At 64.2% G+C, this 108,314-nt stretch carries 116 protein-coding genes, 1 tRNA gene, 1 other RNA gene and 1 riboswitch (2 of these 119 only partly in view); of the genes, 58 read left to right on the forward strand and 60 right to left on the reverse strand.

Going from position 1 to position 108,314, the window contains the following annotated elements; all coding sequences use genetic code 11:
• A protein-coding gene (locus ACXMDM_RS09270) for a TrkH family potassium uptake protein (protein WP_083544553.1) crosses the window boundary here: on the forward strand, nt 1-880 show its 3' portion. Its footprint begins 563 nt before the window's first position; the window shows 880 of its 1,443 coding nt (coding positions 564-1,443); its start codon lies off the left edge, out of view; it ends in the stop codon at nt 878-880.
• A gap of 46 nt (nt 881-926) precedes the next feature.
• Complete coding sequence (pyrC, locus tag ACXMDM_RS09275; RefSeq protein WP_071801493.1) at nt 927-2,009, forward strand: dihydroorotase; 1,083 nt, start codon at nt 927-929, stop codon at nt 2,007-2,009.
• On the opposite strand, the gene ACXMDM_RS09280 is transcribed toward pyrC, so the two are convergent.
• Nucleotides 1,967-3,508: a bifunctional orotidine-5'-phosphate decarboxylase/orotate phosphoribosyltransferase gene (locus ACXMDM_RS09280; RefSeq protein ID WP_083544675.1), complete on the reverse strand. Its 1,542-nt coding sequence runs from the start codon at nt 3,506-3,508 to the stop codon at nt 1,967-1,969. The two genes, pyrC and ACXMDM_RS09280, sit on opposite strands and share 43 nt — an antisense overlap.
• A gap of 109 nt (nt 3,509-3,617) precedes the next feature.
• Between ACXMDM_RS09280 and ACXMDM_RS09285 the strand changes: the two genes are divergently transcribed.
• The 8 genes from ACXMDM_RS09285 to ACXMDM_RS09320 all read left to right on the forward strand — a co-directional run bounded on the left by ACXMDM_RS09285 (nt 3,618) and on the right by ACXMDM_RS09320 (nt 10,598).
• The gene (locus ACXMDM_RS09285) at nt 3,618-4,892 is read left to right on the forward strand and encodes a PQQ-dependent sugar dehydrogenase (RefSeq protein ID WP_071801494.1); all 1,275 of its coding nucleotides are present in this window, start codon (nt 3,618-3,620) and stop codon (nt 4,890-4,892) included.
• A gap of 57 nt (nt 4,893-4,949) precedes the next feature.
• Nucleotides 4,950-5,336 carry an NUDIX hydrolase gene (locus ACXMDM_RS09290; protein WP_071801495.1) on the forward strand — a complete coding sequence of 129 codons (387 nt, stop codon included), beginning with the start codon at nt 4,950-4,952 and terminating at the stop codon, nt 5,334-5,336.
• Between the two features lie 46 nt (nt 5,337-5,382).
• Nucleotides 5,383-5,496: riboswitch (guanidine-I (ykkC/yxkD leader) on the forward strand.
• A 25-nt stretch (nt 5,497-5,521) separates the two neighbouring features.
• Nucleotides 5,522-6,736: an agmatinase gene (gene speB / locus ACXMDM_RS09295; RefSeq protein WP_259723149.1), complete on the forward strand. Its 1,215-nt coding sequence runs from the start codon at nt 5,522-5,524 to the stop codon at nt 6,734-6,736.
• 4 nt (nt 6,737-6,740) lie between these two features.
• Entirely contained in the window at nt 6,741-7,163 is a 423-nt protein-coding gene (locus tag ACXMDM_RS09300; protein ID WP_259723148.1) for a hydrogenase maturation nickel metallochaperone HypA/HybF, read from the forward strand.
• 4 nt (nt 7,164-7,167) lie between these two features.
• Nucleotides 7,168-7,896 carry a hydrogenase nickel incorporation protein HypB gene (hypB, locus tag ACXMDM_RS09305; RefSeq protein WP_259723147.1) on the forward strand — a complete coding sequence of 243 codons (729 nt, stop codon included), beginning with the start codon at nt 7,168-7,170 and terminating at the stop codon, nt 7,894-7,896.
• A 130-nt stretch (nt 7,897-8,026) separates the two neighbouring features.
• Nucleotides 8,027-9,037 carry an ABC transporter substrate-binding protein gene (locus tag ACXMDM_RS09310; protein ID WP_259723146.1) on the forward strand — a complete coding sequence of 337 codons (1,011 nt, stop codon included), beginning with the start codon at nt 8,027-8,029 and terminating at the stop codon, nt 9,035-9,037.
• Nucleotides 9,034-9,798, forward strand: coding sequence for an ABC transporter permease (locus tag ACXMDM_RS09315; RefSeq protein WP_311134214.1), 765 nt, complete (start codon nt 9,034-9,036; stop codon nt 9,796-9,798). The genes ACXMDM_RS09310 and ACXMDM_RS09315 overlap by 4 nt, the downstream gene beginning before the upstream one ends.
• The gene (locus ACXMDM_RS09320; RefSeq protein WP_259723145.1) at nt 9,798-10,598 is read left to right on the forward strand and encodes an ABC transporter ATP-binding protein; all 801 of its coding nucleotides are present in this window, start codon (nt 9,798-9,800) and stop codon (nt 10,596-10,598) included. Before ACXMDM_RS09315 ends, ACXMDM_RS09320 begins: the two co-directional genes overlap by 1 nt.
• On the opposite strand, the gene ACXMDM_RS09325 is transcribed toward ACXMDM_RS09320, so the two are convergent.
• From ACXMDM_RS09325 to ACXMDM_RS09345, 5 genes are all read right to left on the reverse strand, one after another.
• Nucleotides 10,550-10,714, reverse strand: coding sequence for a hypothetical protein (locus ACXMDM_RS09325; RefSeq protein ID WP_499569480.1), 165 nt, complete (start codon nt 10,712-10,714; stop codon nt 10,550-10,552). The genes ACXMDM_RS09320 and ACXMDM_RS09325 overlap by 49 nt on opposite strands.
• 127 nt (nt 10,715-10,841) lie before the next feature.
• Nucleotides 10,842-11,675 carry a transglutaminase-like domain-containing protein gene (locus ACXMDM_RS09330; RefSeq protein WP_259723143.1) on the reverse strand — a complete coding sequence of 278 codons (834 nt, stop codon included), beginning with the start codon at nt 11,673-11,675 and terminating at the stop codon, nt 10,842-10,844.
• Between the two features lie 59 nt (nt 11,676-11,734).
• Nucleotides 11,735-12,652, reverse strand: a complete 918-nt coding sequence (locus ACXMDM_RS09335) for a gamma-glutamylcyclotransferase family protein (protein WP_071801503.1) — start codon at nt 12,650-12,652, stop codon at nt 11,735-11,737.
• 3 nt (nt 12,653-12,655) lie between these two features.
• Nucleotides 12,656-13,045 carry a DCC1-like thiol-disulfide oxidoreductase family protein gene (locus ACXMDM_RS09340; protein WP_311134013.1) on the reverse strand — a complete coding sequence of 130 codons (390 nt, stop codon included), beginning with the start codon at nt 13,043-13,045 and terminating at the stop codon, nt 12,656-12,658.
• A 169-nt stretch (nt 13,046-13,214) separates the two neighbouring features.
• The gene (locus ACXMDM_RS09345; protein WP_259723142.1) at nt 13,215-14,183 is read right to left on the reverse strand and encodes a DMT family transporter; all 969 of its coding nucleotides are present in this window, start codon (nt 14,181-14,183) and stop codon (nt 13,215-13,217) included.
• A 201-nt stretch (nt 14,184-14,384) separates the two neighbouring features.
• Between ACXMDM_RS09345 and ACXMDM_RS09350 the strand changes: the two genes are divergently transcribed.
• On the forward strand, nt 14,385-14,756 hold the full coding sequence (locus ACXMDM_RS09350; protein WP_071801506.1) for an AbrB family transcriptional regulator: 372 nt from the start codon (nt 14,385-14,387) through the stop codon (nt 14,754-14,756).
• A 34-nt stretch (nt 14,757-14,790) separates the two neighbouring features.
• Here ACXMDM_RS09350 and ACXMDM_RS09355 read toward each other — a convergent pair whose 3' ends face one another.
• Genes ACXMDM_RS09355 through ACXMDM_RS09385 form a run of 7 tightly spaced genes read right to left on the reverse strand, consistent with a single transcriptional unit; the run spans nt 14,791 to nt 20,707 of the window.
• Nucleotides 14,791-15,354: a hypothetical protein gene (locus ACXMDM_RS09355; RefSeq protein ID WP_071801507.1), complete on the reverse strand. Its 564-nt coding sequence runs from the start codon at nt 15,352-15,354 to the stop codon at nt 14,791-14,793.
• A 49-nt stretch (nt 15,355-15,403) separates the two neighbouring features.
• Nucleotides 15,404-15,895 (reverse strand): hypothetical protein, encoded by a 492-nt coding sequence (locus ACXMDM_RS09360; protein ID WP_071801508.1) that lies wholly within the window; start codon nt 15,893-15,895, stop codon nt 15,404-15,406.
• Nucleotides 15,873-16,709, reverse strand: coding sequence for a MotA/TolQ/ExbB proton channel family protein (locus ACXMDM_RS09365; protein WP_071801509.1), 837 nt, complete (start codon nt 16,707-16,709; stop codon nt 15,873-15,875). The genes ACXMDM_RS09360 and ACXMDM_RS09365 overlap by 23 nt, the downstream gene beginning before the upstream one ends.
• Nucleotides 16,709-17,653 carry a PilN family protein gene (locus ACXMDM_RS09370; RefSeq protein WP_145536759.1) on the reverse strand — a complete coding sequence of 315 codons (945 nt, stop codon included), beginning with the start codon at nt 17,651-17,653 and terminating at the stop codon, nt 16,709-16,711. Before ACXMDM_RS09370 ends, ACXMDM_RS09365 begins: the two co-directional genes overlap by 1 nt.
• A gap of 10 nt (nt 17,654-17,663) precedes the next feature.
• A complete protein-coding gene (locus ACXMDM_RS09375) occupies nt 17,664-18,818 on the reverse strand; it encodes an NAD(P)/FAD-dependent oxidoreductase (RefSeq protein WP_071801511.1) in 1,155 nt (384 codons plus the stop codon).
• A 12-nt stretch (nt 18,819-18,830) separates the two neighbouring features.
• Nucleotides 18,831-19,580 carry a methyltransferase domain-containing protein gene (locus ACXMDM_RS09380; RefSeq protein ID WP_071801512.1) on the reverse strand — a complete coding sequence of 250 codons (750 nt, stop codon included), beginning with the start codon at nt 19,578-19,580 and terminating at the stop codon, nt 18,831-18,833.
• Nucleotides 19,577-20,707, reverse strand: coding sequence for a type III polyketide synthase (locus tag ACXMDM_RS09385; RefSeq protein ID WP_233830749.1), 1,131 nt, complete (start codon nt 20,705-20,707; stop codon nt 19,577-19,579). The genes ACXMDM_RS09380 and ACXMDM_RS09385 overlap by 4 nt, the downstream gene beginning before the upstream one ends.
• A 266-nt stretch (nt 20,708-20,973) precedes the next feature.
• On the opposite strand from ACXMDM_RS09385, the gene ACXMDM_RS09390 reads away from it, so the two are divergent.
• The 3 genes from ACXMDM_RS09390 (at nt 20,974) to ACXMDM_RS09400 (ending at nt 22,364) form a co-directional block, all read left to right on the forward strand.
• Entirely contained in the window at nt 20,974-21,180 is a 207-nt protein-coding gene (locus tag ACXMDM_RS09390; RefSeq protein ID WP_071801513.1) for a DUF8657 domain-containing function, read from the forward strand.
• Nucleotides 21,181-21,287: 107 nt separating this feature from the next.
• Nucleotides 21,288-21,470 carry a hypothetical protein gene (locus tag ACXMDM_RS09395; RefSeq protein ID WP_071801514.1) on the forward strand — a complete coding sequence of 61 codons (183 nt, stop codon included), beginning with the start codon at nt 21,288-21,290 and terminating at the stop codon, nt 21,468-21,470.
• Between the two features lie 555 nt (nt 21,471-22,025).
• Nucleotides 22,026-22,364 (forward strand): ArsR/SmtB family transcription factor, encoded by a 339-nt coding sequence (locus ACXMDM_RS09400; RefSeq protein ID WP_370454104.1) that lies wholly within the window; start codon nt 22,026-22,028, stop codon nt 22,362-22,364.
• A 510-nt stretch (nt 22,365-22,874) separates the two neighbouring features.
• On the opposite strand, the gene ACXMDM_RS09405 is transcribed toward ACXMDM_RS09400, so the two are convergent.
• A complete protein-coding gene (locus ACXMDM_RS09405) occupies nt 22,875-23,303 on the reverse strand; it encodes a response regulator transcription factor (RefSeq protein ID WP_071801517.1) in 429 nt (142 codons plus the stop codon).
• 302 nt (nt 23,304-23,605) lie between these two features.
• On the reverse strand, nt 23,606-24,082 hold the full coding sequence (locus ACXMDM_RS09410; RefSeq protein ID WP_145536762.1) for a hypothetical protein: 477 nt from the start codon (nt 24,080-24,082) through the stop codon (nt 23,606-23,608).
• A 102-nt stretch (nt 24,083-24,184) separates the two neighbouring features.
• Here ACXMDM_RS09410 and ACXMDM_RS09415 point away from each other — a divergent pair, with 102 nt between their 5' ends.
• On the forward strand, nt 24,185-24,385 hold the full coding sequence (locus tag ACXMDM_RS09415) for a hypothetical protein (RefSeq protein ID WP_259723141.1): 201 nt from the start codon (nt 24,185-24,187) through the stop codon (nt 24,383-24,385).
• Between the two features lie 624 nt (nt 24,386-25,009).
• Here ACXMDM_RS09415 and cpcB read toward each other — a convergent pair.
• A complete protein-coding gene (cpcB, locus tag ACXMDM_RS09420; RefSeq protein WP_071801519.1) occupies nt 25,010-25,528 on the reverse strand; it encodes a C-phycocyanin subunit beta in 519 nt (172 codons plus the stop codon).
• Between the two features lie 212 nt (nt 25,529-25,740).
• Here cpcB and ACXMDM_RS09425 point away from each other — a divergent pair, with 212 nt between their 5' ends.
• Nucleotides 25,741-27,000 (forward strand): glutathione S-transferase family protein, encoded by a 1,260-nt coding sequence (locus ACXMDM_RS09425; RefSeq protein WP_071801520.1) that lies wholly within the window; start codon nt 25,741-25,743, stop codon nt 26,998-27,000.
• Nucleotides 27,001-27,053: 53 nt separating this feature from the next.
• Complete coding sequence (locus ACXMDM_RS09430; RefSeq protein WP_071801521.1) at nt 27,054-27,650, forward strand: DUF2808 domain-containing protein; 597 nt, start codon at nt 27,054-27,056, stop codon at nt 27,648-27,650.
• On the opposite strand, the gene ACXMDM_RS09435 is transcribed toward ACXMDM_RS09430, so the two are convergent.
• The 3 genes from ACXMDM_RS09435 to ACXMDM_RS09445 form a co-directional block, all read right to left on the reverse strand.
• A complete protein-coding gene (locus tag ACXMDM_RS09435) occupies nt 27,629-28,117 on the reverse strand; it encodes a cupin domain-containing protein (RefSeq protein WP_071801522.1) in 489 nt (162 codons plus the stop codon). The genes ACXMDM_RS09430 and ACXMDM_RS09435 overlap by 22 nt on opposite strands.
• 8 nt (nt 28,118-28,125) lie before the next feature.
• Nucleotides 28,126-28,578 carry a VOC family protein gene (locus ACXMDM_RS09440; RefSeq protein WP_071801523.1) on the reverse strand — a complete coding sequence of 151 codons (453 nt, stop codon included), beginning with the start codon at nt 28,576-28,578 and terminating at the stop codon, nt 28,126-28,128.
• 257 nt (nt 28,579-28,835) lie between these two features.
• A complete protein-coding gene (locus tag ACXMDM_RS09445) occupies nt 28,836-29,363 on the reverse strand; it encodes a DUF8679 domain-containing protein (protein ID WP_233830752.1) in 528 nt (175 codons plus the stop codon).
• 272 nt (nt 29,364-29,635) lie between these two features.
• Here ACXMDM_RS09445 and ACXMDM_RS09450 point away from each other — a divergent pair, with 272 nt between their 5' ends.
• Complete coding sequence (locus ACXMDM_RS09450; RefSeq protein WP_233831351.1) at nt 29,636-30,286, forward strand: BMC domain-containing protein; 651 nt, start codon at nt 29,636-29,638, stop codon at nt 30,284-30,286.
• Here ACXMDM_RS09450 and rdgB read toward each other — a convergent pair.
• The gene (gene rdgB / locus ACXMDM_RS09455) at nt 30,276-30,884 is read right to left on the reverse strand and encodes an RdgB/HAM1 family non-canonical purine NTP pyrophosphatase (protein ID WP_083544677.1); all 609 of its coding nucleotides are present in this window, start codon (nt 30,882-30,884) and stop codon (nt 30,276-30,278) included. The two genes, ACXMDM_RS09450 and rdgB, sit on opposite strands and share 11 nt — an antisense overlap.
• A 14-nt stretch (nt 30,885-30,898) precedes the next feature.
• The gene (locus tag ACXMDM_RS09460; protein WP_071801525.1) at nt 30,899-31,276 is read right to left on the reverse strand and encodes a hypothetical protein; all 378 of its coding nucleotides are present in this window, start codon (nt 31,274-31,276) and stop codon (nt 30,899-30,901) included.
• A gap of 95 nt (nt 31,277-31,371) precedes the next feature.
• On the opposite strand from ACXMDM_RS09460, the gene ACXMDM_RS09465 reads away from it, so the two are divergent.
• Nucleotides 31,372-32,178, forward strand: a complete 807-nt coding sequence (locus ACXMDM_RS09465) for a GNAT family N-acetyltransferase (RefSeq protein WP_071801526.1) — start codon at nt 31,372-31,374, stop codon at nt 32,176-32,178.
• Between the two features lie 52 nt (nt 32,179-32,230).
• On the opposite strand, the gene ACXMDM_RS09470 is transcribed toward ACXMDM_RS09465, so the two are convergent.
• Together ACXMDM_RS09470 and ACXMDM_RS09475 are read right to left on the reverse strand one after the other, a co-directional pair.
• On the reverse strand, nt 32,231-33,910 hold the full coding sequence (locus ACXMDM_RS09470) for a mechanosensitive ion channel family protein (protein ID WP_083544556.1): 1,680 nt from the start codon (nt 33,908-33,910) through the stop codon (nt 32,231-32,233).
• 80 nt (nt 33,911-33,990) lie between these two features.
• Nucleotides 33,991-34,815, reverse strand: a complete 825-nt coding sequence (locus tag ACXMDM_RS09475; RefSeq protein WP_071801527.1) for a dienelactone hydrolase family protein — start codon at nt 34,813-34,815, stop codon at nt 33,991-33,993.
• Nucleotides 34,816-34,892: 77 nt separating this feature from the next.
• Here ACXMDM_RS09475 and ACXMDM_RS09480 point away from each other — a divergent pair, with 77 nt between their 5' ends.
• The 3 genes from ACXMDM_RS09480 to ACXMDM_RS09490 are packed head-to-tail and all read left to right on the forward strand — an operon-like array spanning nt 34,893 to nt 36,821.
• The gene (locus ACXMDM_RS09480; RefSeq protein WP_071801528.1) at nt 34,893-35,174 is read left to right on the forward strand and encodes a hypothetical protein; all 282 of its coding nucleotides are present in this window, start codon (nt 34,893-34,895) and stop codon (nt 35,172-35,174) included.
• Entirely contained in the window at nt 35,167-36,276 is a 1,110-nt protein-coding gene (locus tag ACXMDM_RS09485; RefSeq protein WP_071801529.1) for a phosphotransferase enzyme family protein, read from the forward strand. The genes ACXMDM_RS09480 and ACXMDM_RS09485 overlap by 8 nt, the downstream gene beginning before the upstream one ends.
• Entirely contained in the window at nt 36,273-36,821 is a 549-nt protein-coding gene (locus tag ACXMDM_RS09490) for a DOMON-like domain-containing protein (RefSeq protein WP_071801530.1), read from the forward strand. The genes ACXMDM_RS09485 and ACXMDM_RS09490 overlap by 4 nt, the downstream gene beginning before the upstream one ends.
• A 21-nt stretch (nt 36,822-36,842) precedes the next feature.
• On the opposite strand, the gene ACXMDM_RS09495 is transcribed toward ACXMDM_RS09490, so the two are convergent.
• Nucleotides 36,843-37,250: a molecular chaperone DnaJ gene (locus tag ACXMDM_RS09495; RefSeq protein ID WP_233830755.1), complete on the reverse strand. Its 408-nt coding sequence runs from the start codon at nt 37,248-37,250 to the stop codon at nt 36,843-36,845.
• A gap of 471 nt (nt 37,251-37,721) precedes the next feature.
• Here ACXMDM_RS09495 and ACXMDM_RS09500 point away from each other — a divergent pair, with 471 nt between their 5' ends.
• Entirely contained in the window at nt 37,722-39,329 is a 1,608-nt protein-coding gene (locus tag ACXMDM_RS09500; RefSeq protein WP_071802275.1) for a serine hydrolase, read from the forward strand.
• Between the two features lie 26 nt (nt 39,330-39,355).
• On the opposite strand, the gene aroB is transcribed toward ACXMDM_RS09500, so the two are convergent.
• Both aroB and recQ read right to left on the reverse strand, forming a co-directional pair.
• Entirely contained in the window at nt 39,356-40,501 is a 1,146-nt protein-coding gene (gene aroB / locus ACXMDM_RS09505; RefSeq protein WP_071801531.1) for a 3-dehydroquinate synthase, read from the reverse strand.
• Nucleotides 40,502-40,530: 29 nt separating this feature from the next.
• Nucleotides 40,531-42,402 (reverse strand): DNA helicase RecQ, encoded by a 1,872-nt coding sequence (gene recQ, locus ACXMDM_RS09510; RefSeq protein WP_071801532.1) that lies wholly within the window; start codon nt 42,400-42,402, stop codon nt 40,531-40,533.
• 57 nt (nt 42,403-42,459) lie between these two features.
• On the opposite strand from recQ, the gene ACXMDM_RS09515 reads away from it, so the two are divergent.
• From ACXMDM_RS09515 to ssrS, 3 genes are all read left to right on the forward strand, one after another.
• Nucleotides 42,460-43,395 (forward strand): carbohydrate ABC transporter permease, encoded by a 936-nt coding sequence (locus tag ACXMDM_RS09515; RefSeq protein ID WP_083544678.1) that lies wholly within the window; start codon nt 42,460-42,462, stop codon nt 43,393-43,395.
• An 83-nt stretch (nt 43,396-43,478) separates the two neighbouring features.
• The gene (locus ACXMDM_RS09520; protein ID WP_071801533.1) at nt 43,479-44,723 is read left to right on the forward strand and encodes a 5-(carboxyamino)imidazole ribonucleotide synthase; all 1,245 of its coding nucleotides are present in this window, start codon (nt 43,479-43,481) and stop codon (nt 44,721-44,723) included.
• Nucleotides 44,724-44,729: 6 nt separating this feature from the next.
• A non-coding RNA gene (gene ssrS / locus ACXMDM_RS09525) (6S RNA) lies at nt 44,730-44,912 on the forward strand.
• 60 nt (nt 44,913-44,972) lie between these two features.
• On the opposite strand, the gene ACXMDM_RS09530 is transcribed toward ssrS, so the two are convergent.
• Both ACXMDM_RS09530 and clpS read right to left on the reverse strand, forming a co-directional pair.
• Entirely contained in the window at nt 44,973-45,248 is a 276-nt protein-coding gene (locus ACXMDM_RS09530) for a DUF2103 domain-containing protein (RefSeq protein WP_071801534.1), read from the reverse strand.
• A gap of 38 nt (nt 45,249-45,286) precedes the next feature.
• Nucleotides 45,287-45,634 carry an ATP-dependent Clp protease adapter ClpS gene (clpS, locus tag ACXMDM_RS09535; RefSeq protein WP_071801535.1) on the reverse strand — a complete coding sequence of 116 codons (348 nt, stop codon included), beginning with the start codon at nt 45,632-45,634 and terminating at the stop codon, nt 45,287-45,289.
• Nucleotides 45,635-45,695: 61 nt separating this feature from the next.
• Here clpS and petN point away from each other — a divergent pair, with 61 nt between their 5' ends.
• The 3 genes from petN to ACXMDM_RS09550 all read left to right on the forward strand — a co-directional run bounded on the left by petN (nt 45,696) and on the right by ACXMDM_RS09550 (nt 47,434).
• Nucleotides 45,696-45,797, forward strand: a complete 102-nt coding sequence (petN, locus tag ACXMDM_RS09540; protein ID WP_071801536.1) for a cytochrome b6-f complex subunit PetN — start codon at nt 45,696-45,698, stop codon at nt 45,795-45,797.
• 246 nt (nt 45,798-46,043) lie between these two features.
• Nucleotides 46,044-46,766: a hypothetical protein gene (locus ACXMDM_RS09545; RefSeq protein ID WP_499569494.1), complete on the forward strand. Its 723-nt coding sequence runs from the start codon at nt 46,044-46,046 to the stop codon at nt 46,764-46,766.
• On the forward strand, nt 46,763-47,434 hold the full coding sequence (locus tag ACXMDM_RS09550; protein ID WP_499569496.1) for a hypothetical protein: 672 nt from the start codon (nt 46,763-46,765) through the stop codon (nt 47,432-47,434). Before ACXMDM_RS09545 ends, ACXMDM_RS09550 begins: the two co-directional genes overlap by 4 nt.
• Before the next feature lie 29 nt (nt 47,435-47,463).
• Here ACXMDM_RS09550 and psb29 read toward each other — a convergent pair whose 3' ends face one another.
• Nucleotides 47,464-48,258 (reverse strand): photosystem II biogenesis protein Psp29, encoded by a 795-nt coding sequence (gene psb29, locus ACXMDM_RS09555; protein ID WP_259723139.1) that lies wholly within the window; start codon nt 48,256-48,258, stop codon nt 47,464-47,466.
• A gap of 97 nt (nt 48,259-48,355) precedes the next feature.
• On the opposite strand from psb29, the gene clpP reads away from it, so the two are divergent.
• Nucleotides 48,356-48,949, forward strand: coding sequence for an ATP-dependent Clp endopeptidase proteolytic subunit ClpP (gene clpP, locus ACXMDM_RS09560; protein WP_259723138.1), 594 nt, complete (start codon nt 48,356-48,358; stop codon nt 48,947-48,949).
• Nucleotides 48,950-49,101: 152 nt separating this feature from the next.
• On the opposite strand, the gene ACXMDM_RS09565 is transcribed toward clpP, so the two are convergent.
• The 5 genes from ACXMDM_RS09565 to pyk all read right to left on the reverse strand — a co-directional run bounded on the left by ACXMDM_RS09565 (nt 49,102) and on the right by pyk (nt 54,961).
• Nucleotides 49,102-49,362, reverse strand: a complete 261-nt coding sequence (locus ACXMDM_RS09565) for a DUF7219 family protein (protein ID WP_259723137.1) — start codon at nt 49,360-49,362, stop codon at nt 49,102-49,104.
• A 135-nt stretch (nt 49,363-49,497) separates the two neighbouring features.
• On the reverse strand, nt 49,498-51,429 hold the full coding sequence (ftsH, locus tag ACXMDM_RS09570) for an ATP-dependent zinc metalloprotease FtsH (protein ID WP_259723136.1): 1,932 nt from the start codon (nt 51,427-51,429) through the stop codon (nt 49,498-49,500).
• A gap of 139 nt (nt 51,430-51,568) precedes the next feature.
• Nucleotides 51,569-51,808, reverse strand: a complete 240-nt coding sequence (locus ACXMDM_RS09575) for a DUF1830 domain-containing protein (RefSeq protein ID WP_259723135.1) — start codon at nt 51,806-51,808, stop codon at nt 51,569-51,571.
• A gap of 98 nt (nt 51,809-51,906) precedes the next feature.
• On the reverse strand, nt 51,907-53,133 hold the full coding sequence (locus ACXMDM_RS09580) for an ABC transporter permease (protein ID WP_259723134.1): 1,227 nt from the start codon (nt 53,131-53,133) through the stop codon (nt 51,907-51,909).
• Nucleotides 53,134-53,173: 40 nt separating this feature from the next.
• Nucleotides 53,174-54,961 (reverse strand): pyruvate kinase, encoded by a 1,788-nt coding sequence (gene pyk / locus ACXMDM_RS09585; RefSeq protein WP_259723133.1) that lies wholly within the window; start codon nt 54,959-54,961, stop codon nt 53,174-53,176.
• A gap of 67 nt (nt 54,962-55,028) precedes the next feature.
• On the opposite strand from pyk, the gene ACXMDM_RS09590 reads away from it, so the two are divergent.
• The gene (locus tag ACXMDM_RS09590; protein ID WP_259723132.1) at nt 55,029-55,358 is read left to right on the forward strand and encodes a nucleoside triphosphate pyrophosphohydrolase family protein; all 330 of its coding nucleotides are present in this window, start codon (nt 55,029-55,031) and stop codon (nt 55,356-55,358) included.
• 124 nt (nt 55,359-55,482) lie between these two features.
• Nucleotides 55,483-56,004, forward strand: coding sequence for a hypothetical protein (locus tag ACXMDM_RS09595; RefSeq protein WP_499569501.1), 522 nt, complete (start codon nt 55,483-55,485; stop codon nt 56,002-56,004).
• 11 nt (nt 56,005-56,015) lie between these two features.
• Here ACXMDM_RS09595 and ACXMDM_RS09600 read toward each other — a convergent pair whose 3' ends face one another.
• From ACXMDM_RS09600 to ilvA, 3 genes are all read right to left on the reverse strand, one after another.
• The gene (locus tag ACXMDM_RS09600) at nt 56,016-56,309 is read right to left on the reverse strand and encodes a YggT family protein (RefSeq protein WP_259723131.1); all 294 of its coding nucleotides are present in this window, start codon (nt 56,307-56,309) and stop codon (nt 56,016-56,018) included.
• 33 nt (nt 56,310-56,342) lie between these two features.
• Entirely contained in the window at nt 56,343-56,972 is a 630-nt protein-coding gene (gene scpB / locus ACXMDM_RS09605; RefSeq protein ID WP_499570396.1) for an SMC-Scp complex subunit ScpB, read from the reverse strand.
• A 101-nt stretch (nt 56,973-57,073) separates the two neighbouring features.
• Complete coding sequence (gene ilvA / locus ACXMDM_RS09610) at nt 57,074-58,636, reverse strand: threonine ammonia-lyase, biosynthetic (protein ID WP_259723130.1); 1,563 nt, start codon at nt 58,634-58,636, stop codon at nt 57,074-57,076.
• Between the two features lie 97 nt (nt 58,637-58,733).
• Between ilvA and dxs the strand changes: the two genes are divergently transcribed.
• Together dxs and ACXMDM_RS09620 are read left to right on the forward strand one after the other, a co-directional pair.
• Nucleotides 58,734-60,644, forward strand: a complete 1,911-nt coding sequence (dxs, locus tag ACXMDM_RS09615; protein ID WP_259723129.1) for a 1-deoxy-D-xylulose-5-phosphate synthase — start codon at nt 58,734-58,736, stop codon at nt 60,642-60,644.
• On the forward strand, nt 60,641-61,855 hold the full coding sequence (locus tag ACXMDM_RS09620) for an NAD(P)/FAD-dependent oxidoreductase (protein WP_259723128.1): 1,215 nt from the start codon (nt 60,641-60,643) through the stop codon (nt 61,853-61,855). The genes dxs and ACXMDM_RS09620 overlap by 4 nt, the downstream gene beginning before the upstream one ends.
• A gap of 46 nt (nt 61,856-61,901) precedes the next feature.
• Here the strand turns inward: ACXMDM_RS09620 and psaK are convergent, their stop codons facing one another.
• Genes psaK through ACXMDM_RS09635 form a run of 3 tightly spaced genes read right to left on the reverse strand, consistent with a single transcriptional unit; the run spans nt 61,902 to nt 62,888 of the window.
• Nucleotides 61,902-62,159 (reverse strand): photosystem I reaction center subunit PsaK, encoded by a 258-nt coding sequence (gene psaK / locus ACXMDM_RS09625; protein WP_071801550.1) that lies wholly within the window; start codon nt 62,157-62,159, stop codon nt 61,902-61,904.
• 58 nt (nt 62,160-62,217) lie between these two features.
• Entirely contained in the window at nt 62,218-62,592 is a 375-nt protein-coding gene (locus tag ACXMDM_RS09630; RefSeq protein ID WP_259723127.1) for a DUF3593 domain-containing protein, read from the reverse strand.
• The gene (locus tag ACXMDM_RS09635; protein ID WP_259723126.1) at nt 62,589-62,888 is read right to left on the reverse strand and encodes a DUF2499 domain-containing protein; all 300 of its coding nucleotides are present in this window, start codon (nt 62,886-62,888) and stop codon (nt 62,589-62,591) included. Before ACXMDM_RS09635 ends, ACXMDM_RS09630 begins: the two co-directional genes overlap by 4 nt.
• 117 nt (nt 62,889-63,005) lie before the next feature.
• Here ACXMDM_RS09635 and csaB point away from each other — a divergent pair, with 117 nt between their 5' ends.
• Nucleotides 63,006-64,136, forward strand: a complete 1,131-nt coding sequence (gene csaB / locus ACXMDM_RS09640; RefSeq protein WP_259723125.1) for a polysaccharide pyruvyl transferase CsaB — start codon at nt 63,006-63,008, stop codon at nt 64,134-64,136.
• 70 nt (nt 64,137-64,206) lie between these two features.
• Here csaB and rpmB read toward each other — a convergent pair whose 3' ends face one another.
• The 8 genes from rpmB to ACXMDM_RS09680 form a co-directional block, all read right to left on the reverse strand.
• Nucleotides 64,207-64,443, reverse strand: coding sequence for a 50S ribosomal protein L28 (rpmB, locus tag ACXMDM_RS09645; protein ID WP_071801558.1), 237 nt, complete (start codon nt 64,441-64,443; stop codon nt 64,207-64,209).
• Nucleotides 64,444-64,555: 112 nt separating this feature from the next.
• Nucleotides 64,556-66,412 (reverse strand): molecular chaperone HtpG, encoded by a 1,857-nt coding sequence (gene htpG, locus ACXMDM_RS09650; RefSeq protein WP_259723124.1) that lies wholly within the window; start codon nt 66,410-66,412, stop codon nt 64,556-64,558.
• 100 nt (nt 66,413-66,512) lie between these two features.
• On the reverse strand, nt 66,513-67,202 hold the full coding sequence (locus ACXMDM_RS09655) for a molybdopterin-dependent oxidoreductase (protein ID WP_259723123.1): 690 nt from the start codon (nt 67,200-67,202) through the stop codon (nt 66,513-66,515).
• A complete protein-coding gene (locus ACXMDM_RS09660; RefSeq protein WP_259723122.1) occupies nt 67,199-67,774 on the reverse strand; it encodes a cytochrome b/b6 domain-containing protein in 576 nt (191 codons plus the stop codon). The genes ACXMDM_RS09655 and ACXMDM_RS09660 overlap by 4 nt, the downstream gene beginning before the upstream one ends.
• Before the next feature lie 39 nt (nt 67,775-67,813).
• Nucleotides 67,814-68,035, reverse strand: a complete 222-nt coding sequence (locus tag ACXMDM_RS09665) for a ferredoxin family protein (protein WP_259723121.1) — start codon at nt 68,033-68,035, stop codon at nt 67,814-67,816.
• Between the two features lie 51 nt (nt 68,036-68,086).
• Nucleotides 68,087-69,262 (reverse strand): ATP phosphoribosyltransferase regulatory subunit, encoded by a 1,176-nt coding sequence (locus ACXMDM_RS09670; RefSeq protein WP_259723120.1) that lies wholly within the window; start codon nt 69,260-69,262, stop codon nt 68,087-68,089.
• A gap of 69 nt (nt 69,263-69,331) precedes the next feature.
• Nucleotides 69,332-70,246: an inositol monophosphatase family protein gene (locus tag ACXMDM_RS09675; protein ID WP_071801563.1), complete on the reverse strand. Its 915-nt coding sequence runs from the start codon at nt 70,244-70,246 to the stop codon at nt 69,332-69,334.
• Complete coding sequence (locus ACXMDM_RS09680; protein ID WP_071801564.1) at nt 70,243-70,611, reverse strand: 2Fe-2S iron-sulfur cluster-binding protein; 369 nt, start codon at nt 70,609-70,611, stop codon at nt 70,243-70,245. Before ACXMDM_RS09680 ends, ACXMDM_RS09675 begins: the two co-directional genes overlap by 4 nt.
• A 62-nt stretch (nt 70,612-70,673) precedes the next feature.
• On the opposite strand from ACXMDM_RS09680, the gene ACXMDM_RS09685 reads away from it, so the two are divergent.
• Nucleotides 70,674-70,760 (forward strand) — tRNA-Ser (locus ACXMDM_RS09685).
• Nucleotides 70,761-70,943: 183 nt separating this feature from the next.
• On the opposite strand, the gene pstB is transcribed toward ACXMDM_RS09685, so the two are convergent.
• From pstB to pstC, 3 genes are all read right to left on the reverse strand, one after another.
• Entirely contained in the window at nt 70,944-71,756 is an 813-nt protein-coding gene (gene pstB / locus ACXMDM_RS09690) for a phosphate ABC transporter ATP-binding protein PstB (protein WP_083544558.1), read from the reverse strand.
• 72 nt (nt 71,757-71,828) lie between these two features.
• Nucleotides 71,829-72,722: a phosphate ABC transporter permease PstA gene (gene pstA / locus ACXMDM_RS09695; protein ID WP_071801566.1), complete on the reverse strand. Its 894-nt coding sequence runs from the start codon at nt 72,720-72,722 to the stop codon at nt 71,829-71,831.
• Nucleotides 72,723-72,824: 102 nt separating this feature from the next.
• Nucleotides 72,825-73,778, reverse strand: coding sequence for a phosphate ABC transporter permease subunit PstC (gene pstC, locus ACXMDM_RS09700; protein ID WP_071801567.1), 954 nt, complete (start codon nt 73,776-73,778; stop codon nt 72,825-72,827).
• Nucleotides 73,779-74,000: 222 nt separating this feature from the next.
• Between pstC and dnaK the strand changes: the two genes are divergently transcribed.
• Genes dnaK through murQ form a run of 4 tightly spaced genes read left to right on the forward strand, consistent with a single transcriptional unit; the run spans nt 74,001 to nt 78,484 of the window.
• Entirely contained in the window at nt 74,001-76,037 is a 2,037-nt protein-coding gene (gene dnaK / locus ACXMDM_RS09705) for a molecular chaperone DnaK (protein ID WP_083544559.1), read from the forward strand.
• A 6-nt stretch (nt 76,038-76,043) separates the two neighbouring features.
• On the forward strand, nt 76,044-77,114 hold the full coding sequence (locus ACXMDM_RS09710; RefSeq protein WP_259723119.1) for a DnaJ domain-containing protein: 1,071 nt from the start codon (nt 76,044-76,046) through the stop codon (nt 77,112-77,114).
• A 30-nt stretch (nt 77,115-77,144) separates the two neighbouring features.
• Nucleotides 77,145-77,561, forward strand: coding sequence for a DUF3110 domain-containing protein (locus ACXMDM_RS09715; RefSeq protein WP_259723118.1), 417 nt, complete (start codon nt 77,145-77,147; stop codon nt 77,559-77,561).
• Nucleotides 77,558-78,484 (forward strand): N-acetylmuramic acid 6-phosphate etherase, encoded by a 927-nt coding sequence (gene murQ / locus ACXMDM_RS09720; RefSeq protein ID WP_259723117.1) that lies wholly within the window; start codon nt 77,558-77,560, stop codon nt 78,482-78,484. The genes ACXMDM_RS09715 and murQ overlap by 4 nt, the downstream gene beginning before the upstream one ends.
• Before the next feature lie 35 nt (nt 78,485-78,519).
• Here the strand turns inward: murQ and mtnP are convergent, their stop codons facing one another.
• Nucleotides 78,520-79,458, reverse strand: coding sequence for an S-methyl-5'-thioadenosine phosphorylase (gene mtnP / locus ACXMDM_RS09725; RefSeq protein ID WP_259723116.1), 939 nt, complete (start codon nt 79,456-79,458; stop codon nt 78,520-78,522).
• A 173-nt stretch (nt 79,459-79,631) separates the two neighbouring features.
• On the opposite strand from mtnP, the gene ACXMDM_RS09730 reads away from it, so the two are divergent.
• Entirely contained in the window at nt 79,632-80,090 is a 459-nt protein-coding gene (locus tag ACXMDM_RS09730) for a peptidylprolyl isomerase (RefSeq protein ID WP_071801571.1), read from the forward strand.
• A gap of 37 nt (nt 80,091-80,127) precedes the next feature.
• Here ACXMDM_RS09730 and ribBA read toward each other — a convergent pair whose 3' ends face one another.
• Nucleotides 80,128-81,702: a bifunctional 3,4-dihydroxy-2-butanone-4-phosphate synthase/GTP cyclohydrolase II gene (ribBA, locus tag ACXMDM_RS09735; RefSeq protein WP_499570399.1), complete on the reverse strand. Its 1,575-nt coding sequence runs from the start codon at nt 81,700-81,702 to the stop codon at nt 80,128-80,130.
• A gap of 247 nt (nt 81,703-81,949) precedes the next feature.
• On the opposite strand from ribBA, the gene argC reads away from it, so the two are divergent.
• Complete coding sequence (gene argC / locus ACXMDM_RS09740; protein WP_071801572.1) at nt 81,950-83,026, forward strand: N-acetyl-gamma-glutamyl-phosphate reductase; 1,077 nt, start codon at nt 81,950-81,952, stop codon at nt 83,024-83,026.
• Here argC and purN read toward each other — a convergent pair.
• Nucleotides 83,017-83,583: a phosphoribosylglycinamide formyltransferase gene (gene purN / locus ACXMDM_RS09745; protein WP_233830771.1), complete on the reverse strand. Its 567-nt coding sequence runs from the start codon at nt 83,581-83,583 to the stop codon at nt 83,017-83,019. The genes argC and purN overlap by 10 nt on opposite strands.
• 124 nt (nt 83,584-83,707) lie before the next feature.
• On the opposite strand from purN, the gene ACXMDM_RS09750 reads away from it, so the two are divergent.
• Genes ACXMDM_RS09750 through ACXMDM_RS09760 form a run of 3 tightly spaced genes read left to right on the forward strand, consistent with a single transcriptional unit; the run spans nt 83,708 to nt 86,725 of the window.
• Nucleotides 83,708-84,052 (forward strand): DUF1257 domain-containing protein, encoded by a 345-nt coding sequence (locus ACXMDM_RS09750; protein WP_071802283.1) that lies wholly within the window; start codon nt 83,708-83,710, stop codon nt 84,050-84,052.
• Between the two features lie 4 nt (nt 84,053-84,056).
• The gene (locus ACXMDM_RS09755; RefSeq protein ID WP_259723114.1) at nt 84,057-85,814 is read left to right on the forward strand and encodes a M61 family metallopeptidase; all 1,758 of its coding nucleotides are present in this window, start codon (nt 84,057-84,059) and stop codon (nt 85,812-85,814) included.
• Nucleotides 85,790-86,725: an N-acetylmuramoyl-L-alanine amidase gene (locus ACXMDM_RS09760; RefSeq protein WP_313772364.1), complete on the forward strand. Its 936-nt coding sequence runs from the start codon at nt 85,790-85,792 to the stop codon at nt 86,723-86,725. Before ACXMDM_RS09755 ends, ACXMDM_RS09760 begins: the two co-directional genes overlap by 25 nt.
• 33 nt (nt 86,726-86,758) lie before the next feature.
• On the opposite strand, the gene ACXMDM_RS09765 is transcribed toward ACXMDM_RS09760, so the two are convergent.
• The gene (locus ACXMDM_RS09765) at nt 86,759-87,538 is read right to left on the reverse strand and encodes a helicase DnaB (RefSeq protein WP_259723113.1); all 780 of its coding nucleotides are present in this window, start codon (nt 87,536-87,538) and stop codon (nt 86,759-86,761) included.
• A 264-nt stretch (nt 87,539-87,802) separates the two neighbouring features.
• On the opposite strand from ACXMDM_RS09765, the gene ACXMDM_RS09770 reads away from it, so the two are divergent.
• From ACXMDM_RS09770 to fghA, 3 genes are read left to right on the forward strand one after another with little or no spacing between them, the layout of a single operon-like run.
• Nucleotides 87,803-89,401 (forward strand): glucose-6-phosphate isomerase, encoded by a 1,599-nt coding sequence (locus ACXMDM_RS09770; protein WP_259723112.1) that lies wholly within the window; start codon nt 87,803-87,805, stop codon nt 89,399-89,401.
• On the forward strand, nt 89,401-90,516 hold the full coding sequence (locus ACXMDM_RS09775; RefSeq protein WP_259723171.1) for an S-(hydroxymethyl)glutathione dehydrogenase/class III alcohol dehydrogenase: 1,116 nt from the start codon (nt 89,401-89,403) through the stop codon (nt 90,514-90,516). The genes ACXMDM_RS09770 and ACXMDM_RS09775 overlap by 1 nt, the downstream gene beginning before the upstream one ends.
• Nucleotides 90,516-91,382, forward strand: a complete 867-nt coding sequence (gene fghA / locus ACXMDM_RS09780) for an S-formylglutathione hydrolase (protein WP_259723111.1) — start codon at nt 90,516-90,518, stop codon at nt 91,380-91,382. Before ACXMDM_RS09775 ends, fghA begins: the two co-directional genes overlap by 1 nt.
• Nucleotides 91,383-91,388: 6 nt before the next feature.
• Here the strand turns inward: fghA and leuS are convergent, their stop codons facing one another.
• Complete coding sequence (gene leuS / locus ACXMDM_RS09785) at nt 91,389-94,076, reverse strand: leucine--tRNA ligase (protein ID WP_259723110.1); 2,688 nt, start codon at nt 94,074-94,076, stop codon at nt 91,389-91,391.
• Nucleotides 94,077-94,158: 82 nt separating this feature from the next.
• Complete coding sequence (locus ACXMDM_RS09790) at nt 94,159-94,380, reverse strand: Hfq-related RNA-binding protein (RefSeq protein ID WP_259723109.1); 222 nt, start codon at nt 94,378-94,380, stop codon at nt 94,159-94,161.
• A gap of 32 nt (nt 94,381-94,412) precedes the next feature.
• Here ACXMDM_RS09790 and dapF point away from each other — a divergent pair, with 32 nt between their 5' ends.
• From dapF to dacB, 5 genes are all read left to right on the forward strand, one after another.
• Nucleotides 94,413-95,528 carry a diaminopimelate epimerase gene (gene dapF, locus ACXMDM_RS09795; RefSeq protein WP_259723108.1) on the forward strand — a complete coding sequence of 372 codons (1,116 nt, stop codon included), beginning with the start codon at nt 94,413-94,415 and terminating at the stop codon, nt 95,526-95,528.
• Nucleotides 95,509-96,690 (forward strand): cysteine desulfurase family protein, encoded by a 1,182-nt coding sequence (locus ACXMDM_RS09800; RefSeq protein WP_259723107.1) that lies wholly within the window; start codon nt 95,509-95,511, stop codon nt 96,688-96,690. The genes dapF and ACXMDM_RS09800 overlap by 20 nt, the downstream gene beginning before the upstream one ends.
• A 27-nt stretch (nt 96,691-96,717) precedes the next feature.
• A complete protein-coding gene (locus ACXMDM_RS09805; protein WP_259723106.1) occupies nt 96,718-97,434 on the forward strand; it encodes a DUF1995 family protein in 717 nt (238 codons plus the stop codon).
• A gap of 79 nt (nt 97,435-97,513) precedes the next feature.
• Complete coding sequence (locus ACXMDM_RS09810) at nt 97,514-98,041, forward strand: DUF4330 domain-containing protein (RefSeq protein WP_259723105.1); 528 nt, start codon at nt 97,514-97,516, stop codon at nt 98,039-98,041.
• Between the two features lie 3 nt (nt 98,042-98,044).
• Nucleotides 98,045-99,337: a D-alanyl-D-alanine carboxypeptidase/D-alanyl-D-alanine endopeptidase gene (gene dacB, locus ACXMDM_RS09815; protein WP_259723104.1), complete on the forward strand. Its 1,293-nt coding sequence runs from the start codon at nt 98,045-98,047 to the stop codon at nt 99,335-99,337.
• Here dacB and ACXMDM_RS09820 read toward each other — a convergent pair.
• Together ACXMDM_RS09820 and coaD are read right to left on the reverse strand one after the other, a co-directional pair.
• Entirely contained in the window at nt 99,312-100,241 is a 930-nt protein-coding gene (locus ACXMDM_RS09820; RefSeq protein WP_259723103.1) for a coiled-coil domain-containing protein, read from the reverse strand. The genes dacB and ACXMDM_RS09820 overlap by 26 nt on opposite strands.
• Nucleotides 100,242-100,259: 18 nt before the next feature.
• A complete protein-coding gene (coaD, locus tag ACXMDM_RS09825) occupies nt 100,260-100,736 on the reverse strand; it encodes a pantetheine-phosphate adenylyltransferase (protein WP_259723102.1) in 477 nt (158 codons plus the stop codon).
• A 150-nt stretch (nt 100,737-100,886) separates the two neighbouring features.
• On the opposite strand from coaD, the gene ACXMDM_RS09830 reads away from it, so the two are divergent.
• Genes ACXMDM_RS09830 through ACXMDM_RS09850 form a run of 5 tightly spaced genes read left to right on the forward strand, consistent with a single transcriptional unit; the run spans nt 100,887 to nt 105,274 of the window.
• Nucleotides 100,887-101,405, forward strand: a complete 519-nt coding sequence (locus ACXMDM_RS09830) for a flavin reductase family protein (protein ID WP_259723101.1) — start codon at nt 100,887-100,889, stop codon at nt 101,403-101,405.
• A complete protein-coding gene (gene uvrC / locus ACXMDM_RS09835; protein ID WP_499569515.1) occupies nt 101,387-103,378 on the forward strand; it encodes an excinuclease ABC subunit UvrC in 1,992 nt (663 codons plus the stop codon). The genes ACXMDM_RS09830 and uvrC overlap by 19 nt, the downstream gene beginning before the upstream one ends.
• A 42-nt stretch (nt 103,379-103,420) precedes the next feature.
• A complete protein-coding gene (gene hemJ, locus ACXMDM_RS09840) occupies nt 103,421-104,011 on the forward strand; it encodes a protoporphyrinogen oxidase HemJ (RefSeq protein WP_259723169.1) in 591 nt (196 codons plus the stop codon).
• Nucleotide 104,012: 1 nt separating this feature from the next.
• Nucleotides 104,013-104,702, forward strand: a complete 690-nt coding sequence (locus ACXMDM_RS09845; RefSeq protein ID WP_499569517.1) for a PHP domain-containing protein — start codon at nt 104,013-104,015, stop codon at nt 104,700-104,702.
• A gap of 29 nt (nt 104,703-104,731) precedes the next feature.
• Nucleotides 104,732-105,274, forward strand: a complete 543-nt coding sequence (locus tag ACXMDM_RS09850; RefSeq protein ID WP_499569519.1) for a hypothetical protein — start codon at nt 104,732-104,734, stop codon at nt 105,272-105,274.
• A gap of 3 nt (nt 105,275-105,277) precedes the next feature.
• Here the strand turns inward: ACXMDM_RS09850 and cobN are convergent, their stop codons facing one another.
• Nucleotides 105,278-108,314, reverse strand: partial view of a cobaltochelatase subunit CobN gene (cobN, locus tag ACXMDM_RS09855; protein WP_259723098.1) — the 3' portion only. It continues 737 nt past the right edge of the window; the window shows 3,037 of its 3,774 coding nt (coding positions 738-3,774); its start codon lies beyond the right edge, outside the window; the stop codon is at nt 105,278-105,280.

The raw sequence follows: 108,314 nt of genomic DNA on the forward strand, positions 1-108,314 counted from the left end.
TCACTGCATCAGCGCCTACTGCAACGCCGGCTTCGGCCTCTGGGGCGACAGCCTGGAGGGCTACCGGGGCAATCCGGTGGTGAACGCGGTGATCGCCTTGATGATCGTGGCCGGCGGCATCGGCTACCGGGTCACCAACGACCTCTGGTTGAACCGCTTCAAGGTGAAGCGCATCCGCAGCTTCTGCCTGCACACCCGCCTGGTGCTGCGCTGGTCCCTCGGGCTGGTGGTCTTCGGTGCCCTGGGCCTGCTCTTCACCGAACATGTGACCGGCAGCAGCGGCCTGACTTCGTTGCCGTGGTGGCAGGAAATTCAGGTGGTGATCTTCCAGTCGGTGTCGACCCGGACAGCCGGCTTCAACACCGTGCCGCTCTCGGCGGCGGCGATATCGGAAGCAGGGATGCTGCTGATGATGACCCTGATGTTCATCGGTGCCAGCCCCGGGGGTACCGGCGGTGGCATCAAGACCACCACCTTCGCCGCCCTGGTGGCCGCCACGCGCTCCACGCTGATGGGTCTGGACACGGTGGTGATCCGCCGGCGGGCCATCTCCGACAAGGTGGTGCTGCGGGCCGTGGGAGTCACCCTGGCCTCGCTGTTGTTCGTGCTGTTGATGGCCCTGGTGCTGGGGCTGGACCAGGCCACCAGCGCCGATGGGCACACCTTCACCTTCCTCGACAAACTGTTCACCTGCATCTCGGCCTTCGCCACCGTCGGCCTTGATGTGGGGGTGACGAGCGCCTTGAATCGCTGGGGCCAGCTGGTGTTGATGGTGGGGATGTTCGTCGGTCGGATCGGCATCCTGCTGTTGCTCTCGGCGATTTTCGGCAAACCGGCCTGTCCACGCGTCTCCTACCAGCACGAGGACCTTTACGTCTGAGCTCCCCAGCCATTACCGCTTTCCCCTTCGCTCCGGTCTTCAGTCCTTGGCGCCAGCATCCCCCGATTCCCTGATCCTGCGCCGTCCCGACGACTGGCACGTCCATCTGCGCGATGGCGCCATGCTTCGGGCGGTGGTGGGTGCCACGGCGAGCCAGTTCGCCCGGGCGATCGTGATGCCCAATCTCGTCCCGCCGATCACCACGGCGGCGGCGGCGGCCGCCTACCGGCAACGGATCCTGGCGGCGTTGGCAGCCTCCGGCCATCCCTGCGCCGGCCGCTTCACACCCTTGATGACGGCCTATCTCACCGACAGCATCGATCCAGCCGAACTGGAGCGGGGCTTTGCCGACGGCGTGTTCAGCGCCGCCAAGCTCTATCCCGCCAATGCCACCACCAATTCAGCCGCTGGGGTGAGTGATCCCGAGCGGATCACCCCGGTGCTCGCCACCATGGAGCGGATCGGCATGCCGCTGTTGATTCATGGCGAAGTCAGCGACCTGGACGTCGACATCTTTGATCGCGAGGATGTGTTTCTCGAGCGTCATCTTCAGCCGATGCTGGCGCGGTTCCCGGGCCTGAAGATGGTGCTGGAGCACATCACCACCGCCGATGCCGTGGCCTTTGTGCAGGACGCCGGCCCCCAGCTGGCCGCCACGATCACCCCCCATCACCTGCAGATCAATCGCAACGCCATGTTCCAGGGAGGGCTGCGGCCCCATGCCTATTGCCTGCCGGTGGCCAAACGGGAATTGCACCGGCTGGCCCTGCGCTGGGCGGCCACCTCGGGCAACCCGAAATTTTTTCTCGGCACCGATTCAGCGCCCCACCCCCGCAGTGCCAAGGAATCGGCCTGTGGCTGCGCCGGCATCTTCAATGCCCCCCATGCCCTGGAAAGCTATGCCCAGGTGTTTGAGCAGGAAGGCGCCCTGGATCGTCTCGAAGCCTTCGCTTCGGAGTTCGGCCCCCGCTTCTACGGCCTGACGCCCAACGCGGGCACGGTGGAATTGCGGCGTTTGCCCCTCGATGTGCCCAAGCAGCTCGACCTCGACAACGGCGAGGGGGGCTGCGAACGGCTGGTGCCTTTTCAGGCCGGAGAGACCTTGCCCTGGCGGCTGGTGGTCTCCTGATCCACCGCCACGGGCGGGTGGTTCACCGACAACAGGGCCGCCTGGTCATCACTGAGGCGTCCGGCGGCATGGAGCACCTGGATGATCCGACCGATGCTGAGAACGGGATGACAACGGTATCCAGCCTCAGCGAGTCGCTGAATGCCGCCGCCGCCGTGGTCAATCAGCACCACCACATCATTCACCACCAGTCCGGACGATTCCAGCTTGCTGATCCCATCGAGCACACTGCCACCGGTGATCAGAATGTCGTCGACCACCACCACGCTTTCGCCTTCCTGGAAGTCGCCTTCGATCAGGCGGCGGGCGCCGTGGGCCTTCACCTCCTTGCGGGGATAGATCAAGGGGCTGTGCAGTTGCAGTGACAGCCCCGTGGCCGTGGGCAGGGAGCCATAGGGAATGCCGGCAATGCGATCGAACGTCAGTGGCTCAAGCCGGCCGGCATAGGCATGCAGCACCCGGTGAAACAAGTTCGGATCGGAGATGATCTGGCGCAGATCGATGTAGTAATTGAAGATGGCACCGGAGGCCTGGACGTAGTCGCCGAACAACAGGCAGCCGATATCAAACAGGGCCAGAATGAGCTCATCAAGTGGATCAATCGGCGGCTGGGTCTCGCTCGGCGCCTTTGGTTCGCGGGGCGCGCCCGGTGCCGGTAACCAGATCGAGCAGCGATCGGCGCTGCCCACATCGAGGCGGAGCCGCATCGTTTCGATCTGTTGGCGCAGAGCCGCGGTGCCCTGCTCAATATCCTTTTCCACCAGCAGGTTCTGGGGCAGGGGCAGCAGCAGCCCATCGGCCGAAGAGGTGAGGCCTGCCTTGAGCATCGACTCCAGCCGCTCCTCCTTTCCCCAGAGGCTGCGCAGGATCACGAACCGCTCCGGGGCGCCCTGCCGCACCCGGGCCAGTACCGCCGGATTGCTGGTGCCCACCTCCAGCAGCAGCTGTTCACTTGTGCCCCAGAGTTGGCACTCGCGCACGAACTTGAGGTAGAGCGGGTCGTCTTCGTCGGGATGGTGCTGAAAGATCTTCGAGGCCGCGTTGGAGCTGTGGCAGGTGACCACCACACCCCGCTCCGGGTAGAGCAGAAAGGGCGCCACGATGTCCTGACCCGGCAGCGGCGAGAGGGTGATCGCATCGACCCCGAGCTCGGCGAAGACGTAGTGCGCCAGGGCCGACGACGTGTTCAGGTCACAGTGTTTGGCATCGAGGATCAGGGGCACCGAGAGCGGCACCAGTTCACGCACTTCATGCAGAAGCTCGATGCCGATCGGACCGAGCGCCTGATAGAAGCCCAGGCTCGGTTTATAGGCGCAAACATTTTCAACGGTGGCCTCGATCACCGTCTTGATCCAGCGGCGGGCCTGGGCCAGAAAGGAGCCATTGCCGGGGTTGTGGCGGCTCCAGGTCCGCAGCATCTCCGGGTTGGGATCGAGTCCGGTGATCAGCAGCGACTGGCGGCTGGCCATCGCCTCGGTGAGTTTGACGAAAAAGCTCATGATCTCCGCCAGCATGCCGGCGCTACAGCCACAGCCAGCCTCCTGAACCCTTCGAGCATGGGATGGAGCCTCCGCCCACTGGCCATTGCCTGGAAGCTCCATCATGGTCATGTCGACCGGCCCCACCGCAGGACCTCTTGAACATCAAGTTCTCTTGAACATCAAGTTGCTGAAGCCCGCTCCGCTCAGCCTGCTGCTGGCCATGCTGCTGTTGCCAGCGGCGGGTTGCGCCGCCGCGGAGGAGGCCCGCCAGGCTCCATCTCCTACGCCGCCGCTTCATGGCGGGGGCGGGCTGGGCACCACAGTTCGGCCCAAGGCCCTGGTCACGGGGCTGGAGCACCCCTGGGGGATGGCCTGGTTGCCGGATGGTTCCGTGCTGATCACCGAGCGTCCCGGCCGCCTGCGCCTCGTGCGCGATGGGGTGCTCGATCCAAGGCCGATTTCCGGGGTGCCCGAGGTGCTGGCCCAGGGGCAAGGGGGGCTGCTGGATGTGGCAGTGGATCCCGATTTCGAGCGCAACCGTTTCATTTATCTGAGCTACGCGGCAGGCGAGCGTGGCGCCAACGGCACCCGGGTGGCGCGCGCCCGCTTCAACGGCCAGTCTCTGAGTGATCTGGAGGTGATCTATGCGGTGCCCCAGAACAAGCCCGGAGCCCAGCATTTCGGCTCCCGCCTGCTCTGGCTTCCCGACGGCAGCCTGCTGGTGTCGATCGGCGATGGCGGCAATCCGCCGCTGCAACTCGAAGGTGCGCTGATCCGCCGCCAGGCCCAGAACCGCAGCAGTGCCCTGGGCAAGCTGTTGCGCATCACCCGGGATGGAGCCCCAGCCCGTGGCAATCCCTTTGCCACCGGCCAGGGCGAAGCGCCCAAGGTCTGGAGCTACGGACACCGCAATGTGCAGGGTCTGGCCTTGGACCCGCTCAACGGGCGGGTCTGGGTGAGCGAACACGGCGCCCGCGGCGGCGATGAGCTCAACTTGGTGGAGGCCGGCGCGAACTACGGCTGGCCTGTGGTCACCCATAGCCGCGAGTATTCCGGTCCGCCGATCTCTGCGGCTCAATCAGCACCAGGACTGGTGGATCCACGGCGGGTCTGGACCCCCGCGATTGCCCCCTCCGGTCTGGCGATCGACCGTGGCGATCGGTATCCAGGCTGGAGTGGCAATCTGTTCGCCGGTGGGCTGGTCTCGCGCGATGTGCGCAGGATCAGCCTGCAGGCCGATGGAACGGTGGCGTCTGAGGAGACCATTCCAATCGGGGCGCGGGTCAGGGATGTGCGCCAGGGGCCCGATGGCTATCTCTACGTGCTCACCGATTCGCCAGATGACGGCCAGTTGCTACGCCTGGAGCCGGCCTCTGCCCCGCCGCCCTCTGGCAACCGATGACCGTGGCGGTGGCCCTGGCGATGCTGGAGCGGCATCGTCTATCCAGGCCATTGGGGATTGTTTGGCGGCCACCTGGAAGCCAACGAGACGCCGGAGCAGGCCCTGCGCCTTGAGCTGAAGGAAGAAATCAACGGGGAGATCCAGGAGCTGCCCCTCTGGTTCAGCCACCACGACAGCCAGCGAAGCGCCTATTTCTTCCGCGCGGCCCTGCCGGTGCCCATAGAAGCGCTGGAGCTGCTGGAGGGTCAGGACATGGTGCTCGCTTCGCTCAACGAGATGGCCAGCGGGGCGATCTGCACCCCCAGGCTCGATCAGCCACGTCCCCTGGCCCCCTCGCTGCGCAGGGCCATGCTCGAACTGGAGCTGGAGCAAAGTGGCCTGGCTTCCGCTGGGAATGTCCGCCCTTGGGCTGCTGCAAGCGGTGAGGATTGCTCGGTTTCGTAGTGGACGCGACAGCGCAACTCATCCACTTACGTAACTATAAACAAGCGGAAATGATTCCTAGGGTTCCGATTTCTTCAGCTTCTTTGCTGGTGGAATGTCTGGTCCGAGAGGAACACACTGAAGTGATTCAGTGGCACGGAGGGACAAAAGCCCGGGAGACCGCCATTCTCCAACTCCCTCCGTGCATGACAGACCCTTCGCCCACCGGCGCTTCAGCTTCCGGCACGAGCTCATCAGCCTTCGACCGTCGCCCCGGCACTGAAGGCTCCGAAGCGCTGGAAAAAGAGCGCAAACTTCCCCTCACCGGCTGGCAGCAGGAGGTGGATCAGGGCCTGCAATACGGCCTGGAGGCCGCCGAGAGCATTGTTGATCGGCGCATCTCCACCTTCTCGCGCGGAGAGCTGCCCCACTACGCGGGCATCAACACCTTCATGAAGGCGCCTTACATCGAAGACGTGAACCGCGTCGGCGAGTTTGATGTGGCGATCCTCGGGGTCCCCCACGATTCCGGCACCACCTACCGACCCGGCACCCGCTTCGGGCCCCAGGGCATTCGTCGCATCTCGGCGCTCTACACGCCCTACAACTACGAGATGGGCGTTGACCTGCGCGAGTCGATTCGGCTCTGCGATGTGGGCGACATCTTCACGATTCCCGCCAACAACGAAAAGAGTTTCGATCAGATCTCCAAGGGCGTGGCCCACGTGTTCAGCAGTGGCGCCTTTCCGATCATCCTCGGCGGCGATCATTCGATCGGTTTTCCCACTGTGCGCGGCGTTTGCCGCCATCTGGGCGACAAAAAAGTGGGCATCATCCACTTCGATCGTCATGTCGACACCCAGGAGATCGACCTCGACGAGCGCATGCACACCTGCCCTTGGTTCCATGCCACCAACATGGCCAACGCGCCGGCCGAGAACCTGGTGCAATTGGGCATCGGCGGCTGGCAGGTGCCGCGTGAGGGTGTGAAGGTCTGCCGTGAGCGCGGCACCAACGTGCTAACCGTCACCGACATCTGCGACATGGGCCTGGAGGCGGCCGCCAAGTTCGCGATCGAGCGCGCCACCGATGGCACCGACTGCGTCTATATCTCCTTCGACATCGACTGCATCGACGCCGGTTTCGTGCCTGGCACCGGCTGGCCCGAGCCCGGCGGCCTGTTACCACGCGAGGCCCTGAAGTTACTGGAGCTGATCGTGCGCAATGTGCCGGTCTGCGGCCTTGAGGTGGTGGAGGTGTCGCCCCCTTACGACATCAGCGACATGACCTCACTGATGGCCACCCGGGTGATCTGCGATGTGATGGCCCACCTTGTGGTGAGCGGCCAACTGCCCAGAAAAGAGAAGCCGGCCTGGCTGCACGATCACTGCAACATGGCCGTCGACCAGAAATGGAGATAGGGCCATGCACGAAGTCGACATGACCAAGTGCCTGTTGCTCTCCTTGCAGGAGTGGAAGCGGGAGCACGAACCCCACATCCCCTGCGTCTCGGCCGTTCACCTCGAGGTGGGTGATTTCACCTGCGTCGAACCCGCGGCCCTGCGCTTCACCTTCTCCGCTGCCGTGCAGGGCACCTGGCTGGATGGCTCGAAGCTCCAGATCGCCACCGTGCCCCTGCGGGCCCGCTGCCTGGGTTGCTCCGGTGTCTACTCCCCCGATCGGGAGCAGGCCTACCGCTCCCCCTGCTGCGATCGGCCGATGGAGGAGATCATCAGCGGCCGTGAACTACGCATCCGCTCGGTTGATTACAGCTTCTCGTCTCTGTCTGCCTCGCCTCAGCCTTCTTCGCCTCAGTCTTCAGGGTCCACCTCACTTTCCTCGCGCTGACCCCATGCACATGCCTCTCAGCGACACACTCGGCCTCAACTTGATGGCCGCCAATCAACACCAGGCCGATCACAACCGCGAGCAGTTCGATGCCTGGAAGCTGCTTTGTCTCAATGTGATGAGCAGCCCCGGTGCCGGCAAGACCTCCTTGCTGGAAGCCACGATCACCGCCCTCGCTCCCCAGCTGGTGATGGCGGTGCTGGAGGGAGACATGACCACCCAGCTTGATGCCGAGCGACTCGAAGCGGTGGGTGTGCCGGTGGTGCCGATCACCACCGGCCGCGCCTGCCATCTCGATGCGGCGATGGTGAGCGGAGGCCTGCGCCAGCTCCAGGCGCGGCTGGCCCCGGCTGATCTCGATCTGCTCTGGGTGGAGAACGTGGGAAATCTGGTCTGCCCGGCTGAATTCGAGGTGGGTGAGCACCGCAAGGTGGCGCTGCTCAGTGTCACCGAAGGCGAAGACAAGCCGCTCAAGTACCCCGTGATGTTCCGCGAGGCCGATTGCGTGCTGATCACGAAGGTGGACCTGCTCCCCTATCTGCCGGTGGAGGTGGAGCGCTTCGAAGAGCACATCCATGCCGTCAACCCTGCCGCCACGGTTTTCCAGCTCTCGGCCAGCAGTGGCGTTGGCCTACCGGCCTGGTACCACTGGCTGCTCGAGACCAGCCGCTCCCACGCCCAGGCGCTGAGGGGTCAGACCGGCCGTGCCGCCCCCGAGCCGGTGGCTGTCTGATGACGGGCTCGCGGGCTTCGCCGTCAACACCCGCGGCCCACGGGCCATCCCGCCGCTGAGCTGACCCGCTCTGCTGACGATTTCTGATCTCCGCCCACCCCCTTCACCCTCCAACCCAAGCCATTCAGTCATGACCAACCCTCCAGCCAAGAAACGCAGCCGCACCCTCAGCCTGTTGCTGCTCGCCACCTTGAGCGGCGGTCTGCTCGCCAGTTGCCAGCAGCCAGCCCAGGAAGGCAACGCTCCGGTGCGGATCGGCTACAGCGCCTGGCCCGGTTGGTTCCCCTGGAAGGTCAGCGAGGAGAAGGGCCTGTTCGAGCAGGCCGGGGTTCCGGTCACCCTGCAGTGGTTCGATGGCTACCTCGATTCGATCAATGCACTCAACGCCGGCCAGCTCGACTGCAACAGCCAGACCCTGGGTGACACGATCAGTTCGGTCGCCGGTGGCGCCGACCTGCGGGTCGTGCTCACCAACGACAATTCCACCGGCAACGACCAGGTGATCGCCGCCGAGGGCATCAGCAGCGTGGCCGATCTCCAGGGCAAGTCGGTGGCGGCCGAAGAAGGCACTGTCGACCACTACCTGCTGTTGCTCGGTCTCAAGCAGGCCGGCCTCAGCGCCGATGACATCACCTTCGTTCCGCTTGAAACTGGTGCCGCCGCCGCCGCCTTCGTGGCCGCCAAGGTGGATGCGGTGGGCGTGTTTGCCCCTTTCACCACCCAGGCCCTCAAGCGCAGCGGCAGCACCACCTTGTTCTCTTCCGCGGATTTCCCCGGAGCGATCAGCGATCACCTGGTCTGCCGGGCTGAGTTCGTGGAGAAAAACCCAGAGCAACTGCAGAACGTGGTGAATGCCTGGTTCGCCACCCTCGCTGAGATCAAGGCCCAGCCTGAATCCAGCCTGGCGATCATGGCCGAGCGTGCCGGTGTCAGCGAGGCCGAATACACCGAATACGACGCCGGCACCACGATCTTCAGCCTTGAGGACAACCGCAGGGCGTTCCAACCCGGCGACACGATGCAGTCGCTGCCGTTCGCGGCCGCCCAGATCAGCGACTTCCTCCAAGAGGTGGGTCTGGCTGAGACCCCGCCCGATCTCACCAACCTGTTCGATTCCCGCTTCGTTGAGGCTGCCAAGTGAGCCTGCGCCGGCAGCTGGATCAGCCCTGGCTGCTCGGTCTGGTCGGCATTTTCAGCCTGCTGCTGCTCTGGCAGCTGGTGGCCGCTTCGCGGGTCGTCGATCCGCTCTTCCTGCCCAGCCCGGCGGAGGTGCTGGCTGCCGGGGCTGAGCAGTATCAGGAGGGGATCTTGCTCAACGATGCCGTGGCGAGCATCGGCCGGGTGCTGGGGGGCTATGCCCTCTCGATCCTGGTTTCGTTGCCGCTCGGCATCGCCATGGGCAGCAACCGGCTGGTCTGTCAGCTGCTGGAGCCCTTGCTGGGATTGATCCGCTACATGCCGGCACCGGCCTTCATCCCGCTGTTGATCATCTATTTCGGTCTGGGGGAGCTGCCCAAGGTGCTGCTGATCTTCATCGGCACCCTCTTCTTCAACACCTTGATGATAATGGATGCGGTTAAGTTCGTGCCCCGTGAACTGCTTGAGTCGGCTCTCACCATGGGCGGGAGGGGGCTGCAGATCATCACCAAGGTGGTGGCGCCGTTCATCGCTCCCCAGGTGCTTGATGCTTACCGGATCAACATGGCGGCGGCCTGGAATCTGGTGATCGTGGCTGAACTGGTGGCCGCTAACGAGGGGCTCGGCAAACGGATCAGCCTGGCCCAGCGCTTCTTGCGCACCGACGAAATCTTTGTAGGGCTGATCGTGATCGGACTGATCGGCCTCTTGATCGACCTGGGCTTTCGCCTGCTGATGCGCCGGACCTGTCGCTGGGCGATCTGATGCACCTGTCTGTCAAAGGCGTCAGCAAATCGTTCGGCAAGGGCCGCGACAGCAAACTCGTGCTCGATGACATCAATCTCGAGATCAACTCCGGCGAGTTTGTGGCGCTCGTTGGTAGTTCAGGTTCTGGAAAATCAACCGTGATGCGGTTGATCGCTGGCCTGGAGCAACCCAGCAGCGGCACCATCCACATGGACGATCGCCCGGTTCGCGGACCCGGGCCCGATCGGGGCATGGTCTTCCAGAAGTACAGCCTCTATCCCTGGCTGAGCGCTGCCGACAACGTGGCCTTCGGGATGCGGCTGCAGGGGCGAAACAAGCGTGACGTCAAGGAACGCACCGCCTATTTCCTTGAAGTGGTGGGCCTGCAGGATTCAGCCAGCCGCTTTCCCCGCCAGCTCTCCGGCGGCATGCAGCAGCGGGTGGCGATTGCCCGGGCCTTGGCGGCTGATCCCCAGGTGGTGCTGCTCGATGAGCCCTTCGGTGCTCTTGATCTACAGATCCGCGAATCGATGCAGGAATTCCTCTTTCAATTGTGGGAACGCTCTGGCCTCACGGCCCTGCTGATCACCCACGACCTGGAAGAAGCGCTGCTGATGGCCCAGAAGGTCCACATCATGGCGCCACGGCCCGGCCGGATCGTGCGCACCGTGGCGGCCAACCTCGATCGCAGCAACCTCAGTGCGCTGCGGATGGAGCGAAGCTTTCTGGAGCTACGCGAAGATCTGGCCGGTTGCCTGCGCGGTCTGGATCAGGATCCAGCAGCGCTGGTGGCAACATCATTTGCATCAACAACCTGATCAACCAGTTCCGGTTGAATGCCGAGGTAAACGGCTTCGCGGAACAGGGCCTGAAGGATGTCGGCATCGCCGGTTTTACGGGCGGTGCTGTAGCGCTCGCGAAGGGACTGAACCATGGCCTGATGGCGGGCTTGGGATTCGACCATGGATTTTTTGTATCAGATACGACAATTCTATCCAGGCATTTCTGGTGTCACCGGCTGATGGAAGCTTTTCGATCGAAGCCGTTGGATCGAAGCTGCTTCAGCGGGGGAGTGGCAGCGACTGGCCGACGGGCAGGGCTTGGGTGATCACCTCGAAGCCGGTCAGCTCGTGCTCGCCGAAGGAGCGCAGAAAGGGCACATCGGCCGCATCGCGGCCGCGGGCGATCAGCACCCGGCCGATACGGGGGGTGTTGTAGCGGGCATCGAAGGTGTACCACCAACCATCGAGGTAGGCCTCGAACCAGGCCGAGAAATCAATCGGCTCCGGACTGGGGGTGACGCCGGTATAGCCGACATAGCCGGTGCAGTAGCGGGCCGGAATGTTCAGGCAACGGCAGAAGCAGATCGCCAGATGGGCGAAGTCGCGACAGACGCCGAGGCCTTCCTGGTGCGCGTCGAGGGCCGTTTTGGTGGAGCGGGCGTCGTCACCGCTGAACTGGATGTGGCTGTGAACGTGATCACAGATCGCCTGCACCAGCGGCCAGCCGGCGAGCGACCCACCGAACAGGCTCCAGGCGGTGTCGATCAACCGGTCGGTTTCGCAGTAGCGGCTTGCGTTGAGAAAGGGCAGCACATCGGGCGGCAACGACTCCACAGGCATCTGCCAGGCCGAGGGCACCACCGCATCGCTCTGGCCGCTGTCGGCTACCACGGTGCTGAGGCTGATGTGGCTCTCGCCGGCCGGGGCCACCAGGCGGCAGCAGCGGTTGCCCTGGCTATCGCAGAACTCCTCCACCGGCACCGCCGGCTCCACCAGGATTGGATCGGCTCCCAGCAGATCCTGCTGGCGGGAGCTGTGCGGCTGCAGCAGCAACAGCAGCGGTGTGGGCTGGGGACAGATCACCGTGAGCTCACAGCCGACATTGATTTTCATGGCTGGGTGAACTCCTTGCCTGAACGCGCTGGGCTCACTCTGCCGATGCCGGACGCGGCTCAGGCCGGATGTGCGGAAGTGAAGGCCCCAGGGTCGTTATGGCGCGGCTCACCGCCGAGAATTTCTGTGAGTTCCAGTCGCCAGGCAGCAGGAAAGGGCCAGTGTGCCAGGCCCTGGAGGATGCGGCTGGCGTAGTCGGCGCTGGGGCGCAGCCCCTCGGCACTCCATACCGCTGTGGGCACATAGGTGGAGGCCTCGAAGTACTCAGCCGCCGGGCTGTTCACCGTCGATGTCTTCACCGTCACGGTGTGGGGCCGGTAGTGGCCGATCGCCACGCCCTCGCAGGCATCGAGCCGGCGGCGATCGGCTGGGTTGAGATGGTGCACCACTCCCCAGCAGTTGCGGCCGGGTTCGGGCTGGATGCCGGCGGCGCCATCGGCTGGATCGGCGCCTGGGCCCTGCGCCAGCCGGATCTTGTGGATACTCCAGCGCCAACCCGCCAAGGTCGTCACCAGGCCACTGCCGTCCCAGCCAGCGCAGCGGGCAGAGAGCTGGTCGGGGCAGAGGTTCGACCCATAGCTGAAGATCGGCGTTGAGCCCCAGTCGGCGAAGGGCACCAGTGGGGCTGCGGCCACCAGTTCGGGGCGGCCCACATACACCCAGGCCCATGTTCCGTCACCCAGCTGGAGCCAGTGGCGGGTGTAGTCGAAGGGAACATTTTCGAGCTGGTCCAGCCCGGCCAGCACCGCCGCCGAGACCGCAAACAGTTCGCCGTGAATCAGGGGGGGCGGCCCCTGCCGATCGCCTGCAGCCGCTGGCTGTGCCATCACGGCCATCGGATAGGGCCCGAGGTCATGGAGCTGCGCGCCCAGCAGACGCCTCCGCCCGAGGAAGCGTGCTCCGCCCAGCCAGGAGTGGTTGCTCTGGCCCCGTTTGAGCGTGCCGTAAACGAACACCGAAGCCAGGCCGCTAGCCACGCCCTACGCCTGGCCGGCCGATGGATCGAGCGGCAGGCCCTTGAGGCCCAGCGCCAGACGCCGCGCCAGCAGCAGCAGCGGATAGAGACGACGACTGCGGCCGGGATCGCCAAACACCAGGCCTAGTAACTGCAGCACACCGGGGTTGGGCTTCATTTGCTGGCACAAGCGGCTCACGGCTTCCGAGCCATGCCAGCAGCGCTCTCCTTCGATCAGCACCGCCCCGGCGGCCAGGTCATAGCCCCGTTGTTTCAGCTGCTCACGAAGCTGGTGATCGGCGCGGCCATCCACGATCTCCAGGCCAGGCAATTCGCCCCGCAGGGCGCTGGTGGCCGCAAAGGAACGGCAGAACGGGCAACCGCCGTCATAGACGAGTTGCATGGGCTGGGCCATGGCGGGCATGGGTCAAGTTGAAATGGCTGAAATCAAGGTGGCGTTGGCCGTCGCCGTCCTCCTCAACGATATCCACGAAGCTCTCGCCGAAGCGCAGGCGTGATCCGCCATAGCTCCAGCGGGCCTACACCGGACTTCTCACCGTTTCATCCACCCCCTGGTGGCCTCCTCAGGGGCGCCTGAGCCCGGTGACCAGCCGCCGGTGCCAGTGCTCACGGCTGACACCGAGCAGGAGCAAGCCGACTCCCGCCAGGGTCGGGGCTGAGATCTGCTCGCCGAGCAGCAGGGCCGCACTCAGCACCGCCACCACGATCGTCAGGCTGCCCCAGAGCGAAACCGTGGCCACAGGCAGCTCGGCGTAGGCGCGGCGCAGGGCCAGCTCACTGCCCAGCGAGAGCGTCAGGCCGTAGAGACCGATCACGCCCACCACCCACCACAGCTGCAGCAGCACGAAGTGACCAGGCCCAAACAGCAGCAGGGCCAGAAGGCCGAAGATCAGGGCGCTCACGGTGGAGGCCAGGCCCACGGTGAGCGCCCCGGACCAACCTTTTGACGCGATCCTGCGGCCTGTCACCGCCGCGCCGGAAAAGGCCAGTACCCCCAGCAGGGCCCAGCTCATGCCGGCGAGGTTGTCCATTGCCGCGCCCATGCCGCCACCACCCACGGCGCCGCCGGCCAGGTTGGCCAGCAGCAAGCCCAGGCCAATCAGGCCGAAGCTCACGCCGAAGCCATCCGGGAGCGGCTCCGCCAGCAAGCGCTGGGCCAGCAGGGCAGACACCGGCAGCACCAGGGCGAAGATCAGGGTCTGGCTGATCACCGAGAGGGAACTCAGGGCGAAGTAATAGGCGACCGGCCCAAGAAACAACCCCAGGAAGGCATCTACAGCCAGCAGCCGGCGATCGCTCGGCCTGAGCCGGGCTAGGTCGAGGCCCAGCTGCCTGCGCCCAGGCAGCATCACCGCCAGGCCCACGATCATCTGGGCCAGAAAGAAAACATTGCAGAAGCTGATCGGATTCTCACCGTCAACCAGCCGTTGGGCACCCATCTCCTGCAAACCCTTCAGCACCGTTGCATTCAGGCCCTTGAGCAGCACATACAACCCAAGGGGAACAGCGCCGCGCCAGAGGAGAGGAGTCACAGGGGATCAAACGTGGGGAAGCTCGGCCTTGATCCTCGCCTGGCTGGGCCGTCAGGATCATTCATTCCGATCGATTCTGCTGCGATCCGATCGCAGTGGCCGCAGAGCTTGAAGGTGCGTTCATCTGGAAGTTTTCGATTTGGGGCTAGTCAGCCATCAGCTCGTGTTGCTACCTTATGCAGGAGCAATTCCATTCATTCCATGCTTACTGGATCTGACCTGCTGACCAAAGTCAAGGAGTTGGGTGATGTCGGCAAATCAGAGCTGGTCAGGGCTGCTGGTTATGTGAGCGTCAAGAAAGACGGAACCGAGCGCCTGAACTTCACGGCCTTCTACGAAGCGCTTCTTGAGGCCAAAGGCGTCAGCCTTGGCACCACTGGCGGAGCTGGTGTGGGCCAGGGTGGGCGCAAGCTCAGCTACGTCACCAAGGTGCAGTTCAACGGCAATCTGCTGATTGGCAAGGCCTACACCGCCTTGCTGGGCCTCCAGCCCGGCGATGAATTCGAGATCAAGTTGGGCAAAAAGCAGATTCGTCTGTTGCCTGCTGGTGCAAGTGAAGAGGCTGACGACTGAAGCCCTGCGCTCCTCCAGCCGCTCTGATCTGGGGTCATTGCACGTCTGATCCAGACCGTCCTCCACTGCCCAGCACGATCATGTTGGTCTGATGATCCAGCCATCCGGAGCGAAATCCAGCCGCAGCGGTAACCGCGCGCAGATCGCGGTAGAACCTCACCCCATCCGGGCTGATCAGGGCGGTGACATGCCGTTGGCTGGGATCAAAGCCCCGCAGCCACTGCTGGAACGCGTCGCGTCCCATCACCTGGCCCAGGCGGGGCTCCATTCGCAGTGAAGATCCCATCTCCTCCAAGACGAAATAGCGCTGCAGTTGCGAAAGGTCGCTGCTGTCGACTGGCCGTAACCCCTCTGCGGTCAACAGCACATAAAGCGGCTGGGTGAACGATTGCTGCAGCTGGGGCAGTTGCAGCCGAATCGGCTCTGGCTTGGCAACGCGAGGTGGTGCTGGTTCGGGTTTCGCAGTCTCTTCCTTGGCAGTTTCTTCCTTCGCGGTGGATTGGCCCGGGCCCCTGGCAGAGAGCGCAACCACCATGGCGGTGATCATCAGCACCCCGAGCACGTTCATGAACACGTCAATCAGGGAGTCCAGCGACAAATCAACTCCTGCCCGGTGCCGTGCCCGTCTGCTCACCATGGCCGCCTGCTCACCATGGCCGCCGTGCTGACTCCTCCACCGGCTCGTAACCGAGGCTGGAGCCCGAGCTGCGCAGGGCGATGACCAGGCTATCGAGGTCGTCAAAACAACTTCCTGCCACCGCCAGGTAGATGTTGGCCGTCTTGATCTCTTCGGCAATCGTTGTTGGGCTGACCAGGTCCAGATCCCAGCGATCGGTGATTTCGCCACTGACAGGATCGTGCCGCTCGACTTGTCCGGCTCGGCAGAGCAGGAAGCTGGTGGGGGTGCGCACCGGCGTGCCTCCGGCCGTGACCAACTCCACCAGGGCCACTGGTGTGGGCTCGACTGGCTCAGGTGTGGCGGGCTTTGGCTGGCTCTGGGCTTGCTGCGGCGATCCCGATCCCAGGGAGAGCGCCAGCACTGAAATCACGATCAGGATGATCACCATCACGGCGCTGAGGATGTCGAGGAAGCCGATCAACTCCACCGACTGGCGGCTACGCCGGCGGGTTCGTCGCATCGCCGCTGAGCCTGGGGAAAAAGCCGTCGTTGATGGAGGCCTCGATATCGCCGGCCAGCTGGTGCTCTCCCCGCTCGGCGATGCTCATCAGCACCATGCAGAGCACCGCCGTGACAATGCCGAGCAGGGTGGTGTCAAAGGCGGTGGAGAGGCCCCCGGTCACCGCCGTCAGGCTGGCCTTCACGGTTTCGAGATCATCGATATTGGCCAGCAGGCCTGTGAAGCCGCCGATCGAGGTGGAGATGCCCAGCACCGTGCCGAGAAAACCCAGCATCGGCAGCACCCAGATCATCGTGCGCGTCACCAGATAGCTGTCTTCGATCTCAGATTGGGTCAGGGCGATGTCGTCTTGGTGCAGCTCGCGGGTGACCTGCCTGGAGCGCGAATCCTGAAAACAACGCAGCAGACGACAGAGACGATTCGAGATCACCGTGCGGCGTTGGGACAACAGCACAAGCATGGTCTGGACATCGGAATCCAACGGCCTCAGATCAACAAGGCCGCGAGGCATCCAGTCTCTGCCGACGTGGCGACGTTCGCGGCGGCTGGCCAGCAGGCGACGGCCGCAATAATCCACCACCGTGAAGGCGATAGCCAAGCAGAGCGGCTGGGTGAGGCCCCGATCCAGCAGGAAGGATCCGAGCACACTGCCGCGATAGGGAAAGAGCAGCATCACAACCACCAGGGTGAGCGTGACGCCGATCACGATCGATAGCAGGGAGGAGGATTCGATCCAGCGCCGTGCCGGTAGTTCAAGCAGGCCGGGATAGGTCTCCCCCCGTTCAGCCGTGGCGGGGATGGTTGAAACAGCCATCAAAACAGCGTAGGTTCTCCGACCCGAAAGATGAACCCGTGCGTGGGGTCAGCCGTGATCCTGCTGGCAAACCGTTCGGCACCTTCAAGATCGGGGAAACGGGCCACTTCGGTCCGTCCGTCGGAGGTTGTCGACGCCTCCGAGCGGCAATGGCGGCGCACCGCCTCGAGTGTTTCAGGTCCGCCGATGACGGGCCACCACACGTCACCAGGGCGGGGCAGATCCGGCCCTGCTGGGAGTGTCTCGCAGCCACTCCAGCGCTCCGTGCTGCTGAACGTCGTGCTGCCTTGACTGTCCATCGGCCAGGGATCGGGGGGGGCTTCCGGCAGGCGGGACGGCGGACTGGCCGGGACCGCTGCCGCGGCTGATGATTCGAGCTGCTGCAGGGAGTTGCGGGCCTGGGCGAGGGCTTCCTCCAACTTTTCGATTTCTTCCTGCTGACTCTGATTGCGCTCCCGCAGGCCCACCACCTCAAGGCGGCCACGGCCTGCCTCAACGGCGAGCACAAAGCCTGCGGCGGCGACCAGGATCGTTGCGATCGCAAAGCCGATCCAGCCCTGCTGGCCTTGGCGAGCTGGCGCCGTGGCCGCTCGCCGTTCCCCGAAGCCCAGGGCGAGACTGCGCCTGCAGGCATCGGCCAGCGGGGTCAAGGCACTTGCTGTTACGCCGATCCGGCCAGCCACAGCTGCCGCGAGGGCCGCTCGCTCCGATCGCGGCGCAGCGAGCAGATCCATCCAGCCGGCTCGAATCAGCGGATCGACACGGTCAACCAGCTCAGCCTCGCTGCGGTCTTTGGCGGAGCGTTCCAACAATTGGATCAAGGCGACGGGTTCGAGTCCCGTCAGTCCTGGCCAGCCGTAGGTCTCCTTCAGCCCACGCAGCATCCAACCAAAAGCCTGAAGGCAGGCCTTCGGGGGCAGGGCCGAGTCGCTAAATCTAAACATCACGGTCCGATCAAAGCGCCCAGGCCTGCACCGACCCCCGGGTGGCGCGGATCAGGGCGTTGCCGAGCGCCGGTTGGCGGTTGCACAGCCCCACCGCTAGCCGGGCGATGGAGGGATGCAGGAACCCTTGGTGCAGGCAACGGCCCAGCTGCAGTCGCCGCAGGAACACCCGGTTCCAATCGCTGCGGTAGCGCCTGCGCAGCACGTTGGAGTCCAGGGAGTTGCTTAGAAAGGCCTTGGCGATCGGGGCGGCCAGGTCAGCGGAGCCGAGGGCCATGGCCATGCCGTCACCGCAGAGCGGCGCAATCATGCCGGCGGTATCGCCGATCATCCAGACATCCCGGTCGAAGTGACCCTTCAAGGCAAAGCTGATCCGGCTCAAGGATCGCGACGATCCACCGACGCGGTCCATCCCCTGCAGGCGGCTGGCCAGGAAATGATTGCGGCGGAGTACCGCCAGCGAGGACAGCTCCCCTCGGCTCGATCTGGCCGGTCCTGCCGCTGCCTGCATCAGGCCGGCGTGGCCGATCCAGCAGACGTTGATCAGGCCTGATTCAATCGCTGAGAGACCGCAATACCCCCCCGGGAAGGCGTGCAGCTCCACCGCCTTGACGTTGTGATGGCCTCGGTAGTGGGCCTTGCCGGCCACGAACGGACTGGGCTTGGCGGCAAAGGCACGCCCCAGTTGTCCGTCCAGCCGGGAGCGCTTGCCATAGGCTCCGAACACCAGCTTTGAGCGGTACTGACGATCGGCTGTGCTCACCACGAAGCCGTCGTCCAAGCTGCCCCTGACCGCGGTGACGGGCGTGCGATCAAGGCAGCGGGCTCCGGCTTCAGAGGCGCGGTCCCAGAGGATTTTATCGAGGGCGTAGCGGCTCAGCCCCAGCGCCGTGCCGGGCAGCTGGCCGTCGAATGACTCCCCCGTGCTGGTGCTGAGGCTGGCCTTCTGAATCGGCACCGCGCCGGCCGTGCGCACCGCGTCGAGGATGCCAAGGCGCCCGAAGATCTCGGTGACCTCAACAGAGAGGAATTCGCCGCAGAGTTTGTGCAGCGGGAAATGCTGTTGCTCCAGCAGCAGCACCGAGTGGCCCCGTTCAGCCAGCTGGATGGCCATGCTTGAACCAGCCAGGCCAGCCCCGATGATGATCGCGTCGTGGAGGGTCATAGGGGCGCCGGTTCAGCGGATGGTGCTCAGTAGCCAGCGAAAAGCCCAGCACCATTGAATCGAAACGTGCTCGAGCCCGGCTTCTGTGGCGATCGCTTGGAGTTCCCTGGCCTCGAAACCCCGCAGAACTGAGATGGGGCCGTCGTTCTGCATCATCTCCGAAGCCTGCAGCAGGCGCGTGAGCCCATAGATGCCGGCGTAGGCCAGGGGGTGGCGCTGCAGATCGTTGATCAGGATTCCGCGGCGCGCCAGCCGCCCCATGCTCTCCATCACCTGTACCGCCTTGGCATGGGCGAAGTGGTGCAGAAACATCGAAGCGATCACCACATCGAAGGACTGCTCGGGGTAAGGCAGCGCCAGGGCATCGGCCACGTCCACTCTGATGGAGGGCTGCAGATCGGGGGGCAGCCGCCTGGAGAGCGCCTGGCGGGCGTACTCCACGGTGACCGGATTGGCATCGACCGCAACGATCGCGAGGGTGCGTCCGGGCGCATGCCGAGCGACCCAACGCACGAGATATTCAGGAAAATCGGCGATCCCCGTGCCGAGATCGAGGATCCGCAGCGGTTGATCTGTTGCCTGCAACAGCAAGGGTCTGAGGATCTTCATCGGGGCGCTGTAGCCACCCAGGGTCTGATTGACGACGCGAAGTTGATCGAGCGCACTGGTGAGCCGCTGATCGGTGATCGAAAAATCATCCATCAGCTCGTCCTGGTCGGTGCGGACCTTGAACGAGGGGAACAGGGGCGGCGGGGAGGTCATCGGCTTTCGGAGTCATAGTGTTGAAACAGGGCAGCTTCGATCGAGAGGCCAGGCCCGAACCCCAGGGCAACCCCCTGGTGAGGCACAGCCGCAGGGTTTTGGGGCGGCAACGCCATCCAATGTTTCAAGATGAACAGGATCGTCGGTGAGCTCATGTTGCCGAAATCGCGCAGCACCCCGTAGGAGGCTGCGAGGGCTTGCGTCGGCAGGGCTTGGCCTTGTTGCACCAGATCGAGGATCTGGCGGCCGCCGGGATGGACAGCCCAGAGGTCGATGCCAGAAGCATCGAGCCCATGGCGCTGCAACCATGGCTTAAGAAAACCGGGAAGGGCGTGCTGGATGCGCTGGGGAACGCTGGCCGCCAACTTCATCAGGAAGCCTGTGTCGCCGATCTCCCAGGTCATCGCCTCAAGCGAGTGCTCGGCGATCGTGCAGGCGCTGTCCCGATAGGTCAGCTGACCCCGTTTGGGATCCCGGCAAGAGAGAACGGCAGCGGCCGCCCCATCCCCGAAGAGTGCGTTGACGATCACGTTCTCCACATTGTCGGGACGCTGCATATGCAGGGTGCAGAGCTCCACGCAGACCATCAGCACCCGGGTGCTTGCCGGGGAGGCGCGGCAGATCGCATCGGCCAGCTTCAGGCCGTTGAAGGCCGCATTGCAGCCCATGAAACCGATCAGGCTGCGCTCTGCGCTGGGCGGAATCCCCAGCCGTTGTATCAGCTGGATATCGAGGCCTGGAGCGAAGAATCCGGTGCAACTCACCACAATCAGGTGCGTGATCTGCTCGGCGCTGCAGCCCGCCTGCGCCAGTGCGTCACGGGCCACCGTTTCGGCCAGAGGCAGCGCCAGGCGGCTGTACAGACCGTTGCGCTTCGCGGTGCTCGGTAGGGGCGAGAGCTGCCAGTTGTTTGGAAAAAAGTTGAAATGATCCGCCTCCTCCTGGCCAAAATCCTCCAGGCAGCTGTAGCGGTGCTCGATGCCCGATCGCCGAAAGGTGGAGGCGATGCGTTCCTCAAGTCCTGCGGGCAATCCTTCGATGCGGGCCATGAAGGCGGCAAGCTCCTGCTGCGACCTCCTGTACGGCGGGTTGCCGGTCGCGATCGCTTCGAGAACAGTGGGCTTCAAGCTGACACGGAAATCGATCTGGCATTGCGGGACATCATTCTGACCGCAGTGAGCGATTCCCTCGGCCAAGCCAGAACCCTGTCCCAAGCAAACCGGGCTGCGTCAGTCGCCTGATCCGGCTTGGTCAGGGTCTCAGCAAAGAGATGACTGACTTGTGAATGCTTGTCAATACTCCTACTTAGAACGTTACGTTAAGTGCGTCGGCTCCAGGTCCGCCTGTTGTCGAGCCTTTCCATTCCTGCCTGTCTTCGTTGTAGAGCTTCCCCATGACGCTTGAACACCTCGCTGGTCCCGTTGAGCAAGGAGCCTTTGTCCGTTTGGCCAGCAAGGGCGACACCATCTACCAAGTTCTGAGCCTCGATGCTGATGCCGATCGTTGCTGGCTGCGCCGCTGGCCGCTCTCCCGGCAAGGATCACCTCCGTTCTCCGTTCCCCTCCATCAACTCAGGATTGCGGAGCTGATGCCGGCCTGACAACCCGGCAACCATCGCACCCATAAGTTTTCATTGCTCTGGTACGGATAACCTGCTGGCGGTTGCCGTCAAGACTTCGTATCATTTCGAAGTAATCCCTGAGGCCCATGACTGAAACCCTCCCCCTCAGCCGTCAGTTCGCCGTCGAGGCCCAAGGCCGGGCGATCGACGCCTGCACGGACATTGAAGATCTGCGCAGGATCTCGAAGTCTTTGTTGGAGCTCTGGCAGATGCAGGCCAGCTTCAGTGAGGCCTATGGCGCCGAGTTGCTCAGCCTTCACAAGCCTTGACTTGATTGTCCCTGTCATCATCGACAGACCAAGGGCCAGGGCAAGGCGTGAACGGCACACACCAGTCGCATCAAAACTCTGCCGACGATGACGACTTGCCGGCGCCCAGGGGCCTGCCCCTGGGTTTCAGAATCCTGGCGGGTGTTGGTGCCGCTGCCTTCGTGATGATTGGCGTCAACATCTTGGTCGTAGGACTGGGCTTGCTGAAGGAACCCCCAGCCAAGCGTCCGCTGCCACCTCCCACAGCCCGTCGTGATGATCTGGTCCTTTTTTCTTCGACGCAGCGGCTGATAGCTGCTTTGGAGCCGAAAATCCAACGCGGCACTCCGGTTCGTTCCGTCCACTTTGAGCAAACCCATCCAGCCGTTTCATCGCTTTGACCTCTGCTGCTGTCATCGGCTGAGTCTCCCCTGTGACCATGCGATCCGACGCTGCGTCACCTTGTTCTTAAATCCTCCGTGGCCATGGCCTTGACTGCGGGTCGATGTACTGTTTGCTTTTCAAACAACGCTATCGCTATAGTTCGTAACCCTGAAAACGCGTTGACGAACCATCATGTTTGTTGATTCCGCGCTAGGGTTTTTTCCTATGGAAGCTCTCGCGGACTACTTCAAGGTTTTTTCTGAACCGAATCGCCTGGCTGTGCTTGAAGCCCTGCGGTCTGGGCCTCTCAATGTCACCGCTGTGGTGGAGGCAACGGGTCTCAGCCAAGCGTTGGTTTCGAAGCACCTCAAGTTGCTCAACATTGCCGGGGTGGTTGCCCGCCGTCCGGCTGGCAGCCTTGTTTACTACGAGGTGATGGACAAAAAGGTCTTCAAATTCATGGGTCAAGCCGAGAAGTTATTGACAGCCACGCGCCGCCAACAGCTTGAGGTTTTGGCCTCGATTGTTTGATATCAAGCGCTCTGTGCCAGAAACCGTGCGAATGGCCTCAACCAAGACCAACCGCGACGAGCCAACAGCAGCTGAGGGTCTTGAAAGACTCCAGCCCCACCCAGGTCTGGTGGCTCAAATCAGGCAGTTCAACTGAGGCATTCGAGAGATCAAAAAAGCTGATCAGTCGCGCCCGCAGCGGCACTGCCCACCTTTCCAGTTCGAGCATTTCTTCTGCTTGCACCCTTTCTTCTTGAGGCGGCGGGTCGGCAGGCTGATCCTGCCTGAAATCCGGGATTCAAAAAGGAAGCGGAGAGGGGCCATCCTGTAGCGGTTGTGGTCTGGCACTATTCAAGCGAAGTGCATGCTCTTGTTTGGCACTGAGTGAACAGATCGATGTAACCGATGATGCAGGCCATGTCGGCACACCCCTGCGAGAGGTTGCGCAAGGGGAAGGCGCTTGGCCTGGTGATGGCCTTTGTCAGGGACCCTGGCTTGGGCTTGGGTTCAGGCAACGTCAGCGGCAATCGCTTACACATCCAGAAGCTGGCCTTCCCATGGGGTGGTCGATGGCATTGTGTTGATCAAGTGTCGATTCAATAAAAGAGCCTTGGTCCTGACAAATAACTCTTCAAAATCACAAGGTATGGCGATATAATCGTCTGCACCAGCTCGGAAGCCTTGAAGCTTGTCTGCCACCCCGCTGAGGTCTGAGAGGATCAGGATGGGAATCGTTTCGGTACGGCAATCGGCGCGAATATCCTGACAGGCTTTTAAGCCTTTTCGATCCGGATTGGTGTCGCTGATAATGATCACACTCGGCTTGAAGCTAAGCGCCATTGGATGGGCGTTCAGCATGTTGTCGGTGTGCAGCACATTCCAGCCGCCTTCTTCTAAGAATTGGATCGTTTGATTGCGCCGCCGGTCTTCCTGCTCAACCAGCAAAAGATCGGGTTTCATGGCAGTGAAAGAACCTTGGCATTAGCAATCATGGCGAGAAAGAACATGGCAAGTGCTCCCTTTGCTTTGCCTGACTCTAGTCAAAAACTGAGCAGTTTTCAGGCCGGCCTGGCTTCTTAAGATTGGTTTCCAATTTGGTGGATACCTTTAGCATTGAACGGAATGTTGCCTTAGGCATCTTCACACTCTGTCTGCTCGTCTGGAGGATAAGACGGATCATCTGCGATTCGGCTCGTCCAGCCGAAAGGCCAAGCGGTTGGTTGGGGAAGAATGGAGCAGAACGACACAACCCAGCAGGATCTTCAGCCGCCGTTGAGCTTCATGATCATGTCGGCTGCACGAGATTGTTCAGCCAGTGTTTGGCGTAACTGGTTGGCGAGTTGCTCCATCAAGGAATGAAAATAGGGTTGTTCTTCGGCATAGCTCGCGCTGTAGACGAGGCCAATCACATCGTGATCGATCGGTTTGGGCTCAATCACACAGAACTGCCCGGACAGTGGTTGCAGGGGCAGCCTGAGATGGTGAACCAGGTGGGCCATGGGCTGATATTGCCGTTCCTTCCGACGTGCCGAGGTGGTCTGGATTCGATAGCCGAGGCTCTCAAGGTGACGCAGCAGGCGGGGATGGCTGAGGCCACCCTCCAGAGAGAGAATCTTGGTCTCCGCTGCTTCGTTGAAAGGGACATCCACCGGACCGACACCCCAGAGCGGAACACGAGTCAGCGCTTGGGCCACATATCGCTTGCCCTGGAACTCAAGCAGTTTCTTGTTGTCCTCCATTCCAAGTTCATAGAGCGATCCAACGAAGGCATCACAAATTCCATCTCCGATCAGGACCAGACTGGCGGAGAGGTCCGCTGTTTTCCTGACCCAGCTCTCGACTTGGAGACCATGGCCAACCAACAACGATGGAATGAAATCATCGACTTCGAGGCGGCAGCCGTCCTCGGCGGTACGGAGTTGCTGGGCTGTTGTGCGAAGGGTTGCCAGGAGGTTCGCAAGCTGTTTGCTTTCGGCTTCTTCGAGCAGCTGAACAACGGAGCGGTGGGCCCGATTCAAGGTGGCCTGCGAGTAGCAGGATGACCCTGCCGCCCGGTTGCAACTTCCCGAATAGAGACAGAGCTCATAGAGGGGCAACCAGCGCATCACCATCTTGCTGTCGAGATGTTTCCGCAATGCACCTTCCTTGGCTGACTGATGGTCGGGCAGGTTAAAAAATGGCTGCATCTGCACGGATCCGCAGCCTGCTCATTTCTGTAGTTTTGAAACTACCAGGCTATTTATCTATTTTCCCACGTATTTCCATGATCAAGAGGATGTTCAAAGATTTTATTTACAATTAGCAGGTCCCCGCTCTGATCCGATCTACTGAATCGCTCCTCAATTTATGAGGAGCGATTCAGCGTCTAAAGGCACTTCTCAGCGTGCTTTTATTCATCTCATCCTGTGTGGTAGTGGGTCACTTGCCCCCTTCGCGGGCGCTTTGCTGGTCTGCTGAAATGTAGAGCCCATGATGACTGTGAAAAGTCTGGTGCCCGCTTCTGCGCCGCCGGCGAAGGCTGGAAGCGGCTGCAGGCCTTTCCTAAGCGATTCGGGGATTCCACGATGTCCGCTTTTGCAGTCGTTCTCAGCCAGCGAGGCCAATCGTTCTGTGGGAATAAAAAAAGACCGCCCCTTACGGAGCGGTTAGCGCGATCCAGACTGCGCTCAGCCGACAGCAGCGGCAGCGCGATCGAAGTAGGTGCCGATTTCAGAAGCGAGTGCGGTGCAGTCACCGGGTGTGATGCCGTTGCGGTCGTTGACGAGGCCGAGGGCAGCGTCCTTCATTTTGCGGACACCTTCAGCAACTGAAGCGCCGGGGACGCCGAGGGCGAGATAGGTTTCGCGCAGGCCGTTGAGGCAGCGGTCTTCCAGTACGGAAGCGTCGCCGGTGAAGACGGCGTAGGTGACGTAGCGGAGGATGATCTCCATGTCACGCAGGCAGGCGGCCATGCGTCGGTGGGTGTAGGCGTTGCCACCGGGAGCGATCAGAGCAGGCTGCTGGGCGAAGAGCTCGCGAGCGGCGTTGGTGACGAGAGCGGAAGCGTTGGAGGTGATGCGGTTGACCGCATCCATCCGCTTGTTGCTGTCGGAAACGATTGCCCCGAGGGCATCGATCTGGGCAGAGCTGAGGAATTCGCCGCGGGCATCAGCCTGGGCGATCACCTTGGTGAAAGCGTCGAACATTCAGATGACTGAACTGAACCTCCAAGCTAGGTATCTACCGTTACAGCCCGCGAGCTGGAGCTGTTGCTCGCCCATGGTGACCCCTGTTTGCCATCCCTGGACTTTGCCTAGTTTGGAATCCCCTGGCTCCTGACAGCGTGTCCGAACCGGTATCCAACGCAGTGCCAACAGAAGTGCCCACAGGCCTGTCCGACGACGTTTCTGTAGGCTCCATGTCCGCTTTGAGTTGGCAAGAGCTGCAGGGCCTGGCGCTGGCTGAAGCGGACCGGATCAACGGACCCACCAATGCCCAGGCCCGCCTGCGTCTGTTTGGACAGAGCGAAGCTGATGTGCGGGTTGTCCTTTACCGCGATCACCACGCCTGGTGCCCCTATTGCCAGAAGGTCTGGCTTTGGTTGGAGGAGATGCGGATTCCCTACCGCATCGGCAAGGTGACGATGTTCTGCTATGGCGAAAAGGAAAGCTGGTTCAAACAATTGGTGCCATCCGGCATGTTGCCGGCCCTTGCCCTTGATGGCCGTCTGATCACCGAAAGCGATGACATCCTTCTGGCTCTTGAAGCGACGTTCGGGCCCCTAGGCGATCGGATGAAATCCCCTGCTGTGGCTGTTTTGCGCCGTTTGGAGCGCACCCTGTTCCGGGCCTGGTGCCAATGGCTGTGTGTCTCGCACTGGCAACAACGGGACGAAGCTGTTGCCGAGCGGCAGTTCGATCGGATCGCCGAGCAGGTGGACGAGGTGCTGCAAGCCACACCAGGCCCCTTTTTCCTGGAGCGATTTGGCACGGCCGATCTGATCTTCACGCCCTACATCGAGCGGATGAACGCGAGCCTCTACTACTACAAGGGCTATTCCCTCAGGCAACGCCACGCCTCCATCGCCTCTTGGTTCGAGGCGATGGAGGAGCGCCCCACTTATCGTGGAACCCAGAGCGATTTTCATACCCATGCCCACGATCTGCCCCCACAGATGGGCGGCTGTTATCCCAGCGGCGGCGCGGCGCAGCAGGCCTGCAGCCAACGGGTCGACCAAGGTCCCTGGCCCTTGGCCATGCCCGACGATCCTGAGACATCCCAACCTGCCTCGGATGATGCGCCGGCCGAAGCTCTGGCGCGCGTGTTGCGCCACAGGCAGGCCATTTTGAGCGTGAACCCCTGGGCTGGAGAGCCCTTTGAGCTGGCCCTGCGCTCTGCCCTCTCGACAATGATCACGGGCCATCACTGTTCTTCTCCACCTGGATCGGCGGCTGCACTGCTCTACCTGCGCGATCGGATCAGCGTTCCCCGAGATATGTCCCTGCATGCGGCCCGGGCCCTGCGCCAAGCCCTGACGCAGACGGCTGCCAGCGATCCGCGTGTTCATGATTCCGCAGCCCCTGCCGCGGTTCCCCTGCCCAGCCGTCACCGCCGTGATCAGGACCCGCTTGCCTTTAAGCGCTTAACTGATCTCGCGACTGCTTCACCGGCTGGGTGACAGCCTCAATCAAAGTCAGATTCGCCCTTCGGTGCTGCTCGCGCCGATTTCCGATGACACGTTCTCCCCTGCAACTCAAGCCAGTGTCCCCAAGGCTGCGGGCTCGGGCTATCGCCAAGGCCAGGGTCTTGGCGATAGCCGGACTTGCGGCTCTCTCGTTGATGCTGCCGCTGCGGGCCGTTGAGCTGCGCGGCATGACCTATTTCCAGACTCCGCCCTGGAGCCTGACGTTTCGTAATTACTACACCACCGTGATGGCTAACGGAGCGGAGTATTACTTCACCATCGTGATGCCGGAGCAGGCTGGCGCTGGGCTGGGGCGGGTTGAAATTCAGCAGACCACAGGATCAGACTGGACGTTTCCCTTTGCTGTGAACCAGAGTCGGGCTTTCCTCGGTGAACCTCGCCGTAAACAGGCTGCCATTGCGGTGGAGGCCAGCTTTGACGAAAAACGGCGAGAGTTCAGCATCCTTTTCCCTAACCCGCCTTCCCCGGGACAGACCGTTACGGTGGTTCTGAGGCCGTTCAACAATCCCTCCTTTGCGGGGATCTATCAGTTCGCGGTGCGGGCATTTCCCGCTGGCCCCAATCCGGTCGGCCAGCAGGTGGGTTTTGCGCGGATGGCGATCTACAACGTGGATCGTTTCTGAACTTCAGGGCATACGAAGTCAGTGAACTCAAAGCCTGGCGCGACGCAGCAGTTCACCAGGCTCCAGTCCCCCAGGCTGCGGGCCGCTTGCCAGCAACCTGGTTCGATGATCTGCACTGGATATTGATCCGGGTGGTCCAAGTCCAAAGGACCAAGCCGCAGGGCTAAGGCTTCGCTTGTGGATGGAGTCTTCAGTTTCGCCTCACCACGCCAGAGAATCAGTGCTGCGCCACCGGCGTGGTGCCAGCTTTCCTCCGCCCCAATCAGGCGATGCCAGCGGCTGGTTACACCGGCTGGCAGCAGGAAGTCGATCACGGTGAAGGCCGCACGTTCGCTGCCGTCGGCGCGCCGCACGCTGAGGCTGGAGCGGTGCCGTTCCCGGTAGAAGCCCCCCTCCGGGTGGGGCATCAACCCCAACCGGTCGATCAGCCGTTGCATCTGCGTTTCAGCGATCTGCGTTTCAGCCATCTGCGGGCTCAGTCGGTTGCGGTAGGATCGGTTTTTTCACCCACCAGCTGGAAATTGCTGGCGCCAAGGATCGCCTCTCGGTGGCGGTAATGCTTGAACTCCAACCAGTTGCCGGAAGGGTCGATCAGAAAAAAGCTGCGATGTTCCAGGGGTGAGCCTGGGTAACGCAGCCGTGGCTGGGCTCCGAAGTGCAGGCCCTGCGCCCTGGCCCGTTCCTCCAGGTTGGCCAGCTCCTCGGGCTCAGCCAGCACCAAGCCAAAATGCCTGGGATAAACGCCGCGCTGGGTTGCCAGCGCGGCCGGTTCGAGGTGGGCCACCAACTGGTGACCGCCAAGGCCCAGCACCAGAGCTTCGTGGCTGCGCCGGCCGCGCTGACAACCGAGTCCATCCACATACCAGCGCTCTGTGGCGTCGAGGTCGGTCACCGGAAAAGAGAGATGGAACTGCGTGGTGGTGGCCATGGAGGCAAGGGGCGGGAGGAAGCGTGTCGGTGCGCGTTGAACAGCCATGGCTGGACACAGAAAAGCCCCCGAGCGGCTGGCGGGGGCTTTCCCGGAGAGTGGTTGTGACCATCAAGGCCCCGGACCGTTCTCTTGGCCGGCGGGGTGGAGGGCGCGCCGGTGACTCCTTGATAGCCATGATCAGAGCTGACCAGCCGTAGCCAGCACCAAACGCAACAGATCAGACCGGAGACTGGCGTGCCCGTTCAGACAAAAACTCAGAGGCGACGACGAAATCCTTCACTGAAGCCTGTGCTCGCCGCTTCGCGCTCCTGGTTGCGCGAGTGCCGAAGTTGCCAGACATTGCGACTGATTCGCTCGGCCACGACGCCGGCGCGGCGAACTTTGGCGCTGCCGGGCCTGGCGCCGATCAGTACCGTGACCTCCTGGGTGGTCAGCGGAGCACCCGTTTCGATCGCCAAGGCAATGGACTCAAGCCGGGCTTTGATCGCCTGAACGGACAGGGGAGCCTCATGCGTACTGAAATCTGCATCGAGAACGGGTTCAGCAAGGCCTGAGCCCCCCATCCCGCGCATCAGGCCCAGACCCACAACGGCCAGGGCCTGCTCCGGTTTCACGCCCTGATCGATCGCTTCGGTGATCCAATCAGAAAATGATTGCTCCCCACTGTATGCCGCTACAGCGTCAGCGGCGGTTGTCGGTGTACTGCGTTTGGAGACCACGGCTTTTGTTGCGTCGACCCTGAGCTGGAACTTATCGGGTCTGCCTGGGATCGCAAGGGTCATGAGCGCGAATGGTGCACTCTTGGTGGTCTCGCCTGGGCAGCCACAACGGGGCCATGCAAGCCAAACGGTAGGATCGACTCAATTCCTCGAAAACCCAGTCCCGCTGGGGAATTGACCTGTTCTATGCAGGCAAGACACTCCCCTCCTTCAGGTCTGGTTTGATGCCCCGCTCGCCAAGGATTAACCCACTTAATCCTCGCTTGCCGACTGATCCACGCCAGCCGATTGATCCACGCCAGCCGAACGCCAACCCAAGATTCGGCTCCACGCCGCTGACCGGCAGCCGTAGCGCCCGGATTCAGCGGGGGCCAGCCATTGAGTTGCGCGCCTACGTCTTCCTGGATTCCCTGCAGCCCCAGTTGGCGGCCTACATGGGCACTGTCTCCCAGGGCTTTTTGCCGATTCCTGGCGACGCTTGTCTTTGGCTGGAGGTCGCCCCGGGGATGGCGGTGCACCGCTTGACCGACATCGCCCTCAAGGCCAGCACCGTGCGGCTCGGTCAAAAGGTGGTGGAGCGAGCCTTCGGCTCCCTGGCCCTGTATCACCGCGATCAGAGCAGTGTGTTGCTCTCGGGGGAATCGGTTCTCGATGCGATGGGAACCACCTTTGAGCACCGCAGCCAATGCGAAGTCACCTGGTCAGAAATCATCCGCGCCATCACGCCTGATCACGCCGTGTTGATCAACCGCCAGAACCGGCGCGGTTCGATGATTCAGTCAGGGATGAGCATGTTCATTCTTGAAACAGAACCGGCCGGTTATGTGTTGATCGCCGCTAACGAAGCGGAGAAGTCGTCGAATATCACTGTGGTGGATGTCAAGGCCGTTGGCGCCTACGGACGACTGACGCTGGCGGGCCGTGAAGGGGATGTCGACGAGGCGGCAGCAGCAGCCTTAAGGGCCATCGAGATCATCAACCGCTGAAGGCCGTCTTGATCCCAAGCAGCTCCCGGAGAGCTGGTGCGAGCAACCGGGCCGCCTTGGCCCTGCTGCCCAGCTTGCTCAATTGATGGTCGCTCATCTCGGCATAGGTGCAGCCGGCTTCTCGCACGTAGAACACCGAGTTGTAGCCATAGCTGCGTGCGGCCTCGACGGGCTCCACCAGAACCTCTCCCCGGCAGACTCCCTCGCTTTCGAGCACGATCTCTCCGGTCGGGTCTGCCAGGGCCAAGGCGGAATGGAACGCGGCACTGCGGTAGGGGTTGCCCTCCAGTTCAGCAAGCAGCCTGCTGATCCGCTCAGGATCACTCCCGGCGTAACGGGCCGAATACACGCCCGGGGCGCCGCCGAGGGCATCCACCGAGAGGCCGGAGTCATCGGCGAGTGTCCAGCGGCCAGTGATCTTGGCCACGGTTTCGGCCTTCAGGCGGGCATTCTCTGCATACGTGATTCCAGTTTCTTCGATGTCGAGACCATCGGGCTGGGACAGCAGCTTCAGCTGATCGACCACCTCAAGCATCGCCGCGATCTCGGCGATCTTGTGGGGATTGCCGCTGGCGATCACGAGCTCCACGCGTTCCAGCAAGGATCCAGGTCTCAACCCCGTACCGGGATGGGTGTGCGCTCCCGGCGCGGCAGGGGGCCGTCCCGGTCTGAGCGGAACGTCAGCTCCAGCTCGGCGGCGTGCTCCGGCAGCAGCTCGATCAAGTTGGCGAGGGCCTGGAGGGTTTGGGGTGCTCCCTTGGTCATGGCCTCGCCGCTCATCAGCACCACATCGAGTTCGGGGCCATCAGCCTGGGGTTGCACATCGGCGAACAATTGAATGACCAAACCCTGGGGCGGAACCCTCACCACGCCGCTGAGGTGGTGGGACCCCTGGTTGTCGATCTCCGTGCCGAGCAAGGCCAGGGCCGGTAGCAGGCGGGGGATCAGTGTGTCACCGCTGGTCTGGTCGCTGGGCTTCAAGACCAGCATCAATCGCGCCATGCTTCCGGTAGCAGTGACTCACTCTCGCGCAACGCCGTCCCAGGCGGGTGAATGTTGAGTTGGCAGTCCGGCCGCCTTCGCCAATGACCCTCGTTGAGCTCTCCAGGCAGTTGATGGGCCATGGCTTCGCTTGTCTGGGCGAGTCGGATGGTTCCTGGTTTCAGCAGGGCGAGGCGGGCTGGTTCGCCAGTGGGATCCCCCATCCCTGCGCCAACACGGTTCTCAGCGCTGGGCCAGACTGGAACTACGCCAGTCTGGCTGAGATCGCCGGTCACTTCCATGCTCGGGGAGTGCCCTGCAGTTGGCTGTGTTGGCCTGATCAGCAACCTCTTGAGCAAGGCCAGCACCTGCTGGCTCTTGGCTACCGACCCGTTGCCGCTGCGGCCCTGATGGCGGCACCGACGGCCGCGTTACTGGCGACGACGCCCAACCCTGGTCAACGGCTGGCGGCGGCCTTGCCTGGGGCGGAGTTGCTGCCGCTCGGCCCGTCGTTCCGGCAGGCCTACGCCGTCTGTGCTTCCGTCAGCACCGGCGCACCTCAGGCCTTTGGAGCACGCGCCGCCGCAGCCCTGCTCGGATCCGGCACGGCCGGTTCCCCACTCACCTATGGCGTTCTCCACGGCGGAGAGCTGTTGGCGGTGGCCACCTCGGTGGTGGTCGGATCAGTGGGCGCGATTTTCTGGGTGGGAACCCTGCCGGCTTGGCGGCGGTGTGGATTGGCTCGGGCCGTCACTGCAGCAGCAATCGCCGCCGGTGCAGCCCGCGGCGCACGCCTCACCCTGTTGCAGGCCGGAGACAACGCTGAAGGGCTTTACGCCGCGATGGGGTTTCGCCGCCACGGCCGCACAGAGATCTTCGTGCGTTCAGAGGTCGATCAATATTCGAGATAGATCAATGTTCTGATTTCTGGGATGGGCCGCCACTGCGACCTTGAGGGTCCGGTTAGCTGATGGCGGCGCCATCCTTCGGCGCCTTCGGCACCGTGCTGGCATTGCCGTTGCGAATGGCGTGATAACCGGGCGAGAGAATCTCCAGGTCAGCGGCAGCGAATTGATCTTGTAGGGCGCCGAGCAGGCCAGAAAGATTCTCGCGATAGCTTCCCGGTTCGCTGATGAACACGGTTAGCTCATAGCTGATGTGAAAATCATTCAGGGATGTTTGCAGCACGTAGGGCTTCACCTCCTTGCTGATCCCATCGACGCTGTGGGCGGCTGCCAGCATCAGCGCCTGCACCTGGCGCCAGGCCACGTCGTAGCCGATCGTGATCGTGGTGGCCAGCGCCACCGGCTGCTGGATCTCCCGTCTCGAGAAGCTGAAGTTCACGATCGAAGCGCCGATCACCGTGGCATTCGGGATGCTGACCAGCTCATTGCGGGGCGTCTGCAGGCGGGTCACCAGCAGGGCTCGTTCCTGAACGACTCCCACCACCCCATTGATTTCCACACGGTCGCCTTCGCGGAAGGCGCGGGTATAGATCAACATCAGGCCGCTGATGATGTTGGTGGCCACGGCACTGGAGCCAAGAGCGGCCAGCACACCCAGCAGCAGGCCGGCCCCCTGGAAGGCTCGGCTGTCGGAGCCCGGCAGGTAGGGAAAGGCCACAGCGATTCCCACCAGGGTAATGAAAATGCCCAAGAGCCTGGCAGTGGGCAGAGCCCATTCCGGATAAAAGCCCGGCACACGCAAGTTCCCCCGTCCGAGGGCCCGAAACCAGGAATTGCTGCCCTGGATCACCAGCACCGTGATCACCAGAATCACAGCCACGGTGAGCAGGTTGGGAATCGCCGTGAGCACGTTGGCGATGAATCCACCCACGAAGCCGAGGATCTGACCGCGCAGGCCTTCGGCAACGGCCTGGGTGGGCGGGAAAAAACCAAGCAGCAGGGGAATCAGCAGATAGCTGATCAGCGAGAGCAGGCCCCAATGGACAATCCTGCGCGCCAGCTGCAGCACCTGGCTCGACTGACCTGGATCCAGAACCTGATTGCCGGCAAGGCGCAGGCCCAGCAGTTGTTTATTCCTCTGGGACGCCAGCCAGAACTTCAGCGATCGATTAAGGCGAAGCTGAAACCGCAGCCAAAAGATGTAAATGCCGAGAACAAGCAAGGCCAGGGCCGTTCCCCTTAGCCAAGAGGCCAGATTGTTGTCCTGGCGGTAGCGCACAATGGCGCGGCGAAAGCTCTTTTGGTAATCGGCTGCGACGGCCTGGCGTGGTTGACCGAAACAGGCGGCGATCCGATCATCGATCGCCATTCCCTCCACCAGGGTTTCGCCTTGTTTAAGGCCAATAATCGTATACGGCGGATTTTCATAAATACTAATCTGGTCCGGGTCAATATTAAAGTTATTAGCAACGTTGGTCAGCCGTTTTGAGGCGTTCTCGGCCAGTGTTTTGGGGTTCTGGGTTCCTGGAGCCCCCCGAACTTCGGCCACACGCTTTCCTCCAAGCGTGATCCACTCCGGCGTGCTGGCGCACCAGGGCTTGGCGGCCGTCGCATTGCCGGCTTCTGGTTCCGCCAACGATGGCCCTATCCCCCAGAGCATCAGGACCACACTGATCAAGGCGGCCAGAAGTGTTCGCTTCAGGGAACCCCTTCGTTGCCGCCTGGAGGCCCGTTCCATTGCACGAATGGAAGCCGAATTGGGGCCAGCCATCGGAGCTGCCTGATCAAGGTGATGTGCCGGCCACCCTATGGCCCGGTTCAGACGCCGTTGGATCTGAACCACTCCAGCAGACGCTGCCAGCCATCGGCCGCCGCTTCGGGGCGATAGGTGGGGCGGTAATCGGCGTGAAAGCCGTGGGGCGCGTCGGGGTAGATCACGATCACGCTGCTGCTGCCTGCGGCCTTGAGCGCCTGCTGCATCGCTTCAATGGCCTCAAGCGGAATGCCGTCGTCGCTGCCGCCGTAGAGGCTGAGAACCGGCGCTTTCAATTGCCTTGTCAGCGCCAGCGGCACCAGCGGCTGCAGGGTGGTGGCCGGGGTGCTCAGGCGGCCATACCAGGCCACGCCAGCCCTGAGCCGGGGATTGTGGGCGGCATAGAGCCAGGTGATGCGTCCCCCCCAGCAGAAACCCGTGATCCCCAGCCTGGAGACGTTGGCCCTGGCATCGGCGCCCACCCAGGCCACCGTGGCATCGAGGTCGGCGAGCACCTGCTCGTCGGGCACCAACGACACGACCGGCAGAATCGAGGCGACATCAGGCAGGCCCGACACATCGCCTTGCCGCTCGAACAGGCTGGGGGCAATCGCCAGGTAGCCCTGCTGCGCCAACCGCCGGCAGACATCCTGGATGTGGGCATGCACCCCGAAGATCTCCTGGACCACCAGCACCACCGGGAAGCCCCGGCCAGAGCCAGGCATGGCGCGATAGGCAGGGATCGTGCGATCGCCCACCGGAATCGAGACAAAGCCGCTGATCAGCCCCGCCGTTGGGGTGTTCAAGCTGCTGGCGGCGACGGGCCCGGCCGCCAGGGCAAAGCCCGCCGCCAGGCTGCCGAGCATCAGATCGCGCCGCCTGATCGTCATGGAGTTCAAATCTGAAGGGGCAGGATCATGCCGCAGCCAAGCTAAGAGGCGCCAATCGCATTGCTTACGCTCAGACGATGGCAGCACGTCTGGTGATTGGCCCTGTGGATGTCGAGCCCGTCGTGCGGGAGTGGGTTGACGCCGAAACCCTGCAGCGTCTGGTGGCCCGCCACCGGCGCGGTGACTGGGGTGAAGTGGATGCCCGTGATGCCCGCGACAACGTCCGTGCCGCCTACCACCAGCAAGGGCGGCTACGCAGCGTCTACACCGTCGCCAAAGACCTGCAGGTGTGGGTGATCACCCACAACCTCGGCACCGACAGCCTGCACACCACCGTGTTGATCCCCGAAGATGCCTGAGGGTCTGCAGTTGGCGGAGATTGCCGCCCAATTCCTGCTGGACGCCCCTGTCGCGGCGATCGAACCGCTTGGCAATGGCCAGGTGAACGACACCTATCGGGTCAGGCTGGAAGGAAGCGAATCCCCCTGCTTCGTGCTGCAACGGCTCAATACCCAGGTGTTCCCCCAGCCAGAGCTGGTCATGGGCAACCTGGTCCAGTTCAGCGCCCATGTGGAGCGCCGCCTGCGGCAGGGGTTCCCAGGCTTGAGGGGCCGTCGCTGGGAGGTGCCGCGGATCCTGCCCGCACGCCAGGGAACGCAGTCCTGGCTGGAAGCGGACGGCTCCTTCTGGCGCCTGGTCAGTTTCGTGGCTAACTCCGAATCCTTTGAAACCATCGACGGACTCGCCCAGGCCCGCGAAGTGGGCCATGGCCTGGGCCTGTTCCATGCCCTGATCAGCGACCTGCCTGTGGAGGGGCTTGCCGACACCCTGGTGGGCTTTCACATCACCCCCACCTACCTGGAGCAGTACCACGCGGTGCTGGGGACTGGCCCGATCAGTGACGATCCAGATGTGGCCTTCTGCCGTGCGTTCGTGGGCGAGCGCGAGTGGGGTGTGGCCGTGCTGGAGGAAGCCAAGGCGAGGGGAGACCTGCCCCTGCGGCCGATCCATGGCGACCCGAAGATCAACAACATGCTCATGGACGTGGCCAGTGGTGAGGCGATCGCCCTGGTCGATCTCGACACCGTCAAACCAGGCCTGGTGCATTACGACATCGGCGATTGTCTGCGCTCCTGCTGCAACCCGCTGGGGGAGGAAACAAGCGATTGGGCCGCCGTGCGCTTTGACCCCCAGTTGTGTGACGCGATCCTTCAGGGCTACGCGGCGGCGGCTGGCAGTTTCCTCACCCCCACCGACTACGACTATCTCTATGCCGCGATTCGCCTGATCCCCTTGGAGCTCGGCCTGCGCTTCTTCTCCGATTACCTCGCTGGAAACACCTACTTCAAGACCCGCTATCCGCGCCACAATCTGGATCGTGCCCTGGTTCAGTTCAGGCTCACCGCAAGCATCGAAGAGCAGGAAACCGCGATCCGCTCGATCATTGACGGCCTGCGATGAGCCGGCAGCACCGGTCGCTCCATCCTTTTGAGGCCTCCGCTGATGCGGAGGCTTTTTCGCTGGAGGCCTGGATCAGCCGATTCCCCGGACGGCTGCAGATTCGCTACCGCCTGGCCGGACCCATGGATCAGCTGGTTCTGCCCCCGCCGGCGGGCCAGCCACGGCGCCGTGATCAGCTGTGGCAGAGCACCTGTTTCGAAGCCTTCGTCGCCCACGCAGGCCAACCGGCTTACTGGGAAGTGAACCTGTCGCCATCAGGCGACTGGAATGTGTATCGCCTCGCTGGCTATCGCGCCGGCCTGGAAGCTGAAACCGGTTGTCGGTCGGTTGTCTCAGAGGTGAAACGTCAGCCTGGCTTGCTAAGCGTGGATCTCAGCCTTGATCTGGCCCCCTGGTTTGGGGAAGCCCAGGCCTTGGACATGGCTGTCACCGCAGTGCTGGAGCACAAAGGCGAGACGCTCAGCTATTGGGCCTTGGCGCACGCGGGCCCCGAGGCGGATTTTCACGACCGTCGCGGATTTCTGCTGCAACTGCAGGTTCCGTAGGAGTGAGCGGGCGTTTGAGGCTCAGCTTCGTCCCAACAAGGCATCGCGGGCACCATTGATGGCCTGCATCGTGGTGTGCTCGCCGCCGCGGTCGGGGTGGTGAGAGGCTGCGGCTTGCTTCCAGGCGCGGGTCACCGCGGTAACGCTCAAGCGACCGGCCAGGGCCAGCCCGAGCAACTGGCGCGCGCCCAGGGCTTCAAGATCCGGGCTCTTGCCCAGGGGAGAGCGGTCGGCGGCCGCCAGGCCACTGCCTTTGCGTTTGCGCCCCTTGCCACGGCTGGCCTGGGGCCCAGCGGCCTGGCGGCCGAAGCCGAAGCCTTTGCCATTCGGCAAGGTCGACGCTGGCGATGGATCGGCGCCTGAGGCTTTGACCTGGGGCTTTTGGGCGACCAGCTGGTCGCGCCTACTGGAGAGAACCTGGGGCATCATCAGTTCAGGATTTCAGCAATTCGAAGACTCAACAAACTCAGCCGCTCCATCAGTTCAGCTGCTCAACAATTCGCTTACGCAACAGTCTGGTCAAACGAACAGCGCGGTTCAACAGACAGTCTGGGCAAACAACAGGCCAGTCACTCAACAGTTTGCTCAATCCACTGGCCTATCGCCGAACAGCTTGGCCGTTCCATGGTCAACGACGCCTGAACTTCCCGAAATCAGCATCACTCCCCATGGAGCAGGTTGGAGGTTTTTGGCGACCGACCCGCCGTGGCGAGAAAACCATGGCAAAGAAACCATTACGGGGAAACCATGGCGAGAACAAGGGATACTCGGATTGAAGCCCTTCGGCTGCTGCCAGTGAGGTTGTCAGTGAAGTTGTCAATGGAAAGGCTCCGAGTGAACCACCACCCAGAGCCCCTGCCCGAAGGCATCAACATCGTGAAATGCCGATCCGCTCCAATCATGCCCGAGCGCGGCCGGCACACCCTCCGGCGGATTCTGCTTGCCATAGGCCTGGCGGCGGCCTCGGTGCTGGTTCCTTCTGTGGCGGCTCTGGGGTCTGTGGCTTCCATGCCGGCGTCCCCTCTGAAGGCCTCCCCGGAGGCGGCCTCAGACAAGGTTGATTCCGCCAGGCTGAAGGCAGCCTTGGCCCAGCTCGAGCGCTTCACCACCGATCTGCTGCGCCAGACCGGCGTGCCCGGCTTGGCGATTGCCGTGGTTCACGATGATCGCGTTGTTTATCTCAAGGGCTTCGGCGTACGTGAGGTCGGCAAGCCCGGCTCCGTTGATGCCGACACTGTTTTTCAGCTGGCTTCACTCTCCAAGCCCCTGGCTTCCACCGTGGTGGCCTCGGTGGTGGGGGAAGGCGGCCTGAGCTGGGACGAGGCCGTGGTGAAGCGGTTGCCCCAGGCCCGGATCGGTGAGCCGGCCATCGCCGCCAAGGTGACACTCCGCGACCTGCTTTCGCACCGCAGTGGCCTGCCCGACCACGCCGGTGACCACCTCGAAGACATCGGATTTGATCGAGGCACGATTTTTGAGCGCCTGCGCTTTTTGCCAATCGGCAACCGCTTCCGCGCCGACTACGCCTACACCAACTTCGGATTCACGGCCGCCGCTGAGGCGGCCGCCGTTGGTAAAGGTCTGAGCTGGGCTGAGCTTGCCAACCAGCGTCTGTATCGCCCCCTGGGCATGACCCGGAGCAGCTCCAGCCATGCCGACCTGCTGGCTTTCAGCAACCGAGCCGCCCTCCACGCCGCCACAGGTGATGGCTGGGTGGCCCGCTACCAGCGCAACGCCGATGCCCAGGCACCCGCTGGTGGTGCCAGTGCCTCGGTGCGTGATCTGGCCCAGTGGCTGCGGTTGCAGCTGGCCAATGGGCGCGTCAACGGCCGGCAGCTGGTTGCAGCCAGCGCCCTGGCTGAAACCCACCGGCCCCAGTCGATCAGCAAACCGCCGGCCAACCCCGCCGTCGACCATGCCGGGCTCTACGGCCTCGGCTGGAACATCAGCACCACCGATCAAGGAGCGGTTCAGCTGGGGCACTCAGGCGCGTTCAACCTCGGCGCCGCCACAGCCGTCTACCTGCTGCCGCAGCAATCCCTGGGGATCGTCGTACTGAGCAACAGCGCTCCGATCGGCGTGCCCGAAACCATCGCCCTCACCTTCCTCGACCTGGCCACGCTCGGACAGCCTCGCCTCGATTATTTCCCCCTGATCAACCCGGCCTTGAAAACAATCCTTGCGCAGGACTATCCCGCAGTCGTCATGCCTGCTGATCCCCTGCCGCCGCGGCCCGCTTCGGCCTACAGCGGCCGCTATGCCAATGCCTTTTTCGGTCCGATTGCGGTTGTCGCCGAAGCCGGCGGTCTTGTGTTGCAGCTTGGCCCTCAGCCCCTCAACTTTGCGCTCACCCCCCTCAGCGGCGACAGCTTCAGCTATCAGCCCAAGGGCGAAAACGCTGGGGGTCCCAGCACCGTTGTCTTCAGCCCCGGCGCCGATGGCAGGGCCGTCCGGGTTCGGATCGACAATCTCCACACCAATGGCCAGGGGCTGTTCGAGCGGAACTGACCGGGGCCTTCAGGCCTCCATGCGGCTCAGGCCTCCGGGCGGTTGAGCAACTGGAGGATGTGCGCAGCGCTCACGTCGCTGCGGATCACCACCTGGCCGATGCCGGTGGGCAGCACAAAGCGCAGCTGGCCGTCTTTCACCTTCTTGTCGCTCTGCAGGGTGGCCAGCATCGCGCCGGCATCGAGTTTCGGGAGCTGCAACGGCAGGCCCGCCTTGGCGATCACAGCACGCTGGCGGGCCTGGTCGTGGTCTGTCCAGAGGCCCATCGCCACGGCGAGATCGCCGGCGGCCAGCATGCCCAGGGCCACCGCTTCGCCGTGCAGAAACGTTCCATAGCCGCAGAGGGTTTCCACCCCGTGGCCCAGGGTGTGGCCGTAGTTGAGGATCGCCCGCAGACCGCCTTCCCGTTCATCGGCCGCCACCACCCTGGCCTTGGCAGCGGCCGAGCGCTCCAGCAGCGTCTCCAGCAAGAGCGGCCCAACCGCCTCGCGGCTGGAGAGATCGGGGGCCGCCTCCAAGGCGGCGAACAGCTCGGGATCGCCGATCACGCCGTACTTGATCACTTCGGCCATCCCCGCCCGGAATTCCCGGGCCGGCAGGCTGGCCAGGGTGCTCGGATCGATTAGCACCAGGCGGGGCTGGTGGAAGGCGCCGATCAGGTTCTTGCCACCGGGGTGGTTCACCCCGGTCTTGCCACCGATCGCGGCGTCCACCATCGCCAGCAACGTGGTGGGCACCTGAACCACGGCGATACCCCGCAGCCAGGTGGCGGCAGCAAAGCCCGCCATGTCGCCCACCACCCCGCCGCCGAGGGCCACGATCACAGAACCACGCTCCAGCCGGCGCTGGAAGGCGGCGTCGTGGATCAGGGCCACCGTGGCGGGCGTTTTCTGGTCTTCCCCTGCCGGCACTGCTAGCAAGCTGGTCTCGAATCCCGCTCCATTCAGGCCCGCCAGCAGCGGCTCGGCGTACAGGGCCTCCACCGCGGGGTTGCTCACCACCAGCACCTTGCTGCCGGCCTTGAAACCCCGCTTCTGCATTTCGCTTCCGAGCTGGCCGAGGCTGCCGGCGCCGATCACCACCGCATAGGGGTTGCTGGCCAGATCCACCTGGATTTCGCAGAAACCGCCGGGCGTTGGCTCAACGGCCCAGCCGGCAAGCGTGGTGGTCATCGCGGCGAACCCAGGGCGTGAAGGCGAGGCTAGGGCCCCGGTTGCGCGGCATCGCTGCTCCGCCAGCCGGCCAGAACGGCCAGCACCGCCTCCCCGTAGCGCTCCAGCTTGGCGCTGCCGATCCCGCTGATTCCCGCCAGCGCTGAGAGGGTGGCCGGCTGGCTGGCGGCAATCTCCACCAGGGTGCGGTCGTGGAAGACCACGTAGGGCGGCACGGCCTGCTCCCGCGCCTGCTGGCGTCGCCAGTCCTTCAGGGCCGTCAACAGAGCGGCATCGGCCCCGGCCCCTGCTTCGGCTCCGGGCCCTGCTCCGGCTCCGGGCCCTGCTCCGGCAAACGATGGATCGCTGGCCCCATCGCTTGAGCGGGCGGCGGCACGACGACGCTCCTTGCGGGGCGGCGGCAAGGGCAGCTCCAGCCGCCGTTCTCCGCGCAGCAGGGCGCGCACCGACTCCTCGGGGCCCCAGCGCAGGCCGCCATGGCCATCGGGCACGGGTTCGAGCAAGCCTTCGGCCGTGAGCTGGCGCAGCAGGCTGCGCCACTGGCCCTGGTCGAGTTCCTTGCCGATTCCGTACACACTCAACTGCTGGTGACCCAGGGAGCGGAGCCGGGCGGTGCTGGCACCGAGCAACACATCCACCACATGGGCGGCGCCGAAGCGCTGGCCGGTGCGGAACACGGCCGAGAGGGCTTTCTGGGCTGGCACGGTCGCGTCCAGCCGCTCCTGGGGTTCCAGGCAACGGTCGCAGTTGCCACAGGGCAGGGCCAGCGTTTCGCCGAGGTGGGCGAGCAGCACCTGGCGCCGGCAGCCGGCCGCTTCGGTGAAGCCGATCAGCGCTTCGAGCTTGCTGTGCTCCAGGCGTTTCTGGGCGGGCTCGGCGCCGGAGTCGTCGATGAAGCGGCGCAGCTGGGGCACGTCGCCTGCCCCATGCACCATCCAGGCCACTGCTGGCAGTCCGTCGCGGCCGGCGCGGCCGGTTTCCTGGTAGTAGGCCTCCAGACTCTTGGGCAGGTCGACGTGGGCGACGAAGCGCACATCGGGTTTGTCGATGCCCATGCCAAAGGCGATCGTGGCCACCACCACCACCCCGGCCTCACGCCGGAAGCGATCGAGCGCCGCGGCGCGTTGCCCCGCCTCCAGCCCGGCGTGATAAGCCACAGCGTCGTGGCCGGCCGCCCGCAGCTCGGTGGCGAAGCGATCCACCCGGCTGCGCGAGCGGGCGTAGACGATCCCCGCCTCACCGCGGTAGTCGCCGAGGAACGCGAGCAGCTGGGCTTTGGCGTCGTCCTTGTTGCGCAGCAGGTAGCGGATGTTGGGCCGATCGAAACTGGCGGTGAACACCCGTCCCGCCTCCAGGCCCAGCCGCGTCACGATCTCTGCGCGGGTGCGGGGGTCGGCGGTGGCGGTGAGTGCCAGCCGGGGAACGGCGGGGAAGCGGGCCGCCAGCTCGCTGAGCTGCAGGTAGTCGGGGCGGAAGTCGTGGCCCCATTGGGAGACGCAGTGGGCTTCGTCGATGGCGAACAGGGCCAGCTTGTGTTGGCCGAGGCGATCGAGCAGGTCGCCAGCCGCCAGCCGCTCCGGTGAGACGTAGAGCAGATCCAGCTCGTTGCTCTGCAGGGCTCGCCACACCGCTGAACTCTCTTCAGCATTCAGCGACGAATGCAGCGCCGCGGCCCGCACCCCCGCCTGGCGCAGGGCTTCGACCTGGTCTTGCATCAGGGCGATCAACGGTGAGATCACCACCGCCAGCCCCGGCAGACAGAGGGCGGGCACCTGATAACAGAGCGATTTTCCGCCTCCCGTTGGCATCAGCACCAGGGCCGATCCGCCAGCGATCACGTGCTCGACGATCTCCTGCTGCGGGCCGCGAAAGGCGTTGTAGCCGAACACGCGCCGGAGCATTTCCTGCGGGTTGGCCTGTGGCGTGGACGTCACACCTGGATCTCGCACAATGGCTCCATGTCAAGCACTCCAACGCGCGCAGCCGCCCCCCCATCATTCCCCGTTCGCCAGCGGCGGGGCCTGGGGCGGGGGACCATCGCCTGGCTGTTTCTGCTGCCGGCCCTGGTGCTGCTGGCGTTATCGGTGCTGGTGCCGGCCGCCATGGCGCTGCTGATCAGCTTCACCGAAACCGGCCTCGACATGAGTGAGCCGCTGCGGTTCGTGGGGCTGGCCAACGTTCGCCGGCTGCTCAGCGATCCGGTCTTCTTCCAGGTGCTCGGCACCACCTTCCTGTATCTGATCGGCGTGGTGCCACCGGTGGTGCTCGGCTCGCTCACCCTGGCGGTGCTGGTGAACAGGAAGTTGCCGGGGATCCACTGGTTCCGCGCCGCCTTCTACACGCCGGTGCTGGTGTCGATCGTGGTGGCGTCGATCGCCTTCCGCTGGCTCTATGCCGAGAACGGCCTGATCAATGGCTGGCTGGCTGCCCTGCTCGGGAACGACTTCACCCCCATCGGTTTTCTCACCAGCCCATGGCTGGCGCTGCCCTCGGTGATCCTGGTGACCCTCTGGAAGGGCCTGGGTTACTACATGGTGATCTTTCTGGCCGGCCTGCAGGGCATCTCGCCTGAGCTCTATGAAGCGGCGGCCCTCGATGGCAGCGAAGGCTGGCGGCGGCACACGGACATCACCCTGCCGCTGCTGCGGCCCTATCTCACCTTGGTGATGGTGATCTCCTCCATTGCCGCCACCAAGGTGTTCGAAGAGGTGTTCCTGATGACCCAGGGTGGCCCGGCCGACTCGACTCGAACCCTGGTCTATTACGTCTACGACCAGGCCTTCAGCGAGCTGGAGATCAGTTATGCCTGCACCATTGGTCTGGCGCTGTTCCTGATCGTGATGGTGTTCAGCCTGGTGCGCTTCCTGGCAGCTGGTGATCGGGGCCTCACCTGAGCTGGCACGGGGCAGCAGGATGGAGCGGATGCGAAGCTGCTTGATTGCCAGAACACCATGTTGAGCCTGGGCGGGATGAGGCCATGAGCGGCCGCATCGGTGTGGTGGGCGGTGGCCAGCTGGCCCTGATGCTCGCAGAGGCGGCCCGTCCGCTGGGAGTGGAGCTGCACGTGCAGACCCCCAAGGCCGATGACCCGGCCACCCGCCTGGCCACCAGCACGGTGCTGGCCCCCCTTGATGACCCGGAGGGCACACGCACCCTGGCCGCCCGAAGCGATGCGATCAGTTTTGAGAATGAGTGGCTGGATCTTGATCTTCTCGCGGCCCTGGAGGCCGATGGCGTCGCCTTCGTGCCCCGGCTTGAGGCCCTCAGGCCGCTGGTCTCGAAGCGTGAGCAACGGCAGTTGCTGATCCGCCTCAACCTGCCGTCGCCCCGTTGGATTCCCCTGGAGGAGGTGCTCGTTTCTCCTGAACCGCAGGAGGTCAGCCTGGCGGCTGTGCCCCGCTCCGGCCAGGCTCCGCCCTCTTCACCGCCGCTTCCGCCTCCCTCGCCGCGCCTGCCGGAGGGGTTTGATTTCCCGTTGATGGCCAAGGCCGCCACCGGCGGTTACGACGGACGCGGCACCCAGCCGATCACCAACAGCGAAGAACTGAAGGCCCTGCTCCAGCGGGTCGAGCCGGCCGACTGGCTGCTTGAGGAATTTGTGGACTTTGATCAGGAGCTGGCCATCGTGGCTTGCCGTGATCGCCGTGGAACCGTGGCCTGCTTCCCGGTGGTGGAGACCCACCAGCACCAGCGCATTTGCGATTGGGTGCTGGCACCAGCCGCCATCAGCCAGGCCGTGCAGGCCCGGGCCCGCAACGTGGCGGTCTCGCTGCTCACTGCCCTGGATTACGCCGGCGTGCTCTCGATCGAATTTTTCTACGGACCGGCCGGGCTGCAGATCAATGAGCTCGCGCCCCGAACCCATAATTCCGGTCACTACACGATCGAAGCGGCACGCACCAGCCAGTTCGCCCAGCAGGTGCGGATTGTCTGTGGTCAGCCCCTTGGCCCCACCGATCTGAAGCTGCCCGCTGCCCTGATGGTCAATTTGCTGGGCTACGAGAGCTCTGATCGCACTTACCAGAGCGAACGCCAGGCCCTTTCCGCCCTTCCGGGGGCCAGCCTGCATTGGTATGGCAAGCCGGGTTCGACCCCGGGCCGGAAGCTGGGTCACATCACCCTGGCCCTGAAGGAAACGGACCCGGCACAGCGGACCACCGAGGCCGCCAGGCGCCTTAAGCAGGTCAGGGCGTTGTGGCCCCTTCCGGGCGAAAAGGCTTAAGATGATGGTGAGCTGCTGTGTTGGTGACTGCCTTTCACAGTTTTCTGATCTGACTCCCTCTTCGACGTGGGAGGTCTGTCGTGACGGTGCAGTAAGCCGGCCTCGTAGCCGGACACGGATCCCCACTTTGACCTCTCCCCTGGTTCATCCAGGTCGAAACCTGGGGCAAGACGGCACAGCGGTTCACCCCTTTCCTATTTCGGCCTTTTCAAAGCTCAGCCCTCCACTGATCCAAGCTCAGCTCCAGGCTCAGTGGGCCAGCCGGTCGAGTTCCAGCTGCAGGGTCTCTTTGTCCCAGCTGGTCACCACAAACACCTCCTGGGCTGAGCTGGCCCGCCGGGCCACCAGCTTGTAGCCACCGGTGATCGGCGTCGATACCCTCAGCCGCAGGCGGGGGCTGCGTCCCCGTACCCGACAGATCACCGCCGGGGTCACCGTCTCGATGCCGGGTCTGGTCGCCAGGGTTTTCAGCAGCGGAATCAGCCCTTCAAGGTAGGTGCTGTGGGTGATCACCACCCGGCCCATCCCGTTGCCCCACAAAGTCCAACGCTAGCTGGCTTGCCTCAGGCCGGCTCCAGTGGAGCCATGGTGAGGCCCTCGCCGCCGAGTTGCTGGTGGTAGAGCTCGGCCTGTTCTTGCTGACCACACCAGACCACCGCCGAGCCTGATTGATCGATCTGATGGGCCAGCTCCCAGGCCCGATCCGAACCCATTCCGGGAAGGATTTTCACCAGGCATTCCACGACGTGCTGAAACGTGTTCACGTCGTCGTTGAGCACCACCACCTTGAAGTGGGGATAGGGCTGTTGCTGCCGCACCCCCGCGAGGGCTGGCTGGCTACGGGTCGGGGTCGCTGTCGCACTTGCTGTTGCTGTTGCTGGATGGCTGAAGCTGCTGCTGGTTCTGGGCATGGAGGATCGAGGCAGGCCCAAGCCTAGGTAAGCTGCCTCAGCAAGCCAAAAGGGCACCGTTATGTTGATCACCCTGGGTTGGGCTTCTCTCGCCGCCCTGTTCAGCTTCTCGATCGCCATGGTGGTGTGGGGACGCAACGGCGACGGCAGCATCAACTTCTGAGCCGACGCTCCTTCACTTCAGGATGCCTGAGCTCTCCTTCGCTGGATCGACAGCACTCGCTGCGGTGGCCTCGTCTCTTCTGGTTTTCGTCACCGGGGGTGTGGTGTATCTCTCTGTTGTGGAATGGCGTGATCGTCGTCGACGCAACAAAGCCACGCCAAAACGCCGGTGAGCCTGTTGGCTGTTGCTAAGAATTGGAAGCGGCTACCCCGGCTACCCCGCCTCCCCTGGAAGGCGCTCCTGCCGGTGACCACTGTTCTGGTGGTGCTGTTGATTGCACTACCAGCTCTGCAGTTGCAGCGGTTTCCCCGCTCCAACGCCGCCGGTCTTGAGCGGCTGATGAGCGCATCGGCCCTGATCCAGAGCTTTGCGGCTGGTCCCCAGCGTCTGGTGCCGGCCCTTTGGGGCGAGCGACTCGGTCCCAGCCTCGCCCCCCGGCTTTGGGGACGGCAACGGGGCTTCTGGTGGCTGTTCTGGTCGGCCGATGGTGACCAGGCCGAGCCCTTTCTGGCCATGCCGAGCCGGACTTTCGGGGTTGCTCCTTCGGGCCCGTTGCCGGCCAACAGCTTGCGTGTCGATGACCTGGTGGTGGTCGCCCCTGATCCGCTGACCCTGCAAGTGCTTGAAGAGCAGCTGAGTCTCAGCCGGCGCCCTCCCCAGGGTCTGCAGGAGCGTTGTGTTGATCGCTTGCGTTCCGGCCAGGCGGTGGCTTGGACCAACACGGCCATGGCCCAGCTGGCTGGTCCCCTTGCCCCGTTGCTGCAGCGTTATCAGCAGGGCTGCCTCACGCTCGACAGTGACGCTTCGGGACTGCTCTGGCGGGGCGAATCCAGCGCAACGGTGGATCCGATCAGCTCCCCAGTGCCCCTGCCATCGCCGTTGGCTGCGGCCCCAAGCCCTCCCCTGCCCCCTCCCTGCTGCTTGACGTGCGCGGTGAACGGCTTGACCTGCTGGTTCAGGACCTGTTGACCCGGCAATTAATCCGCGAACCGTTGAGCGAGCGCTACGGGCTCAGCCCTGCGCTCTCGGAGCGCCTGGCTGCGACGCCGTTTGTGTTACGCATCAAGCCCCTGCCGAGCGGCCCGTTTCAGGCCTCTCTGGATCTCCAGCTTGCTGTCGGCAAAGACCGCAGCGCCTGGGATGAATGGTTGCTTCCCCTGAGGGAAGCCCTGCTGGCCCAGGGCCTGACCCTGAAGCTGCCTGGTGAGGCCAAGCCAGCAGACCAGACCCTGCCAGAAGAACAAACCAAGCCTGCAGAACTAACCAAGCAACCGAACCCCGCCAAGCCGGGTCCGCTGCCGCCCCTGATCTGGCAGCGCCAGGACGGAACCGTGGTTGGTGGTTGGCGATGGATCACGGCTGGCGACGCAGCTGCCGCCAATCTGCTGTTTTTTCTGGGGCCACTGCCGTCTGAAGTCCCGCCCCTGATGGCGCCTGTCCCGCCTGGAGTGGCCTTGATCTTGAAGGCCCGCCCTGCAGCGCTCTCCTCCGCTTCACTGCTCCCCCAGGGATTGCCACCCGTGATCAGCCAGGCCGAGCAGCTTGAACTGTTCAGCGCTACAAAACCTAACGCGGACCAGAAGCCAGGGCCGTTGTCCTCGTTGTGGGGATCCCTACAGCTGGCGGAAGATCCCTGAGCGCGCAGATAGAGGTCTTGCGGCCTCGTTCAGCGGCTGGCGCTGGGGGCGGCAGGTTCGCTGCTGGGGCTGGTCTCACTGGCTTCGCTGGCGGCTCCTTCGCCGCTGAGTGCAGGGGTCTCAGTGGCCGCTTTGGCGCTGACCTCTTGCCGCGCCGTCAGTTCCTCAGCCTGGCGCTGGCGTCGCCGCCGATCAGCAGCCACGGTTTCCTCCATCAACTCAACGGCTTGGGCCATCTTCTCGAGATTGCCGGCGTAGAGGCTGAGGTCCTTATCAACGCGCTCTTTGAGCAGGCCCATCGTGGCGCTGATCTCGTGGGCCGACGCCTGCAGCGCTTGGGGCTCCAGGCTGCCTGCCCCTTGGGCTTGTTGCAGCAGGCTGAGCAGGCCAACGGCGAACAGGCGGGAGTAGTGGAAATCAGGGCGTTTGACCTGCTCGAGAACCCCGGCGATGGGTTCCGGTGCTCCCTCGCCCTGCGCTGAGAGCCAGCCTCTGACCTCTTCCAGGCTGTGCTTGCCGACCATTTGAACGGCCGCCTCCCGCTCGCGGCGGAACTCGGCGGCATCGAAGCCAGCTGAGGCGCACAGAGCCACAAACAGTGGCTCTTGCAGGGATTCGGGGCGGTAACCCTTGGCAAAGCTGTCGAACACCTGGGTCAGGCCGGTAGCGAAGAGCGCATCACGGGCAAACCCCTTTTGGCGGCTGAGCAGGTGGAGCTCGACAAGCAGCTCATCCACCAGGCGCCGATAGAGGGGAGCAATCACATAGGGAAAGGCCTGATGAAAAGCGCGCTTGCTGTCAGCGACGGTGAGACTGGCACCCACACTTGGTTCCCATGATTATCTGGACCATAGCGCCGGGCACACCCCGAGTCGGCGATCGGCCTCGGTAAGATCGAGACACTGTGTTGATGGTTTGCCGATGATCCCGATCGTGATTGAGGATTCGGGCAGGGGCGAGCGCGCCTTCGATATCTATTCCCGTCTGCTTCGAGAGCGGATCATTTTCCTCGGAGAGCCCGTCACCTCAGAGTCAGCCAATCGGGTCGTGGCCCAGCTGCTGTTTCTTGAAGCAGAAGATCCCGACAAGGACATCTACCTCTACGTCAATTCACCGGGTGGATCTGTCTACGACGGTCTCGGTATTTTTGACACCATGCAGCACATCAAGCCTGATGTTCAGACTGTATGTGTCGGACTGGCGGCCAGCATGGGGGCTTTTCTGCTCAATGCTGGCGCCGCAGGCAAGCGCAGCAGCCTGCACCACTCCCGGATCATGATCCACCAGCCCCTCGGTGGCGCCCGTGGCCAGGCCAGCGACATCCGCATTCAGGCCGATGAGATTCTTTACCTCAAAGACAAGTTGAATCGGGAGTTGGCAGAGCGGACCGGCCAACCGCTTGACCGGATCCAGCAAGACACGGACCGTGACTTCTTCATGTCACCAGAAGAGGCCGTGACCTACGGACTGATCGACAAGGTGATTGAGCGTCGCCCGATCCGGCCAGTCAGTTGAACGGATCGAAATACACGATTATCTATAACTTTGGCTAGCTCGTTTCATCTTGGGAGTATCATTCAAGATTAAATTAGTCCAGATTAGCCGGTCTGGGTTGAATTGATCTGGACTGGATTGATTCAAACTTGTTTTAACAGCAAGCTGGTGGGTCAGTCAGTTTGCTCTCCTTTGTTCTTGCCGAGTTTATTGTCTATCAAGTGGCCCTTGCTGCCTTTGAGTTCTTTCCAGAGCTGTCTGATCTCTAAATAGGCATTGTCTTGGCTGACCTTGCCATTACTTTGGAGTCCGACAATCAGCCCCACCCTCTCGGCAAACATCTCAAGATTCTGGTGGAAGGCCACCCGTTCTGGAGTCCAGTCATCGCCGCGGTATTGGCTGAACGACTCCATTGGCGAGTGAGTATTGCTCAAGGTGGATAGGCGACGTATCCCACATTAGTTTGCAAGATACTGAGCTTGATGAACAATAGGTTAAGAAAATAATTCCAATGCAAGCGGAAAGCCTTGGCTTTCCGCCCCACGACCACCACCTTTGCTGGCTTGGCCTTAGCTGGCCTGAAGCAGGGGAGAAAATCGCTCCTTCTCGGGAATCTCCGTGAATTCGGCGACAATGCTGCGCAGCTCATCCCCATCGAGTGTTTCTTTCTCAATCAGCAGTTCGACCAGACGGTCCATGCAGGCTCGGTTGCTTTCCACCAAGGCGACGGTGTCGCGGTAGCAACTGTCGACAATCAGCCTGATCTGCTCGTCAATCCGCTTGGAGATCGACTCGGAGATGTCACTGCGGGTCATCAGATCGCGTCCCAGGAACACCTCCTGATTGCCACCTTCCAAAGACACGGGTCCCAGGGCGCTCATGCCGAAACGGGTCACCATCTGGCGGGCCATACCGGCCACCTGCTGGATGTCACCGCCGGCACCAGTGGTCACCTCGGCATGGCCGAAGACCACGGCTTCTGCAGCCCGCCCGCCCAGGGCTCCCATGATGCGGGAGCGTAGCTGGACACGGCTGACCAGCATCTGGTCCTCATCAGGAGAGAACCAGGTGAGGCCCTGGGCCTGGCCGCGGGGGATCAGGGTGACTTTCTGGACGGGGTCATGTTGCTTGACCAGGGTGCCCACAAGGGCGTGGCCAACCTCGTGATAGGCGATCAATCGTTTGCTGCGCCCATCGGTGAGCGGTTTGCCTTCCATGCCTGCAATCACCCGATCGACCGCATCGTCGATTTCTGCGAGGGTGGTGGCTTCCTTGCGGCGCCTGGCCGTGAGGATGGCCGCCTCATTGAGCAGGTTGGCGAGATCAGCTCCGGTGAAACCGGGCGTGCGTCGCGCGATGGCTTCGAGCGAGACACCCTCAGCCAACTTCTTGTTGCGGGAGTGCACCTTCAGGATCGACAGGCGTCCCTTGATGTCAGGGGCGTCGACGGAAACCTGGCGGTCGAATCGGCCGGGGCGCAGCAGGGCTGAATCCAGCACATCGGGGCGGTTGGTGGCCGCGATGATGATGATTCCTGTGTTCCCTTCAAAGCCATCCATTTCGGTGAGCAGCTGGTTCAGGGTCTGCTCCCGTTCATCGTTGCCGCCACCGATTCCGGCACCGCGCTGCCGTCCCACAGCATCGATCTCGTCGATGAAGATCAGGCAGGGGCTGTTCTCCTTGGCTCGCTTGAACAGGTCGCGGACGCGGCTGGCACCGACTCCGACAAACATCTCGACAAATTCAGAGCCTGAGAGTGAGAAGAAGGGAACACCGGCCTCGCCGGCGATCGCCTTGGCCAACAGTGTCTTGCCGGTTCCTGGCGGCCCCACCAACAGAAGGCCACGGGGAATTTTTGCTCCCACCGATGTGAACCGCTCGGGCTGTTTCAAAAAGGTGACCACTTCTTCGAGGTCTTCCTTGGCTTCTTCCACGCCGGCGACGTCATCGAATTTGACGCCGGTTTCGGCCTCCATGGCAAAACGGGCCTTGGTCTTACCGAACTGCATCGCCTGACCAGGACCGCCGGGCATCGAGGAGGAGCGGCGGGCCAGAAAGATCAACGACCCGATCAACAGCAGCGGGAAGAGCAGGTTGCCAAGGATGCCCAAAGCTGGCGGATTGTTCTTGGGGGGATGGATATCGAAGCTGATCCCCTGTTGCTTAAGGGTGTTGATCAGCTCGGGTGCCAGCCCGGGCAGATCAACCCGCAGGCGTTGGACGCGGTTATCGAGTTCAGGATCGACAGCTTCGATCACGGCATTGCGGCCGCCGTCATAGATGTCGACGGCCGTGACCCGCCCGGCTTCGACGTAATCGAGGAAGCGGCCGTAGCTCATGCGTGCGACGGCCGTGTTACGAGGACCGGCCGTTGCCTGCCCCTGGGGAGCGAAGCGATCACCGCCACCACCACCTGCGCTGCCGAGCACCTGCCAGGCCAGAAACAGCCCCACGGCCAGCGGCAGGAGCCAGAGAGCGATCAGACGCCAGCGCTGATTCATGGAGCGACCTTTAATTTTACGAATTGTAAAGCCCGGACTTGCCGGCCGGTGCCGGTGCCTGCTGGACTCTTGGCCAACTCAGTCTGTCACGGGCGGCAGGTTGAATGCCGCTTGGGCGCTGATGCCTGGGGATCGATGTTCAAGCAGGCCGTTTGTCGCCTTCCTCGATCATCAGTTCGGCGGCGGCCACGGTCTCCAGCAGCTCAGGCCCGCCCAGGCCATGGGTCCAGATTTCCAGTTCCGAGCCCAGCGGAGCTTCGAAGCTCAGCAACTCGAAGGGGAACACCACCCGCTCCAGATAAAACTCCTGGGGACCGCAACAGCGCACGATCACCATGCGATCGCTGGTGTTGCGGAAACCGCAGGGAAGGCGGGACACAGTTACAAAGCATCATCGAATGCTCATCAACCCATCAATGGGCAGGGAGTGTTGGTCGCGATGGCAACCAATCGGTCTTCTTAAGGTTTTGTGCTGGCTCAGAGGCTGCGCAGGGCCACGATCGGGTCGAGCCGGGCGGCGCGGCGGGCGGGCACCACCCCGAAGAAGAGCCCGATTCCGCCCGAGAGCCCAACGGTGAACACCACGCTGTTCAGCGCGATCGCTGCAGGCAATGGGGTGAAGCGGGCTGCTGCCCCAACAGTGGCCAGCCCCACAGCACTGCCGATCAAGCCACCAAGGCTGGCGAGCACAAGCGACTCGACCAGAAATTGCAGAAGCACATCGCCACTGCGGGCACCGAGTGCCTTGCGCAAGCCGATCTCCGCGGTGCGCTCACTCACCGAGACCAACATGATGTTCATGATGCCGATGCCACCCACCAGCAGGGAGACCCCGCCGATGGCTCCCAGCATCAGGGTCAGGCCGCCGGTGATCGAGCCCACGATCGAGAGGGCATCCTGTTGGGAGCGCACGGCGAAATCGTCCTCCCGCAGGATGCGGTGGCGCTGGCGCAGCAGGTTGGTGATCTGGAACTTGGCCGCTCCGGTGCTGGCCTCATTGAGCGCCTCGACGCTGATGAAGGTGAGGCTCACCCCGAAGCGGGTGCGTCCCCCCAACTTGTTGACCATCGTGGTCAGTGGGATGTAGGCAGCTTCGTCCTGGTTGCTCCCAAAGGCAGCGCCTTTAGGAGCCATCACGCCGATCACCTCGAACGACTGATCACGGATTCGCAGGGTCTGGCCGACGGCGGCTCCGACCGGCAGTAACTTGTCGCGCAGGTCGGGGCCGATCACGGCCACATTGCGGGCGGATGACATGTCATCCGGGCTGAAGAAACGCCCCTGGGCCACCTCAAAGCGGCGCACGGGCAGGAATTCCGGAGTGATCCCCGACACCGACGAATTGACGCTGTTCGAGCCGGCCTGGACCACCTCGTTCAGGGTGATCTGGGGGGCTACGCGGCGGACGCTGGGGACCTGTTCAGCAATGGCGTCGGCATCGTCGAGCACCAGGGTGCGCGGGGGGGCGATGCCTTGCCTGCGGGTGTCGTTGCTGCCCGGCACGATGAACAGGACATTGGCCCCAAGGGTGTTGAGCTGGTTCTCCGCCAGGTTCTGGGCTCCCCTGCCGACCCCCACCAGGGTGATCACTGAGGCGTTGCCGATCACGATGCCCAGCATGGTCAGCAGGCTGCGCAGGCGATTGGCCTTGAGGGTGGTCAGGGCCATCCCCACGGTTTCGGAGAGGGGAAGTTTTGCTGCCATCAATCGTCAGGCAAGGCTCAGGCGGCCATCATGGCCAAGATCAGATCCTGCCGTTCCGGTCGGATGCGGTGTTGTAGCTGCGTGCGCCTCTGTGCACCAGGCCCTCGCGCACCTCCATGGTCACGAACTCGCCATGGCGCAGGTCGGTGGTGGCGTTGCTGACACCGACGATCACCGGCACACCCAGCCTCTGGGCGATCACCGCGGCGTGGCTTTCACTGCCCGCGGCCTCGGCAATCACCGCCTTGGCTTTACGGATCGCGCTGAGGTAGTCCGCGGTGGTCTCGCGCACCACCAGAATCTCGCCGTCGACCAGGCGGGCAGCAGCCTCAGGGCTGGTGGCCACCCGCACCCTGCCGCTGACGGAGCCATTGCCGATCCCCAGCCCGCGACCCAGCACTGCTGAGACGATCCCCACCTTGACCAGATCCGTGGAGCCGCTCACCCCTGACAAGGTTCCGGCGGTCTGAACCACCAGATCCCCTTCCTTGAGCAGCCCCTGCTCCTGGGCGATGCCCATCGCCAGGGTGAAGGTGCTGGAGGTGGACTCCTGGTCGTCGATCAGCAGGGGGTTCACGCCCCAGACCATCTGGAGCTGGCGGGCCACATTCACATCGCTTGTGATCGCCAGGATGGTGGTGCAGGGCCTGAATTTACTGACGTTCCTCGCGGTGGCTCCGCTCTTGGTGAGGGGCAGGATCGCCGCGGCCCGAAGCTGGCGGGCGATCGTGCTCACCGCCTGGCTGATCGCATTGGGAATGGTGCTGGCCATGTGGCTGTCCACGGGGCGGCTGGGATAGTCACGCTCGATCCGGCAGGCAATCCGCGCCATCGTGGCCACCGCTTCCACCGGGTAGTCGCCCACGGCTGTTTCGTTGGAGAGCATCACCGCGTCAGTGCCGTCGAGAATGGCGTTGGCCACGTCACTCACCTCGGCGCGGGTGGGGCGGGGGCAGCTGGCCATGCTGTCGAGCATCTGGGTGGCCGTGATGATCGGGATGCCGAGCGAGTTGGCTTTGCGGATCAATTCCTTCTGCAACAGCGGCACTTCCTCCGCTGGCATCTCAACGCCCAGATCGCCCCGGGCCACCATGACGCCGTCGCAGAGGGGCAAGATCTGATCGATCTGATCGATCGCCTCGAACTTCTCGATCTTGGCGATCACCGGCGTGGTGTGGCCGTGGCTGTTGATCAGGTCGCGGATCTCCTGCATGTCAGAGGGGTTGCGCACGAAGCTGAGCGCCACCCAGTCGACACCCTGTTGCAAGCCGAAGGCCAGATCATGGCGGTCCTTGTCGGTCAGGGCCCGGATCGAGAGCTGAACATCGGGGAAGTTCACCCCCTTGTTATTGGAGAGCACACCGCCCACCACCACGGTGCAGTGCAGGGTTTGCTGGAGCTTGTCGACCCGGTCGACGACCATCTCGACCCGGCCGTCGTCGAGCAAGATGCGACTGCCCGCCATCACCTCATCGGAGAGTTTGTCGTAGGTGACGGTGGCGATCTCCTGGTTGCAGGCCACATCGCGCGAGGTGAGGTCGAAACTATCGCCGTTCGCCAGGGTGATCGGCCCGCCGATGAAGCGACCCAGACGGATCTTGGGCCCTTGAAGATCCTGGAGGATGCCGACGTGAATGCCCAGCTCATGGGCCACCTGGCGGATGGTGGCGATGCGCAGGGCATGCTCCGCGTGGTCGCCGTGGGAAAAGTTCAGCCGGAAGGTGGTGGCTCCCGCATGGATCAACTGGCGGAGCCGCTCGGGTGATTCGGTGGCAGGACCGATGGTGGCCACGATCTTGGTGCGACGCGACAGATCGGGTTGGGCCATCGGGGGGGCCAAATGTTGAGCGGAAACTACCATCCGGTCCTGCCCGTGCGCCGCAACAACGGAACCGATGGACCTCAATCACTACCAAGTCCAGGCCCGTGCAACGGCCCGTTACCCCCAGGTGGGGGCCAATCCGATTTATCCCACCCTGGGTCTGTGCGGTGAGGCCGGTGAAGTGGCCGACAAGGTCAAGAAGGTCCTCCGCGACCAAGGCGGCGTCTTCGACAACGCGGCGCTCGAGAGCATCAAGCTGGAGCTTGGCGATGTGCTCTGGTACGTCGCCCAGCTCTCCAGTGAGTTCGGCTTCGACCTTGCCGAGGTGGCCAGCGCCAATTTGCTCAAACTGGCCAGCCGGGCCGAGCGCAACGTGATCGGCGGCAGCGGCGATCAGCGCTGAACAACCACTCCAGAACAACCACTCCAGAACAACCACTGCAGAATCTTGATTCCCGCGAAGATGGGCCTGAGCGGGCCAGCCTGCTCCTGATCTTTGCTGGCCTGACCCGTCCTGGCCCGATCCGATGCCTGCCCAAACTCGCCCCAATCCACAGTCCCGCTGGGGCTTGCCCAGCCCTTTGCAGGCCGCCTTTGTCACCGCCCTGTTGGTGGCCTTCTGGCTGCTGGTGATGCCGGTTGCACCGGCGCTGGCGGCCGATCTGGCCGTCACTGAGATCAGCCTGGAGCCTTGTCCTGCCGAGGATGCCGGGGCCCAGCCCGAGCTGCAGCGCCCGGTGGGTGCCAGTTGTTATGCCCTGCGGGGGGTGGTGACCAACCCAGGCTCAAGGCCTGTGGTGGACACCGACCTGTTCGCCCAGATCCTCGACGCCAGTGGCGAGCCCGTGCTGCAGAACCGCAGCAGGGTGGGTTCGATCGGCGATGTGCCGCCAGGGCCAATGTCGTTCGCTTTGCGCCTGGCGGTGCCGGCAGCGACTCCAGGTCCGTTGCAGGTGAGCAAAGCCAAGGCCCGTGGCTTCAAGGCGCCGGTTCGGGTGCGGGCCCAAGCCGGTGAGGAGCTGCTCCCCCTGGAGCTCGATGTGTCTTGAACTCTGAGGCCTCAGAAGCCGAGACCACCAGAGGGGAGCGAGGCGCTGAGGCTGCCGAGTAAACCCTGGGCCAGGCTGAGGGTGATGAAGGCGATGATCGCGGAAAGGTCAAGGCCGCCCAGGGGCGGGATCAGACCGCGGAAGGCATTGAGGTAAGGATCGGTGATCGAGCTGACTGTGGCCAGCACCGGATTGCTCCAGTCAAGATTGGGGAACCAGCTCAACAGCACCCTGACCAGGAGCACCAGGCTGTAGATGCTCAGGGTCTGGGCCAGGACGGCAAAGATCGAGCTGAGAATGGACACGGTTCTCGTCAGAACAAAGTTCAGGCTCCGACTCTATGCAGCTTTGTCCCCATCCCTTGGCAGCCGAGCTGATTCAGCCGATGGCAGTGAGGCTGATGGAGAGGCCACAGGCTTGGTGGCCAAGGCTTCCTGGAGTTCGTCTTTGACAGCGAAGGTGCGATGGAATTTCTCGCTGAGGCTGACCCAGTAGGAACGCCCCTCACTCTGGCGGCGCCGTTCGATGAAGTTCTGGGCCATCAGTTCCTTGATGTGGTCGTAGGCCCCCGACCCCCTCAGTTCCACCAGGTCGGATTGAAGAATGCGCTTTTTCAGGGCGATGGTGGCCAGGGTGCGCAGGGTGGCGGTGCTCAGTTCGACGGGAAGCAGATTGCGAACCAGATCGCCCAGGCTCTCGCGCAGCTGCAGGCTGTAGCGCGGGCCCTCCTGGCTGATCTCCAGGGCCGTGTCGCGGTGGGCGTAGTCGGCCATCAGGGTGATCAGGGCCAGCTCCACCTCTTGCCTGGTCACCACGTCTGGCTGGTCGCGGCTGGCGATCTCAGCCAGCTCGCTGATGGCCACCGGCCGGCCCTTGAGGTAGAGGATCGCCTCCAGCCGGGCGGCCAGGGAGATGGATTCGGCCGCTGCCCCCGCTTGATGGGGCGCTACGGCCTGTATCGCAGCCAGTGGCTGCTTTGGGACGGGCTGATTGTCTCCTGGGTCTTGATCGCTCGACACCGGAGTTCACCCGCAGAGCTCTGCCGGCAACGTACCGCAGCTGTTCTGGTTCAGGCCACCACCGGAATCGGGCGGTGGGTGGCCCCGAGAAACAAGGCATAGGCGGGATTGCCGGTTTCCTCCCAGTGGCGGTAGCCCAGTCCAGAGAGGAATGCCTGCCAGGCGTCGCGTTCGCCATCGGCCACCTGAACGCCGACGACGATCCGGCCGACGTCGGCGCCTTGGTTCCGGTAATGAAAAATGCTGATCGTCCAGTTGGGGTGGAGGGCGCTGACGAAGGCCATCAGCGCCCCGGGCCGCTCTGGAAATTCGAAGCGATACAGCAGCTCCTCGCTAATATCTGCTGGGGTGTGGGCCACCGCCTGGGGCAAGCGGCCGCCCACCATGTGGCGCAGGTGCAGCTTGGCCAGTTCGTTGCGGCTCAGGTCCAGGCAGGCGAATCCTCCCCTGCGCAGCTGCTCGATCAGTTGTTCGGTGTCGCTTCTGCCACTGATCTGCACGCCCAGAAAGATCTGGGCCACGTTGGGATCCGCCATCCGGTAGCTGAATTCAGTCAGGCTGCGCTGGCCGAGCTGCTCACAGAGCCGGCGCAGGCTGCCGGTGCGCTCGGGGATCTCCACTGCCAGCATCGCTTCGCGTTCTTCGCCCAACTCGGCCCGCTCGGCGACGAAGCGCAGGCGATCGAAATTCATGTTGGCGCCGCAGGCCACCGCCACCAGGGTGCGCCCCTGCAGTCCACGCCGTTGCACATCGGCCTTCAGGCCGGCCACGGCCAGGGCGCCGGCGGGCTCAAGGATCGAGCGGGTGTCCTCGAACACGTCCTTGATCGCCGCACAGATCGCATCGGTGTTCACCGTCACCATGGCGTCCACGTAGCGCTGGGCCAGCTCGAAGGTGTGAACGCCCACTTCGCGCACCGCCACGCCATCGGCGAACAGGCCGACCTGCTCTAAGCACACCCGCTTGCCGGCGGCCAGCGAGCGGGTCATGGCGTCAGCATCCACCGGCTCCACCCCGATGATCTCCACCTTGGGCCAGACGCTCTTGACATAGGCGGCAATGCCGGCGATCAAGCCCCCACCGCCGACAGCCACGTAGATCGCGTCGGGGGGAGGAGAGGCCTGCCGCAGGATTTCAAGGCCAACGGTGCCCTGGCCGGCGATCACCTCGGGATCATCGAAGGGGTGGATGAAGCTGAGCTGCAGGCTGGCCTCCAGCCGCCGGGCCTCCAGGTAAGCCTCGTCATAGGTGTCGCCATGCAGCACTACCTCGGCGCCGCGGGCCGTCACGGCGCGCACCTTCATCTCCGGGGTGGTGAGTGGCATCACGATCACCGCCCGGCAACCCAATTTGCAGGCTGCCAGCGCCACCCCCTGGGCATGGTTGCCGGCACTGGCGGCGATTACACCCCGCTTCAGCTCACTGGCAGAGAGGTGGACCATGCGGTTGTAGGCGCCGCGCAGCTTGAAGGAAAAGACCGGCTGGAGGTCCTCCCGTTTGAGCAGCACCGTGTTGCCCAGCCGAAGGGAGAGGTTCGGTGCCGGATCGAGTGGCGACTCGATCGCCACGTCGTAGACCCTGGCCCGCAGGATGCGCTGCAGATAGTCGTCCATAGGCCCAGTGTGGCAACCGCCGCTTCAGGAAAGGTGACCAGGAGACCCGACCCCTGAAGGCAACCCGTAGATTGACTGTTACAGAACAGGGCGGGGCATGCATCTCAGTGAGCTGAGCCATCCCAATCAACTGCACGGGTTGAGCATTGGCGAACTCGAAGCCCTTGCCAGGCAGATTCGGGAGAAACACCTGGAGGTGGTCTCCACCAGCGGTGGTCACCTCGGCCCGGGCCTGGGGGTGGTGGAACTCACCCTGGCCCTCTACCAGACCCTCGATCTTGACATCGACCGGGTGGCTTGGGATGTGGGCCATCAGGCCTATCCCCACAAGCTGATCACGGGCCGCTACAGCCAGTTCCACACCCTGCGCCAGCAGGGCGGGGTGGCGGGCTACCTGAAACGCGCCGAGAGCCGCTTCGACCATTTCGGCGCTGGTCATGCCTCCACCAGCATTTCGGCGGCCCTGGGCATGGCCCTGGCTCGTGACCGCCGCGGCGAAGACTTCAAATGCGTGGCCGTGATCGGCGATGGCGCCCTCACCGGTGGCATGGCCCTCGAGGCGATTAACCATGCCGGCCACCTGCCCAGGACCCGGCTGCTGGTGGTGCTCAACGACAACGACATGTCGATCTCACCGCCGGTGGGCGCCCTCTCCACTTACCTCAACCGCATGCGGCTGAGCCCGCCGTTGCAGTTCCTCTCCGGCAGTGCTGAGGAGGCGGTGAAGAATCTGCCTTTCCTGCACGGCGAGCTGCCGACTGAGCTCAAAACGCTCAAAGAGAGCATGAAGCGGCTGGCGGTGCCCAAGGTGGGCGCTGTCTTTGAAGAACTCGGCTTCACCTACATGGGCCCGGTCGATGGCCACGACATCGCCGAGATGGTGCGCACCTTCCAGGCGGCCCACCGCTGCGAGGGGCCGGTACTGGTTCATGTGGCCACCACCAAGGGCAAGGGCTACCCCTACGCCGAGGCCGACCAAGTGGGCTATCACGCCCAGTCGGCGTTCGATCTCAAAACGGGCAAGGCCTTCCCCTCAAGCAAGCCGAAGCCTCCGAGCTACAGCAAGGTGTTCGGCCAGACCCTGGTGAAGCTCTGCGAGCACGACCCCACGGTGGTCGGGATCACGGCCGCGATGGCCACCGGCACCGGCCTCGACCTACTCGAGAAGGCGCTGCCCAGCCAGTACTTCGACGTCGGGATCGCCGAGCAACATGCCGTGACGATGGCGGCCGGCATGGCCACCGCCGGCCTCAAGCCGGTGGTGGCGATCTACAGCACCTTCCTGCAACGGGCCTTCGACCAGCTGATTCACGATGTGGGCATCCAGAAGCTGCCTGTCACCTTCGTGCTCGATCGCGCTGGCATCGTCGGCGCCGATGGCCCCACCCACCAGGGTCAGTACGACATCAGCTACCTGCGGGCCGTTCCCAACTTCACGGTGATGGCCCCCAAGGATGAGGCGGAACTGCAACGCATGCTGGTCACGTCAATTCACCACAACGGCCCCTGCGCGCTGCGCATTCCCCGCGGGGAAGGCGAGGGCGTGCCCCTGGCCGAAGAAGGCTGGGAGCCGCTGGAGATCGGCCGCGGTGAGCAGCTGGCCGATGGCGATGACCTGCTGATCGTCGCCTACGGCGCCATGGTGGCCCCGGCCATGGCCACCGCCGGACTGCTCCAGGAAGACGGCGTGCGGGCGGCGGTCGTCAATGCCCGCTTCCTGCGCCCGCTTGATCAAGACCTGATCCTGCCGCTGGCCCGGCGCATCGGCCGCGTGGTCACCATGGAAGAAGGGGCCTTGCCCGGCGGTTTCGGTGCCGCGGTGGTGGAAAGCCTCAACGACAACGAGTTGTTGGTGCCTGTCTTGCGGATCGGCATTCCCGACCGGCTGGTGGATCACGCCAGCCCTGACCAGAGCAAACAGGCCCTCGGGCTCACCCCGCCCCAGATGGCGGAGCGCATCTGTCAGCGTTTCGGCCTTGCCCTCAAGCGCCAGCCGTTGGCGGTTTGAGCCCAGTTGGGCAACTCCGCTGCCAGGTGCTGGTGGTGGGCTGTGGCCCGGCCGGTGGCGAGCTGGCCAGGGGGCTGGCCAGACATCAGGTGGATGTGCTGCTTGTCGACAGGCTGCCGGATCTGCGCCGGGCTGCCTTCAGCAGTGCCGCCATGCCGATCGGGGCCATCGAGCAGTTCGGCTTGCCAGCTGAACTGGTGGCCAGTCGCTGGAACGGCTGGCAGCTGCATGGCCCGGCTGGCGGCCGTTGGCGCTGGCAGGCCGAGCGGCCCTTGGGGGTCGTGCTCGATTTCGGGGCGCTGCGCCAGTGGTTGGCGGCGGAATGTGTGGGCTGGGGTGGGTCGCTGCGCCTGGCTACCCAGGCCCTGGCCTGCGGGCCTGATCAGGAGAGGATGGTTACCAAGCTGCGTCAGGCCGATGGCCGCAGCCTGGAGGTGACCAGCGACTGGGTGGTGGATGCCAGCGGTCAGCAGCGGTCGTTGATCGGTGAACCGGCGCCTGAAGCCGACCCTCTGGTCTGCGGACTCGGGGCCGAATGGTTGATTGAAATACCTCTGAGCACCTGGCAGCACTGGTCGGAGCGGCTGAGCTTCTTCCTTGGCAGCGACTGGATGCCCCAGGGGTATGGCTGGGTGTTCCCGATGGAGCCAGGGCGCCTGAAGCTGGGGGTCTGCCGGCTGGAGGGCGAGAAGCCAGGGTCTCGGCCGGGAGCCTCAGCGCTAGGGCCCTGGATGGAGAGGCTGCTGCAGCGCTGCGGCCTCGAGGAGGCTCGCGTGATCGATCGCCATGGCGGCCGAATCCGCAGCAGCGTCGGGCGCCGGGATCGCCATCGCCGCGGTCGGCTGTTGGCCTTAGGCGATGGCATCAGCACCGCCAACCTGCTGGGCGGCGAGGGCATCCGCCACGCCATGACCAGTGGCCGCCTGCTGGTGGATCCGCTGCGGCAGGCCCTGGCTGGTTCGCCGGCCCGGCTGAACGGCTATCCGGCGCGCTTGCGCCAGGAACTGGGCTGGCGTTGGGGATTGAGTGGCCGACTGGCCCGCCGCACTTGGCTGGGCCTGGTGGACCAGAGGGCCGACCGGCGGCTGGAGCGACTGCTGCGGGGGCTCCAGCAAACAAGCAGGGCAGAGGATCTCTCCGCCCTGCTGTTCGACTATCGCTTTGAGCGCTATGGCCTCAAAGCCTTGCCCTACCTGCTGGGCTGGCGCTGAGCGCTGCGCCGTTGAAGGCGTTCCCGATCAAGGCGTTCGTCGTACTTCAGAGCACGCCGCGCGAAGCGAGGCCTTGGATCACGCCGATGCCGAAGATGTGCCCGAGGCTGGTGGTGCCGAGTACGGCCCCAATCCCGAAACCTCCGAAGAATTGGGGGTTGGGCATGGCCGGCCCTGCTGAGGGGACGTTGATGGTGGCCTTGCCGATTGCGATCGCAACGACGTTGCAGACGATCATCACCAGGGCCACCTTGGGGGACCAGGTGAATGAAGCGGGGGCCATGGCCAAGAGCGGAGCGAGCATCGCGGAGCAGTGAGTGTCGGCCCATCTTCCGGGGGAATCGGGCGGCGGTCACGGCCGCTTAAGACTTGTTCATCGGAGTGCTCGCCTGCGCTGTTGTCGGCTTCGCTGCCTTGCCGACGCCACTGAACCCCAGCAGGATCATCAGGTTGCCGATCGTCAACAACGATTCGGCGCCGCCGTGCAGGGCGTCCACATCAGCCAGCTGCTGCCCGAAGCGCTGTTCAGCGACCACGGCGGCCACGATCGTCACGGCCACGAACACCAAGGTGAACTGGAACCCCCGCAGGGCCAGCGGTGGCATTCGCCCGCTGCGCCCCGCCCAGCGCAGGAAAGCCAGGTAGGGAAGCAGCGAGATCACGAACAAAGGGCCAGGATCAATCGCTGCTAAGGATTCCAGCAAGGCGATACCCTGTCCATCTGGAAGCACGCTCATGGCTGGGGCTCGGCGGGCAGCAGGTTCCAGGCGGCGGCGGCGAGGGCCACATTGCCCATCAAGGTGGTGAAGGCCTGCAGCACCACCAGGCCCTTGAGGGCATCGGGATTGTCGAACAGGTGCCAGGTGCAGGCCGCCATGGCGCTGACCAGCGCCGGCAGCATGGCCAGGGCGATCCAGCGCCATTGCGGCTCATCCCGCCTCTCCCCCCAGAAGGTGATCGCCATGATCGCCAGAGCCCACTCCAGCACCGAGGCGATGTGGATCCACCAGGTGGGCAGGGACAGGGCATGCATGTCGCCCGCCGTCGAAGAATCCGTAATGTACGGAGCCTTGAACTGGGGCCGTGGTGCCCCAGCCGCCAGAAAAGCCGCCAGAAGAGCTGCCAGAGAGCCGGAAGGCAAGCGGATGCGATGCTGCGCCCTCCCACTTCCACACCCAGCCTGGTGGACCCGTCCCCTGCCGATCCGACGAGGGCTGCATCAGCCGCGGCTGATCCCAGGGTGTTGCTTTGCGGCTACTACGGCGAGCACAACCTCGGCGATGACGCCCTGTTGGAGGCCCTGTTAGGCCAGCTCCCGGCTGGAATCGTGCCGGTTGTCACCGCATTCGACCAGGCTGAGATCGAGCGCTGCTTCGCACTGGAAACCACCCAGCGGCGCCAGTTGCCGGCGGTGCTGGCAACCCTGGGCTCCTGCCGGGCCTTGGTGCTCGGCGGCGGCAGCCTGCTCCAGGACTCCACCAGCTTCCGCAGCCTGCTGTATTACGCCGCCTTGATCCTGGCGGCCCGCTTGAAACGCAAACCCGTTCTGCTCTGGGGCCAGGGGTTGGGCCCCCTGAGCAGGCGTCGCAGCCGCCTGTTGGTCCGCTCTTTGTTGCCCTTGGTTCAGGCGATCAGCTGGCGCGACGCCGCCTCAGCGCAGCTGGCCTCAAGCTGGGGCCTCCAAGGAGACGTGGCTGCAGACCCTGTCTGGTCGCTGCCGGCCCAGGTGTGGCAGGGGGCTGGTGGGCCGATTGTGCTCTGCTGGCGACCCAGCGTTCTACTGGAGGGCCGCCAGTGGAGCCCGCTGCTGGAGGCTGTGGATGGCTTGGCGGCAGGGTGCAAGCGGCAGGTGATCTGGTTGCCCTTCCACCGCGATCAAGACTGCGGCCTGCTCTGCCGCCTGGCAGCTGAGGGCCTCGTGCCCGAACGGCTGCTGCAGCGCAGCGAAGAGTGCCAGATCGATCACCCTGCTGCTGCTTCAGACCTGTTCAGTGGGGCTGGGCTCGTGGTGGCGATGCGCCTGCATGGCCTGATCCTGGCCGCGCTCGCCGGCGCCCCCTGCGTGGCGCTCAGTTACGACCCGAAGGTGGCTGCCGCAGCCGGTGCAATCGACTGCCCCTGCCAGGATCTTGACCAGGCTGTAACGGCCAAAGACTTGCGGATGAGCTGGGAGCAGCAACTGGACCAGCCGTCATTACCAAACAAAATCGCTGAATTGCGAGCCAGTACCGCCATTCACGCAAAGCTCCTGAATCGCTGGCTAAAACCAGAACTGTTGTGAAGCTGTATTAGAACCAACAGCACCCAAAACTAATCAGGTGCTGTTGGATCGTGGATGACTGCAACTCAAATCAGATTTTGGACAGGTCGATGCCCAGCTCGCGGGCATAGGCCCCGAGACCTTTTTTCTGAATGGTGCGCAGCGTGCTGGTGGCGACGCGCAGCTTCAACCAACGCTTGCCTTCAGCCCACCAAAGGCGGCGCTCCTGAAGGTTCACCTGCTGGAGTTTCTTGGTGCGCACGTGGGAATGGCTGACGGCCATGCCGTTGTTGGCGCGCTTGCCGGTGAGTTGACAAACCCGGGACATGACAATCAATTCAGACACGACAACTGGGCACAAGCCCAACCAACACCTTATCAAAGGGTGGTGGATCTCTTGCTGGAGTGCCCGAAAGGTCCGGCAAGAGATCCTGCGGCGATCAGAAGCCCCGTTGCATCAGCCGCCCCATCAGATCGGCGCTGCGCTGCTGGAAGCCAGCCAGCTCCTGGGGTTCCAGACCGCCCACGGAGAGACGGGCCATCTCATAGATATGGCGGGTGAGCTCGTCAGCAAGCTGGCGCGTGGGTGAGGTGCCGCCGCCGGTGATCACGGCTCCGGACGAGAGCTTGAGCACCCCTTCAACGAGCGGGTGCCGGCGGTTGATCAGCAGCACGTGATGGTCGGGCAGGCCAGGCAACCGTTGCTCCATCAGGGCTCCCATGTCGTTGAGGCGGCGCATCTGCTCGGGCAACAGGATTAGGGCCGCAGGGGCGCTTTCACCCTTGAGTGCCTGCACCTGCAGGGTCACCTTGTCGTTGGCCAGGGCTTCTTTGAACAGGCTGCGCAGTTGCTCGGAACTGTCCTTGCCCTCGGCGTCGGTGATGCCGCTGTCTTCCTCCTGCAGGCTCTCGTCAAGTTCGGCATCGACGCGCCGGAAGGTGAGGTCCTCATGGCGCGCTTCGAGCCAAGGGATGAACTGGGCGTCAATGAGTGAATCGGCCAGCAGCACTTCGGCCCCCTGCCCCTTCCACAGCGCCAGGGGTCCGGCCTGGCCGGCCTCATCGGTGCAGTAGAGCACCCGTTTGTCGTTGTCTGCCGGCAGGCGGCTGCGGTAATCGGCCAGGGTGGTGAAGGCCGACTCCGCGGTGGTGCCGAACAACACCAGATCCGCTACCTGTTCGGCGAACTTCTCGTCTTCCATGGCGCCGATCTTGATGAACGGCGCAATCCCCTCCCAGATTTCGTTGTAACGCTCGGGCTCGTCGCGATGCAGCTGCTTGAGGCGATCGCCCACCTTCTTGGCCACGAAGCCACCGATCGAGCGAACACGCCGGTCGGTCTGCAGGGCGCTGCGGCTCACGTTCAGAGGGATGTCGGGTGAATCAATCACGCCGCGCAAGGGCAGCAGGTAGCGGGGCACCACTTCCTTGATCGAATCGCTGACAAACACCTGGTTGCAGTATAGCCGGATCTCGCCTTTCTCCCAATCACCACGACCGGTGAGCTTCGGGAAATAGAGAATGCCCTGCAGGTTGTAGGGGTAATCGGTGCTGAGGTGAACCCAGAGCAGCGGATCGCCTTGAAAGGGGTAAAGATAGCGATAGAGCTCGATGTAGTCCTTGTCGTTGAGATCACGGGCGCTCTGGCGCCAGGGAGCCTGACGCTTGTTAACCGTTTCGCCTTCCAGCTGCACCTCCACCGGCAAGAAGTCGCAGTAAGTGGTGATCAATGCCCTGATCCTTGCGGGCTCGATGTATTCGAGTTCCTCTTCCTGCATGTGCAGGATGATGTCAGTTCCCGGGGCGTCGCGCTCGCCTTCTTCGAGGCTGAAATTGGGAGAGCCATCACAGCTCCAGCGCACCGCCTCCCCTTCTGGGCGAGCGCTCAGCGAAACCAGTTCCACCTTGGCGGCAACCATGAAGCTGGAGTAGAAACCAAGGCCGAAATGGCCGATGATCGCATCATCTTCCCGTTTGTATTTCTCAAGAAATTCTTCGGCGCTGGAGAAGGCCACCTGGTTGATGTAGCGCTTCACTTCATCGCGCGACATGCCAATGCCGTTGTCACTGATGGTGACAGTTTTGTTCTCCCGGTCGATGCGGATCTGGATCTTGCCTTCTTCGCCCTCGCTGCAATCACCGGCCATCGCTGCCATACGGCGCTTGCTGATCGCATCAACGCCATTGCTGACCAACTCCCGCAGGAACACCTCATGGCCTGAATAGACGGCCTTCTTGATGATCGGGAAAATGTTCTCGGTGTGGATCTGAATCTGGCCCTGTTCCAGCACCGTCATGGGATCGAAGAAAAAAGATTCAGCAAGGAGACCTTAGGAAAGGGGCGCCGGGCCCATCAAGCCCGGCCAGGGAGGGGTGACCGAACCCTTAACCCGTCCACTAGAGCCCGGCGAACCACTCGTAGCCCTTGTCTTCCCAGGTGCCGCGGCGGGGCTCCAGGCTGGCAATCACCTCAAGGCGGGTGACCCACTTGCTGAGCTTGTAGCCGAGCTTGATCGGCGTGGCCAGGCGCACAGGGGCTCCGTTCACCACCGGCAGCGGTGCCCCGTTCATGCCCGTGGCCAGCAGGGTCTGGGGGTGCAGGGCCGTGGCGATGTCCCAGGTGGAGAAGTACTGGTCGGCTGAATCAATCGCCAGATAGCCGCCCAGGCTGGAGATTCCCGCCAGGCTGAGCACATCGGCCAGGCGCACCCCCGACCAGGCCACGATTGCCGCCCAGCCCTCCACGCAGACATGGCGGATGACGAAATCGTGCTGGGGCAACGCCGCCAGATCGGCCAGGCTCAAGTTCAGCGGCTGGCTCACCAGTCCATCGACCCGCAACCGGTAACGCAGCGGGTCCAGGCGGGGAACTCCGTTGAAGCTATTGACCAGAAGGGCGTCTGGATCGACCTGATCACGGCGGAATTCCGGCACCGGATTCCGGCTCTGCATCAAGGCCTCGATGCGTTCATTCAGTGGTTGGGTGGCGTTGCCCACCGCTTCGCTGAGGCCATTCAAGGCGCAGCTGCCCAGCAGCAGCGAGGAGCCGCCGCTGACGCCAAGACCCAGCCATTGGCGCCGCTTCACAGAAACATCCCGCGCAGCAGGCGCAGGCCACCAACCCGCCAGGAGAGAACCGCATGGCTGATCGCGAGCAGGAGCATGGCGGGGATCGTGGCCAGATGGCTGACGCGCAGGGTCTGCCAGCTGCTGATGCCGAAGGGTTCGGCGAAGTTGAACAAACCGGACAACCACCAGAACTGGGCCGGCTTGTACATGGCCAGGCCGGTGATCAGGCTGAAGCCAAGCACCGCCAGCATCAGGCTGTACACCAGACGATGGGCCGAGAGCCGCCGTTTCTGGCGGTTTTCACTGGCGCGCAGCCGCTCGAGATCGCCCGCATCGGCCAGGCGCCGCCGGCGTTGGTCGAAGAGCAGGACGATCCAGACCGCGAGATTGGCGGCGTAGAGGCCCATCAAGCCGAAGTGCCAGTCCCGGCCCCCTGCCAGCCAGGCCCCCAGGGTGAACAGCTCCGGCACGGTGGCACCCTCGCGGCCGCCGAACACCGGATTGGCGTTGTAGATCTGCAGGCCGCTGGCGGCCATCAGCAGCAACACGGCCAGATCAAGGGCATGCAGGGCCTTGGTCCAGCCAGGCATTCCCCGGATAGGTGGCGGCTTTCGGGCCGTGGCCATCGTTCAGCGTCGCTGCAGGTCGGGGCGCTCTTCAGCCAGGATCGCTCCTTCCACCGGGCAGACCTGCAGGCAGATGCCGCAATCGATGCAGGTGTCGAAGTCGATCCAGTAGAAGCTGGTTCCCTTGCTGTTGGCCCCCTCGCCGGGGTGAATGCAGGCCACCGGGCAGGCATCGACGCAGTCAGACACGCCCTCGCAGACGTTAGTGACGATGGTGTGGGCCATGGCGCGGGCTGGGCGTGATTCGCCCGATCCTAGAAATGTCTGGCCGCAGGCTCAGCCGAGCCAGTCGAGGCCGCTGCTGCCCCTGGCGCTGGCGATGGCCTCGGCCTCCGGCTTGTCCAAGCAGGGATCGGGAAGCAATTCGGCGGGCTGGCCCAGCCGATGCAGGGCCTCCAGCCTCTCGAAAGCTGCCGCCAGGCCGCCCTCTTGGGCGTAGGCCACCAGGTGTGAACCCTGGTGTGAGGAGGACGGGTTGGCCGGATCGATCAGGTCGCGGATTTCCTCGATGCGGAAGCCGAATCCCACCCCGGCTGCCTCGGCTGGATCAGGGCAGAAGCGCTCCACCAGGGCGTCGTAACGGCCACCGCTGGCAATTTCCACCGGCGCCTCCTCGCCCTGGCAGACGAGCTTGAAGACGATTCCGTCGTAGTAGTTGAACTGGGGCTGGAAGCTGGGGTCGAGCTGAATCCCCACTCCGAGGCGCTCGGCCACTGGCGCGACGATTTCCAGGGTGGTGGCCAGCTCCGCGAGCAGGGGAGTCGGGCCCAATTGCCGCTGCAGCTCCGGCAGCACCCGCGCCGGCTGGCCCCGCAGCTGCAGCAGCTCCTGCAGTTGGTGCACGTCGCCTGGCGGCAGCTCCAGGGCGCCGATGGCCAGGGGGTTGAAATCGGTGAGGGCCTGCCGGCAGGCGTGGCGCTGCTCCGCCGGCACCCGATCGAGCAAGGCCCCGAGCACGCCGTGGTGACCCACCAGCAACAGCGGCCGGTGGCTGGCCTTGAGTCCCAGGGTTTCGGTGCAGGCCAGCAGCAGGCGCATCAGCTCGGCATCGGCGGCGGCCGAGCGCACCCCGAGCAACTCCACGCCGCTCTGCAGCCGTTCGCTGATGCGCTGGCCGCCGCCGTCGCCGGTGAAGGTGCGAAAAATCGAGCCCTCAGCCCACAGCCGCAGAGGCCGTGGCCTGGAGGCCAGGCGGGTGGAGGCGGCACGCACGATCGGGGCCGTCAGCTCTGGCCGCAACCCCAGCGGTTCCTCCGACGCCAATCGCAGCACATCGTTCTGAGGCTTGCTGCGCAGCAGCTGGAGCGTGTCGAGATGTTCAATCGCCGGCGGGGCCACTTCCTGATAGCCCCAGAGCCGATAGATCGTGGCCAGTTGGGCGCAGAGGCGGCGGTTGCGATCCACCTGGCCGGGATTGAGATCCCTGGCACCGGCGGCGGGTTGCAAGGCCATGGGGAACGGCAGGCGGCAGATGGTGGTCTTGGGGCGATCCTATGGAAAGGCTCGCTTCAGGCCACCTCGTCAGGCTTCCGCCTCAGGGCCAGGGATGCCGTAGCAGGCGCCAGGCAAGGGGCGGCATTGGGCCAGTCCAGCCATCAGGGGTTGGTGAAGCCCGGGAGCCGAAGCGATCAGCCGCCCTTCGCTGAGCTGCAGGGGCGATCCGTCGTAGCGGCTCACCACCCCGCCGGCCTGCTCAACGAGCACCACACCGGCGGCGATGTCCCAGCTCGAGAGCCCGCGTTCCCAGTAGCCATCGAGCCGGCCGGCGGCCACGAAGGCCAGATCCACCGCCGCTGAGCCGCCACGCCGGACGCCACGGGTGCGGTGGGTGAACCAGCAGAACTCGGCGTAGTTGGTGTCGGGCTGGCTCTGGCGGTCGTAGGCGAAGCCGGTGACCAGCAGCGACGCGGCCAGATCGCTGCAGCCGCTCACCTGAAGGCGCTGGTCGTTGCACCAGGCACCCAGACCGGGGGCCGCCCAGTAGCACTGGCGCAGGGCCGGCGCCTCGATGGCACCCAGCAGCGGCAACCCCCGCCAGGTGAGGCCCACCGAGGTGGCGAAGAAGGGGTAGGAGTGGGCGTAATTGGTGGTGCCATCGAGGGGATCGACGCACCATTCCAGCGCGGCCTCGCTGGGGTGGCGGCCGCTTTCCTCGGCCAGCACACCGAGCTCGGGCGTTTGGGCCGAGAGCACCTCCAGCACCGCCGCCTCGGCAGCCAGATCTGCTTCTGTGACCAGATCTCCAGCGCGGCCTTTCTCGCGGATCTGCTCAAGATGGCCATAGAACTGCTGCAGTACGGCAGCTCCGGCGGCGGCGGCGGAACGGGCTACACCACTGAGTCGTTCGATCTCAGTTGGAGCCAGCCCCGAGGCGGCCAAGGCCTGATCGGACAAGGCCTGATGGCCGCTGCCCGCCTCCAAAGGTCTGCTGCTCATTCTTCTTCGATCGGTAGACCGGGGCGGACCTTACCCCGCCCGAAAAAGCGACCGAACTGAAGCTCGTAGACCTCGTCTTCGTCCTGGGTTTCCACCTGCAGCGGTTCGGTGGCCCTGGCGACGCATAACAAGCCATAGCCCCGGGCCCGCAGCTCGTGGGAGAGGCCAAGAGATTCACCTTGGTCGATGCGGCCTTCAATCACCCGCACGGCGCAGGTGGTGCAGCACCCATTTCGGCAGCTGAATGGCAGCGGTTCTCCCTGTTGCTCGAAGCTCGCGAGGATGTAGTCGCCCTCGGGCACGTCCAATGCAATCACCCGGTTCTGCTGGCGCCAGTAGACCGTGATCGGAATCAGTTTTCGCATAGCGGCGGCGAGAACGTCAGAAGGCTGACTGCTACATTGCCACGTGGCCTTGGTCTGCGAATGGAGAGGTGGCCGAGTGGTCGATGGCGCAGCACTGGAAATGCTGTATAGGGGCAACTCTATCGAGGGTTCGAATCCCTCCCTCTCCGTAGTTCATCCAAAAAGCCGGCCATTAGGCCGGCTTTTTCTTGGGCTCTAAAAAAGCAAGAAGTCCCTACAAGTGGATGGCAAGAGTTTGAAATTGTGGCCATAGATTGTGGCCATAGATTGTGGCCATAGATTGTGGCCATAGATTGTGGCCATAGAATAAACATCCCCAAGCAACGACGAGTTCAGCCGAAGCGGCCGGTGACGTAGTCCTGGGTGGCTTGTTGGAGCGGTGAATTGAAGATTCTTTCGGTTTCGTCAAACTCGACGAGATATCCCACTTTGCCCGTACCACCTTCGACGGCCTCGGCATTGAAGAAAGCCGTTTGATCAGACACCCGCACCGCCTGCTGCATGTTGTGGGTCACGATCACGATCGAGAAGGTTTTCTTGAGTTCGTGCATCAATTCTTCGATCTTCAGTGTGGAGATCGGATCAAGAGCCGAACACGGTTCATCCATCAGAATCACCTCCGGTTCGATCGCAATCGCCCGGGCGATGCAGAGCCGTTGCTGCTGGCCGCCGGAGAGGGAGTTGCCGCTTTCCTTGAGTTTGTCCTTGGTTTCATCCCAGATGAAGGCCTTGCGCAGCGAACTCTCCACCAACTCATCCATGTCGCCCGTGAAGCCGTTGATGCGGGCACCGAAGGCGATGTTTTCGTAGATCGATTTCGGGAAAGGATTCGGCTGCTGGAACACCATACCGATCCGACGCCTCACCTCAACGGGATCCACCTCCGGGGCGTAGATGTCCTGGCCATCAAAGATCACCCGGCCCTTGAGAGTGCAGCCCTCGATCAGGTCGTTCATCCGGTTGAGCCCGCGCAGCACGGTGGACTTGCCACAACCCGAAGGTCCGATGAAGGCCGTCACCTTGCCGCGGGGAATTTCAAGATAGACATCACGAACGGCCTCGAAACTGCCGTAGCTGATCGTGACTTTCTCCAGGGACAGGCAGCTCTGGTTCGTGATGGCTGGTGTCTTGCGGGGCATCGTCATGGTCATGGTGAGAGGGCCGGGAAACGGCGGAGGAAGGATGGATGGAGCAGATGACGCTGAGATTGGTGGGGCTCACATGCTTGCAAAACGGCGCAGCCAGCGGGCCAGGAGGTTGGCTCCCAGGATCAGAACCACCAGCACGAACGAGGCTGCCCAGGCGAGTTCGTTCTGGGCATCGAATGGCATGATCGCAAAATTATAAATTAATACCGACATCGTGGCGATCGGATTGAAGACCCCTTCAGGCCAGAAGGGTGAAAACAGTGCGGTGAAAATGAGGGGTGCTGTTTCACCGGCTGCACGCGCAATCCCCAGCACCACACCGGTGGCAATCGGTGTGAAGGCGCTGGGAAGGGTGATGCGCGTGATCGTCACGAACTTGGAAGCTCCCACTCCGATCGCCCCCATGCTGAGCGCTTTGGGCACCAGCCTGAGACCCTCGTCTGTGGTTTTGATCACGGTGGGCAACATCAGGATCGCCAAGGCCATGCCCCCTGCGGCAGCCGTGTACGACTGACCAAAGAACACCCGGGTCGCCACGATTGCCCCATACACAAAGACGCCGCAGATGATCGACGGCACCCCGGCGAGGATGTCGTTACCCAGGCGGATGAACTGGGCGAAAGGCCCGCTTTTGGAATATTCGGCCAGAAAAATGCCACCACCAACCCCAACTGGAATGGCAATCAGGGACGCCACCAAGGTGACCACGAACGTGCCGATGAGGGCGTTGCCGATCCCTCCTCCATCAAGACCGGGAGCCGGCGGTAGTTGGGTGAACAGATTGATGCTGATCAGCCGCCCCCCCTGCAGAATCACGTAGATGAGGACAAGGAACAGTGGCAGCACCGCGATCAAGCTGAAGCCACCAGCAATCGTGGTGAACAGTCGATCAAGCCGGTTGCGTCTCAGCGACGGATTCAAGCACAGGGATGAATGCTTGATGGCTGGGGTCAGGGTCGTCATCGAGATTCAGGATCTGGAGTTCGGGTTCTGTGGGTATGGATTTCTGAATAAGTATGATTCAGAACCAATTGAAATAATTAATCCGAGCTGAAGGTTGAACGACTAATAGCGGAGGCTGAGCTTTTTGACAATCCACTGCGCCAGAATATTCACCGTGAAGGTGAGCAGCATCAGAATCAAGGCTGCATAGAGAAGGGCTGACACCTGAATGCCGCTGGATTCGCCAAATTGGTTGGCCAGCATGGCTGAGATCGTGTTGCCCGGTGCCAACAATGACCAGCTGAAATTCGTGGAGTTGCCGATGATCATGGTCACGGCCATGGTTTCCCCCATGGCACGGCCGAGGGCCAGCATGACCCCTCCAATGATGGCTGAAATCGCGGCGGGCAGAATCACATTGAAGATGGCAATCCAGCGGGTGCTGCCAACGCCGTAAGCCCCTTGCCGTAGGGCCGTGGGCACCTGGTTGAGGGCGTCGCGGGAAATGGCCGTGATGATCGGCAGAATCATCACCACCAGGATCAGAATCGCTGGGGCCATCCCCGGACCCTTTGGTGTGGTGCTGAACAGTGGGAACCAGCCCAGGGAGGCATGGAGAAAGTTGAGAAAGGGCCGAAGGATGGGCTCCATCACAAAGATGGCCCAAAGGCCAAGCACCACTGAGGGGATCGCAGCCAACAATTCCACCATCACCCCGATGATGTCGCGCCAGCGGGTTGGGATCAGATTTTCGGTGATGAAAATTGCCGTGCCAACTCCCAGCGGAACCGCAATCAGCAGCGCCAACAACGACGACACCAAAGTCCCGTAGATCGCCGTGAAGGCCCCGTACTCACCGGTGACCGGGTTCCAGCTGGAGGTGGTCAGAAATGTCAGCCCGAAGGCCTTGATCGCGTCTTGGGCGCCTTGGAACACAACAAGAAAGATCCCCACCAGAACGATGGCGACGGTGGAGGCAAGCAGAATGGTGAGACTGCGAAAGCCACTGTCAATCCAGCGTTCTGAGGGCGGGCGACGCCTTAATTTGAAGCGATCCACAGGTGGCTCCGGTCTCATCGCAGGAGCAGGGAAAAAGTACGCATCGTCAAAAGTTCAACACCTGAACTAGCGAAAATCTAGAACTGACCCCCCGCTTCCATCCACTAAGAACGCGTTAATCCCCCAGTCTCCGCCTGATCCCCTCGGCCCTCGGCCGGCTGGAGGTGCGGGCGGCTCTGGCCGCTCCCCTCGGCCACAGGCCTGAAGAGCCGGTAGTTTGGGTCTTCGATTTGGGGGTCCATGGGGCGCATCGTTGGCATCGACTTGGGCACCACCAATTCGGTGGTGGCTGTGCTGGAGGGTGGCAGGCCTCAGGTCATCGCCAATGCTGAAGGCAGCCGCACCACTCCTTCGGTGGTCGGTTACAGCCGGGAGCAGGAGCTGCTGGTTGGACAGCTGGCCCGGCGCCAGCTGGTGCTGAACCCCCGCAACAGCTTCGCCAATCTCAAGCGGTTCCTTGGTCGCAGCTGGGATGAGCTTGAGGAGAGCAGCCTCGCTGTTCCTTACACGATCCGGGCCAACGACCAGGGCAATGTGCGCGTGATCTGCCCCGTCACGGAACGGGAATATGCCCCCGAAGAACTGCTGGCCAGCATCCTGCGCAAGCTGGTTGACGATGCCGCCACCTACCTCGGCGAGCCTGTGGAGGCGGCGGTGATCACCGTTCCCGCCTATTTCAACGATGCCCAGCGCCAGGCGACCAGGGATGCCGGTCGCCTGGCGGGGCTTTCCGTGGAGCGCATCCTCAATGAACCCACCGCCGCGGCGCTGGCCTACGGCTTCGATCGCAGTGCCGTGAAGCGGGTGCTGGTTTTCGATCTTGGCGGTGGCACCTTCGACGTTTCGGTGCTGCGTATCGCCAACGGTGTGTTCGATGTCAAAGCCACCAGCGGTGACACCCAGCTGGGTGGTAACGACTGGGATCGCCGCATCGTCGATTGGCTCGCTGAAAATTTCGAGCAGACCCATGCCATCGACCTTCGCCGCGATCGTCAGGCCCTGCAACGCCTCAACGAAGCGGCTGAAAAAGCCAAACAGGAGCTCTCCGGTGTTCAGAGCACCCCGGTGTCGTTGCCTTTCATTGCCACCGGCCCTGAGGGACCGCTTCACATCGAATGCAGCCTGGAGCGCCGTCGCTTTGAGTCCCTTTGCCCCGATCTGCTCGATCGCTTGCTCAGGCCCGTGCAGCGCGCCCTGCGGGATGCGGAACTGACGGCTGAAGAGATCGACGATGTGGTGTTGGTGGGCGGCGGCACCCGCATGCCGATGGTTCAGGAGATGGTCCGGACGCTGATCCCGAGGGAGCCCTGCCAGTCGGTCAATCCCGATGAGGTGGTGGCGATTGGTGCCGCCGTTCAGGCCGGCATCCTCACCGGAGAGCTCCGGGACCTGATGCTCAACGATGTGTCGCCTTTGTCTTTGGGCCTCGAAACGATCGGCGGGGTGATGAAGGTTCTGATTCCTCGCAACACGCCGATTCCTGTTCGTAAATCCGACGTGTTCAGCACCTCGGAGGCGAACCAGTCAGCGGTGGAACTGCATGTGCTGCAGGGTGAGCGGCAGATGGCGCCGGACAACAAGTCGCTGGGACGGTTCCGCCTCTCGGGGATCCCACCGGCACCGCGGGGGGTGCCGCAGGTGCAGGTCTCGTTCGACATCGATGCCAACGGCTTGCTGCAGGTCTCGGCCACGGATCGAACCACCGGCCGTCAGCAGAGCGTCTCGATTCAGGGCGGCTCCAACCTCAGTGAGGAAGAGATCAGCCGCTTGCTTGAGGAGGCCACCCTCAAGGCGGCCGAGGATCGCCGCAAGCGCTCCGAGGTGGATCGCATCAACCGGGCCCAGACCCTGGTGGCCCAGGCCGAGCGTCGGTTGCGGGACGCGGCCCTGGAACTGGGCCCCTATGGAGCGGAGCGCCAACAGCGGGCGGTGGAGCTTGCCCTGCGTGATGTGCAGGCCCTGCTCAGCGAAGACGATCCGGTGGAATTGGACCTGGCGGTCAGCCAGCTGCAGGAGGCCCTCTATGGCCTCAACCGTCGCCTTGTGACGGAGCGCAAATCCGAATCGGGGCCTCTTCAGGGCATCAAGAACACCCTTGGTTCGCTCAAGGATGATCTCTTCTCCGACGACGACTGGGATGACTGGGACCGGCCCGATGGCCGCAGGCGTAGTGGCCGTGACCCCTGGGAAGAGCCGGTGATGAGCCGGGGTGGGTACCAACCACCCCGCTATGAGCGCGGCGGTGGCGCCAATCGGGATCCCTGGGCTGAGGACTGACCCTCCGTGACCCGCAGCGCATCGCCTCCGCTCGAAACCGACTACTGGCAGGTTCTCGCCCTGTCCCCCGGCGCTGATGCCGCCAGCTTGAAGCGTGCCTTCCGCCAGCAGGCCCGCCGCTGGCATCCCGATCTCAATGGCAACGATCCCGTTGCCGAAGAGCGCTTCAAGTTGGTCAATGAGGCCTATGCGGTGCTCGGTGATCCGAAGCGACGGGCAGCCTGGGAAGCCGGCCTCGATCCGCTGGCCGCCCGCAACGCCGCCACTGATCCCTTTGCGGCAGGCTTCCCCGCTTTCGAGGACTACCTGGATGCTCTGTTTGGCCGTCGCCGCCGGTCAGAAGAGACGGCTGACTCTGAGCCCTTCGCCGGCGAGTCTGACGACGGCTCCGGAGACGGCTCAGCAGACAGTTTTGGAGGCGGTTTTGAGGATGGTTTAGGTGATGATTTTCGCGATGATCCAGGCGGCGCTTCTGGCCCCACCAGCGATTCGCAGTGGCAGCCGGATCCGCCTTCGGGAGGGGTCACCCACGCTCCACCGCCGCCGCCGCCTGTCCAGGCTGCAGCCGATCTGGAAACGATGGTTGAGCTCACGCCGGAGCAGGCCCTGGAGGGAACCCGACTGGAATTGGAGTTGCCCGGTGGCACCGCGGTGGAATGCTGGACCCCGCCGATGGCCGGTGATGGCTGGCGACTGCGCCTCGCCGGCGTAGCCCCAGGTGGCGGCGATCACTTTCTGCAGCTGCGGGTGCGCACCGCAGACGGCCTGCGCGTCGAGGGTCTACGGGTGTCGTTCCAGCTTGAGTTGTCTCCTCCGGAGGCGGCCCTTGGCTGCCTTGTCGTGGTGCCGACCCTGCAGGGGCGCGTCCAGTTGCGGGTACCGCCCGGCTCGTCGAGCGGCCGATTGCTGCGGCTGCGTGGCCGTGGCCTGGCGCGTGGGGAGAAGCGGGGTGACCAGTTGGTGGAAGTGCGGATCATGGTTCCCGAGCAACTCAATGAAGCGGAAGAAGCCCTCTACCGCCGCTTGGAGCAGCTCGCAATGCAGAGCCGGGAGGAACTGGGGGGCGGCGATCGATGAGACACTGGCGCGGCGGCAATGTTTCGGTCGATGGCTGTTCATGTTCTGCTTTTTGATGCCGGTACCGAAAATGAAGGCATCCACTCCCTTGAGCTGAACGGCCACACCGTGGTGCTGCTGTTCGAAGAACTCGATGATGCGGAGCGCTATGCCGGGCTGCTGGAGGCCCAGGATTTTCCGGTGCCCAGCGTCGAGGCTCTTGATCGCGAGGAGATGGAGCTGTTTTGTGTTCAGGCTGGCTACGAGGCCCGCTTTGTTCCCGCCGGCTTCCTGCCCCAGTCGCCCGAGGAGCGCCTGTTGATTGCTCCCCCTGAGCGCAACATGGATGTGAGCGGCTGGAAGGAGGGCCAACCTCAGGGTGACGCCGGAGGTGATGGCGACGGCGATGGGCCAGCGGAGAATGATGCGGTCGAGGCGTTCCGCCGCCGTCTGGAGGGGCTCCTATGACCTGCGCCGATCGCGGCAACCTGCTCACCGAGCAAGCGAATCCGGCCAGTGCCAGCCTGGATCAACTCAGCGTGCTCGAGCTCGTTCAACTGTTTTGCGAGGAAGACCTCCAACCGCAGCAGGCGGTGGCGGCGGCCGCCCCTGAGCTGGCCGCCGCCATCGCGGCCATCGGCGCTCGCCTTGAAGGCGGCGGCCGCCTCTTCTATCTCGGCGCTGGAACCTCAGGCCGGCTCGGCGTGCTGGATGCGGCGGAATGTCCGCCCACCTTCTGCACCCCCCCTGAGCTGGTTCAAGGCGTGCTCGCCGGTGGAGCTCCGGCCCTGCTGCGCAGCTCCGAAGGCCTGGAAGACCGCTTCGAGGCCGGAGCCAACGACCTGATCGCACGCGGGTTCGGCCCCGCCGATGCTCTCGTCGGTATTGCCGCCGGCGGCACCACCCCCTACGTGCTGGGTGGTCTCCGCCATGCCGGCAGCATCGGAGCGTTGGCGATCGCGATGAGTTGTGTGCCGCCGGCCCAGGCGCCCATGCCCTGCGCCATCGACATTCGCCTGCTCACGGGGCCAGAGCTGCTGACTGGCTCGACCCGGCTGAAGGCCGGCACCGCCACCAAGATGGCCCTCAACATTCTCTCCACCGGGGTGATGGTTCAGCTCGGCAAGGCCTACGGGAACCGGATGGTGGATGTGGCGGTCACCAACACCAAGCTCGAAGACCGTGCCCTGCGCATCCTCTCGGACCTCGCCGGAGTGGACAGGAGTCAAGGCGCTGCCTTACTGGCTGCCGCTGGAGGGTCAGTCAAGACGGCCCTGCTGATGGCCGCCATGGGCGGATCGGCCGATGACGCCCGCAAGGCTCTGGTGACAGCGAGCGGCAGACTCCGCCCTGCCCTCGAGCTGGCAGGCGCCTCCCTTCCACCCCGCTAAGCCGGCCGATCGCTGACCCTTGCGGCGATCCCTGATCAGTTTGTGGCGTTGCCGTTGAACGGGCCCCAGTAGGGGCTGGTGAGCAGGTCGAGGCGCTCACGGGTGTGGCCTGGCACCTGCTCCTTGGGCGTCATCAGGGCACTGCGCAGGGCCGTGTGGCTGCTGCTCGACGGCCTTTGAACAGCAATCCGCTCGGCAGCCATCGCCACGATCTGTTGGGCCAACGCGGCGTTGGCGCGGAGATTATCGAGCACCAGATCCACCGTCACCGAGGCGTGTTCGGCGTGCCAGCAGTCGTAGTCGGTGACCATGGCGAGGGTGGCGTAGGCCATCTCGGCTTCCCGGGCCAGGCGGGCCTCGCTGTGGTTGGTCATGCCGATCACCGAGCAACCCCAGCTGCGGTAGAGGTTGGATTCGGCCCGGGTCGAGAAGGCCGGCCCCTCCATGCAGAGATAGGTGCCGCTGCGGTGCAGCTGGCGCCCCGGTGGCATCAGGCTCTCGGCCACATCGCCCAGCAGGCGGCAGAGTGTGGGACAGAAGGGATCGGCGATGCCGACGTGCGCCACGGCCCCCTGGCCGAAGAAGCTGATCGGGCGCTGATGGGTGCGATCGATGAATTGATCGGGCACCAGCATGTCGAGCGGGCGTAACGGCTCCTGCAGCGAGCCCACGGCGGAGCAGGAGAGAATCCAGCGCACCCCGAGGGAGCGCAGCGCCCAGAGGTTGGCCCGGTAGGGCACTTCGCTGGGGGAATAGCTGTGGTGGCGGCCGTGGCGGGCCAGGAACACCACCTCCAGGTCGCCGATCCTGCCAAGTCGCAAGCGGTCGGAGGGCGCGCCGAAGGGTGTCTTGATCTCCAGCTCCTCGATCGCTTCGAGCCCTTCCATGGCGTAGAGGCCGCTGCCGCCGAGCACGCCGAGGCGGGCCTTGGCCAGATCCAGGCCGGCCTTGACGGAAGTGGTGGAGCTGCTCATCGGCTGGGAGAAAAAAGAGGAGGGGAGCGGGAAGACGCCGCAGATTCAAGGCGCTGGCGGGGCGAGGCCCCAGGTTCAAGAACCAGGTTCGTGGCCTGTTCTAAGCGAGGCTGGCGAGGGGTGGACGGGGGTGTCGATGGGGGGTCGATACAGTCGGATTTTGCTGAACCAGCGTGACCCGAGCCTTCATGGAGACCGATGCAGTCACCGCCCAGGGTCCTGTCACTGTGGAAATCGAGCTGTTCGAGGCCGATGCACCCAAGACTGTGGCCAATTTTGTGAAACTGGTTGAGTCCGGTTTCTACGACGGACTGGCTTTCCACCGGGTGATCGACGGTTTCATGGCCCAGGGTGGTTGCCCCAACACCCGCGCCGGTGCGGGCGGCGCGCCCGGAACCGGTGGCCCCGGTTACAAGATTGACTGCGAAATCAACAGCCGCAAGCACCAGGCCGGCAGCTTGTCGATGGCCCATGCCGGTAAAAACACCGGCGGTAGCCAGTTCTTCCTCTGCCATGACGCCCAGCCCCACCTCGATGGGGTTCACACCGTTTTCGGTCAGGTCGCCGATGTGGCCGGGGTGCTGGCGATCAAGAAGGGCACCAAGATCAACAAGGTGACGATTCAGGCCTGACCCGTTGGCCCTGCCTGGGCTGTCAGAGCGATCGCTGTCACAGCCAGTGCAGAAATCCCCCGGGGCCCGGGGGCAACTGGGGGCTGCGTTGCCGCAGCTCCAGCAGCGGGCGCTGCTCCGGCTCCAAGGTGGCGCTGGGGTGACCGCTGCGCTGGCTGTCGGGGGTGAGCAGCAGGCTGACCCCCATGGTGCCCGGCCACGCGGCCATCTGGGCCAGCACGGCCGTCAGGTCGGCTTCGGCCAGCCCATGGGCTGTGGTGGGCGAGAGCAGGATGGCGATCTCCGGTTGCTGCAGCAGGGCCAGCAGCCGGGGATGCTCCTCCAGCTTGAGGTCGAGATGGTGCTGCAGGGCCCACTGACGCAGGCTCGGCCAGTGCTCCGCCATCGCCCGCTCCGGCTGCACCCCATTGCCGCGCCAGGCCACCACGGCGCTTGGCCCTTTGGCTTCATTGGCCGGGGTCTGCAGAAAATGGCCCAGCTTCAGACGCTTGGTGGCCAAATAGGAGGCGTTGTACTGGCCGGGATCCATCATCAGCGGCACCCGATCTTCCACCTGGAGGCCATAGCCGCCCAGCCCGGCGATCTTGCGCGGGTTGTTGGTGATCAGCCGCAGTCGCCGCACCCCCAGATCGCTGAGGATCTGGGCGCCGACGCCGTAATTGCGCAGATCTGCCGCAAAGCCGAGCCGCTCGTTGGCTTCCACCGTGTCGAGGCCGCCGTCCTGGAGGCTGTAGGCCTTGAGCTTGTTGATCAGGCCGATGCCTCGCCCTTCCTGGCGCAGATACACCACAACCCCCTCGCCGGCCGCTTCGATCATGCGCAGGGCCGCTTCGAGCTGGGGACGGCAGTCACAGCGGAGCGAGCCGAAGGCATCGCCGGTGAGGCATTCGGAGTGCACCCGCACCAACACCGGGCCGGTGGCCTGGCCGGGGTTTCCCTTCACAATCGCCACGTGCTCGCTGCCATCGAGTTCGTTGCGATAGCCGATCGCCTGGAAGCTGCCGAAGGCACTCGGCATCTGGGCTTCGGCGTGGCGGCGGACAAACCGCTCGGTGTCCAGCCGGTAGCTGATCAGATCAGCAATGCTCAGCAGCCGCAGGCCGTGCCGCTCGGCGTAGCTGGCCAGCTGGGGGAGGCGCGCCATCGATCCATCCACGTTCTGGATCTCGCAGATCACCCCGGCTGGATAGAGCCCCGAGAGCCGGGAGAGATCCACGGCGGCCTCCGTGTGGCCGGCTCGTTTGAGCACGCCGCCTTCCCGGGCCCGCAGCGGAAAGATGTGGCCCGGACGGCGCAGATCCTGGGGTTGGCTGCGGGGATGGATTGCCACCTGGATCGTGCGGGCCCGATCTTCAGCGGAGATGCCGGTGCTGACCCCGTTCTCAGGTCCGGCATCCACGCTGACGGTGAAGGCGGTCTGGTTGCTGTCGGTGTTGCGATCCACCATCAGTGGCAGCTCAAGCGCATCGAGCCGCTCGCCCTCCATCGCCAGGCAGATCAGGCCCCGGGCTTCGGTGGCCATGAAGTTGATCTGCTCGGGGGTGGCGAACTGGCCGGCGCAGATCAGGTCTCCTTCGTTTTCCCGGTTTTCATCGTCGACCACCACCACCATCTCGCCATTGCGGATGGCGGCGAGGCCGTCGGCCACGCAATCGAAGCGAATCCGCTGATCGAGTGCAGCGCTGGAACTGGCGGGGCTTCCGGGCATGCCGGAGAGGGGGTCAGAGTAGAGGGCCGGGGCTGGGCTCAGCTTGGATCTGGGGGTCAGGGCGGTTCGGGCCAGGGCTGGCGCGGTGTTCTTTCCTTTATAGGGCCGTTGAGGATGGCCCCGGTACGATCTGCCCTTCCGAGGCACCGGCATGTCCAGATCCGTCGCAGCCCAGCGGGTGGGGGTGATCGGTGCCAGCGGCTACGGTGGCCTGCAGACCCTGCGCCTTCTTCAGGGTCATCCCCACCTGGAGGTCACCTTTCTCGGCGGTGAGCGCAGCGCCGGCAAACGCTGGAGTGAACTCGCACCTTTCCTGCCGCTTCCAGGCGACCCGCTGGTGTCAGCCCCCACCCCCGATGCGATCGCAGCGGCCGCCGATTTCGTCGTGCTCAGCCTGCCGAGTGGGTTGGCCTCCACGCTCGTGCCCGGCCTCCTGGAGCGGGGGGTCCGGGTGGTCGATCTCTCCGCCGACTACCGCTACCGTTCCCTGGCGCTATGGCAGGCGGTCTACAGCAGCGAGGCGGTGCAATTCCCCCGCGTTGATGGAGCCCTCTGCGAGGAAGCCGTCTATGGCTTGCCGGAATGGGAGGAGGCGAGGCTTGGTCAGGCCCGTCTGGTGGCTGCGCCCGGTTGTTTCCCAACCGCTGGTTTGTTGCCGCTGCTGCCCTTCTTGCAGCAGGGTCTGATTGAAACGAAGGGCATCATCATCGATGCCAAAACCGGTTGCTCCGGAGGAGGCCGCGCCGCCAAGGAACATCTACTGCTGGCTGAAGCCAGTGAGGCGGTGGTGCCCTACGGCGTGGTGGGGCACCGCCACACCAGTGAGATCGAGCAGGCCGCCAGCCTGGCGGTTGGCCAGCCGATCCAGCTCCAGTTCACGCCCCACCTGATGCCGATGGTGCGCGGCCTGTTGGCCACGGTCTATGGGCGCCTGCGCGATCCCGGCCTGACCGCCGAGGATTGCACCACCTTGCTCAGGGCGGCCTATCGCAACAGCCCCTGCGTGGAGGTGTTGCCGGTCGGCACCTATCCCTCCACCAAATGGGTGCGGCAAACCAATCGGGCGCTGCTGTCGGTGCAGGTGGACAAGCGCACCGGTCAGCTGATTCTGCTCTGTGCCATCGACAACCTGGTCAAGGGCCAGGCGGGCCAGGGGGTGCAGTGCCTCAACCTGATGGCCGGCCTGCCGGCGGAAACCGGCCTGCCGCTGCTGCCCTTTTATCCCTGAGCCTGTTTCCAGCGCTGAGCAGCCAGGGCGACGGCCAGCGGCAGGAGCCGATGTTCCTGGCGCTGGATGCGCTCCGCCAGGCTGCTGTGGCTGTCACCGTCCAGCACCGGCACAGCGGCCTGGGCCAGGATCGCTCCGCCATCGACCACCTCACTAACCAAGTGGGCGGTGCAGCCCGTCAGGGTCACCCCTGCCGCCAGGGCCTGGCCGACGGCGTCTTGCCCGCGGAAGCTGGGCAGCAGCGACGGGTGAATGTTCAAAAGCCTGGCTGGGAAGGCTTCGATCAGCCTGGGGGTGACGATCCGCATCCAGCCCGCCATCACCACCAGGTCGATACGGGCTGCGGCGAAGGCCTCGATCAGGGCCTGATCGAGATCCTGCCGCTGGCGATACAGGCGGTGATCCAAGCTGACGCAGTCCACAGCAAGCCGCTCGGCCCGCCGCTGGGCGCCACAGCCCGGGTTGTTGACCACCAGCAGCTCAACCGACGCGTTCAGCGGTCCGTGCCGGCAGCTGGATACCAGCGCTTCGAAATTGGATCCATGGCCTGAGGCCATCACCCCCAGCCTCAGAAGGGGATGATCCAGTGGCCACGGCTGTGGCTGTGGCCATGGCTGTGGCAATGGCCACTGGATGGAATCTTGCCCCTCGCTAGGGTTTGGCTCAGCAGGCAACGGGCTCATGTCGCACCTCTCCATCCTGCCAACGGTCATTCGCGACGCGTCCCAGCTGGCCGCCAGCCTCGAAGATCTTGGCTTTCAACCCATTCTCGGCGGTGTGATCACCGGCTTTGCCGGGGAAGCGATTGCGGTGGAGCTGCGGGTACTGGCGGACCGTGATCAGCCCCTCGGCTGGCAACGGCAAGCGGATGGTTCGCTCGGCCTGGTTGGAGATCTGCAACGGCTGAGCCGATCCCTGCCGTTGCAGCAGTTGATCGGCCAGATCACCCACCGCTATGCCCTGCGGATGGCCCTGAACGAGGCCATGGAGCACTTGCCGATGGCCACTCTTCACCCCGCCTCCTGAACGATTGGCGCCAGTTGAGATCTCCCTGGATTTGCGCCTGGTCAGCCAGCACCTCATTGGAGTCCGTCTGCGCTTCACGCCGCGGCAACCATCCCTTTCCTTTCGCTTGCCCGCCTGGACTCCAGGCTCCTATTTGTTGCGGGATTACGTCCGCCACCTTGAATCCCTGGAGGTCTGGCAGGAGCATGGTTCTGGCGAGCCACCACCCATGCTTCCCAAACGCCTCGTGCCGCGGCGCGTTGGCCCGGCCAGCTGGCAGCTGGCCCTGGAGCAGCTCGGCCCGATCGAGATCCGTTATGCCGTGCTGGCCACCGAGCTCAGTGTGCGCACCTGCCATCTCGATACTGATCACGGTTTTCTGGCCCTGGCGGCCGTTGCTCTCCAGGTGGAAGGAGAGCGTTGGACGCCCCATCGGTTGACACTTCAGCTACCGGAAGCCTGGTCCCCCTTTGTGCCCTTGCCGGTTCACAGCGATGGCAGCTGGCTGGCTGAGCATTTCGACCAGCTGATCGATACCCCGATCGAGGCCGGTCCCCATGGGTTCTCCCCTTTCGAGGTGCGCGGCGCGGCTCACCGTTGGGTGAGCTGGGAAGACGGCCCGGCCGATCAGGCCCGGCTCCTCTCTCGCTTCCCGTCACTGCTGCTGGATGTGGCCGCCGTCTGTGAGGCCTGCTGCGACCTGATGGGTGAAGCGCTGCCGGCGGCACCCGATTACCTCTTCATTCTCCATCTGCTGGAGCATGGTTACGGCGGGCTTGAGCACGACCGCTCCACGGTGTTGCAGTTCAGCCGTCAGGCCCTGGCCAAGCCGGATGGCTACCGGCGCCTGCTGCAGCTGATTGCCCACGAGTATCTCCACCAGTGGAATGTGCGCAGGCTGCGGCCCGCTGAGCTTACGCCGATCGATTACGACCGGCCCGTGATCGTGCCGACGCTCTGGTTCGCCGAGGGGGTCACCAGCTATTTCGATCAGTTCCTGCCCCTGCTGGCGGGACGCAGCAGCGAGCGCCAACTCTTTGAAGATCTTGGCGCCGATCTCAGCCGCTACCGGCTGACACCTGGACGCCTGCAGGGCCAGACCCTGCGCCAGAGCGGCGAGGAAGCCTGGGTGAAGTTGTATCGAAGAGATGCCTACAGCGATGATTCCCAGATCAGCTATTACCTGAAAGGTGCCGTGGTTTCCCTGGTCCTCGATCTTGCCTTGCGGCGCGCCGCCAGTTGCCTGGCCGAAGTCTTGCGTGACCTGTGGCGCAGCCTCGGTCGCTGTGGAAAGGGCTACAGCGAAGAACTTTTGGTTCAGACTATTCTTGCCCGAGCGCCAGATCTGGCCGATGACCTGCCGCGATGGCTCGAAAGCTTCGATGATCCTGATCTTGACGCCTATCTCCACGATGTGGGACTTCAGCTTCAGGCGGTGGTCAGCGCCGATCCATACACGGGCTTCCGTTGTGAACGGGAGCAGGCTGAATTGAAGGTGCAGCGGGTGCAGCGCCATGGCCCTGGGCAACAGGCCGGCCTGGTCGTGGGTGATGAGCTGATTGCCATCGATGGCCTGCGATTGCGGCGCCCTGACGACCTGCCCCCCCTGCTCGTCGCTGGCCGGCCTCAACAGCTGACGATCAGCCGCCGCGGCTGCCTGCGTCAGCTCAGCCTGCGTGCGTCCCCGGCCGAGGTGGAGCGATGGACGCTTGATCCCGATCCGAATGCCTCTCCCCAGGCCTTGCGGCGGCGGACCGAGTGGCTGGGGCTCCTGCCGTGTTGAGTGTGTTCCGCGTCTGGATCGCCTCGGCTCAGCGGTTCTCCCTGCAGCGGGGCGGCCTGGTGATGGTGGGGATTGCGGCGTTGGCGGGGATCGGCGGCCTGGGTTGGGTGGCCCGTGATGTCACCGCTGGAGCGGGGGAAGGTCAGCGACCGTCCTTGCTGCAGTTGCTGGAAAACGTCAATGGGCGTGAGAAGGCGCCGGCCGTCGAGCCGCCTCTCCGCGCCGCGCCGCTGCCTCCGAAAAGCCACCGTCCCTGGCTCAGCCCGATGGGCCGCCGCTGCACCACACCCAATCCAGGCGAGAACCTTCGACTCACCCAGATGCTCGCTGGTCTCCAAACCAGCATGCGTCGTCTACGCATCGATCCCACCAATTTCGGCGTCCGTTACGACCGCGATGCTTTCGGCAACCCGATCGATCCCACGCCCCAGATGGTGGTGCTGCACGAAACTGTTTTTGGAATGGAATCGGCCGTGCAGACCTTCCAGACCCCCCATCCCCGAGACGAGGATCAGGTCAGTTATCACGTGATGATCGGTCTTGATGGCGAGGTGGTGGAGGCGCTTGAGCCCACTCGCCGGGCATTCGGTGCCGGAAATTCAGCTTTCAACGGTCAGTGGGTTGTCACCAATCCGGATGTGGGCGGTTCGGTGAACAATTTCGCCCTGCATCTCAGCCTCGAAACCCCGATCGACGGCGAAGACAACGATCCGTCCCACAGCGGCTACAGCCCTGCCCAGTACGACGCAACGGCGGTGGTGCTGACCGATTGGATGCGCCGTTTCGACTTTCCCGCCAGTCACATCACCACCCACGCCTACGTTGATCTCGGCGGTGAGCGGGCCGATCCCCGCAGTTTTGACTGGGCTGCTTTGGAGTCGAGGCTCGCGGCACTCGGGATGCTCTGCTGAGACTCGAACGGATCTGGGCCGACCCGAAAAGACCTAGATCACCGGCCAGATCGTTGGCCTGTAGGTGCTGTAGATGAGGGCATGCAAGGCGGGATCCTGCATGTAGCTGAGAATCCTGGCCGGATAGTCGAGCTTGCCGTTGTGCAGGTAGGCCAGGGTGGCCAGAGCCTTGGCATCGCGCGGGCTGGCACTGGCCTCCAGCAAGTTGTCGGTGGGGAAGCCGAGGTCGGTGGAGAGGCGAGCGAACTTGCCCACCAGCAAGGCCACATTGCTTTCTGGATCCAGCAGCTTTTCGCGGGCAGCGACCATTTCGGCCTCGCTGGCATCGGGGCGCAGCAGGCCCTGATGAACAAGTTCACCCACCGAGAGCTGGGCGGGGCCATGGGTCTTGAACAGGCCGGACTGGGCGGCAATGGGCAGATCTTCGCCCGGTTTGGCCCGTTGCAGCTCATCAAAGAGCACAGCCGCCACCAGCATCGGGTTGACCCCCTGCTGTTTCGACTCCCTCAGGATGATCGGCTGCAGGTGCTCCAGGCGCTGGAAGGTGTGGGCCCGCAACGGCGTGAGCTGGTCGAGGCCCCGGGTGAGGAGTTGGGCCAGCTCTGGCTGGGGGCCATGGACGCCAAAGCGGCGTTGAAGCTCCTGGAGTTCCTCTGGGGTGAAATCAACGGGGTTCGGCCGCTGTCCCTCCAGGCTCAGGGCAGAGGCAGAGCTGCTGTCGCTGCTCACCACCGTTTCGTGGACCACGGTGGTGATCTGAAGGGGAAGGGGGCGGCTGCTGCCGATCAGCCCAATCATGGCAAGGCTGGCCACCGGTGCCAGCCTGGAAAACGCGTGGACCAAACGTTTTGTCCACTTGGTTGGAAATGAACAGACGGCTGGCGCCACGTCGTGAAGATTTCAGGAATCTTCATCATTTTAGCGTTGATCTCTGGCTTGATCCAGTCCTGGGTCGTTTCAGGCGCTGTCCATGGAGCTGGGAGCTCTGGCTGGATGGGGCTTGGCCTAGATGGAGCTAGGCCTGGAAACGTTTACCGATAGGTTCAGCTTCAGACCCCGATGAACCACCCTGGTCGGATGACGCTTCCTGATTTCAATCCCTCCGAGCCCCGGGCTCAGTGGGAACGCTTTTGTGCGTTGCTCTGGCACCACGAGGGTCTGGGCCTCTGGCTGGATGTCAGCCGCATGGCGCTGAACCGATCCAAGCTCGAGGCGTTGAGGCCGGCCTTCAGCGAGGCCTTCGCGGCGATGCGGGAGCTGGAAGCCGGAGCGATCGCCAACCCTGACGAGCAACGCCGGGTGGGGCATTACTGGCTGCGGGACCCCCAGCTGTGTCCGGATCAAGCTGAGGCCGAACACATACGTTCGGAAATCGATCAGGTCGAGCGTTTTGGCCAAGGCGTGCTCGATCACAGCCGTCAGGCCCCCGGAGCAAGGCCGTTCACGGACGTCCTCTGGATCGGCATTGGCGGTTCTGGCCTTGGACCGTTGCTGATCCTGCGGGCCCTGCAGCAGGAGGGCGTCGGCCTGCCCTTTCATTTCTTCGACAATGTCGATCCCCAGGGCTTCAGCCGCACCCTGACGGCCCTCGCTGATCGGCTACAGACCACCCTGGTGGTTGTGGTCAGCAAGTCGGGCGGGACGCCCGAGCCCCATATCGGCATGGAGCAGGCCAGGGCTGCTCTGGAGGCCAGGGGCGGCATCTGGCCAGCCCAGGCGGTGGCGGTCTCGATGGCGGGCAGTGCCCTGGATCGCCAGGCCGAAAGCGAACAGTGGCTGGCCCACTTCGACATGTTCGATTGGGTGGGCGGCCGCACCAGCATCACCAGCGCTGTCGGGTTGCTGCCCGCCGCTTTGATCGGTGCCGATCTACGCGCTTTCCTGGCGGGGGCTGCCGCGATGGATCAGGCCACCCGGGTGGCCGATCTCGAGGCCAACCCTGCCGCCCTGATGGCGGCCTCCTGGCATGCCGCCGGCGCCGGAAAAGGGCAGCGCGACATGGTCGTGCTCCCTTATCGCGACAGGCTTGAGGTGTTCAGCCGCTACCTGCAGCAACTGGTGATGGAGTCATTGGGCAAACGCCTCGATCGCGCTGGCCAGGTGGTGCACCAGGGCCTGGCCGTGTACGGCAACAAGGGCTCCTCCGACCAGCACGCCTACGTGCAGCAACTGCGTGATGGAATCGATAATTTCTTTGTCACCTTCATCGAGGTACTGGACGATCCCGCCGAGATCAAGCCGATCGATGGTGATTGGCCTGGCGACTTCCTCGATGGCTTTCTGCAGGGAACCCGTGCGGCGCTCAGTGAAGGGGGGCGCCAGTCGATCAGCCTCACTTTGCGCTGCTTCGATGCCCGGGCGCTTGGTGCCCTTGTTGCCCTGTTTGAGCGGGCCGTTGGCCTCTATGCCGAACTGGTCAACATCAACGCCTACGACCAACCTGGTGTGGAGGCCGGCAAGAAGGCCGCTGCCACGATCCTGGATCTGCAAAGCCGGACCGAAGCGCTGCTTGCCGATGGCGAAATCCGCAGCCTGGAGATGATCCAGACAGCCCTTGGCCTCCAGAGCCCAGAGCCCATCTTCTGGATCCTGCGCCACCTCTGCGGCAATGATCGCGGCTACAGCGCCGAGGGCTCCTGGGCCCAGCCCGATTCCCTGCGCTTCTGCCAATCATGATCCATTCCAGGGCCGCCGTGGCCTGGGCCGCCGGAGAGCCGCTCGAGATCACCACGATCGATGTGGCTCCACCTCAGGCTGGCGAAGTGTTGCTGCGGGTGGTGGCCAGTGGCGTCTGTCACACCGATGCCTACACCCTCTCCGGCCAGGATCCCGAAGGGTTGTTCCCGGCCGTCCTGGGCCATGAAGGTGGCGCGGTGGTGGAGGCCCTGGGCGAAGGGGTGACCTCCCTGGCCGTCGGTGATCACGTGATCCCGCTCTACACGCCGGAATGCCGCGCCTGCTCGTTCTGCCTGTCGGGAAAAACCAATCTCTGCCAGGCGATTCGTGGCACCCAGGGCCGGGGCCTGATGCCCGATGGCACCAGCCGCTTCTCCAAGAACGGCAAGCCCATCTATCACTACATGGGCACCTCCACCTTCTCGGAATACACCGTGGTGCCGGAGATCGCCGTGGCCAAGATCAGCAAGCGGGCACCGCTGGAGAAGGTGTGCCTGCTGGGCTGCGGTGTGACCACCGGCATCGGCGCGGTGCTCAACACCGCCAAGGTGGAAGCAGGCGCCACGGTGGCCGTGTTCGGTCTCGGCGGCATCGGCCTGGCGGTGATCATCGGGGCGGTGATGGCCGGGGCCAGCCGGATCATCGGGGTTGACACCAACCCTGAGAAGTTCGCGGTCGCCCGCCAGCTGGGGGCCAGCGATTGCCTTGATCCCACGCAGTCGCAACGGCCGATCCAGGAGGTGATCGCCGAGCTCACCGATGGAGGCGTTGATTATTCCTTTGAGTGCATCGGCAATGTGGAGGTGATGCGGGCAGCCCTGGAGTGCTGCCACAAAGGCTGGGGTGAATCCACGATCATCGGTGTGGCCGGAGCAGGCCAGGAGATCGCCACCCGGCCGTTCCAGCTGGTCACCGGCCGGGTGTGGCGCGGCTCGGCCTTCGGCGGAGTGCGCGGCCGCAGCGAACTGCCTGGTTATGTGGAGCGCTTCGAGAAAGGCGAGATCCCGCTCGACACCTTCATCACCCACACCATGCCCCTAGAGGAGATCAACAGGGCCTTCGATCTGATGCACGCGGGTCAGAGCATCCGCTCGGTGATTCACTTCAACGGCTGATGGATTCGCTTCCTGTTCTCAACAAGCTCTGTGAGACCCGCAGCTTCGGCGGGTTGCATCAGCGTTACCGGCATCAATCGGCAGTGCTCAGCTGTGAGATGACCCTGGCCGTGTACCTGCCTCCCCAGGCCCTGGCCGGAGCCGCGGTGCCGGCGCTGTATTGGCTTTCGGGTCTGACCTGCACCGATGAGAACTTCATGCAGAAAGCCGGGGCCCAGCGGCTGGCCGCCAGCCTTGGCCTTGCCCTGATCGCCCCTGATACCAGCCCCCGCGGCCCCGAGGTTCCTGGCGATCCGGAGGGGGCCTGGGACTTCGGCCACGGGGCCGGCTTCTATCTCAATGCCAGCGAGCCCCCCTGGGCACGCCACTACCGCATGCACGACTACGTGGTGCAGGAGTTGCCGGCGCTGCTGGAGCGGGAACTGCCCCTCAACGACCGCCGCGGCATCAGTGGCCATTCGATGGGAGGGCACGGGGCCTTGGTGTGCGCCTTGCGCAATCCAGGGCGCTACAGCTCTGTCTCGGCATTCGCCCCAATCAGCCACCCCAGCCGCTGCCCCTGGGGCGAGAAGGCCTTCAGTCATTACCTCGGCCCCGATCGCACCAGCTGGAGTGCCTGGGATGCGTGCGAGCTGATCGCCTCAGCGCCGCAGCGGCTGCCGCTGCTGATCGACCAGGGACTCGACGATCCTTTCCTGGAGAGTCAGCTGCGGCCGCAGGATCTGGAAGAGGCGGCTCAAGCGGCCGGCCACCCACTGACACTGAGGCGCCAGCCTGGCTACGATCACAGCTACTTCTTCATCGCTAGCTTTATCGAAGACCACCTGCGCCATCACGCTGAGGCCCTGCTTGCGTCTCCAGGTTGACGCGGCTTAAGGCACCAGGTTGACGAGCTTGCCGGGCACCACGATCACCCGGCGTGGGGCCTGGCCTTCCAGCCACTTGAGGGCGATCTCGCTCTCGAGGGCCAGCCGCTCCAGGGTGGCGGCATCGGCATCGGCGGGCACCTCCAGCTGGCCCCGCACCTTGCCCTTCACCTGGATCACCAAGGGCACCGTGTCCTGGATCAGGGCGGTGGGATCGGCCACCGGCCAGCGCTGGCTGTGCACGCTGCCGTTTCCACCCAGCCGCTGCCAGAGCTCTTCGGCCAGGTGGGGAGCAAAGGGGGCCAGCAGGATCACCAGGGCACCCAGGGCTTCGATGGCTACGGGCTCGGCCGCTGTCTCCAACTGGGTCGCCATGACGTTGCTGAGCTTCATCAGCTCCGAGACGGCGGTGTTGAACTGGTAGTGGCCGGGGGCCAGATCGTCGTCGATGGCGGCGATGGCCGCGTGGACGGCCCGGCGCAGTTCCTTCTCAGCAGGGGTGCTGGCCGTTGCAGCGGCCCCTGGGGAGCTCGGCAGGTGGAGTCCGCGGGTTACAGCACCTTCCACCAGCCGCCACAGACGCTGCAGGAAGCGGAACTGACCTTCCACATCGGCGTCATCCCACTCCAGATCTTTTTCCGGTGGCGCCTTGAACAGGATGAACATCCTGGCGGTGTCAGCCCCGTAGCGATCGATCACCACGGCTGGATCGACGCCGTTGGACTTTGACTTGGACATCTTCTCGAAGAAGGTGTCGAGCCGCTCGCCATCAATGGGATCGCGGGGATCGCTCGGATCGGCCACATCGGCCGGGGCCACGTATTTGCCGGTCTGCGGGTTTTTGTAGGTGATGGCCTGCACCATGCCCTGGGTCAGCAAGCGCTTGAAGGGTTCATCGAAGCTGAGCAGGCCCCGGTCGCGCAGCACCTTGGTGAAAAAGCGGGAATAAAGCAGGTGCAGAATCGCGTGCTCAATGCCGCCCACGTACTGGTCCACCGGCAACCAGCAGTCGGCCGCATGGCGCTCGAACGGCAGCTGGGTGTTGTGGGGATCGCTGTAGCGCAGGTAGTACCACGACGAGCAGATGAAGGTGTCCATGGTGTCGGTCTCCCGCCGGGCTGGCTGGCCGCAGCAGGGACAGGGCACGTTCACCCAGCTCTCCAGCTTGCTCAGGGGTGAGCCGCCCTTGCCGCTGAAGGCCAGGTCTCTGGGTAGTTCCACCGGCAGCTGCTCCGTCGGCACCGGCACCACCCCACAGCTCTCGCAATGGATCATCGGGATGGGGCAGCCCCAGTAGCGCTGGCGTGAGATCAGCCAGTCGCGCAGGCGATAGCTCACCTTGCCCTCGCCCCAGCCCTCCGCCTCGGCCAGGGCCACGATCCCGGCGCGGGCTTCTGAGACCTCAAGGCCATCAAAGGGTCCGGAGTGAACCAGTCGTCCGCCCGCAGTCCAGGCGCCACCGGCGTAGGCCTCTTCGCTGGCACCTTCGGGCACGATCACCCGCTTGACGGGCAGCTCGTACTGGCGGGCAAAGACGAAATCGCGCTGGTCGTGGGCCGGAACCCCCATCACCGCGCCGGTGCCGTATTCCGCCAGCACGTAATCGGCGATCCAGATCGGGATCATCTCGCCGTTGAAAGGATTCAGCGCGCTTGAGCCCAGGGGCACCCCGCGTTTGGGTTGGTCCTCAGCGGTGCGGTCCTGTTCGCTCTGGGCGCTGACCAGATCACAGAAGGCCTCCACCGTCATGCGTTGCTCAGGGGCGGTGAGACGGGCCACCAGCGGATGCTCCGGGGCCAGCACCAGATAGCTCACCCCATAGATCGTGTCTGGGCGGGTGGTGAAGACCGTGATTGACTGCTGACTGGTGGCTGAGTTGTCGGCTGAGTTGGCGGCACCAGCTGGAGCCACGACCTGGAAGTGCAGCTGGGCCCCCACCGAGCGGCCGATCCAGTTGGCTTGCATCGTGCGCACCCGCTCGGGCCAGCCATCGAGCTGATCGAGGTCATCGAGCAGGGCTTCGGCGTAGTCGGTGATGCGCAGGAACCACTGGCGCAGCTGCCGTTTCTCCACCTTGGCGCCGGAGCGCCAGGAGCGGCCCTCGCTATCCACCTGTTCATTGGCCAGCACCGTCTGATCGATCGGATCCCAGTTGACCGTCGCTTCTTTGCGGTAGGCCAGGCCCGCCTCGTGGAATTCAAGGAACAGCCACTGGGTCCAGCGGTAATAGTCGGCGTGGCAGGTGGCCACCTCCCGATCCCAGTCGATCGAGAGACCGAGGCGCTGCAGCTGGGTCCGCATCTGGGCGATGTTGGCGTCGGTCCAGTCGCCTGGATCCACACCCCGCTCGATCGCAGCGTTCTCCGCCGGCAGACCGAAGGCGTCCCAGCCCATCGGATGCAGCACCTGCCGGCCACGCAGCCGCTGGACCCGGGCGATCACATCGGTGATCGTGTAATTGCGCACATGGCCCATGTGCAGGTTCCCCGAGGGATAGGGGAACATCGACAGGGCGTAAAAGGTGTCGGCCGCCGCTTCGCCGCCGTTCTCGGGGGTGGCATCAAGGCCTTCCTCCTGCCAGCGGGCCTGCCAGCGGGCCTCGATCTCGGCGGGGAGGTAGCGATCCGGCTGCTCGATCTTGATGCCGGAAGTGGGCTTGCCGGCAGCGGATGGAGTGTTTTCTGAGACGGCCATGGCTTCGAAACGGCCGTTTGACTCAGCCACGCACTCTTGAGCCCGATCGTGCCACATGCCGCCTACGGGGCTCTGCTTCGCCTCAGCCCAGCTGGCGGATCAGGGCTACAGCGCGGCGGCCCATCAGTAGCAACGGGGCCTCCGGGCTGGTGCGCAGGGCGAGAAATTCTGGGTCCTGCCAGTGCAGGCAGCCGCCCAGGGCTGTGCCATCGATCAGCTGTACATGCAGCGGGGTGCGCTCCCGGATCCAGTCTTGAAGTTGGCGCACACCGGGCAGGCTGGGATCGAGGGCATGACTCTCCATAGGATCAAATGTATGTGGATGGGGCGATGCCGATGCTGGCCTTCAGCAAATACCAAGGACTGGGCAACGACTTCCTCTTGCTCGATGGACGCGAAGCCGCGCAGGCTGACGAGACCCTGGGACTGAGCCCGGAGGCGGTACAGCGGATCTGCGATCGCCGCTTCGGGGTCGGTGGTGACGGCGTGATCCTGGCCCTACCGCCGCAACAGGGCGGCGAACTGCGCATGCGGATCTTCAATGCCGATGGCAGCGAAGCCGAGATGTGCGGCAACGGCATCCGCTGTCTGGCCCGCTTCCTCGCCGACAGCGATGGCGACACTCCGGGGCGGCGCTGGCAGGTGGAAACCCTGGCCGGCGCGATCGTGCCGGAACTGCTCGCCGACGGCAGCGTGCGCGTTGATATGGGCGAGCCCTTTCTGCAGCCCGCAGACGTGCCCACCACGCTGCCGGTCGGGCCGGCCGGCTTGCCCCAGGGCGAACTCGAAGCCGATGGCACAGCCTTTGCTGTGGCGGCGGTGGGGATGGGCAATCCCCATCTCGTCATCCCGGTGGCCGCCGTTGAAAGCGTTGATCTCGAGCGCCTGGGTCCGCTCCTGGAGGTGGATCCGGCCTTTCCCGCACGCGCCAATGTTCATTTTGTGGCCGTACGGGCGGCGGAACACCTGGTGATGCGGGTGTGGGAGCGGGGCGCGGGACCCACCCTGGCCTGCGGCACCGGAGCCTGTGCCGTGCTGGTGGCCTGCCATCGCCTGGGCCTGAGCGGGCCAGAGGCGCGGGTGGATCTGCCGGGGGGAACGCTGTGGATCCGCTGGGATCTACAAACCGGCCATCTGTTCATGGCCGGGCCGGCAGAACCGGCGTTTGATGGGGTGCTCGCCCCCGAGCTGCTGGGCCTGGAGCTGGCCCAGCCCGTTGCCGCTGAATCCTCTCTCCCGGCGGTGAGTGCCGAGCAGCCAGCGATCAACTGCTCCGTCGCTTGCGTTCAGGGCTGCCAGCAACCGGAGAACTGCCCCAGTGCTGAGGCCCGCGCCCGGGTCGACGCCCTGCTCAGCAGCCGTTCGCTCGACGATCTCGTTGCCATGGCCTCCGGATCGCTCGAATCCCGCAGCCGGGCCCGACTGGAGCGCGATGAGCCAGCCCAGGGTTGAGCCGCCGCTCTATCTCGACGCCTGTGCCACGGCTCCGCCGGCTGAGGCGGTGCTGGCGGTGATGGCCCAGGCGCAGGCGTCGGCCTGGGCGAATCCCTCCAGCCTGCATGGTTTCGGTCTCGCGGCTGCCGACAGCCTCGAACGCAGCCGTCAGGCGGTCGCGGCCAGCCTCGGGGCTGACGCCAACGGCCTCATCTTCTGCTCCGGTGGCACCGAAGCGGCCCATCTGGCGTTGCAAGGCGCTGCCGCAGCCCTGCCGCCTGGCCGCCTGGTGATCTCGGCTGTGGAGCATCCGGCTGTCATTGCCGCAGCCGCTGCCCTGGAACGGCTGGGTTGGCAGGTGGCGTTCTGTCCGGTGGACGGCTTCGGCCGGGTGCAGCTGGAGCCGCTCGACGTCCTGCTGGCCCCTCCCACCCGTTTGGTGTCGGTGATCTGGGGGCAGAGCGAAGTGGGAACACTGCAACCGATCGAGGCGATCGGACGGCGCTGCCGCGCCGCTGGGGTGGTGTTTCACACCGATGCGGTGCAGGTGGTGGGCCACCAACCGATCCAGTTTGAGTCGATGCCGGTTGACCTGCTCAGTTTCACCGCCCACAAGCTTCAAGGCCCACGGGGCATCGGCGTGCTGCTCTGTCGCCCTGACCTGGAGCTGCTGCCCTTGCTGGCTGGCGGCGGCCAGGAAGCGGGACGCAGGGCCGGAACCGAACCGGTGGTGCTGGCGGCGGGGCTGGCTGAGGCTTTGCGCCTCTGTGATCAGCGCCTGCTGGCCAATGGCGGCATCGACCCGATCGAGGCGCGGCGTGATCGCTTGGCTGCGGCCTTGCTGGCCCTGCCGGGGCTGAGCCTGAGCGGCTGCCCGCAGCGCAGGCTGCCCCACCACATCAGCTTGTTGGTGGCAGACGACCAGGGCCGTCCGTTGTCTGGCCGGCGGCTGGTTCAAGCCCTCTGGCGGCAGGGATTGGCGGTGAGCAGCGGCACGGCCTGTCAGCAGGGTCAAGCCAGGGGCAGCGCCGTGCTGGCGGCCATGGGATACAGCCCCGAGCAGGCGTCGAGTGGCGTGCGGCTCAGCATTGGGCCCTGGTTGAGCGACCAGGACCTGGCGACTGTTCCGGCGGCTTTTGAACGGGCACAGCAGGCGATGGCCACAGATTTCAGCCGGTAGGGTCAAATCCCCGAGACCCCCACAGGCGTGCTTCCTTCCGACCTGCGCAGCGCTGAAGCTGAAAGCCTCTGCGCCCTGCAATCTGCGCTCGATGCCACCGCCAAGGGCGGTACGGCCAGCCGTTGGACGATCGAGTTTCGCTTCCAGGGTCTGAAGATCCTGCCTCTGGCCTTGCGCTTTGGGGCGGGGTTGCAGGAGCAAGGGCTGCCGATGCGCCTGCTATTCACCGATGCGGGTGCCACGGCCCTGGCCAAGCGCGACGCCCCTGATCTGGCCGGCTCTATCGCCAGCCTCGGCGATCAGATCCGGCTGCAGAAGGCAGCTGAGCCTGGGGCTGAGCTCGCCACAGAGTTGCTGGTGTTGGTGGCACCGGCCTTGGCTGAGTACGAAGACGTTGAGACGATCTGCCAGCAGCACCTTGGAGCCGTGCTGCTGCTGAACGGCAATCTGGAGGATGCCGCCATCGGCATCGGCAGTGTGGCCCGGCAGCGCCGGCGGGGCTTCCTCTCCACCTGGAGTTGCGCCTATGCCCTGATCCCCCTGGCCGAGGCAGCCCTGCGGCGCTCGTTTCCCGATCCTTGGGGCCTGTACCGCCGTGATGCCGACGGCTATCGCTGGGTGGCGAACTTCGAGCAGAAACCGGATGCCGAGCTACAGGCCGAAGCCCTCAAGCCCGGCCAGACCCCCTCAATGGCAGATGGTCTGCAGGCCCTCGATCGCTTTCTTGGCAGTCTCAGCAATTGAGCTCCTTCCCTTGGGGATCGCGCCGGGGGGTGGTGGGCTGCGGAGAAGCTCCTTAAACTTGCGTGTCTGCAGATTTTTAATGGCCGCTGACCTCAACAAACGCCGATGGTCCTGGAGCCTGATTGATTTCGGGGCCCTCGCGGCGGTGTTGCTTGCCGTTGGCGGTGTGATCTGGAGCCCCAAGCTCAGTGGAGCTGTCGCCCAGGCCACCGGTGCCATGCAGCCCGTCCTGGTCACGGTGGATGTGCGCGGCGTGCCCGTTGCCGATCCAGCCGGGCTGATCGAGTCCGCCCGCGCGGAGGGCAAGGTCAACATCGTGATTCGCAACCAACCCCACGGGACGGTGAAGCTGAAGCAGATCTCTTCCCTGCAGCGCCGGCTTGTGGCTGTTCAGCCCGACGGCAGCGTCGTGACTGCCGTCGATCCGAACCAGGCGATGGTGGGATCCCTGGATGCCCGTTTTCTGTTGGAGGGACAGGGTCGTAAGACTGGCGGCGGCGTTGTGTTTGGCAATCAGAACCTGAAGATCGGCGCGCCTGTTGAGCTTGAAGGTGCCCAGTTCCGTGTCGGTGGCACGGTCAGCGGATTGCGTCTGGAGGACTCTTGAATCATGGCCATTTCCATCCAACGATCCGCTTCGCGCTCCCTGGGATTTGGCCTGGGGCTTGGTTTTTCCCTGCTGCCGCTGGCTCCACTGCGGGCGATGCCCGTCTCGCCCGTTTCCGCCCTGCCGGTGGTCAGTCCGCAGGTCGGTCTGACCCAGCTGCAGAACCAGGTCAGCTGTCCGGCCCTGCAGGCCAGGGTGCTAGGCACCCTGGGTGGGCAGGCCAGCGTCTGGAGTGTGACGGTGGCTGATGGCTCCGGTCGGCTGCTGGCGGATGTCAATGGCCTGCGACCCCGGGTTCCAGCTTCGAATCAGAAACTGGTCAGTACGGCCTATGCACTCGATCAGCTCGGCCCTGATTACCGGCTGAGCACCAGGCTCTGGCGACTACCGAATGGCAACTTGCGGCTCACCGGTGAGGGTGACCCCGACCTGGCCATACCCCAGCTGCAGCGCATTGCGAAACTGGCGCTTGGATCGGGCGGCGGCCCTGGCCAGCCGCAGGGCCCGGTGCGCCTGGAGCTCGCCGAGGAACCGGCCCAGGCCTGGTGGCCTCCTGGCTGGCACCAGGGCGATCGGGCCTATGCCTATGGCGCCCCGATCACCCGGCTGGCGATTACCAGCAACGCCATTGAGATGGCCGTGGCCAATCCGCCGGGCCGGCTGCAGCGCCTGTTGTCTAGTGAGCTGACCCGTCAGGGCGGCCAGGCCACCCAGCTGGCCGTTGTCCCGGCCCAGAGCCCCCTTCCTGAGGACTCTCAGCTGCTGCATGTGGAGCCATCGGCGCCGATGCACAACCTCCTAAGCCTGGCCAACTCCCAGAGTCACAACTTTACGGCCGAAGTGCTACTACGCCAGGCCGGCGGCAGCTGGAACCTTCCCCAGAGCCGCAACGCCGCCAGCCAGTGGCTCGGCCAGCAGGGCCTGCCGATGCAGGGGGTCGTGCTAGTGGATGGCAGCGGCCTCGACCGCGGCAACCGCCTCACCAGCCGGTTCGTGGCGGCTCTTTTGCTGCGCATGGCCCAGCATCCCTTCGCTTCCCGCTACTGGGCGTCGATGTCGGTGGCGGGCAAGAGGGGGACCCTGCGGAACCTCTACAAGGGCACCAGTCTGGATGGCCGTTTCTATGGCAAGACCGGAACTCTCAGAGGGGTGCGCTCGATCAGTGGGGTTCTCAACACCACTGAAGGCCCCCGTTACGTGAGCCTGATCTCGAACGGTGCCGGATCGCCCAACACCACGATCGGCCAGGTGCTGCGTCAGGTGCAGATCGTCAGCCTCTGCCGGCCGCCTGCTTGAGGCGTGAGGCGGCACGGCGGGCTCGGCTCATCGGAGCCTCAGACGAGGTTTTCTGGTCCAGCTCTCCTGTTGGCGTCTCGTTCGTCTGAATGCGACCGAGTTCGCGCCGGCCGGCCAGCACCACCTTGCTGAGGTCACCGAGGCGTGTTTCGAGTTCGCCGAGCACCTGCTCGGCATAGTGATTGGCACCGTCCTGGACGGCACCGGCCTCCTGGCGGCTGCGGCTGATTAAGGCCTCGCACTGCTGTTGGGTCTGCTGGCGGAACTGCAGGGCATCGTTCTGGAGCCGTTCGGCCTCTGACTGGCTCTCGCGCTGGATGCGCAGGCCCTCGATGCGGATCTGTTCGAGTTCCTGCAGGCTCTGCTGGCGGGCGCGGTCATGTTGCTCGCCCAGTTGCCGCTTCACTTCCACGTACTCGGAATCGAGCTGTTGGCGGCGTTGCATCGCCTCCTGTTCCAGCTGCTGGCGCCGGCTGCTGAACTGCTGTTCCGTCTGGGCCAGGCGGGTCTGGTGCTCTTGCTCCGCCTGGGCCACCTGTTGGCGCGTGCTCAGCAGCATCTGTTCGCATTGCTGGCGGGCCTGCTCGCGCATGTCTGCCACCTGGCGTTCCGCTTCCTGGCGGACGGCCGCCGAATTGATCAGCTCTTCCCGTTCCTTTTGGGCCTGAGAAAGGATTTCCTCGGCCTGCAGGCGGGTTTTGGCAATAAAGCTTTCCCGCTGCTTGAGCAGCTCCTCGGCCTGGGTGAGCTGGACCGGAATGGCCTCCCGCACGGCATCCATCAACTCGATGGCGTCTTGCTCATTGACCAGGCGGCCACCGCTGAAAGGGATGCGGCTGCCCTCGAGCACGATCTCCTCGAGTTGATCGAGTTGATCCAGCACGCCGATCCTTGATTCAGCCATGGGGAGAGTGTGGCGTGATTACTGATTAAAGAGCCTGGAGAGATCCTCTGCCACTCCTGTGGGGACCATGTGACGCACGTCGCCGCCGAAACGGGCCACTTCCTTCACCACACTGCTGCTCAGAAAGCTGTGGTGGGCTGCGGTGGCAAGGAAAAGCGTCTCGACTTCCCTCGCCAGGCTCCGATTCGTGTGGGCGATCTGCAGTTCGAACTCGAAATCGGTCATGGCCCGCAGACCACGCAGGATGACGGCGGAGCCGGACTGCCGGGCGTAGTCGACGGTGAGGCCATCGAAGCTGCTGACTTCCACCGCAGAGAGATGGAGCGTGGCCCGACGGATCTGTTCAAGCCGTTGCTCAAGCGGAAAGCTGGCTTGCTTGGCCGGGTTGCGCAACACCGCCACCAACAGGCCGTCGAAGAGGCGATCGGCCCGCTCGATCAAGTCGAGATGGCCCAGGGTGAGGGGGTCGAAGCTGCCGGGGTAGAGGGCCTTCATCAAGCGTGGGCAGCAGGGCGGTGTGGCCCAAGCAAAGCCCTGCCACTTGGCCGAATCCTATGGGCCCGATTCACCTGGCCCGATTCACTGGACTCGATAGCTAGGTGTGGGTTCCCTAGAGTTGATTGACGCTTCTACTCAGACGTTTCGATGGCTCCAGACACCAGTTCCACCGCTGCCGCCGGTCTCGCCCTTGATGGGGCGGCCAAGAAAACCCTGTTGCGCAAGATTCCGCACGGCGTGTTCATCTGCGGTGTGGCCGAAGGAGATGAGGTGAACGGCTTCACCGCAAGCTGGGTCACCCAGGGCTCGTTTGAGCCGCCATTGGTGGCGATGGCTGTGCGGGCTGATTCCAGCAGCAACGGCATCATTCAGCGCACCGGTCGTTTCTCGCTCAACGTGCTCTCCGCTGACCAGAAAGACCTGGCGGCCGTGTTCTTCAAGCCCCAGAAGGGCATCGGCGGTCGCTTCGATGCCGCGCCGTTCAGCCTCGGTGCCCTCGGCCTGCCGATCCTCAACGAAGCCCTTGGCGCTCTTGAGTGCGTCCTGGTGGGTCAGGTGGCCCATGGTGACCACACGGTGTTCGTGGCCGAGGTGAAAACAGCGGTGCTGCATCGCGATGGTGCAGCCCTGGAGCTGGCCAGCACCGGTTGGCAATACGGCGGTTGATCACGGCGGCGCCCCTGCGCAAAGACCCTGCCCGGCTGGAGCAGCGCCTCAAAGAGCTGCCAGCCGAACCGGGCTGTTACCTGTTGCGCGATGCCGAAGACCGCATCCTCTACATCGGTAAATCGAAGAGTCTGCGCAGCCGTGTGCGCAGCTATTTCCGCGACTCCCACGATCTGAGCCCTCGCATCAGCCTGATGGTGCGCCAGATCTGTGAGATCGAATTCATCGTGACCGACAGCGAAGCCGAGGCGCTGGCGCTGGAATCCAACTTGATCAAGGCCCATCAGCCGCACTTCAATGTGCTGCTCAAGGACGACAAGAAATATCCCTACCTCTGCATCACCTGGAGCGAGCCCTACCCGCGCATCTTCATCACCCGTCGCCGGCGGCTGCGCAGCCCTCTTGATCGCTTCTACGGCCCCTACGTGGATGTGGGCCTGCTGCGCCGCACCCTGTTCCTGGTCAAACGGGTGTTCCCGCTGCGCCAAAGGCCCCAGCCCCTCTACCGCGAGCGCACCTGCCTGAATTTCGACATCGGCCGTTGTCCGGGCGTCTGCCAGGAGAAGATCAGCTCAGATGATTACCAGCGCACCCTGCGCAATGTGGCGATGGTGTTCCAGGGCCGCAGCGACGAACTCCAGCAGTTGCTGCGCGCCCAGATGGAAAAGGTGGCTGAGCGGCTCGATTTCGAGCAGGCCGCCCGCATCCGCGACCAACTGGTGGGCCTGGAGCAGCTCACCGCCGACCAGAAGATGACCCTTGCCGATGGCTCGGTGTCGCGCGACGTGCTCGCCCTCGCCACCGATCAACGCGTGGCGGCCGTGCAGTTGTTTCAGATGCGGGCCGGCAAGTTGGTGGGCCGGCTGGGGTACACCGCCGACGCCAGCATCGCCTCCCCCGGCGAGATCCTGCAACGGGTGCTTGAAGAGCACTACAGCCAGGTGGAGCCCGTTGAAATCCCCCCCGAGGTGCTGTTGCAACACCAGCTTCCCCGCCAGGAGTTGGTCGAAGACTGGCTGAGCGAGCGGCGGGGCCACAAGGTGCGGCTGCTCCAACCAAGGCGGCAACAGAAGGCCGAACTGATCGAACTGGTGGAACGCAACGCCGCCTTCGAGCTGGCACGGGCCCAGCGCACCGCCGAGCAGCATGCGCTGGCCACGGAAGATCTAGCCCAGCTGCTCGATCTGTCCCAGCCCCCCCGCCGCATCGAGGGTTTCGACATCAGCCACATCCAGGGCAGCGACGCGGTCGCCTCCCAGGTGGTGTTCGTTGATGGCCTGCCGGCCAAGCAGCACTACCGCAAGTACCGGATCCAGAGCAGCAGCATCACCGCCGGCCACTCCGACGACTTCATGGCGATGGCAGAGATCATGCGTCGCCGTTTTCGGCGCTGGTCCCAGGTGAAGGCCGAAGGGGCGAACCTGGCCGAGCTGCGGCGCCAGGCGAACACCCCGCTCCACACCGATGGTCTCGGCGACTGGCCCGACGTGGTGATGATCGATGGGGGCAAGGGTCAGCTCTCGGCGGTGATGGAGGCCCTGCGTGAGCTCGACCTGCACGAGGAGCTGGTGGTCTGTTCCCTGGCCAAGCAGCGCGAAGAGGTGTTTCTGCCCGGGGCGAGCACGCCGCTGGAGAGCGAACCCGAGCAGTTGGGGCTGCAGTTGCTGCGCCGCCTGCGCGACGAAGCCCATCGCTTTGCAGTCAGTTTCCACCGCCAGCAGAGGGGTGAGCGGATGAAACGCTCCCGCCTCTCCGACATCCCAGGCCTGGGCCCGAAGCGGGTGAAGGAGCTGCTCGGCCATTTCCGCTCGATCGACGCCATCCAGCTGGCCAGTCCCGAACAGATCGCCGCGGCGCCGGGTGTCGGTCCGGCCCTGGCGCGCCAGGTGTGGAGTTATTTCCATCCCGATGACCTCGAGCAGGCCGCCGAAGCTGAATCGACCAGCCCAGCGCTTGCCGGACACCTGGAGTGAAGGAACTCTCCCTTAGCGTAAAGACCCTTTCCCATGGCCTTGATGACGCTGCCGGCCCTGCCACCGGAGGCCTATCTCTGGTTCAAAACCCTGCACATCGTGGGGGTCGTGGTTTGGTTTGCAGGCCTGTTCTATCTGGTGCGTCTTTTCATCTATCACGTGGAGGCGGACAGCCTTGAGGAGCCCGTGCGGGCCGCTTTCAAGGCCCAGTACGCCGTGATGGAGCAGCGCCTGGCCAACATCATCACCACGCCGGGAATGGTGGTTGCCGTGGCGATGGCGGTGGGCTTGCTGCTTGTTCAGCCGATTTGGCTGAAGCAGGGCTGGATGCACGCCAAGCTCGCCGTGGTTCTGGCCTTGCTTGCCTACCACTGGTTCTGCTACCGGCTGATGGGACAGCTACGCCAGGGGACCTGCGCCTGGAGTGGCCGGCAACTGCGGGCCCTCAATGAACTTCCCACCCTGATGCTGGTGTTGGTCGTGATGTTGGTGGTGTTCAAGGGCCAGTTCCCCACCGGGGCGGCCACCTGGTTCCTGGTGGCCCTGGTGGTGGCCATGGCCGGCTCCATCCAGTTCTATGCGCGCTGGAGGCGCTTGCGAGGGGAGCGGGAGGCCCTGGCCAGTGGCGGCTGAAGTGACAGTCGACGTGACGGTTGAAGTGGCGGTCGCAGGCTCTGCGGAGCATCCCCTTGTGGCCGTGTTGCGCGGCGTGGAGCCCTCAAGTTGCCCCGGCCGGCTGAATTTTCATTGTCACACCATCTGCAGCGACGGCAGCCTCGCTCCCGAGACCTTGGCGGACCAGGCGATTGAGCTGGGGCTGGAGCATTTTGCCGTCACCGATCACCACAGCAGCCAGGCCTTGGCGCCGATGCGGCGTCACCTGGATGGGCGTCGTCAGGCTGGAGAGACCGTCCCCATCCTTTGGAGTGGCGTGGAGATCAGCTGCCTGTTGGAGGGGTGTCTGGTGCATGTGCTCGGGCTTGGTTTCGACCCTGGCCATGCGGCGCTCGCTCCTTACCTGGCTGGCCGCGCGGTGGTAGGCGCGGCCCTGCAGGCCGGTGCGGTTGTCGAAGCGATCCACGCCTCGGCCGGTCTGGCTCTGCTGGCCCACCCGGCCCGCTATCGCCGCCCTTACCAGCAGTTGATCCGTGCCGCCGCCAGCCTTGGATTTGATGGAGCTGAGGCCTTCTACGACTACGAACAGTCGCCCCGCTGGGCCGCTTCTCCACTAATCTGCGCAGCGATCGCCGGTCAACTTGCCGACCTCGGCCTGCTGCACAGTTGCGGTACAGATACCCATGGGTTGAAGCTTTACGGCCGCTAGACTCCAGACAATATTTTGATCTCCTCACCATGGGCTTGCTCGATCGTCTGCTGGGAAAAGGCGGGGATGGTGGAGTCTTTTCTTCGAAACCCGCTAAGCCCAAACAGGAAAAGGCTGCCAAGGAAGAAGGCAGCTTCTTCCTTGATGCCGATTCCTCAGGCACCCTCGGCAATGTCAACTACATGCGCACGCCGAATACGATCCGCCATACTTTCCCTGGCAATGTTGAAAGTCCTGGCAATAAGGAAATCATCCAGCAGGTGGATTCGATGCAAGCCAGGATCGAATCCAGTAATGCTGAAACTGAAGTCAAAAGCAGTGTCAGGCCTTCCCAGGGTTACAGCGATGGTGTTCCCAAGAAGGTCAAGAAAACCTTCGTGGAGAGGATGAGCAGCGCCGAGTTGGACCGCCGCCTGCGTGGTTCGGCCGTTTCAGGGGTGAACACTCCTGGTGGGATCAGCCCCCGTCCAGCCGGCTCGGCGGCAGCCGAGTCCTCGACCAGCCAACAGCAGGGCGAGAAGCCCGGCGCGATCGATCCGTTCAAGGCGATGGCCAAAGAACTCAACAGCTGACGCTCACGTTTCAACCAGGCTTTCACTGCTCAGCACCAACTGGCGCAGGTGCTCCAATTGGTGCTCGCTGGCTCCCTGCCAAAGGCCCCGGTTGTGCGCTTCTAGCAGGCGTTCGCCCATGTCGCGCAGCGCCCAGGGATTGGCCTTGCGTAGGAACTTCAAGATGTCCTCTGACTGCAGCCATTGCTCGCAGATGGCTCCGTAACTCCAGTCGGGCACCCGGCCGGTACTGGCGTCATAGGCAAACAGGTAGTCGAGGCTGGCGGCCAGCTCGAATCCTCCCTTGTAGCCGTGGGCCTTCATCCCCTCAATCCAGCGTGGGTTGAGCACCCGGGAGCGCAGAACCTTGTCGAGCTCCCGTTCCAAGCGGTGCAGCCGCGGCCTCTGGTGGCGGGAATGGTCGCCGAACCAGAGGGCTGGAGCTGTGCCCCGCACCCGCTCGGTGGCCGCGCTCAGCCCTCCCTGGAACTGGTAGTAGTCGTCTGAATCGAGCAGGTCGTGCTCCCTGTTGTCCTGGTTGTGCAGCACCACCTCCACGTGCTGGAGGCGTTGCTCCAGGCCGGCCCGATCGGGCACCGCCTCACAGCTTCCTCCTCCCCGGCTTTCGTAGCGCCAACCGCTCCAGTTCAGATAAGCCTCGCCCAGGTCGCTACGTTGCTCCCATTGGCCGCTGTCGATCAGGCCCTGCAGGCCAGCGCCGTAGGCCCCAGGCGCTGAGCCGTAGATCCGGGCGGCGTGCCCCTCGCGGCGGGCCGAGGCGGCCAGTGGATTCTCTTGCTCCGATTCCTCCAGCGCCGCGACCAGTGCCGTCGCCTGGTTCATCCAGCCGATCAATTGAGGAAACGCATCGCGGAACAGGCCGGAGATGCGCAGGGTGACATCCACCCGCGGCCGTTGCAGCAGGTTGAGTGGGATCACCTCGAGCCCCACCATGCGCCGGGTGGGACCGTCCCAGACGGGCCGAACCCCCATCAGCGCAAGGGCCTGGCCGATGTCTTCGCCGCCATTGCGCATCGTGGCCGTGCCCCACACCGAGAGGGCCAGATGGGCGAGGTCGTCGCCCTGCTCCTGCAGGTGCAGTTCCAGCAGCAGTTCAGCGCTGCGGCGCCCCAGGTCCCAGGCGGCCTCCGTGGGCAGGCCGCGCAGGTCGACGCTGTAGAAGTTGCGCCCGGTGGGCAGCAGGTCCGGGCGGCCGCGGGTGGGGGCACCGGCCGGGCCGGCGGCAATCCGATCCCCAGCCACACCGGCGACGAAGGCCTGTCGTTCGGCTTCGCCACAGGCCAAAAGCCTGGGCAGCAGGGTTGTGGCGACCCGCTCGAGCACGGCGGCGGTGGCAGGCCCGGGCGCTGGGTCGTTGCCGGGCGCCGATGGGTGTACCAGAAGCAGCTGTTGAAGCAGGGCGAGGGCCCGCTGCTCCAGCAGCTCAACCGCGTCGCCGCCGCAGCGCAGGCCAGCTGCTGGGCGGCTACGGGCCGTGGCGGGCAGTGCAACGGGGTCGATCAGGGCTGCCAGCTTGTGCAGGTCGCTGGCGCCCAATGGGTCTTGCTCTGGATCCGCCCAGGGATCGAGAGCCAGGCCCAGATCAGTGGCGAGCGCCTGGGTCAGGCCGGCCCCTTCCGCCAGAGGCGGGCGAGCCAGGCAGAGCAGCAGTTCGGCCAGGGGCTCGTCGGCCGGCAGGGTGCCGTAGATGTGCAGCCCGGTGCGGATCTGGGCCTCTTTGAGTTCGCAGAGGTAGCCGTCGGCGGCCTCGAGTCGGGAATCGAGGGTGGCCTGCTGATCACCCAGATCGCCGGCCTGGCTGGGGCCTGCCGGTAAGGCCATGGCGTCAAGCTGCTCGGCCAGCCGTTGGCGCAGGTTCTCCACCCGGGCCGCACCGAGCTGGCGGGCCTCCCAGTATTCATCGAGCAGGGTTTCCAGGCGTTGCTCGGCTCCATGCAGCCCGGCCCGGCCGAGGGGGGGGGTGAGGTGATCGAGGATCACGGCCTGTGCACGCCGTTTGGCCTGGGAACCCTCACCGGGATCGTTGACGATGAAGGGGTAGAGATGGGGCATCGGCCCCAGCGCCCATTCCGGAAAGCAGTCGATGGAGAGTCCGAGGCCCTTGCCCGGCAGCCATTCCAGGTTGCCGTGCTTACCCACATGCACCACCAGCTGGCTGGCGGCCACCTGCCGCATCCAGAGGTAAAGGGCCAGGTAGGCGTGGGTGGGTGGCAGGTCTGGAGAGTGATAGTTGAGGCTCGGGTCGCGGTCATAGCCGCGCTCGGGCTGAATCAGCACCACGACGGCCCCGAAGCGCAGGCCGCGGATGGCAAAACCGGTTCCAGCGGCGGTGCGCTCCAGCCCGGCATCGCGCTCGGGCGGGCCCCAGCGGGCCTCCAGAACCGCCCGGCCCTGGGCCGGCAGGGTGGCGTACCAGGTCTGGTAGGTGGCCAGGGGCAGATGGTCGAGGGCTGGGCGGTGGTTGCTTTCCGGATCGTTGCTGCGGCCTGCCAGCAGTTGCTGGATCAGGGCATCGCCGCTTCTGGGCAGGGGGCCGGGCCCGAGGTTGTGGCCGGCCTCCTGCAGCCAGCCCAGCATCAGGGCCGTGCTGGCCGGGGTGTCGAGCCCCACGCCATTGGCCACCCGACTGTTGCGGTTGGGGTAGTTGGCCAGCACCAGGGCCACCCTTTTCTGGGCCGGCGGCGTCTGGCGCAGCTCCACCCAGGCCCGCAGCAGCTGGGCGATCCAGTCGAGCCGCTCCGGATCGGGCCGGTAGCCGTAGAGCGCCGTGGTCAGACCCTGATCGGCGCGCAGCAGCTCCTTGAATGCCCCGACCCGCGTGGTGACGCGGCCATCGAGTTCGGGCAGGGCCACCTGCAGGCTGAGGTCCAGGGGTCCCAGGCCGATGCTGTTGCGTTGCCACTGGTCACGGCCCTGGGTGCTGCAGAGCAGTTGCAACACCGGCACGTTCAGGGCCTCCCAAAGCGGAGCCCCAAGTCCGGCCTCCTCGAACTGGACCGAAGCGAACGAGGTTCCGCACAACACCGCCTCCACCTGCTCC

Source organism: Synechococcus sp. CS-603, from assembly GCF_977929215.1.

What these genes read in the sequence shown, in the direction of transcription:
- ACXMDM_RS09820 (WP_259723103.1), bottom strand. Translation starts at nt 100,241, where the DNA reads ATGGCTGAATCAAGGATCGGCGTGCTGGATCAACTCGATCAACTCGAG.
- ACXMDM_RS09475 (WP_071801527.1), bottom strand. Translation starts at nt 34,815, where the DNA reads ATGACGATCAGGCGGCGCGATCTGATGCTCGGCAGCCTGGCGGCGGGC.
- ACXMDM_RS09830 (WP_259723101.1), top strand. Translation starts at nt 100,887, where the DNA reads ATGGCTCCAGACACCAGTTCCACCGCTGCCGCCGGTCTCGCCCTTGAT.
- psaK (WP_071801550.1), bottom strand. Translation starts at nt 62,159, where the DNA reads ATGCTCGCTCCGCTCTTGGCCATGGCCCCCGCTTCATTCACCTGGTCC.
- ACXMDM_RS09810 (WP_259723105.1), top strand. Translation starts at nt 97,514, where the DNA reads ATGGCCGCTGACCTCAACAAACGCCGATGGTCCTGGAGCCTGATTGAT.
- ACXMDM_RS09665 (WP_259723121.1), bottom strand. Translation starts at nt 68,035, where the DNA reads ATGGCCCACACCATCGTCACTAACGTCTGCGAGGGCGTGTCTGACTGC.
- ilvA (WP_259723130.1), bottom strand. Translation starts at nt 58,636, where the DNA reads ATGGACGACTATCTGCAGCGCATCCTGCGGGCCAGGGTCTACGACGTG.
- murQ (WP_259723117.1), top strand. Translation starts at nt 77,558, where the DNA reads ATGACCTGCGCCGATCGCGGCAACCTGCTCACCGAGCAAGCGAATCCG.
- ACXMDM_RS09440 (WP_071801523.1), bottom strand. Translation starts at nt 28,578, where the DNA reads ATGGCCACCACCACGCAGTTCCATCTCTCTTTTCCGGTGACCGACCTC.
- ACXMDM_RS09445 (WP_233830752.1), bottom strand. Translation starts at nt 29,363, where the DNA reads ATGACCCTTGCGATCCCAGGCAGACCCGATAAGTTCCAGCTCAGGGTC.
- ACXMDM_RS09790 (WP_259723109.1), bottom strand. Translation starts at nt 94,380, where the DNA reads ATGGAGAGTCATGCCCTCGATCCCAGCCTGCCCGGTGTGCGCCAACTT.
- hypB (WP_259723147.1), top strand. Translation starts at nt 7,168, where the DNA reads ATGCACATGCCTCTCAGCGACACACTCGGCCTCAACTTGATGGCCGCC.
- ACXMDM_RS09425 (WP_071801520.1), top strand. Translation starts at nt 25,741, where the DNA reads ATGTCCGCTTTGAGTTGGCAAGAGCTGCAGGGCCTGGCGCTGGCTGAA.
- ACXMDM_RS09460 (WP_071801525.1), bottom strand. Translation starts at nt 31,276, where the DNA reads ATGCTGGTCTTGAAGCCCAGCGACCAGACCAGCGGTGACACACTGATC.
- ACXMDM_RS09670 (WP_259723120.1), bottom strand. Translation starts at nt 69,262, where the DNA reads ATGGCCTTGCAACCCGCCGCCGGTGCCAGGGATCTCAATCCCGGCCAG.
- ACXMDM_RS09395 (WP_071801514.1), top strand. Translation starts at nt 21,288, where the DNA reads ATGACTGAAACCCTCCCCCTCAGCCGTCAGTTCGCCGTCGAGGCCCAA.
- ACXMDM_RS09465 (WP_071801526.1), top strand. Translation starts at nt 31,372, where the DNA reads ATGACCCTCGTTGAGCTCTCCAGGCAGTTGATGGGCCATGGCTTCGCT.
- ACXMDM_RS09490 (WP_071801530.1), top strand. Translation starts at nt 36,273, where the DNA reads ATGAGCCGGCAGCACCGGTCGCTCCATCCTTTTGAGGCCTCCGCTGAT.
- ACXMDM_RS09485 (WP_071801529.1), top strand. Translation starts at nt 35,167, where the DNA reads ATGCCTGAGGGTCTGCAGTTGGCGGAGATTGCCGCCCAATTCCTGCTG.
- ACXMDM_RS09300 (WP_259723148.1), top strand. Translation starts at nt 6,741, where the DNA reads ATGCACGAAGTCGACATGACCAAGTGCCTGTTGCTCTCCTTGCAGGAG.
- htpG (WP_259723124.1), bottom strand. Translation starts at nt 66,412, where the DNA reads ATGACGGTGCTGGAACAGGGCCAGATTCAGATCCACACCGAGAACATT.
- ACXMDM_RS09325 (WP_499569480.1), bottom strand. Translation starts at nt 10,714, where the DNA reads ATGGTTCAGTCCCTTCGCGAGCGCTACAGCACCGCCCGTAAAACCGGC.
- pstA (WP_071801566.1), bottom strand. Translation starts at nt 72,722, where the DNA reads ATGACGACCCTGACCCCAGCCATCAAGCATTCATCCCTGTGCTTGAAT.
- pstB (WP_083544558.1), bottom strand. Translation starts at nt 71,756, where the DNA reads ATGACGATGCCCCGCAAGACACCAGCCATCACGAACCAGAGCTGCCTG.
- ACXMDM_RS09470 (WP_083544556.1), bottom strand. Translation starts at nt 33,910, where the DNA reads ATGGAACGGGCCTCCAGGCGGCAACGAAGGGGTTCCCTGAAGCGAACA.
- ACXMDM_RS09350 (WP_071801506.1), top strand. Translation starts at nt 14,385, where the DNA reads ATGCTTACTGGATCTGACCTGCTGACCAAAGTCAAGGAGTTGGGTGAT.
- ftsH (WP_259723136.1), bottom strand. Translation starts at nt 51,429, where the DNA reads ATGAATCAGCGCTGGCGTCTGATCGCTCTCTGGCTCCTGCCGCTGGCC.
- hemJ (WP_259723169.1), top strand. Translation starts at nt 103,421, where the DNA reads ATGACGCTGCCGGCCCTGCCACCGGAGGCCTATCTCTGGTTCAAAACC.
- ACXMDM_RS09370 (WP_145536759.1), bottom strand. Translation starts at nt 17,653, where the DNA reads ATGTTTAGATTTAGCGACTCGGCCCTGCCCCCGAAGGCCTGCCTTCAG.
- ACXMDM_RS09400 (WP_370454104.1), top strand. Translation starts at nt 22,026, where the DNA reads ATGTTTGTTGATTCCGCGCTAGGGTTTTTTCCTATGGAAGCTCTCGCG.
- ACXMDM_RS09595 (WP_499569501.1), top strand. Translation starts at nt 55,483, where the DNA reads ATGCCTGCCCAAACTCGCCCCAATCCACAGTCCCGCTGGGGCTTGCCC.
- cpcB (WP_071801519.1), bottom strand. Translation starts at nt 25,528, where the DNA reads ATGTTCGACGCTTTCACCAAGGTGATCGCCCAGGCTGATGCCCGCGGC.
- ACXMDM_RS09500 (WP_071802275.1), top strand. Translation starts at nt 37,722, where the DNA reads ATGCCCGAGCGCGGCCGGCACACCCTCCGGCGGATTCTGCTTGCCATA.
- pyk (WP_259723133.1), bottom strand. Translation starts at nt 54,961, where the DNA reads ATGGCCCAACCCGATCTGTCGCGTCGCACCAAGATCGTGGCCACCATC.
- coaD (WP_259723102.1), bottom strand. Translation starts at nt 100,736, where the DNA reads ATGAAGGCCCTCTACCCCGGCAGCTTCGACCCCCTCACCCTGGGCCAT.
- recQ (WP_071801532.1), bottom strand. Translation starts at nt 42,402, where the DNA reads ATGCTCCGGCGCGTGTTCGGCTACAACGCCTTTCGCGGCCCGCAGCAG.
- aroB (WP_071801531.1), bottom strand. Translation starts at nt 40,501, where the DNA reads ATGACCACCACGCTTGCCGGCTGGGCCGTTGAGCCAACGCCCGGCGGT.
- ACXMDM_RS09715 (WP_259723118.1), top strand. Translation starts at nt 77,145, where the DNA reads ATGGCTGTTCATGTTCTGCTTTTTGATGCCGGTACCGAAAATGAAGGC.
- ACXMDM_RS09675 (WP_071801563.1), bottom strand. Translation starts at nt 70,246, where the DNA reads ATGAGCAGCAGACCTTTGGAGGCGGGCAGCGGCCATCAGGCCTTGTCC.
- pstC (WP_071801567.1), bottom strand. Translation starts at nt 73,778, where the DNA reads ATGAGACCGGAGCCACCTGTGGATCGCTTCAAATTAAGGCGTCGCCCG.
- ACXMDM_RS09375 (WP_071801511.1), bottom strand. Translation starts at nt 18,818, where the DNA reads ATGACCCTCCACGACGCGATCATCATCGGGGCTGGCCTGGCTGGTTCA.
- ACXMDM_RS09520 (WP_071801533.1), top strand. Translation starts at nt 43,479, where the DNA reads ATGAGCGGCCGCATCGGTGTGGTGGGCGGTGGCCAGCTGGCCCTGATG.
- dxs (WP_259723129.1), top strand. Translation starts at nt 58,734, where the DNA reads ATGCATCTCAGTGAGCTGAGCCATCCCAATCAACTGCACGGGTTGAGC.
- ACXMDM_RS09515 (WP_083544678.1), top strand. Translation starts at nt 42,460, where the DNA reads ATGTCAAGCACTCCAACGCGCGCAGCCGCCCCCCCATCATTCCCCGTT.
- clpP (WP_259723138.1), top strand. Translation starts at nt 48,356, where the DNA reads ATGATCCCGATCGTGATTGAGGATTCGGGCAGGGGCGAGCGCGCCTTC.
- fghA (WP_259723111.1), top strand. Translation starts at nt 90,516, where the DNA reads ATGGATTCGCTTCCTGTTCTCAACAAGCTCTGTGAGACCCGCAGCTTC.
- ACXMDM_RS09405 (WP_071801517.1), bottom strand. Translation starts at nt 23,303, where the DNA reads ATGAAACCCGATCTTTTGCTGGTTGAGCAGGAAGACCGGCGGCGCAAT.
- ACXMDM_RS09410 (WP_145536762.1), bottom strand. Translation starts at nt 24,082, where the DNA reads ATGGAGGACAACAAGAAACTGCTTGAGTTCCAGGGCAAGCGATATGTG.
- ACXMDM_RS09580 (WP_259723134.1), bottom strand. Translation starts at nt 53,133, where the DNA reads ATGGCAGCAAAACTTCCCCTCTCCGAAACCGTGGGGATGGCCCTGACC.
- argC (WP_071801572.1), top strand. Translation starts at nt 81,950, where the DNA reads ATGTCCAGATCCGTCGCAGCCCAGCGGGTGGGGGTGATCGGTGCCAGC.
- ACXMDM_RS09365 (WP_071801509.1), bottom strand. Translation starts at nt 16,709, where the DNA reads ATGGCTGTTTCAACCATCCCCGCCACGGCTGAACGGGGGGAGACCTAT.
- dnaK (WP_083544559.1), top strand. Translation starts at nt 74,001, where the DNA reads ATGGGGCGCATCGTTGGCATCGACTTGGGCACCACCAATTCGGTGGTG.
- ACXMDM_RS09660 (WP_259723122.1), bottom strand. Translation starts at nt 67,774, where the DNA reads ATGCCTGGCTGGACCAAGGCCCTGCATGCCCTTGATCTGGCCGTGTTG.
- ACXMDM_RS09310 (WP_259723146.1), top strand. Translation starts at nt 8,027, where the DNA reads ATGACCAACCCTCCAGCCAAGAAACGCAGCCGCACCCTCAGCCTGTTG.
- ribBA (WP_499570399.1), bottom strand. Translation starts at nt 81,702, where the DNA reads ATGGTGGTGGTGGTCGACGATGAAAACCGGGAAAACGAAGGAGACCTG.
- ACXMDM_RS09850 (WP_499569519.1), top strand. Translation starts at nt 104,732, where the DNA reads ATGGGCTTGCTCGATCGTCTGCTGGGAAAAGGCGGGGATGGTGGAGTC.
- mtnP (WP_259723116.1), bottom strand. Translation starts at nt 79,458, where the DNA reads ATGAGCAGCTCCACCACTTCCGTCAAGGCCGGCCTGGATCTGGCCAAG.
- purN (WP_233830771.1), bottom strand. Translation starts at nt 83,583, where the DNA reads ATGGCCTCAGGCCATGGATCCAATTTCGAAGCGCTGGTATCCAGCTGC.
- ACXMDM_RS09435 (WP_071801522.1), bottom strand. Translation starts at nt 28,117, where the DNA reads ATGGCTGAAACGCAGATCGCTGAAACGCAGATGCAACGGCTGATCGAC.
- ACXMDM_RS09280 (WP_083544675.1), bottom strand. Translation starts at nt 3,508, where the DNA reads ATGAGCTTTTTCGTCAAACTCACCGAGGCGATGGCCAGCCGCCAGTCG.
- dapF (WP_259723108.1), top strand. Translation starts at nt 94,413, where the DNA reads ATGCTGGCCTTCAGCAAATACCAAGGACTGGGCAACGACTTCCTCTTG.
- ACXMDM_RS09390 (WP_071801513.1), top strand. Translation starts at nt 20,974, where the DNA reads ATGACGCTTGAACACCTCGCTGGTCCCGTTGAGCAAGGAGCCTTTGTC.
- ACXMDM_RS09430 (WP_071801521.1), top strand. Translation starts at nt 27,054, where the DNA reads ATGACACGTTCTCCCCTGCAACTCAAGCCAGTGTCCCCAAGGCTGCGG.
- rpmB (WP_071801558.1), bottom strand. Translation starts at nt 64,443, where the DNA reads ATGTCCCGGGTTTGTCAACTCACCGGCAAGCGCGCCAACAACGGCATG.
- ACXMDM_RS09330 (WP_259723143.1), bottom strand. Translation starts at nt 11,675, where the DNA reads ATGAAAATCAATGTCGGCTGTGAGCTCACGGTGATCTGTCCCCAGCCC.
- ACXMDM_RS09360 (WP_071801508.1), bottom strand. Translation starts at nt 15,895, where the DNA reads ATGCGACGAACCCGCCGGCGTAGCCGCCAGTCGGTGGAGTTGATCGGC.
- leuS (WP_259723110.1), bottom strand. Translation starts at nt 94,076, where the DNA reads ATGGCCGTCTCAGAAAACACTCCATCCGCTGCCGGCAAGCCCACTTCC.
- csaB (WP_259723125.1), top strand. Translation starts at nt 63,006, where the DNA reads ATGCTGCGCCCTCCCACTTCCACACCCAGCCTGGTGGACCCGTCCCCT.
- ACXMDM_RS09770 (WP_259723112.1), top strand. Translation starts at nt 87,803, where the DNA reads ATGACGCTTCCTGATTTCAATCCCTCCGAGCCCCGGGCTCAGTGGGAA.
- ACXMDM_RS09320 (WP_259723145.1), top strand. Translation starts at nt 9,798, where the DNA reads ATGCACCTGTCTGTCAAAGGCGTCAGCAAATCGTTCGGCAAGGGCCGC.
- ACXMDM_RS09635 (WP_259723126.1), bottom strand. Translation starts at nt 62,888, where the DNA reads ATGCATGCCCTGTCCCTGCCCACCTGGTGGATCCACATCGCCTCGGTG.
- ACXMDM_RS09530 (WP_071801534.1), bottom strand. Translation starts at nt 45,248, where the DNA reads ATGGGCCGGGTGGTGATCACCCACAGCACCTACCTTGAAGGGCTGATT.
- ACXMDM_RS09800 (WP_259723107.1), top strand. Translation starts at nt 95,509, where the DNA reads ATGAGCCAGCCCAGGGTTGAGCCGCCGCTCTATCTCGACGCCTGTGCC.
- ACXMDM_RS09750 (WP_071802283.1), top strand. Translation starts at nt 83,708, where the DNA reads ATGTCGCACCTCTCCATCCTGCCAACGGTCATTCGCGACGCGTCCCAG.
- ACXMDM_RS09680 (WP_071801564.1), bottom strand. Translation starts at nt 70,611, where the DNA reads ATGCGAAAACTGATTCCGATCACGGTCTACTGGCGCCAGCAGAACCGG.
- ACXMDM_RS09480 (WP_071801528.1), top strand. Translation starts at nt 34,893, where the DNA reads ATGGCAGCACGTCTGGTGATTGGCCCTGTGGATGTCGAGCCCGTCGTG.
- ACXMDM_RS09590 (WP_259723132.1), top strand. Translation starts at nt 55,029, where the DNA reads ATGGACCTCAATCACTACCAAGTCCAGGCCCGTGCAACGGCCCGTTAC.
- ACXMDM_RS09380 (WP_071801512.1), bottom strand. Translation starts at nt 19,580, where the DNA reads ATGACCTCCCCGCCGCCCCTGTTCCCCTCGTTCAAGGTCCGCACCGAC.
- ACXMDM_RS09285 (WP_071801494.1), top strand. Translation starts at nt 3,618, where the DNA reads ATGTCGACCGGCCCCACCGCAGGACCTCTTGAACATCAAGTTCTCTTG.
- petN (WP_071801536.1), top strand. Translation starts at nt 45,696, where the DNA reads ATGTTGATCACCCTGGGTTGGGCTTCTCTCGCCGCCCTGTTCAGCTTC.
- speB (WP_259723149.1), top strand. Translation starts at nt 5,522, where the DNA reads ATGACAGACCCTTCGCCCACCGGCGCTTCAGCTTCCGGCACGAGCTCA.
- dacB (WP_259723104.1), top strand. Translation starts at nt 98,045, where the DNA reads ATGGCCATTTCCATCCAACGATCCGCTTCGCGCTCCCTGGGATTTGGC.
- ACXMDM_RS09340 (WP_311134013.1), bottom strand. Translation starts at nt 13,045, where the DNA reads ATGGCCCAGCCCATGCAACTCGTCTATGACGGCGGTTGCCCGTTCTGC.
- clpS (WP_071801535.1), bottom strand. Translation starts at nt 45,634, where the DNA reads ATGCCCAGAACCAGCAGCAGCTTCAGCCATCCAGCAACAGCAACAGCA.
- ACXMDM_RS09630 (WP_259723127.1), bottom strand. Translation starts at nt 62,592, where the DNA reads ATGAGCGTGCTTCCAGATGGACAGGGTATCGCCTTGCTGGAATCCTTA.
- ACXMDM_RS09495 (WP_233830755.1), bottom strand. Translation starts at nt 37,250, where the DNA reads ATGATGCCCCAGGTTCTCTCCAGTAGGCGCGACCAGCTGGTCGCCCAA.